Below are 115343 nucleotides of genomic sequence, written 5' to 3'. Positions count from 1 at the left end.
ATTCGTTGGAATAATCAACCCATTGTCACTCATACTCATCTGAGCCGGTAGGCCATAGTGAGTGGCGGTCACTGAATCCGCTGGTGTAATGATATCCGGCGTTTGAGTAATATCAAATGAAGAGTCATCAGTATCAATTAGCTCTGCCATATCATCTGGTTGATTAATATCTTGTGGCTGAATGATACGACGTGAAAGTGAAATCGAGGTTTTCTCCCCATTGACTCCAGCCTGATCCCGTTGATCTTGCGGTAATAGCCAGTGCCCGACGGTAGCCAAAAAATAGCGACCACAACGGCGGCCTAAATGATAATCACGATTTAGTGCCGCAATTCGGCTCCCCAGTGCATTACTGGCAAGTGGCTTAGGCGGAAAAATTTCGAAAATACGCAGGTCACCGGGCGGCTTTTCAATAAATTGCTGAATACGGTGATAGCTCTGCTCATGTTGCTGCATAATCCGCACCAGTTGTTGCAAACTACTTTCACTCAGCCAATGTTCCATCCGCTTCATCCATTGCGGCGTGTAATAGGCCTGCGACGGTACAGTCCGAATCACCACAATAGTATCAGCGCCACGGCGGTAGGCTTCCTCCACCGGGATGGCATCACTGATGCCACCATCCTGATAACTGATCCCCCCCAAATCCACCCCCTGACGGTATAAACCAGGAATAGCACTGGACGCTTTAATGGTCGGCAGCCAGCTTTCTCGAGTGGGGGAAATATAGGTAGGTTCAAAATCATCACTGCGGCAGGCACACATTAAGAATTCACGGCCATTGCGTAAATGCTCTTCAGCATGATCCATGGCCAGAGGCAACTGCTGGGATGTGATATCCACCAACCAGTCGAGATCAATTAAGTGGCCACCACGCACAAAACGTAATGGGTTAAAGAAATTAGCTGTGGTGGTGTAGCGGGTAATGACGCGGCGAGCGTAGCCGGGTTGACCGCAGATAAAGGCAGATAGATTTTGTGCACCGGCAGAGGTGCCAATCATCAGATCAAAAGGGTTAAAGCGGGCGCGTTGAAATTCATCCAGCACACCGGCTGTAAAAATTCCCCGCTGCCCGCCTCCCTCACAAACCAACGCCATTTTTCCGGGTTGGTATGGTTTATAGGCGAGTGGCTCAATATTACCGAGCGTGATAGGTATTCTGTATCCCACCATCTATCCTTAATTCGTTACAACAGGTGCCGAGGATACCCCGTCTTACCCTTTGCTGTAACCCTCTCGCCTGACTAAAGGCGCTTACGGCCTGTAAACAGACTGATGAGGAATAGGACAATACCCACTACAAAGACGACTTTTGCGGCCCAGGCTGCCGTACCGGCTAGCCCACCAAAACCTAATGCCGCAGCGATTAAAGCAATAATCAAAAATATAATGCCCCAGCGAAACATAAGCCTCTCCTTCCCGTTTTAAAAAATGGCTTTCTACACTTAGGTTAAAAACAGCGTTTTTAACTCTCTCTGTCTATTTAACAGTAGTGCGTTTAACAGAAGTCGCATTATTAACAGATTTATTATTTGGCTGACGGGCTTATAAAGCTTATTCCGTAAGGTATTTCTCCCTCACGAAATACCCATCAGCCGATAATAATTAAGGTTTGATGCTCAGATCATTTTTAACGCTTTTCACGCCATCAACGGCTTTAGCAATACTTTCAGCACGTTCGGACTGAGCTTTATTCTCAACACTACCTGATAACTGCACCACACCTTCGGTGGTTTCTACTTTCACTTTACGTGAGGGTACGATGTCATCAGCCAGCAATTTGGCTTTGATTGAACTGGTTGTTGCAGCATCACCAGCATATTCACTGACTGATTGTGATTTCTGGTCTTTCACATGCAGCTTATCGCTGACAGATTTAACGCCTTCAACGTTTCCAGCAATTTCAACGGCAGTTTCAGCTTCAGCCTGAGAAGTCACAAAACCAGTCAGAGTGACCACACCATGGTTGGTTTCAACAGAGATATCAGTGCTTTTAAGAGATTTCTCTTCCAACAGAGCGCTTTTCACTTTAGCTGTTGCAGCGCTGTCACCCATGTAGTTATCGACTTTCTTCATGGAGCTATCGAGTTTCGCGCCAGTGCTGTCTACGACGTTGTTTGTCTTATTGAGCATGGTGTCTTCAGCGAACACGCTACCACTCATAAGTGCAGTACCTAAGACAACAGCCATCATTGAACGGGCAAATTTTGTATTTGTCATCGATTTCTTCCTTTGTCGTTATAAACCGTAAAGGGTTATGAAACTTAACTTGTTATAACACCCAAACTTACGGATTTTTACGCCACCCAGAGAGGTGACCAGTTGATGAATACTTTACGATTACTACAGGTTATTTGACCTAAAATTGATGCACGTCAATCCTGCGTGTACCTATAAAGATAGAGCATCTCAGAATAAATACAGTCGGAATCGCCCTAAAGCCGGATTTTTATGATTAAGTAGGAGTTATCCTAAGGAGGAAATAGTGAAGAGAATTAATGAATCGGGGTACCCTGTACCCCGATAGAGTGCGGCTTGGCGGGTGATTAATGTTCGCGGGTTTTACGGAAATTCACTTCCGGGTAACGTTCTTGCGTAATATTAAGATTTACCATCGTTGGGGCGATATAGCTCAAGTTATCACCACCATCTAATGCCAGGTTAACCTCATTCTTACGTTTAAACTCTTCGAACTTCTTCACGTCATCACATTCAACCCAACGGGCGGTAGAGACGTTAACTGATTCATACACCGCTTCCACGTTGTATTCACTTTTCAGTCGTGAAGAGACCACTTCAAACTGTAGAACACCGACTGCGCCAACAATCAAATCGTTGTTGGTCAACGGGCGGAACACTTGCACCGCGCCCTCTTCTGACAACTGAACCAGACCTTTTAGCAACTGCTTCTGTTTCAATGGATCACGCAGGCGAATACGGCGGAACAATTCAGGGGCAAAGTTCGGTATGCCGGTGAACTTCATATCTTCACCCTGGGTGAAGGTATCGCCAATTTGAATGGTACCGTGGTTATGCAAGCCAATGATATCGCCAGCAAAAGCTTCTTCTACATGAGAACGGTCACCAGCCATAAAGGTCAGTGCATCTGAAATTACTACGTCTTTCTTGGTTCGCACCTGACGCAGTTTCATCCCTTTCTCAAAACGGCCAGAAACTACCCGCATAAAGGCAACACGGTCACGGTGTTTCGGGTCCATATTTGCCTGAATTTTGAACACAAAACCGGTAAATTTGGGTTCAGCCGCAACCACTTCACGGGTATCGGTTTTACGTGGCATCGGGGCCGGAGCCCATTCAACCAAGCCATCCAACATATGATCGACGCCGAAGTTACCCAAAGCGGTACCGAAGAACACCGGCGTTAAGTCACCAGACAAGAAAGCATCATGCTCGAATTCATGAGAAGCCCCCTGTACCAGTTCCAGTTCCTGACGGAACTGTTTAGCCAAGTCCTCACCTACCGCCGCATCCAAGTCTGGGTTATTCAGCCCTTTGACGATGCGCACTTCCTGAATGGTGTGGCCTTTACCCGTCTGATAGAGATAGGTTTCATCTTTATAAAGGTGGTAAACCCCTTTAAACAACTTACCGCAGCCAATCGGCCAGGTGATTGGTGAACAAGCAATTTTCAGCTCACGTTCCACTTCATCCAGCACTTCCATCGGATCACGAATATCGCGGTCCAATTTGTTCATAAAAGTGAGGATTGGTGTATCACGCAGACGGGTTACTTCCATCAGCTTACGGGTTCGATCTTCAACCCCTTTTGCCGCGTCAATCACCATCAGACAGCAGTCCACGGCGGTCAGAGTACGGTAAGTGTCCTCGGAGAAGTCTTCATGCCCCGGGGTATCGAGTAAGTTAACCAGACAACCACCATACGGAAATTGCATCACCGAGGTGGTGATGGAGATCCCGCGTTGCTTTTCCATTTCCATCCAGTCTGATTTGGCATGATGGCTTGAGCCACGGCCTTTTACCGTACCGGCGGTCTGAATTGCGTGTCCGAACAACAACACTTTTTCGGTAATGGTGGTTTTACCGGCATCGGGGTGGGAAATGATCGCGAAAGTACGTCTTTTCGCGACTTCCAGTGCGTATTCACTTGGAGACATAATTTGAGATTTCTACTTTTAGGCCGCCCTGCTCTGGGCCTCATATCCTATTGATATGCGGGTCAGGCAAAGCGAGGCATTGATTGTGGCGCTATACCCTGCTTATTGGAAATTGCAGCAGGCTTAGCGGCAACTCCTATCACGTCGGGTATAAGTGGCTATAGCGCGGTATTTTCTCTGATTTATGCGAGATAGACAATTTATTCAAGACAAACAGTCGTTACTCAAAACAAACAGTCATTATTCACGACTGACAATCGGCAAAACGGGGCTATCCCATCGGCAGCGCCATCATAATGGCATCTTCACGCCCATCGGCACTCGGGTAATAGTTGCGCCGCACAGAAACCTCGTTAAAGCCTAAACTCTCATAGAGGGCGATAGCCCGTGCGTTTGAAGCCCGCACCTCAAGCCAGAGAGTGACGATATCACGTGTTGCCAACTGCTCAATCAGATGTTCAAGCAGTAAACGGCCATACCCCTGCCGCTGATAGTGCGGATCGATGGCGATATTAAACAGCGTCGCTTCATCCAACACCATTTGGGTAATGGCGAAACCGACCATTTGTTGACTGACACTCAACTTAAAATTGAGATAGCGCTCCCCTTGGTTACTGACCAGGGTTTTTTCCGTCCACGGGAAAGCGTGGCTGGCTTGCTCAATTTTGTACGCTGTGGCCAGATCGGCTGGCGTCAGGATAGAAATCTGCTTCATGGTGACAAATCTGCTGCCAAAGTGCGCGCTTAGCGCTCGCGTCTTGATAAAGTCCGGCCAATGCCGGGCTGTGTAACTGCGCGCCAGCGACCGCAAGCGGTTCACTGATGCCCAATCGCCAACTGTTGCACTGCGTATCTTCCGGCAACATTGCAACCCTGTCCGGCGTCAGCGCATAAGCCTGACGCGGCGTGAGACCCAAGCTGTGCAACACATCACACAACAGGGGATCATCATATTCAGGAAGCTGGTGTGCCACAATCAGCAGGCGGGTATCTTCGGGTAAACGAACTGCGATTTCACCCTGCAAGACGGCCGGGCGGCGCAATGTCCACTGCGTAATGCCTAGCTGTTGTAACAGCAAGTCTCGTCTTGATGCCATGCCATTTCCTGTCAGAGCGACCCGTATTTCGACGCTATGCTAGCAAACCCATCGAACATGCGCCAACAAACCTCTATAATCCCCGATCATATTATTAAGGAGCCAAAGACTGATGTCAGCATTAACCCCAGCCAGTGAAGTGATACTGCGCCATAGTGATGAATTTATAGCCCGCCATGTGTTGTTTGCCGGTGATTTACAAGATGCGCTGCCAGCGCAGTTTGATGCAGCCGGGGTACGGGTTCATACCAATCAATATCACCACTGGCAATTACTGAGCAATACGCTGGAAGAGAATGTGCAATTCGGTCTTTTGGCCACTGCCGACATGGTGGCTAACTGCGATACGCTGGTTTATTACTGGCCGAAAAGCAAACAGGAAGCCCAGTTCCAATTGGCTAATCTCCTTTCGTTATTGCCTGTCGGTACCGATATTTTTGTGGTGGGTGAGAACCGTAGTGGCGTGCGCAGTGCAGAAGAAATGTTATCTGAATTTGCGCAGTTGACTAAAATCGACAGCGCCCGCCGTTGCGGTCTGTACCATGGCCGGTTGGATAAACAGCCGGAATTTGATGCCGATGCCTGGTGGGAAAGTTACCAGGTGGGCGATGTGACAGTTAAAACATTGCCCGGCGTATTCAGCCGTGACTCGCTGGACTCCGGTAGCCATCTGTTACTGTCTACGTTCAGTGAGCCATTTAAAGGCAATGTGCTGGATGTCGGCTGTGGTGCAGGTGTGCTGGCCTCTGTATTGGCGCAGCAATCACCTAAAATCAAATGGACTCTGAGTGATGTCTCTGCGGCCGCTATTGAAGCCAGCCGAGCGACATTAGCGGCGAATAACATCGACGCGCAGGTGATTGCCAGCAATGTCTATTCCGACATTAAAGGCCGCTTCGAGATGATTATTTCGAATCCACCGTTCCATGATGGTATTCAAACCAGCCTGACTGCGGCGGAATTGTTGATCCGCGGCGCAACCGCTCACCTGCATGTCGGTGGTAAATTGCGGATAGTGGCGAACTCCTTCCTGCCTTACCCTGCACTGCTGGATGCGGCATTTGGCAGCCATGAAGTGCTGGCCCAGAATGGCCGTTTTAAGGTGTATCAGGCAACTGTCGGGCGTGCGCCACGAGACTCCAAGAAAAAACGTTAAAACTAGGCGTTAAGATGGGCCATCCCTTCCACGCCGTAGCGTTCACCCGCTGCGGCATGGAACGGGAATACTGCATCCAGTGCTGCCAGCTCTTGCGGGCTGAGTACCAGATCGAGTGCCGCCAGATTCTCTTCCAGATAAGCACGCCGTTTGGTCCCAGGGATTGGGACAATATATTTCCCCTGCGCCAATACCCAGGCCAGCGCCAGTTGAGAGGGTTTAACCCCTTTCGCACGCGCCATTTCCACCACCGCATCAGCTAATACCAGATTCATGGCAAAATTATCCCCCTGAAAACGCGGGTTATGACGGCGGAAATCATCAGCAGCCAGATCTTCCGGGCGGCGTAACGCTCCGGTCAGAAAACCGCGCCCCAGAGGACTATAAGCCACAAAACCCACACCTAACCGTTCGCAGGTCGCCAATACAGAAGATTCCACATCTCGGGTCCAAAGTGAGTATTCACTCTGTACTGCGGTAATTGGATGCACCTGATGGGCCTTCTCTAATGTTGCCGCTGAGACTTCACTCAAACCGATATAACGTATTTTACCGGCAGTGACCAAATCAGCCAGAGTGCCAATCACATCTTCAACCGGTACACTCGGGTCGCCACGATGCTGGTAATAAAGGTCAATAACATCAACACCCAACCGCTTCAGGCTACCGTCAACAGACTTACGAATATAATCAGGCTGGCTACTGACGCCCCGCACTGTCGGGTCAGTCGGATCACGTACAATGCCAAATTTAGTGGCCAGAAAGACCTGATCACGTTTGCCTTTAATGGCGCGTCCAACCAACTCCTCATTGGTAAATGGGCCATACATGTCAGCGGTATCGAGTAAAGTCACCCCCAACTCCAGCGCGCGATGTAACGTCGCAATGGATTCATTCACGTCCTGATTGGTGGAGTAAAAGTCACTCATCCCCATGCAGCCAAGCCCCAGCGCTGAGACTAGTGGGCCATTCGAACCTAATTGACGTTGTTGCATTGTGATATTCCCCGTTAATGATGTCGGAAGAAAGTGTGGTTGTTTAGCGAGGAAAGATAAATAATGCAGATTGCTCATTACTGTTCAAAAAACACCAACAATGGACGAGTGCAATCATGGACCAAATACAAGCTATGCGGATATTTGTCCGTATTGTTGAATTAGGTAGCTTCAGTCGCGCGGCGGAGAAACTGCAATTGCCCCGCGCAACGGTCAGCCATACCTTAAAACGGTTAGAGCAGCGCTTAGGCGTGCGTTTATTGGTACGCACCACCCGGCAAGTGAATATCACCGCGGAAGGCACACTGTATTACCAGCGTTGTTTGCAATTACTGTCGGCGTTTGAAGAGGCTGACTCGCTGTTCAGCCATCAGCGGCTGCAACCGGAAGGGAAAGTACGCATTGATATGCCACATTCGCTAGCCCGCAATGTGGTTATCCCCGCACTAAATGACTTTTATCAGCGTTATCCCCATATCACGCTGATTCTCGGCGCGAATGACAGTACCATTGACCTGATGCGTGAAGGTGTCGATTGTGTTTTGCGTGCATGGCTGCCCCATGATGAGCAATTAGCAGCACGTAATATTGGTCAGCAACCACAGATAACCTGTGCGTCACCAGCTTATCTCGCCAAATATGGTGTTCCGCAGTCCCTCGACGACCTGGCCGGCCATCAAGCGGTGGGTTATTTTTCACAGATGAATGGCCGTGATTACCCATTAGAATTTGTTTATCAGGGGAAAGTTGAAAGCCGCACATTACCTGGCATCTTGAGTGTCAATGGTGCCGATGCTTATATCGCAGCTGGTGTCGCAGGCCTGGGATTGATTCAAGCTCCCACGCCAGGTATTCAGGGCCAATTAACCCAAGGCGAACTGATTGAGGTGTTGCCCCACTGTCCACCACCGGCCATGCCGCTGTTTATTATGTTCCCTGCGGGGCGCTTTCTTGCCCCTAGAGTAAGAGTGCTGATTGACTGGCTGATTGAACTGTTTTCCGATTATCCACAGTTATCACCAACACAACCAAGCGGGCGTTAAAAACTAAAAATACTTCTGTAATCAAATCAATTGCTCAACATATGATGCTTTTTACAGCAAACGTCCCGCTTAGGGGAAATAAGTATTGACCTGAACGTGAAAATCTCTAGAATTCGCCTCCGTAGTTGCTTTATAAAAGTGATGTTCCGGTACGCGATGGTGGCGGAATTGGTAGACGCGCTAGCTTCAGGTGTTAGTGTTCTTACGGACGTGAGGGTTCAAGTCCCTCCCTTCGCACCAAACATACTTTTCTTGGCGATTCGTAGTATATCCCCAACGTAATTGGCATTGCAGGCAGCAAACCAACCCAGATAGGCTTACTGCGGTAAGTGATTGAGGTTTAATAGCCTGTGGCTTCAAGTACGAGGGGAGATTTATATTGCACAGCACATGCGATGGTGGCGGAATTGGTAGACGCGCTAGCTTCAGGTGTTAGTGTTCTTACGGACGTGAGGGTTCAAGTCCCTCCCTTCGCACCAAGCTGGTGATATAAATCCTAAGCTTTACTTTTTTAAGATATACCCAAAATAATTCGAATTGCAGAAAGACGGCAAACGAGTGAACTCCCAAGAGCTTACACCAGTAAGTGACTGGGGTGAACAAAGGCAGCCAACGCAGATGCAGTTTGAAGTATGACGGATATAAGCAGTAAGAAATCATTTGGGCGATGGTGGCGGAATTGGTAGACGCGCTAGCTTCAGGTGTTAGTGTTCTTACGGACGTGAGGGTTCAAGTCCCTCCCTTCGCACCACAATGATTTCAAAAGCACAGTAATACCTCTCTTCTGGCAGGACCTCTTCCTGAAATACACGTAAATGCCTGTAATACAGAAAATTCAGCCAATGCGATTGGGTTCAATGCATCCCGCTGTGCATTAACACCGCCGTCAGGCCACCCAACAGCGCCAGACATGATGGCAGCAATAAGAAATGCCGTAACCGCGCGTGATACAACATGCTAACCGTGGCCAGCATCGCGAGCACAATCAGGATACGTAACTGACCGACGGTGATATCTGCCCATCCCAAAACCGGCAGTAAAGCAAAAGGCAGCAATATCCCCCAACCACTAGACATACCACGGCTCAATAACCCACTGATCCCACACCAGCGATAAGCGGCTAATCTGGCTGTAATCATAATAATGGCCCCAAGTGATAATGATAACCAATATCATATATCACTCTGTCGCAGTCTGCACTATGAAGTTGTTAGCAGCGGACAGACAGCGGCAACATCAAGTTAAGAAACATCATGATGACAGGCTGAAACAAAAATGGTAATTTTGGTTAAGAAAATTCCTAAAACGATACTAAAACGCTTCAAACAAAAATAATTACTAAGAAAAACTATTTATCGTGATGCCTAAATAATAGGGCTTCATGAGGATATCGTTTATTTGTCTACTGACAGCACGACATTATGCAGAGTGAATTGAATATGAATAGCCATTCCTACGATCAGCTTCTGAAAAGTAAGCATCGGCTCTCTTTACTGCTTTTTTTATTTCTTAATGCGTCGTCTGCTATTTTTAGTATGATATTACCGTCACCTGAAACGCCAGCAGTGACATTACCGATAGTACTGATCACGGTTATCAGCCTGAGTACCGCAGCTTATCTGATTTTTATTTCGAAGAATTATGCCAATAAACTGAATTTATTTTCAATAATCATGGGCCTGCTTTGGGCCTGGCAAATCATTCTTAAATACGAATATTTGGGTAATAATGAAAATAACTACTTACTACTCAGCCTGTTTACGATTTTCTTTATCAGCACCATAGCCCTGTCTGATAATTTCCTTGCTTTTTGTCTACACAGTGCACCAGCAGCATTAACCGTTATTTTACTCGACGATTTTCAAAATATTTTCCGTATTGTATTCACCATCATGCTGCCACTGATTGGTTTCTCCTTACATCATTTGATGCTACGTCGTAGCGATGACTTTACCCGAAAACTTGTCGCACGCCTTTATAATGAAAGGGAAAAATTCAGTGATTTAAGCATGATAGACCCCTTAACCAGTTTGTATAATCGCCGTGGTCTGGAGAATAAACTTGAAACACTACTGGCTCAGTCTCCCGGCAATCATTACGTATTGTTGCTCGATATCGACCATTTTAAAGCTTATAACGATAACTATGGTCACACGATGGGGGACCAAGCACTGGTACGTGTTGCGGCGGCTATCCGTGATGCTGTTCGTTCACGGGATATCGTGGTGCGCTACGGTGGCGAAGAGTTTTTAGTGCTACTGACTCATGTGAGTGAAGAGTATGCAAGCCAGTTGGCAGAGCGCGTACGCCAACGGGTTTTAGGACTTGATATTCCACATGTTTTTAACCATAAAGTTTCTACAACCGTGACATTGAGCGCAGGTATTTCTCCTCTGCAAGCCTATGATCTGGCCTCCTCGCTTAAAGCCGCGGATGAAGCACTTTACCGGGCCAAAAAAGATGGCCGGAATAAAGTTGCCTTTGCCGGAGAGAAATTATCAAACGTTGAATCGTCACCTTGATTAAATGACGCGGTACAAACTCAATTATTATTTTCTTCGATAATGGTTGAGTTTAATACTGCGATATTATATTTCACTTTCATTATGTTATTAAACCTTGTCATTGCATCTAAAAAAAATAAATCACTAGCTCATCTGCTGGCAGATAACATCTATTTAAGCGAATCATCCTTCCGCACAGTTGAACATAATTAGCGTTTAAAACCGTAAATTGCGCTATTACCCCCCAGTTCAAATACCCATCCATCATCCAGGCAATGTTGCTCAATGTCTCAGGGTAATCTGGCCCATATTCGTATATCACAATACATGTACAATAATGATTATCATTTATATAAAGAAAAACCATGCAGGGAGAGTATTGCGAATCAGGGTCTGGGGCTTAGCACTGTTTTTTACTATAACGGATTATTTTGTTGCTTTGCTAAACCGATTCTTCTACTTTTAGCAGCAAATAGGATTGAAGAAAACAGGGGTTTATCATGGAAAATACCATTTGGGTTTTAGGTGATGCTGTAATTGATTTAGTTCCTGAAAATTCAAATAATTACCTTAAGTGTCCAGGTGGCGCACCTGCCAATGTGGCGGTCGGCATCGCCCGATTGGGTGGTAAAAGTGCCTTTATTGGTCGGGTTGGGCAAGACAGTTTTGGTCGTTTTATGCAGCAGATATTACAACAGGAAAACGTCGATACCCACGCGATGACACAGGATCCGCTGCACCATACCTCTACAGTTGTGGTGGATTTAGATGAGCATGGCGAACGCACTTTTACATTTATGGTGACACCGAGTGCCGATCTATTCTTACAACCAGATGATTTACCTGAATTTAAAAGCAATCAGTGGCTGCATTTGTGCTCTATTGCCTTAAGCCAAGAGCCGAGCCGTAGTGCCGCCTTTGAGGCGATGCGCCGTATGAAAGCCGACGGTGGTTGGGTCAGCTTTGATCCCAATATCCGTGCCGATATTTGGCGCGAACCACAAGCGTTGCTCCCCTGTCTGCAACAGGCGCTGTTATTGGCCGATGTGGTGAAACTGTCGTTGGAAGAACTGAACTTTATCTGCCCGGATCAGGATATTGCTGGCGCAATGGAACAGTTGATGGCCGACTATTGCTGCAAATTGCTACTGGTAACACTGGGTGCCAATGGCGTTTGGGTGCATAACCGCCATCGTTTGCAAAAATACCCGAGTAGGAAAATCACCCCAATAGACACGACTGGCGCGGGTGATGCCTTTGTCGCTGGGTTGCTGACAGCATTGGCACGGCTACCGAATTGGTATTTAGGTGCAGATCTCACCGCCGCCATCGATCAGGCACAAGCCTGTGGTGCTTTAGCCACCAGCGCTAAAGGAGCAATGACTGCGTTACCTAATGCTCAACAGTTGCGGCATTTTCTCCAACCCGACCACTAACTGCATAAATCCTCCTCTGCATGAACCATTTAGGATGTCGCCTTTGACAGGCAGGCATCCGCCCCTCCTCTTACCTGTCACTCTTTTTGCTAAACACCCAGCATGTTAGCGCCTGCCACATGCATTATCGCGCGCGCCTTCTTCCTGCTCATCGCCTTATTCGCCTCAAAAAGTCATGCACTTTGCAGTCTGGATCACAATAGCTGAATCGGGTTAGCAAAATGTTTTGCTAATCCCCAAGGATCCCCCTTATGTTAGCCATGAAAAACCGGTTTAGCTGTTTAGCACAAATACAATCAATCACATACCGAGTGATATAAAATGATGATAAAACCAAGCTATCTTGCTGTATCAATAGGACTTATCCTTTCTTGTGCAGCGACAACCACCTCTGCAGCCTCACCCTCGTCTTCCTCAAACATGGATATTGAAGCCCGCCTCAATGCGCTGGAGCAACGATTGCAACAAGCGGAACAACGGGCAAAAAATGCAGAAACACGCGCCGAAATTGCCGAAAAACAGGCACAAAAGCTGGAAACTCGAACGCGTCAGGCAGAAGAAAAGACCGTTCAGGTGGCTAAGCGCACAGATAAACTGGAAAGCAAAACACAGGATGGTAACGGTTTTGAGTTTCATGGTTATGCCCGTTCCGGCCTGCTAATGAACGACTCTGGCACCGGCACCCAAGGTGGCCCATATGTTTCGCCAGCCGGCAGTACCGGAGGGGCAGTTGGCCGCTTGGGTAATGAGCCTGACACTTATGTCGAAGTCAATTTGGAGAAAAAGCAGAAGCTGGATAACGGTGCCACCACCCGCTATAAAGTGATGCTGGCAGATGGTCAGCGCAGCTATAACGACTGGACAGCCGACAGTAGTGACCTCAATGTGCGCCAGGCATTTGTCGAACTGGGCACCCTGCCAACCTTTAACGGTATTTTTAAAGACAGTACATTGTGGGCCGGTAAACGTTTCGATCGCGATAACTTCGATATTCACTGGCTGGATTCCGACGTGGTATTCCTTGCCGGTACCGGTGGCGGTATTTATGACATCAAATGGACCGATAACCTGAAGAGTAACTTCTCGTTATATGGCCGTAATTATGGTGAGATCGAGAATGTTAATAGCGATATTCAAAGCTATATTTTCACTGCCAATAACTATAGCGGCCCCTTCCAGTGGATGGTGAGCGGGTTGCGCGCCAAAGATAATGAGGCGCGCAAAAATAGCGGTGAAACCGTTAATACTAATGCCACAGATAAAGGTATTCACAGCATGTTGGCCTATCACGGTGACAGCTTCTATGGGCTACGTGATGGTACGTCAAAAACCGCGCTGCTGTACGGCCATGGTTTAGGGGCTGAAGTAAAATCTATCGGGTCCGATGGCAACTTAACCAGCAGCGCAGATACCTGGCGTTTGGCGACTTACGGCACCACCGCATTAAGTAAAAACTGGAGTCTGGCCCCAGCAATATTGGCGCAACAAAGTAAGGATCGTTATGTCTCGGGCGATAGCTATAAGTGGATAACATTCAATACCCGCCTGATTCAAGAAATCACCGAGAACTTTGCGTTGGCTTATGAAGGTAGTTATCAGTACATGAACCTGGACCCACAAGGCTATAAGGATTATCACAAAGTCAGTGGCGGTTTCTATAAATTGACCTTCGCCCCAACCTTTAAAGCCGGTGATATCAGTAATTTCTTCAGCCGACCAGAAATACGGGTGTTCGCCACCTATATGGATTGGAGCCAAGATCTGGATAACTACGCCAAGGATGATTCCTTCGGTAAAGATGGTTTTGCCGCCGGTGGGCAATGGAACTTTGGTATCCAAATGGAAACCTGGTTCTAACTATTACGCACCGCAGTAATCACGACGAATACCGCCTGTTGCCGTGACGATCCTCGGCATGCAGGAATCAAAATAAATTTGCGAGGGATATCATGAATATCAATGAGACCGTAACGGCTCTGCTCCCATTGCTTGGTGGTAAAGAGAATATAGTCAGTGCTGCACACTGCGCCACTCGCCTGCGTTTGGTGCTGGCAGATGACTCTTTGGTGCAAAAATCAGCGGTAGAGAAACTCGATGGCGTTAAGGGCTGCTTCAGCAATGCCGGGCAGTTACAGGTGATTTTCGGGACCGGGCTGGTCAATAAAGTTTATGCAGAATTTATCAAGGTGGCAGGTGTAAACGAAGCCAGTAAATCTGAAGCTGCCGCTGTGGCCGCGCGTAAACTCAACCCGTTCCAGCGCATTGCCCGCCTGCTATCTAATATTTTTGTCCCGATCATTCCGGCAATTGTGGCGTCCGGCCTGTTAATGGGCTTGCTCGGCATGGTGAAAACCTATGGTTGGGCCGATGCTGACAGCGCGCTGTTTATCATGCTGGATATGTTCAGCTCCGCTGCCTTTATCATTCTGCCTATCTTGATTGGTTTCACCGCTGCCAAAGAGTTTGGCGGTAACCCGTATCTGGGGGCAACACTGGGCGGCATTTTGACGCACCCAGCGCTAACCAATGCCTGGGGAGTGGCGGGCGGTTTCCATACTATGAATTTCTTCGGTATGGAGGTGGCGATGATTGGCTATCAGGGCACTGTATTCCCGGTGCTACTGGCAGTGTGGTTTATGAGTATGTTGGAAAAACGCCTGCGCAAAGTGATACCTGATGCGCTGGACCTGATCCTCACACCCTTTTTGACCGTAATCATTACCGGCTTCGTTGCACTATTATTTATCGGCCCTGCCGGACGAGTGTTGGGGGATGGGATCTCGCTGGTACTTAGCACTCTGATTACCCATGCTGGTTGGCTGGCCGGGTTACTGTTTGGTGGGCTTTATTCCGTGATAGTGATAACCGGCATCCATCATAGCTTCCACGCCATCGAGGCCGGGCTATTGGGTAATCCGAATATCGGGGTCAATTTCCTGTTACCCATCTGGTCAATGGCAAACGTGGCACAAGGTGGAGCCTGTTTGGCGGTCTACTTTAAGACCCGCAATGCTAAAATTAAAGCCATCGCCATCCCATCGGCATTTTCTGCCATGCTTGGTATTACCGAAGCGGCTATTTTTGGGATTAATTTGCGCTTTATCAAACCCTTCCTTGCTGCGCTGGCAGGTGGTGCCTTAGGAGGCGCTTGGGTCGTCGCGAATCATGTCAATATGACCGCGGTGGGCTTAACCGGCATCCCGGGCATCGCTATCGTACAAGGCAATTCAATTGTTAATTATCTGATTGGATTGGTTATTGCATTTGGCGCTGCATTTATTATCTCTCTACTGCTTAAGTACAAAACGGACAGCGAATAATGCAAGAAGTCAGTTTGCTAAAACAACTTACGCTGGCAGTGATGCGTGGCCAAATCCGCGCATCGCGTGACCCTCATCGGCCAGGTTGGCACCTGGCTCCCAGTGTCGGGCTGCTGAATGATCCCAACGGGTTTATTTATCATGCTGGCTATTACCATTTATTCTATCAATGGAACCCGTTGGATTGCCGCCATGGCAGTAAATACTGGGGCCATTGGCGTAGTGTCGATCTGGTTCAATGGGAGCATCAGCCTGTCGCATTGGTACCCAGTGAAGAATATGAAAGCCACGGCTGCTACTCAGGTTCTGCCGTCATTGCTGATGACCGAATCACGCTGATTTACACCGGTAATGTGAAATATCCTGATGGCTCGCGCACCGCATTCCAATGTCTGGCACAGGAGAATGAACGAGGGGAATACGACAAATTAGGGCCAGTGCTCCCATTACCTGCGGGCTATACCGGCCATGTTCGCGACCCGAAAGTCTGGCAGCACGACGGTCAGTGGTTCATGGTTTTAGGCGCGCAGGATAAGCAACTGCAAGGGAAAGTGCTGCTATTACGCTCCGATGATTTACGTGAATGGCACAATCTGGGTGAAATTGCCGGTTCTGGTCTGGGTGGATTAGGCCCGTTTGGCTATATGTGGGAATGCCCTGACATGTTCAGGTTAGCGGATCAGGAGGTGCTGATTTTCTGCCCGCAGGGCATCGCCGCTGAAGCAGAGCGTTACCGTAATACCTTCCAGGCTGGCTATTTACTGGGCCAATTGGATTATACCAAGGCAGCATTCACCCATCAGGATTTCCACGAACTGGATCTCGGCTTCGAATTCTACGCGCCACAAACCACGCTGGCCGCAGATGGCCGCCGCCTGTTATTCGCCTGGATGGGCATCCCGGATGAAGATGAGTTGTATCAACCCACCGTAGCCCATGGTTGGATCCATACCATGACCTGCCCACGAGAGCTGAGTCTGGTTGACGGCAAAGTCATTCAACGACCCGCGCGTGAATTGCAGGCATTGCGCCGTGAGCATCGTCAGTGGCAAGGTCGTGCTCAACAGGCACCGGCACTCTCCATCCGCAGTGCTGAAATGATAGTCGAGGTTAGTGCGCCATTTATCCTCGAATTAGGCGATGAAATGATGCTGATATGGGATGGTGAACGTATCACACTAAGCCGCCGCAATCTGCGTACCGGGCTGCAAGAGTTCCGTTATTGGCGCGGCCAATTGCAGCAGTTACAACTGCTCTGCGATAGTTGCAGCATAGAGATATTTATCAATCAGGGAGAGGCGGTAATGACTACATGCTACTTCCCGACTGAAGACCCGATAGCAATCTTTAACGGAAATGCTGAACTGTGTCTGCAACACTGGTTGTTGTCTTCGCCCATGTTAGAATGAACTATCTTTCAAGGCGACAGATTCACTCAGTGAAAAACAATAACCTGTGAAAAATCATAAACGAATTACCATTAACGATATTGCCAAACTGGCTGGTGTGTCGAAATCGACCACCAGTTTGGTGCTCAATGGGCGTAGCAAGGAGTATCGTGTTTCCGATGAAACGCGGGATCGTATAATTGCCTTGGCCAACGAACATAACTATCAACCGAGCTTCCACGCCCGTTCTCTACGCTCAACCCGCAGCCACACCATAGGATTGGTGGTCCCGGAGATGACCAATCACGGTTTTGCCCTGATTTCACGGGAGCTGGAGATGCTGTGTCGCGAAGCTGGATTACAGCTACTGATTGCCTGCACCGATGAGAATCCCGGCCAGGAAATGATGGCGGTCAATAGCCTGGTTCAACGTCAGGTCGATGGCCTAATTGTCGCCTCCAGCCAGCTCAATGACAGCGAATATCAAAAGATCAATGCCCGCCTGCCAGTGGTGCAGATGGATCGATTAATTGGTGAATCAGATTTGCCGCTGGTTATCACTGACTCGGTAGCCTCCACCGCCATACTGGTTGAAAACGTTGCCCGCCAACATCCTGATGAGTTTTATTTTCTTGGTGGTCAGCCACGCATCTCCCCTACACGCGATCGGCTGGCTGGTTTTCAGCAGGGGCTGCAACAGGCAGGAGTTACCTGCCGCCCTGAGTGGGTCCTAAATGGCCATTACCTACCCAGTTCCGGTTATGAAATGATTGCCCAACTCTGTGCCCAATTAGGCCGCCCCCCCAAAGCGGTGTTTACTGCCGCCTGTGGGTTGTTAGAAGGTGTACTGCGCTATCTCAATCAGCATCAATTAATGGACAGTGAAATTCATTTATGCAGTTTTGACGATCACTATCTGTTTGACTGCCTGCCGTTGAAAATAGATACCATCGCACAAGATTGCCAAGGGCTGGCACGCCACAGCTTTGAGATGATCACCAGCTTGATTGCTGAATCAGCACTGGCGCAGAATCAACTGATTCTGCCAGGGCAGATCCATTGGCGACATCCGGGTTCTAAGGCGCTCAATGAGCAACACTGAACCGGTGACCACCCCTGCATTAGCCGACTCCTGGCGGCGCTGCCAAAAATTGATGCAAGCCCACCAATGGCGAGTACCTCACCGGGCCGTGGGTGCGACGTTCCAGTCAATTTGTCAGCGCAAAAATGACTTGCTGGTATTAGGTCAGGCGGCATTGGAAGATGCTTACGAATATATGGAATCACGCCCTTGTGTGCTGCTGATTCTGGATGAAAGTGGCTGTACTCTATGGAAATGCGGGCATCCGCAAACGATAAGTCAGCTACAGGCGTTAGGGATTGATTGCGGCAGTTATTGGGCAGAAGGGCTAATGGGTACCAATGCCCCGGCGCTGGCAATTGCTGAAGGCAACCCGATACAAGTCAGTGGCCAGCAGCATTTTAAACAGGCGCTGCATCCGTGGCGCTTTTGCGCCACTCCGGTGTATGACAACAGTGGCCGCCAACGGGCGGTCATTGTTTTAGGTAGCCTGCTCACCGAACATGCGGCAAGTGATTTGCCTCTGACATTGGCTATCGCCCGCGAAATTGGCAATTATCTCCACGCAGATAGTTTATTAGCAGAAACTAACCGTCATCTGAATGAACTCAATGCCCTACTCGATGGTGTGGACGATGGTGTCATGGCATGGGACCAACGCGGTTGCCTGCTGTATCTCAATCGTCGTGCTGCGGCTATTTTACAACTAGATGAAACCAGTAGCCTCGGCAAGCCGGTCACAGATTTGCTGACCTTACCCTCCTTACTGACCCACGCCATTTTACACCGTAATCCCCTCAGCCACGTCGAGGTGACTTTTGAGAATCAGCAGCAATTTATTCCGGCTCTCTTAACCCTCAAACCCATCCCAGATGGTAACCGCTGCGGCTTTATTGCATTACTCCATCCACAAGAATTACTGCGGCAAATGGTGCACAACCAATTAGGGGGGGCTAATTGTACTTTTGATGATATGCCGGTTGCTTCACTAGAAATGCGCCGCCTGGTGCGTTATGGCAAGCAGGCTGCCAAAGGCCGGCATCCGATTTTACTGCACGGGGAAGAAGGGGTCGGTAAACAGCAGTTGGGGCAAGCAATCCATAATGCCAGCAATCGCGCCGATGGCCCTTATATCGTCTTAAATTGTCAGGCATTGCCACAAAATTTCATGGCGCGAGAATTTCTTGGTAGTGATGCCAGTGAAGGGGAATCCGGCCAACCCAGCAAATTTGAACTGGCTAACGGTGGCACCTTATATCTGGAACAAGTTGAATATCTGTCGCCGGAAATGCAGTCAGCTCTGCTGCAAATCGTCAAAACTGGCATGGTAATGCGGGTCAACTCTAATCGGGTGATCCCAGTCGATGTCCGAATTATTACCGCCACCGGGGCAGATTTGCCCTTATTGGTTAAACAAGGGCGTTTTCGCCGCCAGCTATTTTATACCCTACAATCTTTCGAATTACATATTCCACCACTGCGTCAGCGTCAACAGGATATCCCCCCACTGGTACAGCATACATTGGCAAGCATTGGGCAACATTTCCACTGCCAATACCAGCCAGATGAGAGTGTTATCCGTCAGTTATGCCAATACCCATGGCCCGGGAATGATCAGGAACTGAAAAGTGTGGTGGAGCGGGCCGCCATGGCTTGCCGCAATAACCGCATTAACCTCAATGATTTGCCAGAGCATCTACTGGGGGAGAGGCTGTTATTAGAACCGGAGATGCCGCAACCTCAGCCTGTCTTATCACTACAAGAATTAGAAAGACAGGCCATTATTCGTGCGGCACTGGTGTGCCAAGGTCAGCTAAATGAAATGGCGACCTTATTAGGGATAGGCCGCACAACCTTATGGCGAAAAGTAAAACTTCATCGGCTGGATATCAGCCAATTTAAGGGTGGCGAGTCATAATCTCAATGCACCGCCCAGTCAGGGAAAATCATCGGCAAAGTAAATGCTTTTAGCTGCTCAGCAGAGAGTTGACGCCGCTGTGCATTAATCTCTGCGCCTGGCCCTTGACTGTTTGCTTCAAAGAAACGTGAATCTTGTGGATAGAACCAGATTTTCTCGCCTTGCTTATCTTTACCAGACATTTTATCCCACCCGTAAATGTGGTCATCCATCGTCGTATTTATAAATACCGCCTGGCCAATGGCCGCAGGATCAGCATAACGACCATCGTCAAAGGCAGTGGTCGGATGCCACGGACGCCCTAAAGCGAAACTTTTGGCTGGAACACCGGGTTCTTTGGTCAAACGACTGTTGAGGAAAATCAAACCATAAGGTGATGTGTTTAATGTACTGGGGGCAGTAATATAGCCATAGGGTGGCTCAATATCACGACGATCGCGGGCAATAATATTACACCGGTCAAATACCGTAATACCTGAACCAAAAATAAAATCGACATGACCACTGATTTCGCAATCAGTAAAATAGCTACGACTGCCCGTTTTGCTGTACAGCGTATCCTGGTAACCTTCGAGTTTTACTTGCTTAAAGCGCGCCTTATCACTGCTTTCAGCTAATAATAATGCCACAGCTTGAGTGTCTTTTAACTTCGTCGGATCGCTGTCAGCTTTCTTTTTATTGGCCGGGAAATCAAAATCGTTACGAATAGTAAGTTCTTCAGCCGTAAAATTTGCCGCATTGACCCGTACCGTACTACTACCAGATGTTCCCCACTTTTCTCCTTGCGGGTTAAGCATACCGGCTGCCGTATTGGCACTGATCACCGTACCATCACGGTCTTCCCCTTTCAAAGTAACGTTATTACGATTGACCTCTAGCCTTTCGTTATAAATGCCATTTTTCAGGAAAATCACAAACAGCGAATTATCCGCTGGTGCTGATTTTAACGCAGCATTAATCGAGGGAAACTCATTATCCTGAGGCGCAGTAGAAACCACAGCATTATACTGGGCAGCACTGACTTGCCCCAATACAGCAATTGACATCACTCCTAACAATAGCGTTTTACCCAGAAAGTTAATTGGCATTACATGATCCTTAGCTATTAATGCTCGCCAGATTAAAATGGTTTTAGGTTATTATCGATTAAGAAAAGCCAGTTACACTATGGTAAAGTGGCATAATATCAAAAATGGAACATCGTTCTATTTACATGGATCACATTTTTTGACATTTATAGTTAAATCATAAAAAACCATCTTATATTGAAAGTATGGATAATTTTTAACTCATCTGGCACGCCTATCAGTAACAACTGCATTTTATTCACTCGCGTTACTACTTTATAAAAAGCAATCACCAATAAAAACAATATTTAATCAAAAACATATTATTAGCTAAATATAGATACAATGATAGATATTGATAAAAACTTGCCGAAAAGGGATCTTTGATATATAAAAAAGAAAGAAACAATAAAAAATAGCAAGTCATCAATAAAAACAGGCCCACTAATACATGTGTGTTTATATGGCTTATTTTTATCAATGTAATTTATCAATAACAAATTAACTTACTAGGATATTTTCATTATGGGGATTAAATATAAAATCATTCAGTTTAATATCAATGAGCTTGGGATGGATATAAATCACGTTAAAAATACTTTGTCATTTAAATCATTAGCGTGGGATACTAATGATATAAAAATATCTCAATTAAAATTCTTGGCCAGAAAATTTTATAACGATAAAGTCATCATCTTTCAGGAGGCTCAACGTTATCTGGATGATAAATCCCCACCACCAAACATTCAAAAACTCATATTGCGTTTATCTGATATAGATAGACAAATTTTTTACTCCTATAAACCTTTTAGAAAAAGAAGCATTAGCCGATTTATTGTTAAATACATTAATAATCAATGGGAAGTCAGTAATATTGCCTGCCCAGAATTAACTAACTTTACTCAACATGCTGACTACCCCTCAGATTTAAGGCAATTAAAACGTCAATTCCCGCCAATGGACCCGGCAATAAGTCATTCACTTATATTAAAAAAGCTCATAAGGAGTTTCGTCGAAATGCTGTGCGAATGTGAGCATGGGCAAAAAATAGAAAAGGTTGAAGTTACCTGTCATCAGATGTCTTTGATTATTGATAATACAGTGAATTCGGTCTGTAATTCGCCAGAGGGCTTACATCAGGATGGATGTGACTATATTGTATCAGCATTAATTATTGATAAATACAATATTGACGGAGGAACGAGTAAACTCTACTGTACAGAAAGAGAAGAGTTTATTAAATCACAAACATTGAACTGTGGTGAAGGTTTGTTTCATATCGATAGAAATTCAACCATTTGGCACAAAGTGACCCCTATAAAATTAAAAGATCCATTAATAAAAACAGGTTACAGAAATATATTAGGCTTCGATTTAAACTATATGCAGTAACAATACCCTCATGTGAAATTAATTTAATGAAAATTAAAATAAATCAAATAAAAACAAAACAAAATATTACACTATCATTACTGTTTTTCATCCACGGAATAGCCTACGCGAGTATCGTTCCCTGGATTCCAGACATAAAAGAAAAGTTTCATCTAAGTCATTATATGGTTGGCATAATGATATCTGCAATCCCAGCAGGAGCAATTGTTATGGGGTTATTGTCCAAGAATTTCATTAACACCATTGGATTATATTGGGCGACAATTATAACATTTTTATTTTTTATAATTATCATATCAATAATACCATTTGCATCATCATGGTATGAAATAACACTACTGCTCTTCCTGTTTGGGGTTTTCGATGCTTGGGCAGATACCTGTATGAATGTGCAGGCACTTAACATACAAAGATTATATGGTCGAAGCTTGATTAATAGATTTCATGGTGCAGAAAGTATCGGCACAATCATGGGGGGGGGCATCGCCATATCAGCAATTGGATTCGGACTGTCTATGGGACAATTTAGTTTTTCCGTATTGCTTATGAACCTAATAATATTGATTAATTATATGATATTTTTCCAAAAAGGGGATTCACTTGATGAACTTTCCCTTCGTGAAAATATTAAAAAAAGTATGGGCACCACAGGTACTCAACTGTATATCATTGCGTTAATCTTGCTAACATTCACTTGCGGTATAGAGGAAACAGCAAGTGTTTGGGGGGCTATCTATATGAATGGTTACTATCAAGTTCCATCTGTTATTTCAGGTTTGCCTTATTTAGCATGTCAGGTATCAATGGTTATAGGGCGAGGATTTGGTGATTACCTGACCAATAAATTGGGTAATATCCCAGTATTAAGATACGGAATTCTAATGGCAGCATTGGGAATCTTAATTGTGATAACTATTCATTCACCAATTGTTTCAATATTAGGTTTTTCACTAATCGGATTAGGGATGTCAGTGGTATTCCCCTTAACAATTTCATTTATTGGCCAAATACCCAATATAAACTCGACGAGTGGAGTCGCATTCGCAACTTGGATATCAAGAGTTGGCCTACTTATATTTCCACCGTTAATAGGGATGTTAGCCGACATGACATCATTAAGAACTGCATTGATTATGATATTGGTTAGTTGCGTACTGGCATTCTTATTAATTAATACACTATCAAATACACTAATTAAACAGTTAACCTCAGGAGATAGATAATGAAAAAAACAAAGTGGGCTATCATATCAGGGGATGGACTCCCAACGAGTGGTCTACTCACTATTTTTAGAAATGTTGCAGAAATAGCTATAAAAAACAATAATATTATAAATGAAATACCCGCCGATTTAGGATTTTCTTGGCGGCCGGACAAAAAAAACTTTTTCCCTCATGGTAGTACAGAATCACAATATCCAACATGGATGAGGATAAGTTCTATCCATCAAAAATACTCTTATGATAGCGATCATGGGCACTGTTTTACTCATATCAGAAAGAGGGTAGCAAAATATAAATCATTAACAGGAGAAGAAATTAAACAGATCAATCAAGATATTAATTCTATTGCTAAAATTTATGAGGATTATTTCCTAAGTTGGTTTGAAGATAATAACGTCGATTGGGTATTTTGCTTAAATATTACACTTTCGGATGCCGTTCCTGTTAGTCTGGCACTGCACAACGCAGCGAGAAGGTATTGGGCTAAAAAAGATAACGGCGGTATTATTTTTTGGGATCATGACCTATTTGGTAGTTATGCCATTTATGAACATGAAGAAAGACTATATCCTGAAAAACCCAATATATTGACACCCATACCACAAGATAATACCTATACTAAATGGATAGTTGCGTCTGAAGCCTTGGCGAAGGAAAGTAGAGACTATCCAACAGAACTGGTACCTGATGTCATTCCTAATATATTACCGTCAATCGATGTATCTGCTTTTAGCAAAATTCACATTGATTTTTTAAACCAATATAATATAGCTATAGATTCATCTATTGTTATCGTTCCCGTTAGAGTATTTAGAGTCAAGGGTATCGAAATATCAATAAGTGTTTTTAATAAGCTACTTGATATTTATAAAGAAAAAAAACTACCCACGCCGAAACTGTTGATATTCGGGAACATGAATGAAGATCCTGAGTATGCTCATGATTTAAAAGAGCAGGTAAAAAAATACAACCTAGACAATAGTATTATATTTTTAGATGAAGTACCGATAAAAACATATAAAGATAAAGACAACAAATGGCATTTAGATGAAATTGACTTACTTATCATTTGCCATACGTTATCCGGCGCAGTTTTATTTACGCCAAATGTAGAGAACGTGGAAAGTGTCGGTTTAGGTCCAGCACTTGCTGCTATTGCAGGTATTCCCTGCGCAGTGACACAGTATACGGCCTTCACCGAGTTTTATGGCACTGAGTACCATCATATTAAAGTAATCCCAGAACACCCCAGGGATGCTGCACAACAGTTATTTGAATGGATGCAGTTACATGCTGCCGAGGCTGACGAGATTAAAACTCTATTAGCTAATAATAAAAAATTTGTTCAATCAAAATTCCCTAGAGAACCGTGGTGTAAATTTATGCATAAGTTATTATAAATATAGATTATTACTTTCAATAAAAAACTCAATTCAAAGGAATATATAATGAATATTATAGATATTAACATACGCAAAAATAAAAGCGAAATTCCACCCAAAATAAACATTTTAATACTCGGTGCTGGAATGTCGGGTTTAGAGTTAGCTAAGCATTTAAATTGTAGAGGAATAAAAGATATCGTCGTTATAGAAGCTGGTCCAGCAGATGATTACAACCATATAAATGCAGGAGGTGAATATGAACGAGCCAATGAATATTGGAAAAATGAAGGATCTGATAAATACTCCTACCGTTCATGGCATTCTTTAAATGAACCTCATTTTGCTAAAGGAACTTGTCTACGTCGTAGAGTCGGCGGTAGATCCCTTTATTGGCATGGTGTTATTTTACCAATAGAGGCTGAGACACTTAAATTCTGGCCTTCAAATATTGCCCATGATCTTACTGAAAGTTGGTTAGGTGGACCATCACTTTACACACAGGTGCAGTCTGAAATGCTCGCATGGGCAGATAATAATCACGATATAGATTACTCTCTTCAGCTTTCTGGTTTTGAGTTTAAAATAACACCTCAGGTTATTCGTAACATTGATTCATCAGGTGGCTGGGAATCTTATTCACCACTTTCCTATTGGAAAGAGGATAGCCAATTAAGATCTAACCCGAAAATAATTCCTGGGTATGAAGTTATGTCACTCATTATTAAAAATGGTCACTGTATTGGCGCTAAGTTGAGACATATTAGCTCTAATGAGGTATATACCATCTTCGCTGATAAATGTGTTCTCGCCTTAGGTACCATTGAGAATACACGTTTGGCAGCGCAAGTACTTTATGATTCTGGACATTTAATTGAGGAAAAAATAACTGGACTCGTCGATCACATTGTTCAGGGATTTAATGTGACATTTGAGTATTATAAACTACCCGATATGCTGAGAGAGTTAATTGAATATAAACCTGACACTATATTCTTTTGCCATAGTTCCGCAGGAGAAAGATTTAATTTATTTTTCACTATCACCCAATCAGATTTTGGCATTGAATTAGAAGTATGGACAATGGGCGAACAGATCCCCTCCGATCATGGATATATTTGCATAAATAGAAATGATGAGAATATGCCTTTATCAATTTATAGTGGTTTAAATAATGATGATAATGTATTGATACAAAAACAGCGGGATGAACTAAATATATTCTGGCATGGCATTTGTGAAAATATATCAATCCCCTTTTCCCCATTAGTTTTTGAAGGCGGTTTTACTGTCCATGCCAGAACCATGGGGGATGTTTATCATGAATTTCATTCCCCATCGAGGGTAGTCCATGCCAACAAACCCGTCACATGGATAAGCCCACTTGGAACGGAAAACCATGAAAGTAGTACTCTGCCACTGGGAGAGATATTGAATGAAAATCATGAATTTGATCATATCAAAAATTTATATGCTGTTGGCCCAAGTACATTCCCGCGACCCGGTGCGGCTAATCCATCGTTAACAACACTCGCACTATCACGGCGACTTGCTTACATTCTTAATTAACAGAAGGCTAAATTAATAAGGATATTACTTTTATGTGTAAACCAATTTATATTCTCGGTACTGCTCTATCGCATGATGGCTCAACATGTCTAATGAAAGATGGCAAGATTATATTCTCGATTGAGAAGGAAAGAATATCCCGAGTAAAACATGATGGATTTAATGATAATTCAACTATTCAATATTGTTTAGATGCTGCGGGTATTGAATATAAAGACCTCTCATTGATAGTAGAACAAAACTCTTATAATCCATTATTTAGCCAATCATTAGAACAGCGGAAAAATAGGGTTTTACCCCCCATGGTGCCGATCATCACACTTTCTCATCACTTGGCACATGCCTACAGTGCCATAGGAACATCACCTTTTGATGATATGGGTATTGTGGTTATTGATGGCCATGGAGGTAGCTTAGACAGTTGTAATGACATTGTTGCGGATATCAAAGGTGCGAATAGTATCCACGTTAACAATCGTTACCGTTACTGGGAAACATGCAGCTACTACGTTTATCAAGATAGTAAAATCAAGCCTATCTTCAAAGATTTCTCCAGGTGGGTTAATCGAAAGAATCGCAAAGACTATCCTGTTTCGAGCTGGGAAATAGAAAATTCTATTGGTGAGTTTTATGAAGGGATAGCACTGTATATTTTTGGCGAGCTGGATTGCGCAGGTAAGTTGATGGGATTAGCCCCTTACGGAAGGCCGAATGTAATCGATTGGGTGCCCTTCTTTTTCGATTCCGGCAAAGTAGTGTTGCGTAGTGACTGGTGGGCAAAAATAGACCCTCTTTTAAACTCTGGCCCTACTCATTTTCGTGACAACTTCCAATATTACGCCGATTTAGCCTATTGGGCGCAAACCAAACTCGAGGAAGCACTGTTTTATCTGTTCAGCCATTACTACCAACTTTATCCTATGAAAAACTTTGCTTATGCCGGAGGGGTTGCATTAAATGCCACCGCAAATGAAAAGCTCATTACTCATAGTGAGTTTGAGCATCTCTATATCCAACCTGCCGCGGGAGATAACGGGCTATCAATTGGTTGTTGCTATTATGGCTGGTTGGAAGTGCTGAAGAAAGAGCGAGTAAAACACTCTGGCTCAACATACTTTGGCAAAAAATATGATGATATTAGTGTTATGGCAGAGCTTGAAAAGCATACCGATAAAATTGAATATACTTACTATGATGATATTGAAGCTATTGCCGCAAAATCCATCGTGGCAGGTAATGTTATTGCCTGGTTCCAAGGGGAGTCTGAATTTGGCCCTCGCGCTTTAGGAAACAGAAGTATTTTAGCGGACCCCCGTAACCCTCGAATGAAAGACCATATTAATACTAACGTTAAATATCGCGAGGATTTTCGCCCCTTTGCTCCTGCCGTTTTGCATGAAAAAGCGAATGACTATTTCGACTTGAACCATGACAGTGATCACATGCTATTTATTGCCTATGTCAAAGAAAAATATCGAGTAGCACTACCTTCGATTGTCCATGTAGACGGTAGTGCCCGTGTGCAAACTGTCAAAAAGGAGATGAATAAAAAATTCCATACCTTGATAAATTATTTTTTTGCCGAGACTGGCGTGCCTATATTACTGAATACCTCGTTGAACACCAAAGGAATGCCAATAGTGGAAACCCCTAAGGATGCCATCAATTTATTCTTAAACTGTGGGCTAGATTTCCTGTTCATCAACAATTACATGATATACAAGAAAAATACGTCATTAATTTCTTTGTATTAATACAACTGTAAATCATATCTGTATGTTAAAAACATGAGGTTTCTATGCATGAAGATAAATCATCTATTGGTGATAATAACAGCCTAAAAATTGGCATTATCCATTTAATAACAGAAGGCGTACAACTTTTTGTCGGCGGAGTAGGTTCTTATATCAGAGGGCAAATCATGGCATTACCGGAGGTTATTAAATTACTGGCTGATAATAATATCAGCTTAGAACCCCATTTTATTGAGATTGCCTCCAGTAAATATAATTATTTTTTTGACACAAGTAATTATGGTTATTTTATTAACCAAATTCATAATATGGGAGGGACGTTTTCAACTGTACCAGACATGACATTGGGGAAAGGCGTTGATTGTTCATGGCCCTACGGTGATGCTTTTCTTGGTAATTTACAGAACTGGCAAATCTCTTCTGCGGCAGGGGCGGCAAAAATTATTGATCTCAGTACCCATTACGATATCACTCTGGCCTTTTGTCATGAATTGCCGTTCTCGTTCACGCCGCTAATTGCTCGTTTGCATGCGGCTGTTGAGAAACGTAATCTAAAGATTATCTATATTTCCCATGGCACGGCATTTAATCATGAAATGCCATTACCGAATCCTGAACGTATTATGGCTGAATCATTGGCTGTTCACTGGGCCAAGATTGATTCTAATATCAAGCTCGGTAATATCAGCGACTTCCTGGCAATGCACTTAGTGGCACAATACGGTGCTGACCCACAATCATTTATACCGACACCTGCGGGAATAAATATCAATGACCCCTGGTTTCGAATACGCAGTGATCAGGAAATCAGTGACACACTCTCATCACACGGAATATCGCTGGATCACTCATTAGCTATCACTTTAGGCAGAGGGGTTCATTACAAACGCCATGATCTGTTGCTCAGAGCAGCCTGTTATCTGGGTAATGATATTCATCCCGTTATTATGAGTGACCCGATTTTGCCGGAGTTATCTGCCTTAGCGAGCCGACTCGAGATCTCTGCCTCTCTGATCAATTCTTTTGATCGCGAACTAATGGCATGCCTTATTCAATGGCGTAATACGCGGGTTTGCGTTCTTTCTGCTGAGAATGAACCTAATGGATTGATTCCGATGGAATCACGTTGGCTGGCCAGACAACAGGGGGCATTGTTAATTGTTGCCGACTCCGGCGGTTTGAGTGAGCAGGTTGAACATGGGATCGATGGGTTCCTTCACATCCCCGGGAACGCAGCAAGTTTAGCGGAAATAATACGCCAGATTTGCCAATTAACCGACGGCGAAATAGATAAAATCAGGCAAGCCGGAGCTACATTAATAGAAGAGCGCTATAACTGGCGAAACCAAATTTTGTCTCCACTGAGATATCTGATTCCGCAAATTGCAGCTCTGGACTGATGCAGAGCTGCAATGTTCAGTTAAGCATTTTGGCGGTGATTTTTTATTGCAGTTTCAGTGCCCCGATTGCGGTATCTAATATTGCATTTTGCCCATTACGGCTGGCTTCCAGGCACCCCATGGCACCGACTAACATTGGAATATCCAACTCTTTAGCCAGAATAGCGCTATGAGACATGATATGCCCCTTGCTTAAACAGATGCCTTTTACCTGCCGGTGGTTCAGCCCAACCATTTGTGAAGGCAATAACTCCTCGGCTAATAATATAATTTCACCGCTAACTGAAAGCGAAACTGGTGGTAGCCCGGTCAAATGGCCCAATGTGCGGTTAAGTATATCGCGGATATCTAATTCCCGAACGCGTAGATACTCATCATCCAGAGCCAGATAATCTTCCACCATTGCCATCAATTCATCCTGCAATGCCGATTCTGCACAAACTAACTGATGCTCCAGGCGCGCATCCATCGCCTGATGCAGTTCCTCATCATCAATCAGCATCACATGAGCGTTAAAAATAGCCGCAGCTTCAGGGCTAATCTGTTGTTCTGCCTGTTGTGCCAACTGCTGCAAATCAGCCACAGTTTGCGCCAACGCCTGTTGTAAACGCCGCTGCTCTTTAGCTACCTGTTCAGCATTGATTGTTTGAGGTAAAAAAACCGGAATGGCGGGTAACCATTGCAACAATGGTGCACTAATCGCGCCACGAGGCACCATGACGCCAGTAAATTCCCCCTCACTGGTGGTGGTGACGAATTCGCCAAAATGTTGTCGCGCCAATTGCATAAAAGCATCTAGCGCCTCGCCTGCTTGCTCACCACTGGCCAGTAAACGAATGGTATCACCTTTACGAACTTGCAATATTGCGAGCTGGTTCAGGCTGCGTGGATTCACACACTGACCATTTTTTTCCAGCAGTAAATCTGCCACGAACGGAGCCAATGCTTCGACCAATTTAGCCGCCGGTCGCACATGTAACCCGTTAGGGTTGCGCACCACCCAACTGACACTCTGAGCATCCGCTGCCGCCTTAGCCACCGCATTACTGGCAGGTACCACGGCTTCTTCCCCTAGCTGAGTGGCTTTAGCTATCAACGCCCCCATTGCTTCAGCACGGACGTCGGCAAGTGAAGCGCCAGATGATGCAGCGACGACAGCTGCGAGAGTCCCTTCCACCAGTGGTGCGGCACAGAGTTGCACCTGCTGCGCCATATCGGGGTCTAATAGCTCCAGTGCCGTTTCTGCGCTGAGTAAGGCACTGCCTAAATCCATCAATACCAGTACGCCCGATGGGGTGTAAACCGACTCAATGGCTTCCATCACTTTAATGGCATCCGTGCCAATAGGATGATCCAGGTCGTCTACACCGGCAGCAACCGCTAACTGGCAGCTCCCTTGTGTCATTTGCTGTGCCAGTTCGGCCACACCCTGAGCCAGCAGCGCGCTATGAGAAACTACAACGAGATTGACCATCTTTCCTCCTGATAAACGTGTCAGTCCAGCCTGATTAATGACTGGCAACCTGCCATAACGCCTGCATCATCAGCATAGCTGATGTTGCCCCTGGGTCCTGATGACCAATACTCCGTTCACCCAGATAGCTGGCACGGCCTTTGCGGGCCTGCATAGTAATAGTGTCGGCCAATGCTTGCTGGGCACGTTCAACGGCCTGCTGCAATGCATCTACCACCGTGACTCCCTGCTGATTTGCCTGTTCGAGTTGCGCCACTACCGCCCACCAAACATCACACATCGTTTTATCGCCAGGCTCCGCTTTACCGCGCATCACCACCCCTTCCACGCCATCTTTAAACATCTGACAAACCGCCGTCAGATCGAGGCTCTGCTTAGCATTCGTGCTTTGTGCTGCGCGAATAAAAAACGTGCCAAACAGCGGGCCGCTGGCGCCGCCAACACTTGAAAGCAGTGTCATACCGGTATTTTTCAGGATAAAACCAATGTCTTTATCAGCAAAGGTCGGTAACTTTTCGACCACTTTATTAAAGCCGCGATTCATGTTCAGGCCATGGTCGCCGTCGCCGATTTCAGTATCCAACTGCGTCAAAAAATCTCGCTGCTCGCTGAAAACTTCAGCACATAGCTGTAACCAACTGACAATTTGTTGTTTGGTGAGTCCCATATTTTTCTCCTGGCACATGGTTTTATAAGATTATTTTCAGCACTTGTGCTGGCTTAAGCTCAGTGATTCGGGTTGGTGAAAGCCGCGCGTCCCTGCGGCTTCAAGTACCAAGGAGATATCAGCAACCCCAGCGCAGCGCGGGGGTACTTACCGGCGCATCCCACAATGACAGGAGTTCATCATCAACTTTCAGCACGGTGATGGACATACCCTGCATATCCAATGACGTACAATAAGAACCAATCAATTTACGCTCAATGGTCAAACCGAATTGTGTACAGCACTCCGCCAGACGGTGCCAGACACCATAAAGTTCCGATAAGGGGGTCGCGCCAAGGTTATTGACCAGAACAATGACCCGATCGCCTTTGGCTAAGGGTTGCTTACTCTGGCGCGTCTCGTTCCAGTCACCGGCTTGTCGATCCCAGTGGCGTAATGTGCGCTGATAGCTGCCGTGATCAATCAAGGTCTGGAACATGGCGTCTACCGTGTTATTCAGTGAAGTAAATGGCCGACGCTCAATACCCGGTTCGCCATGGATACCCACACCAAATTCCATCTCATTTTCAGCCAAAATAAATGACGGCTTACCGGCAGCGGGCACAGTACAAGCACCAAGCGCGATGCCAATAGAATGCCCCTGATTATTAATTTTCTGCCCCAGTAGTGCGCATTCATCCAATGAATCACCACGTGCCGCAGCAGCACCGAGTAATTTTTCTATAATGACCGTGTTCGCCACCCCACGCCGCCCGGCGGTATACAGGCTATCTTTGACCGCCACATCATCGTCTATCACTAAGGTAGCAACAGCAGTGCCACCGGCATGCAACAGCTCGGCGGCAGTTTCAAAGTTTAGAATGTCGCCAGTGTAATTCTTAATCAGCATCAGCACACCAGGCCCACCATCAATGGCTTGGCCGCATTCATACATTTGATCGGGGGTCGGCGAGGTAAAAATCTCACCCGGGCAGGCACCATCCAACATGCCTTCGCCAATAAAGCCACAATGCATCGGTTCGTGACCACTGCCACCACCGGACATCAATGCAACTTTGCCACTCACTGGCGCATCTGCACGGGTGATGAAAAGGGGTTCCTGATGCAATGTCAGCTCAGGATGCGCCGCAACCAGCCCCTGAATTTGCTCCTGTAACACACTCTCAACGCTGTTAATTAATTTTTTCATTTTATGCTCCGCGAACGGGAATGGCTGGAGAACAGAGCTGCCGATGATGAGAAATACCGGCAGACTCGGTCGATTTTCGACTCAGAACGTATTTGCCGCACAGATTAGTTGAGGAAAGCCTGACCCAAGCGGTCAGCTACCATAATTGCAGCATAGACACTGTCAGGTGTGACCTTGAACGGCATGTTGTGGATGGTTTCTCCCTCAGCACAGCTGGCCTTGGCGACATCATGGATCTTGCGTTCAATATCCTGAGAAACTCCCATCTCAGCCAATGTGATTGGTAAACCCAGTTGCTGGCAGAATGAGAGCACTGTTTCGATCTCTTCCATGCTGCTGTTCTGTAATACGAGCTGTGTCAGGGTACCAAAGGCCACTTTCTCACCGTGATACAAGTGGTGGCACTCATCTAATACGGTGAAACCGTTATGAATGGCGTGAGCGGCCGCCAGACCACTACTTTCAAAACCAAGACCACTCAGATAGGTATTGGCTTCGATAATACGTTCAACCGCTTCGGTCACAACACCCGCCTCTACCGCCAGTTTGGCTTTATAGCCCTCCGCCAGCAGGGTTTCGTAACACAAGCGAGCCAGTGTAACTGCCGCTAATGTCGATGCACCACCAGCCATATTGGTAGCTTTAGCGTCAAAACAGGCTTGTGCTTCAAAGTAAGTAGACAGCGCATCACCCATACCAGCGACCAGCAAACGTACTGGTGCTTTGGCAATAATGGTGGAATCCATCAGTACGATGTCAGGGTTTTTCGGGTAAATCATATATTCAGCGAACTTGCCCTGTTCGGTATAAATAACGGATAAGGCGCTGGTCGGGGCATCGGTAGAGGCAATAGTAGGCACCACAACGACAGGGATATGCTGATAGTGAGCAATCGCTTTAGCCGTATCGAGGGTTTTCCCGCCACCGATACCAACCACGCCATTACAGCCGTGCTTTTTCAGCTCAACCGTCAACCGCTCAATTTCGTGACGGGAACATTCGCCATTAAAGCGGCTGAAATGATGTTCCAGCTCACTGGCTTGCAGGCTGGAGCCGACGGTATCAGCGGTCAGCTTCATGACGAAATCATCAGCAATGATAAAATAGTTATTAGCCAATAATTTAGCAAATTCACCAATGGACTGTAATGCATTGGCACCTTGAATATATTTGGACGGAGATTGAATGACTTTCAGCATATCTTGCTCCTGTAGCGTAAGAGATAATGTAAGAATAAATAATTTTTAGGGTCAATTTGATGAAACTGCATCCACTATAAGCGCAAAAAACAGGCTGAGAACCAACAGTGAAAACGTTCCATTATGAAACTCCGTTATCTCAGTATGGTTTCATATTGGAACGATAATGCCGTGACACAGGGACAGGAAGAGAAGTGGCGCACAGAAGCCGCCCAACAGTGTAAGAAGGTAAAATAGAAATAGGTTTACGCGCGATAGGCACCAGCCATAAAAAAAAGCCACCCCGATAAAAGGGGCAGCTTTAGTCATTCTCGGTAGTGCTAACGCCACACTAACCGTTATTCACTGACGGGTTCGTCACTCACTTTCTCTTTAGGTTCTGGATTCATACAACTGTAAATTACTGGTAACACCAGCAATGTCAGCACCGTTGCAAAGCCCAGACCAAACATGATGACCACCGCCATACTCTGGAAGAAAGCATCACTGAGCAGCGGAGCCAGCCCCAGAACCGTGGTAAATGCCGTCAACATAATAGGCCGTAAACGGGCGGTAGAGGCATCAATAATAGCTTCGCGCAGTGGTTTTTCCTGTCGCTGTAAGCCTATCTCTTCCACCAACACAATGCCGTTACGTATCAACATACCACTCAGACTTAGCAGCCCCAACAAAGCCATAAATCCGAATGGAATTCCCGTCAACAGGAAGCCTACCGTGACACCAATTAATGCCAGTGGTACCGTCAGCCAGATGGCAACAGCATTGCGCACTGAGCTGAACATCAATACCGTTACGATGAACATAATCAGGAACGCGATCGGCAAACTGATGAAAATACCGCGTTGTGCTTCTTTGGTACTTTCATAATCACCGCCCCACTCCAGCTCATATCCGCGCGGTAACTGAACGGCTTCTACGCCAGGTTTGATACGCCGCAACAACTCAGCAGAGGTCTCACCGCCCTGTTGGGTCGGATCCGTTTGCACCGTCAGTGTCCGCTTGCGATCCAGACGCATAATAAGCGGATCTTCCCACTCGGTTTCAAAACTGGTGACAACGTTATCAATTGGGATAAAGGCAAGGCGCGCCTGGCTCCAGACCATCACATCATTCAGTCGTTCTGCATTGAGTCGTTCTGCATCCGGTGTGCGCAGTACAATCGGCATTAAGCGAGTACCATCACGGTATAACCCCACCGGCAGACCACCAAAGCTCATGCGCAATGTCCCATCGACCTCGCGCTTATCGACTCCAAGCTCGCGCCCCAGATAATCGGAGAATTGTGGCCGGATCATTTTGCTACGGTCTTGCCAGTCATGCCGCGCACCATCCGCCATCGGATCAGCAATGATCGCTTTTTCCGCTTGCGCTGCCAGGGTACGTAACACCTCAGGGTCCGGGCCAACAAAGCGGGCCTCGATGGAGCTGTTGTTGGATGGCCCAAACATGATGCGTTTTATCTGCGCATCAACCTGCGGGTATTCGTCATGCATATAGGATTCGATTTCATCAATCAAACCCGGTATTTGGCTGAGGTCCTCGGTACGAACCATCACCTGCGCATAGTTAGGATAATGACGTTGGGCATTGTAGGTCAGCATAAAGCGCATCGCGCCCTGACCAATCGTTGCCATGGTGTCCGCCACCCCTTTTTGCTGCTTGATATACTGCTCAACCTTGTTCGCTATCCCTTCGGTATAATTGATATCAGTGCCATTCGGCAGCCAGATATCAACGAAGAAGATTGGCGTATTAGAGGGCGGGAAGAAGCTCTGGCGAACATTACCAAAACCCACCACCGATGCCACTAACATGGCCGCCAGCAGCACCAAAGTGATACTGCGATGTTGCAGTAACTTATTCAATACCACGCGATAATAGCGGAATAACCAGCCATCATAAGGTTGCTTGACAGGCTTATCGGCATCCACTTTCGCCGGTTTCTGATTTTGGAATGCCCACTTAGCAAAGACCGGTGTTAGCGTCAGTGCCGTGAACCAACTCAACATCAGCGAGATCAACAACACCTGGAATAACGATTTACAGTATTCACCCGTAGCATCATTGGACAGGCCGATAGGTGCAAAGGCCAGAATGGCAATAATAGTCGCGCCTAACAACGGCATCATTGAGCGCTTCACCACATTGCTAATAGCGGTAAAGATGCTTTCGCCTCGCTGGCGACCAACGACGATCCCCTCCACCACCACAATGGCGTTATCCACCAACATACTTAGCGCGATAATCAGCGCCCCTAACGACACTCGCTGTAGCTCGATATTAAATAGCCACATAATGAGCAACGTACCCAGTACGTTAAGTGCCAACGAGATAGCAATTACTATACCGCTGCGCACCCCCATGAAAATCAGCAAAGTGACCACAACAATCAACAGTGCCAACAGGAAGTTAAGGATAAAACCGTTAACCGCCCCTTCAACTTCATGAGACTGATCATAGAACACGTTGATATGCATACCTAACGGGCGTTCACCGTCAAGCTGCGCCAGTCGGGCTTTAATCGCATTACCTACGTTTACCACGTTGACATTCGGGGCAAACGAAATCCCCAGTGCCAATGCAGGTTTACCGTTGGCACGATAAATATTGGTCGGTGAATGGCCAAAACCTTGAGAGACAGTGGCGATATCACGCAAATACACGCTTTTCGGGCTGCCAGGCTGACTTACCAGTAAATTCCCCAGTTCTTGTACACTTTGGAATTCACCGGTCGGATGCAAACGAATAGACTCACTGCCCACCTGCAACTGGCCCGCATCGGACACCACATTCTGGCGGCTCAGTAAATCGGATAACTGCTGTGGCGTGATACCTGCGGCGGTCATCTGGGCACGAGAAATCTCCACCTGAACTTCTTCAGGCAGAATACCCACAATACCAACTTTACCTACCCCGGGTACCAGTACCAGTTCACGTCGCAGTTGCTCGGCAAAATTACGTAAATCCTGGTTACTGTAACCATCACCCGTGAGTGAGAAGAAGAAGCCATAAACATCGCCAAAGTCGTCATTGACCATCGGCGCACTGGCTCCCGGTGGCAAACGCACACTGTTATCGTTGATTTTACGCCGCAGTTCATCCCAGATTTGCGGTAACTCATTCGCGCCATATTGTGCGCGAATATTGATGGTTATTTGTGATAAACCGGCACTGGAAATAGAGGTGACGTCGTCAACATAAGAGAGTTCCTGAATGGCATTCTCCAATGGGAGTGTGACTTCCTCTTCTACCTGCTGTGCTGATGCACCATCATAACGGGTGACAACTACCGCCGTTTTGATGGTGAAGGCTGGGTCTTCCAGCCTGCCTATATTGAGATAGGCAATAATGCCACCAATACCCAGCAACAGAATCGTTAGCCAGATACGGGTATTATTATTGATAAAATTGTCAGTCAGCTTCATCAGAGACCCCGCTCACGGACCCAAGCCCGGACAACCTGATTTGGGCGAAGCTCACCGGTACCTGCGGAGACAATCTGCTCGCCATCAGCCAGACCAGAGGTAATTTGAATGCCGTTGGCGGTCAATTGAGCCACCTGAACTTTGCGCTCTTCAACATGCATCTGACCATCATCATTCTTGATAACCCAGACTCTTGCATCATTCAATTGGGCAGTATCTGGGTTAAACACGGCTTCCACTGGTACGATAATCGTCGGATGATCAGTGCCAGACAGATTGCCAGAGTTGATTCTTACCCGGCCACTGATACCTGAAAGCAGTGGCATATCAGCCGGGCGCTTCATCGTCAGTGTCACCTGGAAAGTCTGTGAAGCAGAGGTGGTTGAGGTGGTGTGTTCTTTATACTCAGCAATAAATTCGCGCCCCGGCATATGATTAAGTAATACCGTTGGTTTGTAGTTACGATTGCTGATGTCTAGTGCGGTAAACAGGCGCTCAGGCACACTAAACACCACATCTAACGTATCCAGTGCACTTAATGTGGCAACCGCCTGACCTGGGGCCATGACCTGATGGTTACGCGCATTCACATTGGCAATAATGCCATCAAATGGCGCGGTAATGGTGGCATCACTCAGCTCTTTACGCGCAATCTCCAAAGCAGCACGAGCCGACTCCATCTCAGCACGACGTACATCCAGCTCAGCACGAGATACCGCCCTTTGCCCTTGCAAGGTATTGAAACGGTTAAACTGATCGCGAGCCAGATTAAAGGTAGACTGACGATCCCTGACTCGTAGGTTCAAATCCGTATCATTCAGTCTGGCAATGACTTGGCCTTTTTTCACCTGCTCACCTTCACGCACCAGCAACTGTTGCAATTGCCCACTTCGTTTAAAGGAGAGCTGAGTTTCATCGCCAGCTTGTAATCGCGCTGGAAAATAGCGAGTGCCATTTTGCCCACTGTCTTCAACGGTAAATATTTTTACCGGGCGCACACTTTCTGCGACTTCAGGGGGAGTTCTGTCGCAAGCAGCGAGAAGAAACGTTAATAGCAGAGTGATTACTGTTTTTATCTTCACTATAAGATCTCGTTGAGTCAGATTTTAATAATTATTGCAGATTAATTATTCACACTTCTTTATCTGTTTTGGGCTTCACTTTTTTGTGACAGACGGCGCACCAGCGCTCTTATTAGTGTGATTAATAATCCCCCGGTAAACATCCCTAGAAAATAGATCAGCACAATTAGCACCGAAATGGGTAGTGTTATTTGCATGGAAAGTAAAGATAAGTTCACTAGCCCGCTGTTTTGAAATACAAAAAGCGTCATCAGGGCCACTATCAGCAAAAAGCACACTAAATACACGTATTTCACTTGATCACCCTTTTCATCTTAGTTCATCATTTTTCGGCTTTAAAACGTAATGTCGTGCTTTCTTGCCAAATACAAATCTCTGGCTGCTAAAACAGAGATAGCCAATAGCGAAATAGCACTACTCTGCTACTCACTATCAGCTATTTTTTAAGAGCAACTGCGCTATACCCTATATAATTCGAGCCACAAGTAGGCAGCCAGCAAACGAATCCCCAGGAGCTTACGCAGTCAAGTGATTCGGGTAAGTGCGTGCCGCTAACACCCCTGTGGCTTCAAGGCCGAAGGACATCCCCAAAGTCATTGGAGCCACAGGTAGGCAGCCAGCAAACGAATCCCCAGGAGCTTACTCAGGTAAGTGACTGGGGTAAGTGCGTGCCGCTAACACCCCTGTGGCTTCAAGGCCGAAGGACATCCCCAAAGTCATTGGAGCCACAGGTAGGCAGCCAGCAAACGAATCCCCAGAAGCTTACTCAGGTAAGTGACTGGGGTAAGTGCGTGCCGCTAACACCCCTGTGGCTTCAAGGCCGAAGGGGATTAGTAGTCGACGGCATCCCGGATGATTGGACACGTCATACAGTGACCGCCCCCGCGTCCACGGCCTAATTCACTGCCGACTATCTCAATCACTTCGACCCCTTCTTTACGCAACTGGGTATTGGTTTTGGTATTACGGTCATAGGCCAGCACCACGCCTGGTGAAAGCGCAACCATGTTATTACCACTGTCCCATTGTTGACGTTCTGTATCGTAATCATTACCTTCGGTCTCAACCACACGCAGTTTTTTCAGGTTGAGCGCGCCAGCAACTGCTTCAACAAAGGTGCCTTTATCACGACTTAACTTAATGCCGGTCGGGCCATTATCAGGGCGCAGTGAGAAGGTTTGGATCTGATTAACAATCGCCGGATATAACGTCACTACATCACGGTCGCAGAAGGTGAACACGGTATCCAGATGCATAGCGGCACGCAATTTAGGCATGGCCGCAATCATGACGCGCTCCACCTGCCCTTCGCTATTTTTAAACAGCGATTGCGCCAACTGCGTGATTGCCTGATGCGAAGTTCGCTCACTCATGCCGATTAACACGGTTTTATTACCGATTGGCATCACATCACCGCCTTCCAGCGTCGCAGTGCCGTGGTGCTGCGTCGGGTCACCCCACCACACTTTCACATTGGCGTCACCAAAGTCCGGGTGGAATTTATAGATAGCCGTGGTGAGGATGGTTTCTTCATGACGCGCCGGCCAATACAGTGGATTTAGTGTCACACCGCCATAGATCCAGCAAGTGGTATCGCGGGTATACAGTGTATTGGGCAACGGTGGTAACAAGTATTCAGTAATGCCAACCGCTTCGCGGATCAGCTTCAACTCTTCTTTGTCACATTTACCGTCTTTATGCAGTTCGGTGGTGGACAAGCCGCCAATCAGCACTTCAGCCAGCACGCGCGGCTCCAGGCTTTCCAGATAGCTGCGGGTTTCTTGCAAAATGCCCAGTGACACTTCATTCGGCACAATTTGCTGATCCAAAATCCACTTTTTCGCCGCTGGAATGGCAACCGTTTCGGCCAGCAGATTATGCATCTCAACCACATCAACACCGCGGTCACGCATTTTGGTCATAAAATCAAAATGGTCGCGCTTGGCTCTATCTACCCACAGGACATCATCAAATAATAATTCATCACAATTACTTGGCGTCAGGCGGTTATGGGCACGCCCTGGGGCGCACACCATTACTTTATGTAACTTGCCGACTTCAGAGTGAACACCAAACTTAGGTTTAGCGTGAGTTTTCTTAGCTTTATCTGACATAAGAACTCCAATAAATTATATGGTGATAATCCCGGTAGCAATGCTATAAATCGCAGCCACCGCAGCAACAATCAGAACAATAAACAGTATTCTTTCATAGGAATTAAAGGCTTTTTGATGCTGTTCACGTTTGGCAATCAGATACAAAATAGTGCCCGGTCCGTAAATAATGGCCGACAACAGCACGTATTTCAGGCCGCCGGCGTAAATCATCAGAGCAGAGTAGAAAGTCGCAATGATGGCAAAAATCAAATCTTTTCTATGACCACGGTTATTCGTTTCGTAAGTCTCACCGGTCCATGCCAATTTCAGGCCATAAGCTCCTACTAACAGATAAGGGATCAGCGTTAATGAACTGGTTAACTCCAGCGCCAGTTGAAAAGCATAATCAGTAAACAAGGTGAGAATTAAGAATATCTGTATAAAGATGTTGGTCAGCCAAACCGCTGCTGAAGGCACAGCATTGCTGTTTTCAGTCGCGAAGATTTTTGGCATGCTGTTACTCTTAGCCGCCGAAAACAGCACTTCCGCTGCCAGCAGTGACCATGATAAATAAGCACCCAACACGGAAATAATCAGACCCACACTGATAAATATTGCACCCCAGCGGCCGACTATCGCCTCTAACACCCCGGCCATTGATGGCTGGCGTAATGCCGCCAAATCAGGGCGCAGTAACACGCCGTAAGACAACATGGTGATCAATACCAGCAGGCACAGCACACCAATAAAGCCCAGAACGGTCGCGATACCAACATGGCTACGTTCTTTGGCATAACGTGAATAAACACTCGCACCTTCGATACCCAAGAATACAAATACTGTGACCAGCATGGTGCTACGTACCTGAGAGAATAGAGACTCAGGTTCAACTGACGTGGTGATTGCCGCCGCTGCATGACCAACATAGCCATAGTCATTCAGATGGGATAAATCAGCACCTTTAATCACATCTGGCGTACCCCAGAAGTTCAGCGCAAAAACATCACCTTTAAAGGCAAAAATCAGCACGATGACGAAAATGAAGATTGGAATTATTTTTGCGAAGGTGGCGATGGTATTAATTGCCGCAGCTTCTTTAACGCCGCGCAATATCAGGATATGGAATCCCCACAAGATAACGGAGGCAATTAACACCGCCGGAATAGTATTACCATCACCAAATATAGGGAAGAATGCCCCTAACGTTGATTTGATCAGAACAAAATAAGAGACGTTACCAATACAGGTACCGGCCCAGAAACCTAATGCAGAAGCAAAACCAAGATAATCCCCAAAGCCCTCTTTTGCGTAAATGAATACACCAGAATCGAGATTAGGTTTACGCTGCGCTAATGTTTGAAAAACAAAAGCCAGCATTAGCATCCCACCCCCCGCTATACACCAGGCGATAAGTGCGCCAAACCCACCGGTTGCTCGTCCAAATGTTGCCGGCAATGAAAATATACCGGCCCCGATCATTGAACCGACCACCAAAGAGGTAAGGGCCGGTAAAGATAATTTATTCGTTGTTGAATTGGCCATGATGCTCTCAATGACATTGGATAAATTAAGTTAAATGTAAATTCTGCTTATCCTACAAACAGATTCACCCAGACCCACTTATCAATATAAATACATAGTTATCATAGCTTCCTTTAAAACTATTGCATAATGCCCGGAAAGTAGACCAAATCTTACAATATGTAAATTCTTGAAAAAATTATCACATACATCAGAATTTTGTAACAGTGTGCAAAATCATCATTTTGTATATTCATAAAATCACATTTCAGTTTAATTCACTGCAATCTACCCACTCTATTAGCATAGAAATCTGTTTTTTATTAGACGGATCATTTCAGATGATTCCAGTATTCGCATTAATTTAATAATAGACGTATGAACGAGAGTCCCTGCCATCTTGCGGACTCTCGTTCTATGAACTAAGCTTATTGATTAACCATTAAAAATATAATTTAAATAGCCTTAAATTTCAATAAGTTAAAAAGAAGGTATTCCATTATTAAAATAGGCAATGTCTTATTAAAATTCTCTATTAGCTCACATTTACTCCCCTATATCCGCCATCAGTCAGACACAGACGATCAGATGACAACCACATTTATATACTCCGTTTTAATTTTTATAAAACGGATGTAATAGTTTTTTAAATCATTATTGCGTAGTTACTATTAGAGATGAAATCAATAAAAATCGCATTATTACAATAATTATTTCGATTTCATTTATGCTTCATTTAGATTTCATTTACATTTATTGTGAAAATGTAAATGTTCGATTGTTACATCTAATCAAGTGAGAATCGTCACTCGCTAACGCCAAGAAACCACATAAAACTAGTGTTTTAATTTTACAAAATAAAAAAATACAGGATTAATCACCAGCAAAACAAAGTGCTTTAGATAGCGAATATATTCATCTTCCCCATAATTTCATTAGGAACATTGATATTTAATGTCGAAAAATCTTATCATTTATAGGGTTATAATGATGAAATCACGTAGGAAAAATCCAATTTTTTCTCTTATTATTCCTACAATGGATAAGAAAGCGTAAATAAAATACATATATTTAGTGTGTAATATGTACATTTTATTAAAGACCTCCGATTTCAAATAGAGATGTCAGCCTTTCCGTTAAAATTCACTTTTTAGCTTCAAAGCATGCATCATCATGACTGAATCAACAAAAACGGCCCCCATTGGGAGCCGTTTTATAGCACGTCAAATTCGCAGAAATGTGTACACTGTTATGTCAATTGCTTATCCGATACATGCTGCGTCTCTGTCACTGAATAGCCCGCCAAAATTGCCACGAAGATCATAAATAGATGGCCTTCAGATGAGTCCAGCAGGAATGAATTAAAGAAATTACACGCCATATAACTGGTCAATACAGCCAGTAGTACATTGCGTAAAACCGGTGTTTGTTGCCAAATAACGCGATAACAACAAACAATCCATGCCAAAAAGATAATTAAGCCAACAAAGCCTGATTGGATTGTTTCCAACAGATATTGGTTGTGTGGATTATTGATTTTGTAATTGATCTCTGGGTTCTCATAATAGAAGCCGCCAGCACCGTGCCCCAGAATAGGTGACTCTTTAATTAGCCGCACCGCTTCAATGGCAAAGGCCGAACGTTGCCCCATCGAACTACGACAAGCATCATTTACATCATCCGCAGATGCGGCCATACAGACTTTTATCTCATCGACACCCTGCACGATACGGTCGGTCGCTTTATTGGGTATCAGTAGTAGTGCAGCAAAGGCTATCGCCCCTAACACTACCAATAGCCAGCGTTGGCGGCGCCCCAGAGAGAAGAATAACCATATCCCTAGCCCAACAACTAATGCCACATAACCGGTTCGCCCCAATACCAAGAACAGAATACTGTAGCTCGCCGCTGCCACCAGCAAGCCATACCCCCAGCGTTTCCAGCCCTGATTTTTAAAGGCCAGCGCCAGCCACAACATGGCGGCCAAAGCCATAAAGAAGTTTTGGGTAATTTGCAGTTTAAAGATAGTCGGATTGGTTGGATCTACATTGCCAATGGGAATGTGTAACACCCCAACGGCCAGTGTACCGACTAATGCCAGCGCGTTAGCCGCTAAGAAGCCGATTCCAAACAATTTTATCAACCGTGGTTGGTTGATAAAAAACAGGGCTAACGGCAATACATAAAGAAATTTCTTATCTTTACCCACCATATCCGGGCCATAACTGTTGTGATGAAACAGCAGTGACAATGCCAACAATGCAAACATCGCAGCAGGCAGGTAAACCAACGGATTCGTCAGTAATGGTTTGAATTGCAATGTGTTGCGATTCATTATCAAACAGATCAGGATTAAAACCAGTGAGATATTGATCAGTGGGTTGGATGTCGGTAAGGAGATACCTAGCAGCAATGCTGCAATACCACCCAGCATTTCACTGCGACGGTTGACCGTGAAAGCGGCCGGTGAAGAAGTCGATGGGATTGTCATAATTCTCTCAGCTTAAGCTGGTTAGCGGAAAATAAGGTTACTGATGTGCCCCCGTTAATGGCTTTGAGCGCGCCACGCATCAACAGCACTGATAACTTCGCTCACCGGAATGGCGTTCAAATACCGATCGGTAGTGTCAGTATCTATCTCATTAGGGTGTGGCAACGTGCGGTAATGCCCGGCCCATAACAGCGTGTGAGGAGCCTGCCACGGATGCCATTGGTTAAGATTACTGGGGCCAAAGAGGACCACTGCGGGTGTTTGTAAGGCTGCGGCCATATGCATTGCCACGGAATCTACGCCAATAAAGAGCTTAGCGTTATCAATAAATACTGCCAGTTCCGGTAGCGCCAGCAGGCCAGACAAATTAACCACCTTCTCGGGTTGTGTGCATCCGGCGATGATCTCAGCAATATAATCCAATTCAGCCTGATCTTTGCCGCCGGTAAGTAGAATGGTTTCACCTTGCTCGGTGAGATGATTTACCAGTTGGCTAAATGATTCACTGGCCCATGTTTTGAACTTCCAGCGAGCAGAAGGTTGGATCAATATATAGTCATTGATATGGCGTTGTTGGCACAATTTCTGTACCCGTTCAACATCGTGCACACCATAAGACATGGTAACATCAGTAATAATATCCGTCAGTTGTAGTGGTGCGAGAATATCCAGATTATTGAGTACGGTATGCCTTTTGGCCGCATTGGGGATATCAACCAATGTAGAATGACAATAGCGCCATAGCCAGGTATCGCGTTTGGGATAATGGAAACCAATACTGAAGCCAGGTTTTAATAAACGACAATACGCTGCGGCTCGCCATTGATCGGATAAATTGAGAATCAGATCATAATGGTGTTCTTTCAATGCATTAAACAGCGCTTTTTCGCCACTGATTTGGGCCTTTAGACCCGCATGCTTGAGGCCACGGTCAACAATAAATGCATGATTGACCGTTTTGTTCTCCCGCAGCATATCTTGCGTTCCGCCATACAGCAGCACGTCGATTTTTGCTTGTGGGTAGTTGGCTTTTAAGGTACTCAGTAGTGGCGTAGTGAGTAAAACATCGCCGAAATGGCGTAATTTAATCACTAAAATACGCTGAACGTTACTTTTGTCCCGCAGTGTATCTGGCAGGTTAAATGCTCGCTGTTGGGCGGTAGCAACAAGAGCAGAAGGTTGCCCGGCAGGTGATTCTGTCTTATTTGATGTATTCATCATAGGATGCGCCATCATCGGCAACGAAGGGGGGCAATAATGCTATCCAAGTGTTTGCTGCATGGCAATTCTTTTATATCCGTCATACTGCAAGCTGCATGTGCGTTGGCTGCCCTCGCTCACCCCAGTCACTTACTTGAAATATCTTTCTTACTTAACTCTATAAAGCCACGAATGATTGTAATGATCATTCTGCCCCGAAGCTCAAGCTGGCAAGTAAGATAATTATCAGAAGGAATTGGCGTTATCGGCGCAGGCAGATTGAGTGTGGACAGCGCACAGCCAATGGAGCGTACACGCAGTACGTGACGGCGGCGAGCACTGCCCCGAAGCTCAAGCTGGCAAGTAAGATAGCCAATTTTAGAGGCCAGGCGCTTTCCATAGGGAAGTCGTCAACCCGCTATCCACCAGCGACAACTGATCGGTATATACTGCTTGCCAGTTTACTTTTGCGGCTTGATACAGTGCCTGATGCTCGGTGTTCGGGGTGTATTCCCGCTCCCAGCGCACTAGCCGCTCACCGGTTTTATCTAGCGTGTCATACAGCCCGACCCCCACACCCGCGGCGATAGCACAACCGAGAGCCGTGGCTTCTTTGACAACTGGTACTCGGACAGGAACCCCGGTCACATCGGCCAAAATTTGGCTCCACAGTTTCCCTTTTGAACCTCCGCCTGCAAATACCACTGAGGCTGCTTTGACGCCGGAGAACTCAGCAATTTGCGCTAAGTTACAGGCCGAGACTATCGCGGCATTCTCTTCCAGAGCACGGAACAGGGTAGCTTTGTTGCATTTTTCTGGATCAAGTGAAAGGTTAATAAAGGAAGGTGCGGCGTGATACCAGGATTTGAAGCGCATTACATCGGAGAAAATCGGCATGATGCCGTATGCCCCTGCCGGTACGCGGGCGGCCATATCCTCCAATAAACTGTAGGTATCGATACCCAGCCGCTGCGCCAGTAATTTCTCTTCGGCGCAAAATGCATCACGGAACCAGCGCATGGTCAGGCCGGTAAAGAAACTGATGGATTCAGCCTGTACCATACCGGGAATAACATGAGGGTTAATACGCGTATTCATATTCGGATCGGTAATCGGCTTAGGCAAATTAACCACCTGCTGCCAGAAGGTGCCGCCCAATACTGCGGTCTGACCCGGTTGAACGACCCCCAACCCCAAACAACCTAATTGTACATCACCACCGCCCATCACCACTGGCGTTCCCACCAACAGACCACTCTCTTCTGCGGCTTGTGCTGTGACATGGCCTAGCAGTGTTCCGGTTTCTTTGACCGGCGATAAAATATCAGCACGTAGTCCAGCCATCTCCAGCAAGCTCGGTTGCCAGTTACGGGTGACTAAATCCAGCATGCCGGTGGTTCCTGCATTCGAAGGATCAACCGCCAGTTCGCCACTGAGCATATTGGCTAGCCAGTCGCTTATCATGGTTAATGTACCCGCCTGGCGATAGATATCCGGGCGGTAATGCGCCAGCCACAGTAACCGAGGCATAGCACTCAGTGCCAGAGTTTGGCCTGAACATTGATAAACCTCGAATTCAAACCCATCATTATGCAGCTCTTTAAGCTCACTGACTTCACGGCTGGCACGGGCATCCACATTGGCACACGCCCAAATAGGTTTGCCACTGCGATCATAAAGCACAATACCTTCGCGCATTGAGCAGGCAGCCACGGCGCGAATAGCACTCGCCGGTAGCTTAGCCTGATGCAATGCTTGGCGGATACACTGGCAGGCCAACTTCCAGTTAGTCGCTAAATCAAACTCCATCGACCCTGGGACATCAGGTACTGGCAAATGTAGCCACTCAGCCTGTCCGGCCGCTATCTGATTACCGTTAAGATCAAATATGACAGCCCGGACACTGCCGGTGCCGGCATCCAGCGCCATCAGGTATTCAGCCGATGTGGTCGTAGAGAATTGACTCATTACGCTATCCTCTGTTTTATATGAATTTATGAATAAACCTGTCCTCTACTGCTTTTTTCTCAAAAGAATAACCAAAACTATTGGCGTAATTCTTGAACCCCTGCGCAAGCCTAAGCTGGCAAGTAAAATAACCAATCAAATCAATTTGATGATTGATCTTGCTGTCAGCTCATCCGTCACTAATGCATTCACGTATTTTCCGCGCAATGCAGCCACAATCGCTTCTGATTTTTCAATGCCACCGGCGACACCAATCACTGTCGGGATGTTGGTCAGATCTGCCAGTGAGACGCCAATCAGCTCCTGGTGAATCTGCATATCCGGCACCAATGCGCCATCGGCTTGCATAAAGTAGCCAAGGATATCGCCGACCGCCCCCTTGCGACTGAACATCAGTTGTTCGCCTTCACCGATATAGCCGGAGCGTAAAATGGTGGCCTCTTTTTGCTGATTGACCGAACCGATACCCACCACGGCAACATCAGCTGCTCGGGCGGCTAGCATCACATCGCGCACACTGTTTTCCTGACGGAATGTTTCCGCCACTGTGGCACTGGAAGCACGCAACGGCGCAGGAATAATGCTGACCTGACAAGCGGCATCCAACTGGCCAATACCGGTCATATAAGAGCCAACCCCACCGGAAAGCGTCACCAGTCTGACCTGCTGCGAAGCGATAAAACCGCTTAAATGCTGTAAGGCACACATGGTGGTTTCACCAAAGCCGACTGCCAGTAGTTGTTGTGGTTGTATCAATGCCATCAATAAATGTGCAGCGCCAATCCCCAACCGGCTACTGATACTGAGATCAGCCAGAGAAGGCAGAATGCGGATATGCTTGAGGCCGAAATGCTGTTGCAAGGTGTTTTCCAGTTCCAGACAACCCTCATAGCGCGAATTAATCTGTACCCGAATAACCCCAGACTGGCGGCCTTTCTCCAGCAATCTGGAGACCTTCAGCCGGGTTAACCCCAACAGTTCGCCAATATCCCCTTGTGTTAAGCCATCGTGATAATAAAACCACGCAATGCGAGCGAGCAGTTCCTCTTCACTCATGCTATTACCCGGATATTTGTATTCATCGTTAGACGACATGGGTTTTTCTTTTGTTACTGATTTTTCTTTCATCATTAGCCGTGATCCCTATTGCCGCTTTCTCATTCTTCATTGATTCATCATCGATCAAAAATCCACGGTCTGATAAATGCTATACCCAAGAGATTTCAAGATGCAGGGAGGCGGCAAGCGCTGGCCCGTAGGGTGAGCCTCTGATGAGGTTCATCATCCCGATGAGCTTACATAAGTAAGTAATTCGGGCGATTGGGCACAGCCAACACACCTACAACTTGAAAGATGACGGGTATAAATCTCAGTTGATAACTACGCTAACAGCTTAGGCAATACATTTGAACATATTTTAATTTAAATTTTTTTATTCACGGAAATGTGATCTTGATTACGCCACAAATGGGATTATGCAGCTATCTTTTTTGAACACTTTTAAATTTAAAATATTTTTGTTCATAAACAGGAGCCACTGATGCCGCACACCAATCCGCCACCGCTGCTCCAGGTTCGTGGTATCAGCAAGCAGTTTTCCGGCGTAGTGGTATTGAAGAGTATCGACTTTACTCTGCAACCAGGACAGGTACATGCCCTGTTGGGAGGAAATGGCGCGGGGAAATCGACGTTGATGAAGATCATCGCCGGCGTGCTGCCACCAGACAGCGGTACCATCGAGATCAATGGGCAACCCTGCCTTAACCTTACCCCAGCAAAAGCACATCAACTCGGTATCTATTTGGTCCCCCAAGAACCGATGCTATTTGCCAATCTGTCGGTACAAGAAAATATTCTGTTTCGTTTGCCCAAACATCAGGCTGACAAGAAGAAGATGGCGCAATTACTCAAAAACCTGGGTTGCCATTTGGATCTGTCAGTCAGCGCCGGTTCACTGGATGTAGCAGATCAACAGTTAGTAGAAATTATGCGCGGCCTGATGCGTGACTCACGTATTTTGATCCTTGATGAGCCAACAGCGTCACTAACACCGGCGGAAACCAATCGTCTATTTAGCCAAATCAAAATGTTATTGCAGCAAGGTGTCGGAGTGGTATTTATCTCCCACAAATTACCTGAAATTCGTCAACTGGCAGATTGGGTCAGTGTCATGCGTGATGGTGGCATCGCTCTAAGTGGCGCCACCACTGATTTCTCCATCGATACGATTATTCAGGCTATTAAGCCACAGACCAAAAACAGCGAATTATCTGATACCCAGAAGCTATGGTTGGAGCTGCCCGGTAACCGCCGCTCTCAAGCGCGTGCTCAGTCCAATCAACCGGTGATAGAAGTTGCCGATCTGAGTGGTGAAGGTTTTGCCCATATCTCTTTTGAGGTGCATGCCGGTGAAATCCTGGGATTAGCGGGGGTGGTTGGTGCGGGCAGAACAGAACTCGCGGAAACACTCTATGGTTTACGACCCGCCAGCGGTGGCCACGTCAGGCTGGAAGGGATTGATATCACATTGATGAAAACCGTCAATCGTCTGGCAACCGGGTTGGTTTATCTGCCGGAAGACCGTCAAGCCTCCGGCCTCTATCTGGATGCTCCGCTCAGTTGGAATGTCTGCTCGCTCACCCAGGGTAATCAGGGGTTATGGACACATCCGGCACAGGAAGCCGCCATTCTGGAACGCTATCGGCGGGCACTAAACATTAAGTTCAGCCACCTCGAGCAACCCGTGCGCACCTTGTCCGGTGGCAATCAACAAAAGCTGTTGATTGCGAAATGCCTTGAGGCCAATCCGTTGCTACTGATTATTGATGAGCCTACTCGTGGCGTAGATGTATCAGCGCGCAGCGATATTTATCAATTGATCCGCAGTATTGCCTCTCAGCATGTGGCGATCATTTTTATCTCGTCAGATCTGGAAGAAGTCGTGCAGATGGCTTCCCGGGTGTTGGTCATGCATCAGGGTGAAATCAGTGGCGCAGTCAGTGGGGCGGAAATGAATGTCGATACCATTATGCATCTGGCCTTTGGTGAACATAATACCGATGCGCGCCAATCTGCTGAAAGCGAGGGCGCATCATGTTGAAATTTATTCAAAGCTATCAATTTATTCAAAACAATCGCGAAGGTACCGCGCTGTTGGCGATTTTGGCTTTATTTGCCTTGCTTGGTGTGATCGACAGTAATTACTTCACCTTGCAAACCTTCACCATGATTTTCAGCAGCGCACAGATCCTGATCCTGTTAGCCATCGGCGCCACCATGGTGATGCTAACCCGCAATATCGATGTGTCCGTCGGCTCCATTACCGGCTTATGTGCCGTCACTGTGGGTATGGCGCTCAATGCGGGTTTCGGGCTGGCAATCTCCTGCCTGTTTGCTCTGCTGGTCGGCATGGTGACAGGCTTCTTTAATGGCATTTTGGTTACCTGGCTGCGCATCCCGGCGATTGTCGCCACCCTGGGTACGCTGGGGTTGTATCGCGGCCTGATGCTATTGATAACCGGCGGGAAATGGATAGAAGGGCTGCCGGCAGACTTGAAAAGTTTATCCACCCCGATTCTGTTTTCTATCTCTCCTATCGGCTGGCTAATTATGCTGCTGATTGTAGCTATGGCTTTGTTGCTAGGTAAAACCGCCTTTGGCCGCAGTTTCTATGCTACCGGCGATAACTTGCAGGGTGCACGCCAACTGGGGATCCGCACCGACAGTATTCGTATTTTTGCCTTCTCAATGAATGGGGTGATGGCCGCGCTGGCGGGGATTGTCTTCGCCTCCCAAATTGGCTTTATCCCTAATCAGACGGGCAGTGGGTTAGAGATGAAAGCCATCGCCGCCTGTGTTCTCGGTGGGATCAGCCTGCTCGGTGGTACCGGCACCATTCTCGGGGCCATTCTGGGGGCTTACCTATTAACACAAATCGACAGCGTGCTGGTGCTACTGCGCCTGCCTGCGTGGTGGAATGACTTTATTGCCGGTTTGGTGTTGCTGGGTGTACTGGTGTTCGATGGCCGCCTGCGTTGTGCCATTGAGCGCAATATCCGCCGGCAGAAATATGCTCGCTTTAATGCTCGCCCGGCAGTTTCTGGTAAGTCGACAACTTCGGATAAGAAGAAAAACGTTATACCCAATAGATTTCATGATGCAGGAAGGCGGCAAACGAGAGAATCCCGATGAGCTTACAGTGGTAAGTGATTCGGGTAAACGAAGCAGGTAACACACCTGCAATTTGAAAGATGAAGGGTATAAAAAGAGGTAGCGCGATGAATATTTATCGCCGTTATGGATGGGAACTGGCCTTGGTTGCACTGTTAGTGCTGGAAATCCTGCTGTTTGGTTTATCGAATTCTCGCATGCTGGATATCAACGTACTGCTGTTCAGTACCAGTGATTTCATCTGCATCGGCATTGTAGCTTTGCCGCTGACCATGGTGATTGTCAGTGGAGGAATTGACATCTCATTCGGTTCAACTATCGGATTGTGCTCCATATTCCTAGGCGTGATGTTTCAAGCTGGCGTCCCCATGAGTGTCGCGATCCCGCTGACACTGGTGGTTGGTGCGTTATGCGGTTTGATTAATGCCGGGCTGATTCTGTATACCGGCGTCAACCCGTTGGTCATAACTCTAGGCACCATGTACCTGTTCGGCGGCAGCGCCTTGCTGTTGTCCGGCATTTCCGGCGCGACCGGCTATGAGGGCATTGGCGGCTTCCCAACAGCCTTTACCGATTTTGCCAACCAAACGTTGTTCGGCCTGCCCGTCCCATTGGTTATCTTTATGGTCTGCGTGCTGCTGTTCTGGCTACTGATGCACCGCACCCATAGCGGCCGCAACGTATTTCTTATCGGGCAAAACAGTCGGGTGGCCCGTTACAGCGCCCTGCCCGTCGCGCGTACCTTATGCATCCTGTATGCCCTGACGGGTGTGGCGTCTGCGATTGCCGCGGTCCTATTGGTCTCTTATTTCGGTTCGGCACGCTCTGATTTGGGGGCTTCGTTCCTGATGCCAGCCATCACCGCAGTGGTACTGGGGGGCGCTAACATCTACGGCGGCTCTGGCTCCATCCTCGGGACGGCACTGGCGGTATTACTGGTGGGTTACTTACAGCAAGGTTTGCAAATGATTGGCACACCAAACCAGATATCGAGTGCGTTGTCCGGTGCATTGCTGATTCTGGTGGTGGTTGGGCGCTCTATCAGCCTGCACCGACATCTGATTCATGAATGGCTGCAACGTCGTCGCAGCAGACACACCCTAAGTTAATACCTGTTTTCTTTTGTAGTGAAATTGCCAACACCTCTACCCCTAGCTTCTTCGGAGATAGCAATGAAAACACAAAGATTAAAAAAGCTGGCACTGGTTTGTGCCCTTGGATTTGCCTGTATCACTACTGCTCAAGCGGCAGAACGCATCGCATTTATCCCGAAACTGGTCGGGGTCGGCTTCTTCACCAGCGGCGGTAAAGGTGCCGTTGATGCCGGTAAAGAGCTGGGTGTGGATGTGACCTACGATGGCCCGACAGAACCGAGTGTTTCCGGCCAGGTTCAGTTAATCAATAACTTCGTCAATCAGGGTTACAACGCCATTGTGGTTTCGGCAGTCTCACCGGATGGACTGTGCCCAGCGTTAAAACGCGCGATGCAACGGGGTGTCAAAATCTTGACCTGGGACTCTGATACCAAACCAGAATGTCGCTCGGTTTACATCAACCAAGGTACCCCGAATCAATTGGGTTCGATGCTGGTCGATATGGCCGCGAATCAAGTGAAAAAAGATAAAGCCAAGGTCGCCTTCTTCTATTCCAGCCCGACGGTTACCGATCAGAACCAATGGGTCAATGAAGCGAAGAAAAAAATCCAACAAGATCACCCCGGTTGGGAAGTGGTTACCACCCAGTTCGGCTATAACGATGCCACAAAATCACTGCAAACCGCAGAGGGCATCTTAAAAGCTTATAGCGATCTGGATGCCATTATTGCCCCAGATGCCAACGCCCTGCCCGCTGCGGCGCAAGCAGCAGAAAACCTGAAACGCGACAACGTGGCGATCGTCGGCTTCAGTACTCCAAACGTGATGCGCCCTTATGTTCAGCGCGGCACGGTCAAGGAATTCGGTCTGTGGGATGTGGTTAATCAAGGCAAGATTTCAGTTTATGTCGCCAATGAAATGCTGAAAAAAGGCGACCTGAATGTCGGCGATAAAATTGATATCCCGAACATTGGTGTGGTTGAAGTGGCACCGAATAGCATTCAGGGCTATGACCATGAGGCCAAAGGCAGCGGTATTGTGTTACTGCCACAGCGGGTCATTTTCACTAAAGAAAACATCGACAAATACGATTTTTAATCTCGGCGGCCCGTCCACCGGCGGGCCGGAACAGGACTAAGGGAGTAATAACAGATGGCTGATTTAGACGATATTAAAGACGGTAAAGATTTCGGTATTGGCGTGCCGCAGATAAATCCTGCCTTTACACTGAAAGGCTCAGGTTCACTGGATTGGGGGATGCAATCCCGGCTGGCGCGAATTTTCAATCCGAAAACCAATCGCACGGTAATGCTGGCATTTGATCACGGTTATTTTCAGGGGCCGACCACTGGCCTGGAGCGGATTGATATCAATATCGCCCCGCTGTTTGAATATGCCGACGTCCTAATGTGTACCCGTGGCATTTTGCGCAGTATCGTCCCCGCGTCGGCCAATCGCCCGGTAGTACTGCGCGCATCCGGTGCCAACTCGATTCTGACTGATTTATCCAACGAAGCGGTGGCGGTGGCAATGGAAGATGCATTGCGGCTCAACTCCTGCGCCGTGGCTGCACAAGTCTATATCGGCACTGAACACGAGCATCAGTCGATTAAAAATATCATTCAATTAGTTGATCAGGGAATGCGCTACGGCATGCCTACCATGGCCGTGACTGGCGTCGGTAAAGACATGGCTCGCGACCAGCGCTACTTCTCTCTGGCTACCCGAATTGCCGCTGAGATGGGCGCACAGGTGATCAAAACCTATTATGTCGACAGTGGGTTTGAACGTATCGCTGCCGGTTGTCCAGTGCCTATCGTCATTGCCGGTGGTAAGAAACTGCCAGAACGCGATGCATTGGAAATGTGCTATCAAGCCATTGATCAGGGAGCGTCAGGTGTAGATATGGGGCGCAATATCTTCCAGTCAGAAGCCCCAATTGCCATGCTGAAAGCGGTTCATGCGGTGGTACATAAAAATGAAAATGCACAAACAGCCTATAAGCTGTTCTTAGATGAAAAAGGTTGAGTGGGCATCGCTGCCAGTCAGTGACTGGTAAGCCGTGACAAGAAGGTCTTCGGTAATCAGGAGACCTTTGGTAATCAGGAGACAAATATGCACGTGACTCTCGTCGAAATTAATGTGAAAGATGACAAAGTTGAGCAGTTTATTGAGGTTTTTCGCGCCAATCATCAGGGTTCTATCCGCGAGGCGGGGAACTTGCGTTTTGATGTGCTAAGGGACGAGACGATCCCAACCCGTTTTTATATCTATGAAGCCTATACCGATGAAGCTGCGGTGGCGGCCCACAAGAAAACCCCCCATTACCTGAAGTGTGTCGAGCAACTGGAGGGATTGATGACCGGCCCACGCAAGAAAACAGTATTTATCGGCCTGATGCCTTAGCCGACACGGGCAGCCGATTTCCTACGCTGCCCGCATGTTGGAACCACATGGCAAATTTAGCGACTGAGCCACATCACGCGCACACGCTAAAACTTATCCGCACCCATAAACCGCCTAGTAACTCACTGTGCAATAACTCTGGGCGGGTTTTATGGTAGGTCGTAATGTCTTTTACCAATGCTAACCCCAGCCCCGCCCCTTGCTGCTCACCCACATTATCCAACCGGTGGAATGGCATCAGCGCTTGCGCAGCTTCATCTTGTGCAATACCAGGGCCACTGTCTTCTATTTCTAACCAACAGCGCCCTGTGTCACCGCCTATAACCAACCGTACCGTCACCACGCCATGCTTTGGCGTGTATTTCAACGCGTTATCCAGCAGGTTATCGCACAGTTCAGTCAGCAATAAGGCATCCCCCTCGATCCAGCACTCAGACCCCCCCTCATAGCCCAGATCAATCTGCTTGCTGCGGGCTTGAGCAAGGTGTGCAAAACACGCGTCACGTAATAGTGGGCCGAGATTAACCGGTTGTAGTCTGCGCTCGTGTACTTTCATCCGTGATAATTGCAATAACCGATCCGTCAGGGAAACGGTGTGATCCAGTGTCCCGCGCATCGCCACCAGGCTTTCACGCCATTGTTGTGGGGAGTCACTGGCCAGGGCCACCGCCACCTGCGTTTTCAATACCGTTAACGGTGTACGCAATTGATGAGAGGCATCAGCACTAAAGCGCCCCTGACGTGCCACCATTTCCCGTAAACGCTCGATGTAGCGATCAAAGGCCAATAACAACGGTTCCATTTCTGACCATGGCAACACTTTGGGGAGCGGGGTCAGCTCACCGGGATCTCGACGCAGCATCAGGCCCGACAGTTTACGTAGTGGCTTGAGAATGCCTTTGAGTAAGATATACGCCATTACCAGCGTCAAGAGCACCAGCGTACCTTGGGTCAAGACTGCCGATATCATGATCTGCTGTGCCAGATCATGGCGGGATGCTAGCGTTTCAGCCACCAGCACCATCGCCATCCCCATAACACCAGACTCATTAACCGGTTGATAAAGCGCAGCCACACGTATTGGTTTGCCTCGGTACTCGGCATCATAAAAATGTACCAATGCAGGGTAGAGAAGAGATCGTGGCGTATTCAGCGGGAAAGGCGGTAAATCATTGTAGCCAGCTATACTTTTCCCCTCTGGCGTAATCACCTGATAGTAAAGCTGATCATTCATATTGCGCTCAAAACTATCGAGGACAATATAAGGGACATCAACCTCTAGCTGCCCATGACGAACAACCAACCGCTCCGCCACCGTTCGGGCAGAGGCTAATAACGTGCGGTCATAAGCTAACGTAGCCGCATTCATCGCACTGATATAATGGGTATAAATAGAGATCCCGCCCAAAATCAGTAGCGGGACACCAAAAAACAGCAGCAATTGATGAAACAGCGAACGTGGGGCTTTAAACCATCGTGGCACAGTCGTGTTAGAGCACGCCATCAGTGCATTCCAGGCTGTAACCTAAACCGCGTAAAGTCTGGATAGAGACATTACTGCCATGCAGCTTTTTACGCACCCGATGCACATACAGTTCAATACTTTCTGGATTGGCATCATCGGATAAGGTAAATACCTGCTCAAACAGTTGTTGTTTGGCAACTGGCCTACCCCGGCGATGCATCAGTGAGGTTAATACTGCCGATTCCCGCGGTGTCAGCGCCAATGGCTTATCCGCTAACAGAAAGTAACCTTCGTCGTGATAGGTCAACTCACCAAATTGCACCGCCTGCCCGGTTCCGCCGACACTACGCCGTAATAGAGCACGTATCCGCGCCTCCAGTTCATCCAGTTCAAACGGTTTCGTCAAATAGTCATCCGCCCCCAAGTTCAGTCCTTTCACCCGGTCTGCCACTTCCGTTCTGGCGGTCAACAACAGCACCGGTAGCGTTTGCCCACGCTTACGTAGCCGGGCCAGCAAATCTAACCCGTTCAAACGTGGCAACGCCACATCCAATACCACCAGCGTGTAATTTTCGTTTTGCAGCAAATGATCGGCGGCAACACCATCATTTGCCACATCCACAGCGAAGCCCGCATGAGTCAATGCTTTCTGTAACCAGTGAGATAACTCGGGGTGATCCTCTACCAACAAGAGACGCATATCACATCCTGTACTTTTTCCTTCCCATTGAAAGGTAACTGAAAGGTTAATCTATTAACAATTCAGCAACCTCGCAATCGCGGGAAGGCTCACAATTTAGAAGAAAATAATGAGGGAATAATATGAAAAGGATAATTACCCGCACTTTAGCCGCCTCGATTCTGATACTGACAGCACAAATGGCACAGGCTATCGAGGCACCTGGCAGAACAGAATGTATTGCGCCGGCCAAACCCGGCGGCGGCTTTGATCTTACCTGTAAATTGATTCAGGTTTCCCTGCAAGAGACTAAAGCAATTGATCGCCCGATGCGGGTCAGCTATATGCCGGGAGGTGTCGGAGCGGTTGCCTATAACGCCATCGTCGCGCAACGGCCAGCAGAGTTTGGCACCGTGGTCGCGTTCTCCGGCGGCTCTTTACTTAATCTGGCACAAAATAAATTTGGCCGTTATAGCCCTGACGATGTGAAGTGGTTGGCGGCCGTTGGCACTGATTACGGCATGATCGCCGTGCGGGCTGACTCTCCCTATAAAACGCTAAAAGATCTGATGGATGCCTTTAAACAAGATCCTAACAGCGTGGTATTCGGGGCCGGTGCCTCGATTGGCAGCCAGGACTGGATGAAAACGGCGTTACTGGCCCGTGAGGTGGGCGTCGATCCCCATAAAATGCGCTATGTGGCCTTTGAGGGTGGCGGTGAACCGGTTACCGCATTGTTAGGTAACCATATTCAGGCGGTGTCCGGGGACTTAAGTGAAATGGTGCCCTATCTGGCAGGCGACAAACTACGGATATTGGCTGTTTATGCAGAACAACGCCTGCCTGGCCAACTGGCTAATATTCCTACGGCTAAAGAACAAGGCTTCAATTTAGTGTGGCCGATTATTCGTGGTTTCTATCTCGGGCCGAAGGTCAGTGATGCCGAATATCAATGGTGGACGGAGACCTTTAACACCTTGGTACAAACTGACGAGTTCAAAAAACAGCGTGAATTACGCGGCTTATTTGAGTTCAACCTGACCGGCAAAGAGCTGGATGTGTATGTCAAAAAACAGATTGAACAATATCGTGAACAAGCTAAAGCATTCGGGCTGGCCAAATAATTAAGGAGAAAGATCATGAGCGATCGTATTTTTGCCAGTATCTGGATCCTGCTCTGTATCAGCGGCTTATTTATCGGCTGGGGAATTCAAAGCGAATACAGTTACGAGCCGCTAGGCCCGCGCCCTTTCCCGATGGCAATTCTGGCGTTAATGACACTGTGCGCGGTGCTATTGCTGCTGCGTAAACCAGACGTTATCGCATGGCCGCACGCCAAAGTATTGCATCGCCTGTTGGTGATGGTGATTACGCTGGTGCTCTATGCTTGGGGATTTGAGTCGCTTGGATTCCCGCTGGCGACAGCCCTACTAACATTTAGCATCGCATTGTTATTTGAGGCAAAAATATGGGTCGCTGCGCTGTCCGGCGTGGTTCTGGGCGCGTCATTATTCTATGCCTTTGACTATTTACTTGATGTCACCCTACCACTTGGCGTTTGGCTGAACTAACGAGGCTGTGATGGAAACTTGGATGTATTTATCGCAAGGATTTGAGGTGGCATTAACACCACAAAACCTGATGATTGCCCTGATAGGCTGCTTTATCGGTACCATTGTTGGCTTACTCCCAGGACTGGGGCCGATCAACGGCGTGGCCATTTTGCTGCCACTCGCTTTTGCCCTAAAACTGCCCGCCGAGTCTGCCCTGATCTTGCTGGCTACGGTTTATATCGGTTGTGAATATGGTGGGCGCATCTCATCCATATTACTTAATGTCCCCGGTGATGCCGCGGCTATCATGACCGCCCTTGATGGTTATCCGATGGCGCAGCAGGGCCGTGCCGGTGTAGCGCTATCCATTTCAGCAGTTAGCTCATTTGTTGGTTCACTCTTGGCTATTGGTGGGATCATTCTGTTTGCACCGCTACTGGCACAGTGGTCACTGGCATTCGGCCCATCGGAGTATTTCGCGTTAATGGTCTTCGCCATCGCCTGCCTTGGCAGCATGATGAGCCAAAACCCCTTGAAATCACTGCTAGCCGCCTTAATCGGATTGGGGTTGGCGACAGTAGGCGTTGATGCAAACACCGGCGTTTATCGCTTCACCTTTGATAGTGTCCACCTCTCTGATGGAATTCAATTTATCGTAGTGGTGATCGGCTTGTTCTCGGTCAGTGAGATCTTGTTGATGCTGGAAAGTACCAGTACCGGCCAGAAACTGGTGCGTAAAACCGGTCGCCTGATGTTCAACCGCAAAGAAGCGGCAGAATGTGTTGGGCCAACACTGCGATCTTCAGTGATCGGTTTCTTTGTTGGGATTTTGCCGGGCGCAGGGGCAACCATCGCCAGTGCGCTGACCTATATGACCGAAAAGCGCATCAGTGGTAACAGCGATAGTTTTGGTAAAGGGGATATTCGTGGTGTTGCCGCACCTGAAGCGGCGAATAATGCTTCTGCCTGTGGATCTTTTATTCCGATGCTCACTCTGGGCGTTCCAGGCTCAGGCACTACGGCGGTAATGATGGGAGCATTGACCCTGTATAACATCACACCGGGGCCTGCAATGTTCACCGAGCAACCGGATATTGTCTGGGGGTTAATTGCCTCGCTGTTGATAGCCAACGTTATATTACTGCTGATGAACCTACCTCTGGTTGGCTTCTTCACCCGCATGTTAACCATTCCGTTATGGTTCCTGGTCCCCGCCATTGCAGCAGTCTCTGCGGTGGGGGTCTATGCGGTGCACAGCACCACTTTCGACCTGATGCTCATGGTCGGATTGGGTATCTTTGGCTATCTGCTGAGAAAAATGAACTTCCCCATGTCCCCGCTGATTTTAGGCTTTGTTCTGGGCGAAATGCTGGAGCAAAACCTGCGTCGTGCACTGTCCATTAGCAATGGTAATTACACTATTTTGTGGTCGAGCCCTATTGCAAAAAGCTTGCTAATACTGGCCGTGCTGGTGTTGGTGCTGCCGCCAATCCTGCGAGTAGTACGTAAATTTCGCCAATCAAAGCCAGCCGTTAATGAAGGGTAAAAACTGACTCGTATTACTCCGGGGCTGATAATTATAGGATTATTGGCCCCGATATATTGGGAATATTCCGCGTTATAAGATGACACCTATCAGCAAAATGCTTAATGAGTAAACTGATCATCACCAGTACCGGAAATGCTTAGACCTTAACTATAATGAAGGTAGATAAGTGTAATCACGATAAATAATGAGGCAAAACCATGTCAGACAAAATCGCCGTCGGTATCAGCGCTTGCCTGTTAGGTGAGAAAGTACGTTTCGATGGCGGGCATAAACGTCTAACATTTGCCGTGGACGAGTTGGCCCCTTTTGTTCATTTTGAGCCGGTCTGCCCTGAGATGGCAATCGGGCTGCCTTCGCCCCGCCCAGCGCTACGCTTGGTTAAAGCAGGCGCTGATGATATTCGTCTCAGCTTTAGTAACCAACCAGAAACCGACCTGACCCGCGCCATGCAGGACTTCTCCGCGAAAAGAATTGCGGGATTGCAGCATTTAAGCGGCTATGTGGTTTGCGCCAAATCCCCTAGCTGCGGCATGGAGCGGGTGCGGGTGTATGAAGCCGATGGCAAAAATAACCGCAAAAGTGGTACTGGCATTTTCACTCAAGAATTAATGCGCCAACTACCGTGGCTCCCCATTGAGGAAGATGGCCGCCTGTGTGACCCAGAGCTGAAAGAGAATTTTGTGGCACGAATCTATGCCTTACACGAGTTTAATCAGCTATGGCAACAAGGCATGAGCCGCGCCCGGCTGATCGCTTTCCATAGCCGCTATAAATTATTATTACTAGCTCATTCGCAACCTGCCTACCGTGAATTAGGGCGTTTCGTTGCGGCTATCGACCAATGGCCTTCAATTAATGAATGTGCTTTTGAATACCGTAACCGGCTGATGGCCCTGATGAGCCAACACTCCTCCCGCCGTGGTCACACCAATGTCTTGCAGCATGTCCAAGGCTATTTCAGCAACCAACTCAGCCCCCGGCAACGCAGCGAGCTGGCACAACTGATTTTGCGTTATCGTCAAGGCAGTCAGCCACTGCTTGCCCCCATTACCCTGCTCAAACATTATTTAGCTGAATATCCCGACAGCTATCTTGCCCAGCAGCGCTATTTTGACCCTTACCCGGAGGTTTTGCGCCTAAGGTATGGGCATTAATAGGGGGAATTTAAACGCGATATGAAGCCCGTGGTAATTCAGCAAGTTGCCGCGTTATCAGATAACACCTATCAGCAAAATGTCTCCTTTGCGTTATTCTTAGCGCCGAAGAAAATAATTAGCAGTCTTTCTGGTGGTATCACGGCCTCATGGCAGTGAGGCCGCTGTAAAACAGGAGTTTCTATGAACACCACTTATCGCCTGGCGCTGGCTTTGGCTTTTTCTACCACGCTGCTGACGGCTACCGTTCACGCCAATAGCCTATTGGATTCAGTAAAAAGTGCTGCTGACCAATACAGTAAATCGGGTGATAGCTCATCTTCATTGTCGTCATTGACCGGCTTACTCAATGGCGGCGATAAAGGGCTTAGTGCCAGCACCATGACCAATGCTGCCGGTATATTGCAATATTGCGTACAAAATAATGTCCTGTCGGCCAATGGCACTTCGGCGATTAAAGACCAATTGATGAGTAAACTGGGTATCACCAGTACCGAAAATGCCAAGAGCCAGGACTATCAGGAAGGTTTAGGCGGATTACTGAAAACCGGTGAAGGTAAGAGTTTGAATTTGAACGATCTGGGCAGTGAGCAAATCACTGAAAAAATCAAAACCAAAGCCTGTGATTTAGTGCTGAAACAGGGTCAATCGTTCTTGTTGAAATAAACCTGACACACTGAGGTTTATAACAACGCGATTCCTGGCGCAGTGAATGAAGGGTTTACCGCACTCAGAGTGCACGGTGGTTTACGCCACTATTGCCCCAACAGTAAGTACCCCTTCATTTCACTTTGTCAGCGTGTTCTATTTTATGAAGATATTCTGGCGGTGATACGCCATCTGCCCTTCATCGGGGGAAAACTTAACCGGTAAACGCAGCTTCCGCCCTTCATATTTAGCGAAATTATCTTCACTGATACTGCTTTTGAGTTTTTTGATCTGAGGGGATAACACCATTTCCAGATGCTCATTAAAGGTGATTAATCCCTGATCAAAGGCCCGGTCGTGCAAACTTGAAAGACACAGACCATTACTGGGATTAAGCCGATGTTCAGCGCCGTGACTCCATGGGCGAATATGGCTGGCAACGAGTAATGCAGGTACTTCTAGTTCAGTAATACAGCAACGATTGTCATAGATGTGCAGTACATTTTTACGAAATAATTGCTGACCGACCCTCGCTTTAATAATCATAGTTCTTTCGCCGCCACTAAAGTCTTTAATACCACTGTCGGTGTTAATACTATTATCAACTTTAATATTACTATCAAACAGTTGGGTAATCGGCTTTTCTAACTCACTCATCGCCTGTTGGCATTGCAATTCAAAAACTTCAGCATTCTCATTCAATTCCAGCCATAAAGCTCGGTCGGCCTTAGAGACACTCGTTAAACCACTGCGGCCTGAGTCAGTAATAAAAGGGTCCAGACTGGCTAAATTGACCAACTTCATCGCGAGTGCCGAAGGGGTTCTGCCAATTAACGCGGCGTAATGAATAATATCGGGATTTCTGGAATGCAATTTGCCAAAGGGAATTTGGCTATACAGTGTAAAAGCAACTAACAGTTGATCCCGCGTCCAGTGATTTACCGCCGCCATGCATCGTCACCCGAAATTAGTGAGTCATTTTATTGAATGCGTTAACTATGCCAGGTGTTGTGGGGTATGGGTATCCTATCCTCCCAATATATCTTCAGCCCTAACTCGGATAACCATACAAAATCTAAATTAACCACAACAATCCATACCCCAAAAATATCCTGTTTTGGGATATTTTTACGCGGATAGGATAATTACTCGAACACATCACATGGAGGATTAAACATTATGGATAAACAAGACTGGCATCCGGCAGATATTATCGCGGGTTTGAAAAAACGCGGTACAACGATGGCGGCACTTTCCCGAGAGTCAGGGCTGGCCTCTTCAACGCTGGCGAATACGTTGTTGCGCCATTGGCCGAAGGGCGAAAACTTGATTGCACAGGTGCTGGAATTACATCCTGCGGAGATCTGGCCTTCACGTTATCTGAAGCCTAAAAAAACGCGAAAAACGTTGCCAATTGCGTAATTAAATCTAGTTGATTCCACTTCTCCATGGAGGATAAACGGAAGTGGAATCACTAACTTTCAGGCCATCATCCTGCTGCTGTCTCGCAGGTAAAGATATTGGTACCCATATTATATGCGGCTTCAAGTACCGGACCAGGGCCACCTAAGTCTGGCAGCAGTAACACGGTTGAACTCATCACCGGCGCACCGCAGAAATTGAAAATACCGTGCTCAATCTGTATTTTCATCGCTTCGGCAAAGCCATGATTGATATAAGTCTTATGCGCGGCTGCACCGATTCCAATGATATGTACTGGCAGATGCGTCAGCTTTTTGATCAACTCTCCCGCGTCATCATAGGCCCAGCCATTGGAAAACACGCGATCAATCCATCCTTTTAACAATGCGGGCATCGACCACCAGTAAATTGGGAACACTAATACCAGCGCATCTGCTCGCTCAATCCTCTGTTGCTCCGCCAGCACATCATCCGACAGCGAAGCTTGCCGATTAAAAGCAGCAATATCCACTGCGGTAAACCTTGGGTCAAAACCTTCGGTAGCAATATCGGCAATCTCATAAGTGTGTGTAGAATCCGATGCAACCAACCCCGCTGCAATCTGTCGTGCAACACTGTTAGTGAGTGATTCATGAAGCGGATGTGAGGTAACGATAAGTGAATGCATAATCTGACTCCTGATTGCCATTAAAATGCCGTTGGCGTAATCTATATACCATTAGTAAGTTACTGTTGGTAAGTTACCTTTGGTATATAAGCATGTCAACTAGCAAAAAGAATGTATCGTCACGACTTCGCCTATCGCGTGAAGAGCGTTACCACCAATTAATGAATACAGCATGGCAACTGGTGCGGGAAGAAGGCACTGAAGCCCTGACGCTAGGCCGCCTTGCTGAGCGCTCCGGCGTCACTAAACCGGTGGTTTATGACCATTTCGGCACCCGAGCTGGACTTTTTGCCGAACTTTATAAAGAGTTTGATAGCCGCCAAACCGCATTGATGGACGCGGCCATTGCGCAATGCGAGCCAACACTCACTGCTATCGCCACTGTGACCGCTTCATCATATATTGACTGTGTCCTGCTTCAGGGGCAGGAAATCTCTGGGGTCATTGCAGCATTAAAAGGCACGCCTGAGCTGGATGAGATGAAACGTGAATATTCTAAGGCGTACATCCGCAAATGCCGGAATATACTCGCGCCCTATGCTAAAGGGAATCTGATTTCAGATGCCAGCCTATGGGCATTGCTAGGTGCAGCAGAAGGGTTATCGTGTTCTGCTGCTAGCGGCGAAATCACCGCCTCACAGGCAAAATCTGAGCTATTTGAGTTGATTATGGCGATAGTAGAAAGAAGCATGGGCCAGCGCTAGCAACGGCAAAGTACCCTCAAAAAGAATCAGATGGAATAGCAGGCGTAGATTAAAAGTTTGCCGAGGCTGTATCAGTAGTTTGAGTGCGAGCAGGTAATGAATGAATTTCCAAATACTCCCCGCACTGCGAGGAGTATTCAGAATAACGTTAAATCGCTTTTTCTGATTCAATGCTTTTTTGATTACGACTGACTGCCACTTTGAATAGCCAATATATCAAGCTGGCGGCAACCAGCGAGTTAATGGTTGGAATCCCCCACTCAGTCACCAATCCGATAACACTGCCGACAATACTGGCGATAATGGCAATCCAACCGATAACCGGTGTTTGAGTTTCGTCAGGGAGTTTCCCTTCCAGTCGACTCTTATCCAGAATATTGCGATGAGAGCGCAACACAAAATAGTCCACCAGCATGATGCCGATAATCGGCGGGAATACCACACCTAGCACTGTAAGGAAATCCACAAACCGATCCAAAATCCCTAACACGGAAAGTGTCGTACCCAGAACACCGATAACTAACGTGGTTAAGGTGTATTTCAGTTTTTTCCCGGTCAACCCCTCGACCGCATTGACGATACCGAGGGACGAAGAGTACAGATTAAGGTCATTAACTCTTAATGTTGAGAACACCACCACCAGCAAGCCTGCACCACCCGCGGCCTGAGACATAATAGTCACCACATCAGCTGTTCCCAGCGTTTTAGCAATCAAGATAGCCAGGCCATTGACCACGAACTCCCCGGCCACAATGGTGAAAATCGTCACACCCAACACATGCTTCCCATTTTTGGAATAACGCGTTAGGTCAGGGGTCATCAGGCTTGCCACGATAGCGCCCCCGACAACGATAGTGATACCTGCGCTGATAGACAGAGGATCACCCGGTGGTATCAACTGCATAATTTCATGCAGATTATGCCCGGACAGCGTACTAATAGAGATATAAGCCACCAGCAAAATAAACATCGGAACCGCAATACGTGCGGCGATGCGCAATGCCTTAAAACCAAATGCCACCAAGATAGTCAGCAGGCTACCCGATAAAGCTGCCGCGAATCCGAATCCCAGTTTATTACCCAAAGCGAAATCAAGCGATTTGGCGAAAATAGCGTTTTGTATACCAAACCAACCCAGTAAGCTCACCGCTACCACAATCCCGATCAGTACTGAGCCTAAGCGACCAAAGCCACACCAGCGAGCCAACAGGCTACCGGAGATCCCTTCACGCATACCGGCCAGCCCAAGACCGTAGGTCACAACACCAAATATTATGCTGCCAATAAGGATTGCGGTGAATGCATCAGTCAGTGTCATGGAGTTACCCAGCACCGCCCCCAGCATAAATTGATCCAGCGCGGTCAACATACCCATGTGAACGATGGCAACGCTTAAAAATGAAACCCTTTTATCCTGTGGCACGCGGCTTAATGGATAGTCTTCAATTTTGATCACGATAAAGTGCACCCTTGTAGTTCAGATAAACTGGATTCCTTTTGCTACCAGTCGATCCGGAATATAATTATCCAAATGTGCAAATTTGCAAAACTCCTCAAACTGTTGCAACGTGTGGACATCAGATTTTTGATAAATAGTATATATTCTGTTTTCTATTGTTTTAGTGCTGATGTTATATATCTTAGCGATCTCTTTAACAGAAAGTCTTTGCAACATTAAAAATATAACGTCAAGCTCAGCACGGGTAAAAGTTTTACTATTAATTTCGGTGGTCAGGACGCTTGGTTTTTGTTGGTTTATGTATTTGAGTGGAGATAAAGTATTAAGTGGTTTGGCACTCCACATAACACCAATGACTTCTTTTTTATCATTATAAATAGGCAGCTTTTCACTGATAAAGGGGGTCAGAGTATCTTTACCATACCAATAATGTGTTTCTATGACAGTAACCCGATCTTGTGACTCTTCGGTTCTCTTATCATGCTCCATAAACTCGGGAGAAAATTCAGCCCAGTTAGCAGGAAACTCATCGTCCAGCTTCCCCTCTATCTCAAAGTTCAATGGTGTATTGGTATAAAGATAGGCTGCCTTGTTCATATAGATATGGCGGGAATTCAGATCTTTAATGCCCCATGGCTCACTGAGGTGCTCCATCATGGCAATAAGGCCCTTGAAATAAATTTCATTATTTTTATCGGGCAAATCCATTACGACCTCGCCGATTAAAACCGGTTAAATTTCTTTTGCCAGATAGTGCCGAGTATGTTTTTTGGCATATCCACCTAAATCGCCATAGACACGATAGCCTAACTTTTCATAAAAACCTCTGGCCTGGAAATCGAAAGTATCTACATAAGCCATATGACAGCCGCGTTTTATGGCTTCTTCTTCTGCTTTTTCCATTAATTGGCGACCATAGCCACTTTTACGATATTCATCACTGACCCAAAGATATTGGACCTCAAGCCCACCCCACCAGGTCCTGGCAACCAATCCTGCCACAATTTTGCCGTTGTCGTTGGTAACCGTTAAGAATAGCGGATGAATGTCTACAGCTTCAGTTTTATTATTGTGAGCCCAAAGACTATCAATGACATACTCTTCGTCTTGTGGGTTTGGCGTATCCGTGACGTTAATATTCATTTTCGTAACATACCTTCCTATATTAATAATTCAAATTGCAATCAAATTAATAAACTCCAACTGATTTTAATATCACTTTTCTTAAAGTGTTACAAGAGTGGTTTTCACCCGTTCCCACAATGGCGTTAAGTGTTTATATTTAATGTGACAGAGCTAAAAAATACCAACTTATCTCGTGAATGTTATCTGTTTGGCCTGCTCTGTCTGCAAATACTGATTTCGCCTCACCAGGGCTTTATCGGGGAAACCTATCAATAACTCACGGCTCCACCTGTAGAGCAAGGCTAACTTGCCAAAGGGGGGCCGCTCATCCTCCCCAAAATCCATAAATTTTATTGCTTAATATGCTCATTTAGCGTCTACCCAGTCAAAAACTGGCCGTTCCGTTTTTATTTACCACTCATTATGGGCTTGAGATCAAGCTTGTCGAGAGATCCTCAACAGTAGGTCTGCACTTATATCGTGTTTTAGTACCAGTCCAGCATAAATATTTCTGTATTGTCGCAAATCGGAGGAGTTGACCGCCAACAGGCCATCGAATTTACAATCTATCTTCCATGAGAATAAAGATCAGAGCCATATTAAATAATGAATTAAATGCAATTTAATTTACTTTATTTCTTTTTAACACCATTTATTATTCAATTACCCCTACTTTCATTATCGTACTCTCACGACAAAATACACTATAAGTAACGTTTATATAAACATAATGCGCACAATATTTTTATATTTATATATCAAAAATATTGACTAAGGAGGTTTTTTCGTCACACCCATATTATTTTATATTAATAGCTAGTGTATTATTTTCTGTATTATAACCTTTCCTCCCTGCCCAGGGAGCTATTATATTTACGCTATATTGGACAAGGACTGGAGAACCTACAGCAGAAACCCAGGTGGTCGAAGCAGTTAATCGTTATGTCAGTATTAGATATGAATAATTTACTGACATTTAATTTATAGCTCAATTATTTTGCATAATCATAATCCCGGATCAATTAGAGCATCACAGTTCATAGATTTAAATTATGACTCCAAACGTTCAAGTCTGTGCACCCATCTCAATAAAGTAGTTAACAAATCCAAATAACATCATTTTAAGTCATATTTTCAACATAAAATACTGAACATTCTACTAACTGTAATTTAGTCCAGTAAACCGTCTGAGTGACTATTGAAAAATTAACCACTAAATATTAGGATTAACACCATATATTGTGTCTAGATATAAACGAGATACCATATATGCTACATCAATACTTCTCTTATAAGGATTCAGGCCATGAGTAAAAATACAAAACAAACATCTGGCAATGTAGCTTCCGTTGCTGCGAAGACTTTAAATGACCCTAACGCTTCTGCAATCCAGAAAAGCCTTGCTGGTTCTGCTCTCTCCCAACGAGGAACACCAAATCAGACAAGTGGAGAAATGGAACATAAAGCATCGGTTGCACTTGATAACCCAAATTCCTGTGCATTGACAAAGCAGCTAGCGGCCTCTGTGTTAGCACAAGCGAATAAAGATCGTAAATAAGTTCCGTCTTAATTAACTACTGGGGCTAACGCCCCTTTTGTCGATGGCTGACCAGCTGACTAATCAGAATTATCCGCCATCAGTGATCTTTACAGGTTATTTTTCTTGGCAAAATCAAACGACCGAATCATCCGTTTCCGGTTGGCATCTAAATAATCAGCCCCCATTGGATCGCTCAGCTTTATGGATATAAGCCGCACGTACAGAGCTACGTTCTTAATGGCTCATCTACCTCTCTATACATTCCTTCAACCATAACGTCGCCATCTGTGGGCTTATAAGCTTTAGCTTCAAGCTCGGCAGTATAAACATACTCGAACCTGCATATACACAAGCAGGTTGATGTGGGGTAACTCAGATTGACGTCAGTGGACTGAAAAGCGAGGGTAAAGCCTTGCGGGGACTGGGTTATAGATATACAAAAGACGCTCGTAGACGTCTCTTTACATACTAATGGTGCGAAGGCCGGACTCGCCAATATCATACAACCTACTGATATCAATATTATTTATTTTTAACACTAAGAGCTTGTACCCGCACTTGTACCCACAAACAAAAATCCGTACAAAAATCAGACACCGCAAGTGGGTACAGAGCCATATCAGTACAACATCAATATGGCTATCAAAGCAAGGTTTAGGCAGGCCAAAAAGCTTTTATCATTGGCCCCCAATTGCCAACAACCTTGACCATAGTCCGCTAAGAGCTGTGAGTTCAACGGGTCGATGCAACGCTATCCTTAATCAAGGGGGGACGTTGCCATGTAATGGAAAACCGGGAGGCATGGCGTTTTTTGATCTGTGACAACTCTCAGCGTGTTATATACCGGAACAGGTTGATATGACTAAGTTCAACCGTGCATATATTCTGGAGAACGCTATATGGGATAGCGTATCAGGAGATACACAATGACTCTGTATTATATTTCGGCAGTTCGCATGGATGCCAGTAACCAGCACATTGAGTATGTGAAAATCATTAAAGGTGGTAAAGGCGAGGCTGATACAACAATCAATTCTAGGCAGTTCGTTGCAGAATTGATCAACGACGGAGCAACAAAATTTAAAACCATCACCAAAAAAGATGGTAAGTGGGTTAACGGGGCAGATGTTCACGTTATCGATGACATTTACCTTTCGACGGACCGTAACAGTACCAAACGCGATAATCTGGGTAACTTGCCGAAGTTTTAAGCGTACACAATACCCCTTGCCCTAAGTTCGTGAAGCATATGAGTTAATCATTCTCCGGAGATGGCGAAGTCGTAGTCTCCGTTTTATTGCTTTAACAGAAGACTAAAAACTGCTGAATCACCGGCGCTATTCGCCTGGAAAGCAGACTTTGCCACGGGTACATAATTTCTCTTGTAATCGAAAACTGCGTGGTCAGATAGCTAACGAACTCACGTTTTGTCGCTGTTTTTAAAGCTTTTTTCGATGACGTATTTCAGCGCCCTACATTCTAGACTCAGATCGGCGAACATCTGCTTCAGACGACGATTCTCATCTTCAAGATCTTTGATCTTTTTGATATCAGCGGCTTCCATCCCGCCATATTTCGCCTTCCAGTTGTAGTAGCTGGCTTCGGAAATATCGGCCTCTCGGCAAACATCCTTGACGGTCCTCGCCGAAAAATCTGCCGGTTGCCAGAATAAGCAACCAACCTGAAGCTGGTTATTCCTGATTATGCATGGATCATATTCGGGGCCAGGGTCATAACAAAGTTATTTCTGATTCGCTTTTCGTTCCATTTGGGAGATAGGTGTGAGCAGTTATAATTAGCTCACCTTTCGAACCTGATTTGACAATGACAAGGACCGCGAAGTTTGCCCCAACATTTTTATCCTGAACAATTTGAAGCATGGACCTGTCGTCCTTACTGCTGGGGGACGGTTCAAAAGATGGGTGGGAGTGCCATTCACCGATATAATTAAACATCTGATAATTATGGCCTGTTTCGTTAAAAAATTTACTGAGCCCACTGATTGCTTCTTCAAGCCGTCTGACAAAGTAGGCAAATGCACCACAACGATGTACTGTCATTTTGCGTACTATAAATTCATTGGGTCCAATATGTTCCCCCATTAAAATCCCGCCAATTTCGCGGCGCCCGGCTTTAGATAGAGCATCCATTATCACTGCCTGTTGTTCAGCCGGTAGTATCAGGTTCAGCACGTTCCTCTCCTTCATAAATTTGCAGTATCGCTTGTAGGGCAGCTAAACGATCCTCTTCACTGACGCTTGTGTCATCGGTATCCCATCCAGCTCCAGACACATGGACTGGATGCGTGTCAAAAGGTTGCTCAAAAATCCACTCACAACGCATGCCGAGTAAATATAGAGAGTAAGGGAATATGCTGGGATCTCTAGATAATGCTGTATCAATAGCAAGCCTGGTTAGCGCTGTAGCGATAAATCCAACATCACTGTCATATGCGGTCAGAGGCTGTTCTTCACTGCCATCGTAATTTTGGGCGCTATCAAAAGGTGCTTTAGGAAGAGTTGAAAGATGACTATAAAATGCGTCGCGAACGGCCAAAGGGTTTGGGTCATAACCTGGGCGGGAACGAGCAATCATTCCCCCGTACCCTCCTGCAAAGGTTTCCCCCCAACACAGCGGTATCTTATAGCGTTTCGCAAGAGCGGATAACTGAAGAAAAACCTCAGGGTTTGCTGTTGCGTCAATAAGCAGATCGCATTTTGAAAGGTCATTAAGGATGGAAGCCATAAATACCGAGGATTCTTGTCCCGCCAGACGAATAATACTTGCATCGACTTCAATACCCGCAGAAATCAGTGAAAGTGCACTTTTTACGCCCTCTACCTTATGTTCGCCAACATGATTCCAGTACAGCTCGTGACGCACTATATTGCTGGTAGCCAGGTAATCATCATCAACTAACAAAAATCGCTTTATCCCTGACCGCGCAAGCGAGGTTGCGATTTTACTACCCATTGAGCCTAGGCCAATTATTCCGATTCTGATCTTCGTCAGCCGTTGTGATTCCTCTGATAACCTAAGCTCTGTGGATGAAGGCCAAATAATACTGAATTCGTGTATAGTGGGTTCATCATCAGGGTTAAGGTAAAAAGTTCTCAATGACGATCCATCTCTGCCTAGTAACACTATCGTTCTGGCCTTGTACTTATTATCTTCCTGAACCAGAATGTCTACTGTATCAAAGCCCTCATCTGATATCGCCTGAAGTAAATCTTCTGCAGATTTAATTTTCAATTTCAAATCAAATCCTTCACTTTTGAACACCCACCCTTCTCCAGATAGTGAAAGTAAGTAAGTGAATGACCCAAGACTTTGTGGAACGTCTTCGACGTTTTTTAAATTATTCTCTGCATCGGAAATCTGAGTGATGAATGTTACAACCTTGTTAGAACTGAACAGGGTTGCTGTTTTTAAACTGGCTCTGGATAGGGGAGGAAGATTACTCCAAGTTTCCATGATATCGGTGGTTAGTATTAAGCGCCGGATCGAACTCCGCAAAATCTGGCCTTCTGTTAAACGATGTGCCGAAGGGACTGAATTTGGTAGTTCGGGATGCTGCTCTGTGTTCAGTAACTCAAAGGCACTGAGCACCATATCCGCCCCGGTTACGCAAGGCTGCCAGTTATCTGCTCGCCATTGCAGACACAGTGACCCCCCTTCGCCATATTGGTGGTTTGACCACCTCTCGGAACTATCTCTGGGACGGATATAGGGTGGAGAATCTGGAAACGAATCCGGATAAGTCATCTTCCCTTCATAAACGCGACCATGAATAGTCATGTTTATTTCTACTGACAACTTACCATCGCTCTGAAAGCGCAAAGCCATGTTTAGCCACTCTTGCTCACTCTCAAGGCGTTTGAGCTCCTTCTGCTCACGCAAAAAGCGCGCAGGATTCTCCAGTAACCAATTCATCAGGCAAACCCCGCTGATTTATTAGGTGTGACGGGGTGAGCGGGGAAGGATAGAGATGCCGATGCGCTGACAGCTGGGCGCATGAGAGATTTGGACATATTCGTGTCCTGAGAGATTTCTGTACTGAAATAATCAGTGTTGAAAACCCTATCCCAGGCAAGCGCGGCTTTTTCACGAGTGCAGTTATACTGTTCAAGCACTTCAAGTTCATTTAGCGCCTCAGTTAGGCATTCTCGAAAGAAAATTACGGCCTCATCATTTTCTTCTGCAAGATTCTTATCTGCAAACACCGGATGCCCGATGCGCTGGCTAAATGTCAGCTGAAATTCGATGACCTTCCACGTTTCACGTAAAGCATCATCATCTCGGCCCGCCTGACAAACAAAATGATCTACAACTAATTTCGAAATACAAATACCGCTGTTGGTTTTCTTTTTCCATGAGGTACGGGAACGAGCCATTTTCTTGGTCAGCTTTGTAACACGGCGAAGTTGGCTGGTATCAGCCTGACTAGTTTTAAGCTCTGAACCAACAGCATTGTTGTACCATCGGGTAACCTTACGGGCATCGGATTTAGTCCATTCATCGCCACTGGCGAGCTCATATTCAGTTGTTTCGTTACCCCAAAAGTCCTTTGTGATAAATGAACGGTATATTGGGATATCGATGTGATAACCATCAGGGTAGAGTTGGCGAACGCAATTTGTCTTAACAACAGCATCATAGGCCAGCCTGTCGTCTTTCAACGCTTTTCGAACTCGCTTTCGTGCATCCTGCGCACCAAGATAATTACCGTCTCCATCTTTCAAGTCTTCTTTGTTGAAATAAATTCCGTCATCGATGTCGTAATCACATAAATCGTCCTGGACCATGGTGCGCATCGCATAAGAACCTTGAGAGCTAAATTCTTTTGGCAATGGATGGGATGAGCGAATCAGGCCATTTTCGAGCCGTTTTCTTCCATTATCACGACGGTCACGCATTTCAGACTGGTCGGTGTTTGACAAAGTTACTTTGTCTGAATGATACCCTTTCATTTCTTTATTACAGTCAATTAACGTCATGCTGATCTCCCAGAGATTTAAATTTAGGTATTAGATTTAATCGACAGGGCGGTTCGAAATTCTTTCATGTGATTATTTGATTCGGCCAGAGCCCATGCGTAATCAACGTCGGACACTGCCTGCCGGGCTAATGCATTAAGTACTCTTGGACGTGCGTCATCCATATTTTCGAGGTATTTGTGTAGCTCCCCAGAGGGGCACTGAGCTGGCATTCGGTATGCAAAACTGCCATTGCCTCTCAACTCGGCAATTTTCCGAGCCATATAATCGCAAGCAACCGCCTGGGCATTCATACTCGCAGTGATTGCTTTGAGGCCGCCAGACCATCCCAAAGCTCCACGGTGCAACATACTGCTACTGGCAAGTTCCTCACCTCCCTGAACAGGAAGAGTGCCCAGCATGAATAAGTGCACAGGGCGTTCAGTCTCTCCCCTGAGTTGGAGAATTTCATGGGCTTCGATCATGCCTACAGCACCTGGATTATTAGCCCAGAGCCCACCGTCAACGTAATCGACGATTGCTCCGCCAGAGCCTGGCTCCTCAAGGCGTGCAATTGATCGGAGGATAGGTGCAGCACTAGTTGCCATACATACATCAACCAGTAGTCGATCATTGTCTCGTCCATTTAGGCGAGCCATATGCGGTGTTTTAAATACAGTTGAGGAGTGACGATTTAAATCTAAAGTAGTGATGGCTAAACCGATCCCTCGGCGTTCATAAACTTTGCCGATAGTTTCTTCACCAAAGGTATCTTTAAGCACTTTGCGTAAGGCAAAATCACCTGAAGCTAGTCCCGAGCATAACCCGCGAACGTATTTACCTACAAAAGGAAGGGCACGGAGTCGCTGCCGTGGAAAAATATCTTTACCGTAAGTCTGGTAAAGCTCGAGAACCTTCTCAAGCTGAATACCAGCGGCTAATGCGCAAGCAACGATTCCTCCTGTACTGGTACCTACGAGTAGATCGAAGGCAGAACCAGGGTCAGACTGTTTAAAACCTGTCTGATTTAGCCTTTGAGAAAAAGTCTGTAAGTACGTGGCCTGATAAACACCACGCATTCCACCACCGTCTAAGCACAAAACACGAAATGGGTTCATTTTCACTATATATGCCAAAATAAAAATGGGTTAGTTACTATATATAGTGATTTCAACCTTTTTTCAAGTCATGCTGGATATAATCACATACTGTGACCTGCACCCCGTCAGTCAACACTAAGTGCTGTTAGCTACTTCCGCTTTTGGCACAGAGCGGCTACTCAGTTAGGTTAACTTTTGTGTCTAGGTTCCTAGGGTGAACGATGATGTTTTTGCTGGATATACTCAAGTAGAATGCGAAAAGGAATTCAAATCAGATGGAATTATGCACACAGGAAAGGCACCTTTCAGGATGCTGGTAAAAATTACCGAACAAGCAGATCCAGCCAATCTGGGTTCTCAATTTTACGGGAATAGGGCAGCATCGCACGATTAATCAGCTCAAAGAATTCTGACTCCTCCATCCTTACTGCTTCGCTTGTGCCAGGTCCCTCCCATTCATCAAAGAGATGCCAGTAAAGCGATTTCAGGGTATCGACCACCGCCGCGAAAATCTTTACGTCAGGTTCAAGCCAATGACACACCAGAAAATACATTTTCTGTTCTGCATCATGGATGGACGCGCACTGGGAAAGTTGACTCATAAATAGCTTGATCCAGACCAATGCTGCTGTTTTTAGCGGTGGCAGATCTATCCGCTGCTCTGCCATGTACCGTGACATATATAATTCAACCTCGGTCCGTTCAGGTTGCTTATCAAGCCCCAGTGAAGCGAGAATTAAAAGAGTCTCCGAATCATTTCCTTCGGTGATTTGATCTTCAGCCCATGCAATGATCAGGCAGTCCAGATCATTGTGGAGAAAGTGATATTTCCGTGAAAAAACAAGCAGCCCGAGCAGGTCATTGAATGTGTATTGAGATGGCATCTGATATTCCCTTACCTGTATTGTTTACATGAACCCTGGCAGTGATAATTTCTGAGTCCATCATTAATTGAACGGTGGGCCTATATAACCGAATGAAACTCCAATTAACCTTCATTTTATCTTAACTATTGATATAAATTCTATAAAGAGTAGTGGCATACCGATTTTGGCCACATAAGCAGAAGTGTGAAATGTCCGCTGCTGGCACTTATCCGACGGTCAGATTTAATAGTGCCCTACCAGAGGGCACCGTTAGATAAAGGCACAGCTAATACAACCTAACATGCACAGTTGCCCTATACCCGTTCTGGCAATATGCTTGGGTAATGTTTAGCGATGATATCGTTCATCTTGTCCATCAACCCAGGTTTCCTAAATGTCAGATGCGCTGAGCCCTTCATAAAGTATTTTATCGCAAAATAATCGTCTTCATAAACTTTCGTCATTTGCCGATTGGCACTCATATGTTCATACAGCCGAGTTGTCACATCTCCCCGGTTGTCCGGGATCGCCTTGCCCTCGAGCAGGAACAACATCCGTTCAAGATCCGCCAGTTGATCCCGCCGGTAGCTGTGGTTCAGGGTAAATCCCCATTGGGTGTAACTCACCAAATTGTTGACGATAATTTTCTTGCCAAACTTACAAGGATGGTTGCTCTTGTAATCCCATGATAGCGACTTGAACACATTAATCACCCCTCGCTCAAATACGTTGTCCTTATCACGGTGCAACTGCTCAAATGTGCTGTAAATACTTTCCTCGCTAATGGCAGGAATATTATCCCCCTCAAGGTTTCTGTACCACTGGTCACGGGCCAGGGCATCCATCAGGCTCAGCATCCCTGATTTTTTCATCAGGTCTCGCCATATACCGCGATCGAGATTGCAGGTAATCACTTTCATGGCTGTTTCTGCTTTCTCCATGAACCAGCAGCCAGTACGGAAGTCTTGCCGCATGGCCCAGTCCTTTGCAATTCCACCGCCGATGCTGCTGGTGATGGCTGAAATATCCTCAAGCTGGTGGATAAGCGCGTCAATCTGCACCAGCGCGGTGTTACGCATGGTGATGATACGTTCAATGCTGGTGGAGCAAATCACATCGGTGTGGCCGGTTAGAACCTGCGGCTCGTCGATAACTGCGCTAAGTGAAGTAGACATCGTAGGAACTCCATAAAAGCAAAACGCCAACTATTGTTGTTGGCGTCGAGGAAGAGGGATGTTTCAGGTGCCAGTGTCTGCTGTTCAAGACAGCTCCTGATACACCGAGATATAGACATAACCGTGACTGCCCAGCGTATCCGCATCGCAGGTAAAACCAGCGTGCTGAACAGTCACGCAGTGTTGACGGCGCTGATCGAGTTCACCGGAACGCAGACAGGTTTCCAGGTGTTCAATCAGTACAGGGAACGCGGTATCTAACGTTTGGAGGATATCTGGGGCGAATGTGCCGACAAAACCAGCACGGTCAGCCAGAAAATGCAGATGCGCTCCCTCCTGAACCAGTCGGGCTCCCAACCGCGGCGTAATATCGCATTGCAGGCCCCATGCCGGGGAAGTGCTCGTGTTGTTATTCATGTTAAATTTTTCTCTGTGGTTGAATAGGGTTTGGGGAATTACATGGGGTATAGCAAGGTGGGCGGAAAATGCGCTCGCCACAGGCCAGCAGCCTGGCGAGCACGAGCGATATCGCCCTTACTCAGCATCGGGTCCTGCGCCAATGCATTGAACCCGTTACGACCAATTCGCACTAAGGCATATTTCTCAACCAGTGTGTTGATGGTGTCGCCGACTGAAATCCCTTGTTCAATCTGCTGTGCAATCACCTGTTCATCGTGATAGGGCGTATCGTTGAGGCTCAGGCCGTAGTGGTGCTCCAGCAGAAAAGCGAGCAGTTGTTGATAAATAAAGGGCACGGGCAATGCGCCCGGTGGGGTGGGTCGTGGTTTCATGGGGATGTTCTCATGATGGATGGCGTTGAATTACGTCAGGAGACGAGCTGTGTTACCACTTAGTTTGATGTACGTTTTGTCTCACCAGTCGAACGTGGCGAAACCGGGCAACATATCTCCCAGAGCATCAATATGCAGGTAGGTTGGCCCATGATGTTTCATTAATGTGGCAACCAGCCGCGTTCAGCAAATGACACGATATCCAGACCGCCAACAACCAGATGATCTAGCACTCTCACATCAACCAGGCCCAGCGCGTTGACCAGCCTGTCGGTGATCTGTCGATCGGCCTGACTGGGCTCGGCCAATTGGGACGGATGGTTGTGCGCCAGTACGGCACTCGCCGCATTGTGCTTCATGGCCGACTTCACCAACTCACGCGGGTGAACGGTAGTACTGTTGATGGTGCCGGTAAACAACGTCTCCTGAGCCAGCAGACGGTTTTGATTGTCGAGCCACAGCACGATGAAGACTTCGCGCTCGAGCCCGGTCAGATGCAGGCGCAGCCAGTCGCGGGTCACGTGGGTGGAGGTAAACGCGACACCCGGCTCCCGCAACTGTCTTGCCAGCAGGTTCAGGGCACGTCGGATAGTGCGTTGTTCGCCGGGTGACATTTCTGCCACTGTTGGAGATAACGCTATTTTCATGGTGAGAGGTCCTTGTTGCTCAGTCAATCAGGGAGAAAATGGCGCGGCTTTCGGGGTGGTGCAGTGCGTATTTCCGTAGCCAGTAGAAGTGTTCGGTCATGGTCTCGCTCTCGGTGCTGCAGGCATAATGGCTGTAGGCCATCAGGCAGGCGGTGATACCCGCAGCTTCACGACTGACGGTGGCCCCGTTGCCATTGAGTGCGTTAAACAACACATAGTCTTGCTCCGTGCCCGGCACCATAAATGCCCCACCGTTGGGCAAGGTGTAGAAGTCCCAAAAATCGCCCTGATAGTCAGCACACAACCGGTCAAGACAGCGAAAAACCTGTGGTTCAATCAACGCCCATTTGGGCACCTGACCAAAGTATTTTGGCCAGAAATGGATGCGTTGCGCATCAGAAACCCGAGTGGCAGTTAGTGTGCCCGTCTGAGCTGGGGTTGGGGTATTCATGAGTAATATCCTTCTTTATATGGGGATAAATAGCAAAACAGGCCCCTCCGGAAAACCGGGGAGCCTGCTCATGGAATGGGTAAAGAATGTGATTTAATATTTAAAGTCGTGAGTGGAGGCAGAACACGGGGAGAGGCAACATCTCTTAGATTAAAAACCCGTTATCGTGGAGATAACGGGCGGTGGTTTTCCCTGAATATTGGCATAACGCCTGTGCCTGGCCGCTGTTTTAAATACATTTTGCTGACAGGTAACCCTATCAATTTTATCGATGGGTAAAGAGAAAAGATAATGGGTTGTGCAGATCAATAACGCGAAACCGATCGTTGAAATCGATCGTCACCGAAGCCGTGAGGCTGGGTCACACCACTGCCTGTTTAAGCTGTTCAGCCATGACCCACAGCGCCCGATTGAGTTTGATGTCACCATCAATACCATTGATAGCACGGGTTTGTGCCCGTTTGCCTGTGGCGCTGCGACCCGATAATCCCCCTTTGGTCAGATTCTCCTGCACACGCTGAAATGTTGTCCACAGGTCATCTTTTTTATCTTCCCAGCGACGGGGCATCAGGATTTGGGACTCCGTGACCGGATGGTGCTCCTCTCCGTAACGGTAGGTCAATGCATGTTGGTGCTCCGCTGACAGCGTTAATGACTGCATGCTTTCACGACTTTCTTCTATCTGGTCAAATATCCCCAGCACTTCGTAGGCCCCTTCAATCACCTTTTCCACCACATCCCCTTTATGCGGCACACGAATTTCGCCAAAACTCTGACCACAAACCAGGCCGTTGCTGCAAATTTCACGGAACATCCCCGGTAGCATTTGATAGCTGCTAGAGCCATCGTGAATGTTGAGCAAAACAATCTCCTGCACTTCTCTCTGCGTAATTTGCCCTATTCGGCGCAGTCGCACCATATGCTTGGTGTGCTCACGTTTATCCAAATCTCGTACTCGGGTCTGGCAGGCAAAGAACGGCACAAACCCTTCTTCACGCAACTTATCCAATAGTATAATAGTAGGGATATACGTGTATCGGGCGCTGCGGGAGGCATGTTTGTCTTCGCCAAACACGCTGGGCACATAGTAGGCTAACTCATCATGGGTCAGGGGACGGTCGCGGCGAACAGAGTTCACCCGACCAAAACGGGACGCTAAACGGGTCATCAGTGTTTTCTCCAAATAAAAGGCCCCCAGTCTAAATAGACTGAGGGCCAGTAGGGTGACGATGTATAAAGAGTAAAGTCAGTGGTGAATAAGCATCGTGATATCGCTATTCAGTTATCGTTCACTTGCTCACTCCTTTTGTGGGCGATTAAAGGCTACCTGATTCAGCAATACCGTCATCTGCCAGTGCGTGGCTAATGTTATTCACCACCGTATGGGTATCGAGTTTTATCTCTGCCAGCAGTTTTCCGGATTCTGGCGCACCTTTATAAACGTAGAGTGAAGCGACGGGCTCACCGTCATCGTTTGTTCCGGCGGAGACCTGATAGCGGGTATCACCCTTTCTGACGGTGAATTCCTGAATGCTGATAACCTGATTATTCTGGTATGCGTAAGTGGTGTTGGCTGCCGGAACAGTGATATCCATTTCTTTATGTGGGGAGCCGGTCTTACCAAAAGAGTAAGACACGTAAGGGGTATCCATGCAGATAGTGACTTCTTTGTTATGGTTGAGCGTTTTGGCATAAAAAACAGGTTTTACACAGCGCGAATTGTCAGCCTGTACTGCATGTACACATGACAACAACAGCCCAGTGCTTAAGAGAAAAACGCGGACGAGACTTTTAAATTGACCTTTCATTTTCATTCCTCCCACTCAGGTAAAACGACATAAATATCCCTGCCCCTGACTTCAATCGTCATCGGCTCTTTATTACCGGTGTTCATCAGGGCCTGTGCCCGATAAAAACGCCCGCTGACCTCTTCCTTTAAGTCCGTCACGCGAATACAGCGTTCATCAATACCTTCCTGTTTCATGAGCTGGGTAACAATAGAACAAGCGCTCTGCGCAAGTTGTTCTGTACCCGACTGCTTTTTAAATTGCTCACCGGCTATCACCGACAAAACAGTACATATCAGCCATACCTGCAACAAACGCCAGGGTTTCCCCTGACGTTCGTCACGTTGCCGCAGATAAACCATGGGTAGCAGAAAATACCAAAACGAAGGCGGTACTTTTTCTTGTTTCATCAGGCTTAACCGGTCAAGAAGGGTCCAAACCAGTGAGAGAACCAGATAAAAGCCAAGGGCAATCTCTTTAGGAAAGAAAATGGCGAAGGGTGCCCAGAGTAGTGGAAGAACAATGGCCAGAGCCCAGGCATAGCTGTCCTGCTTGGACAGAGGATAAGGTTTTAGCATGGGGACCTCGTATCGTGCAGCATAAAGGCCAGATAAGGGAAACCGCGTTGCATCATGGGAATACTCCTGTATTCATCAATAAGTAGACGGAAATTAAGGGGTGACGACCGTTCTGGAAAGGGGATCGTAGCGAGATGTGGGAAAGAGAGATAATCGTTAATTAAGATCAATAAGCTAAAACCGATCGTTAAAACCTATTGGTTTCTTGATGATAAAATCAATTATTGATAGTCATTGACTATCATAAATAGGTGTTCGATCGGCGAAACAGATCGAACGAATAAACCGTTGGCCGTGAGAAATCAGAACAGGAAATGCCAGACAGCGTGAACAACCGAAAGCAGTCGGTGGCGAAGCCGTTTAAGCTGATGCACCAGCGCACCGGTGGTTTGCATTGCAGAGAGCGCATCATCGAAAATATCGCCCACGCCACGGGCAAAGTTGTCGCGCGCCGTGTTGATCACGTTCTCCGTACGATAACCCGACTCCAGTTGGCGTGTGACTGCACTGCTGGCGTTATCCGGCAAAGCACGAATGAAGGTTTCGGCCCAGAGGAGCATATTGAACCCCTCCGACGCCGATACGGCCAGAACAGGATGTCGGGGTGAAAACAGCGCATTGACCTGCGCTATTTTTACCTGCAAGTGCTGTTGCTGACGTAAAGAAGGTTGGTGAGTGACGAGGTCCCATTCCCGGCAGGGTTCAATTTTATCAGCCTGATTGAGGACGAAAAGAAAGCGCACGGGGTCTGCTCCCTGCGAAATCAATTGCCGATAGCAACGAATGTCATCGTTCCATGCCCGGTCATCAGCTTTAAGCACCCAGATAATCAGGTCCAGTTGACCCAGCCAGTGTTGATATAACCGCGTATAGATGCGGTCAAGTTCGGGCGTTTCACCTATTCCCGGAAAGTCCACGATGAGCAACGCATGCGGCGCAAGAGCCCATTGATACGTTTGTACACGGCGGGTACATCCTTTAATGGCGCTGACCTTGGCGGGGGGCGGATTGAATAAGGTATTGCAGAGGCTTGATTTACCCACACCGGTCTTTCCCATAACCCCAATAGTGGGTTCGTAATGAATGCACTGATGTACATGTTTGAGAATGGTACGGGAGAGATGATGGCTGATACAGTGGGCTGTATCAGCAGGAAAAGGAGAAAGTACCGATTTTAGTAACGAGTTAACATCGAACTCTTTATTCATTGATATCACCTGAGATAATAAATCAATTGATTGCTACAGGAGTAATATCTTTCTCAAAATATATCCAAGTGAAATCAGCCTGTTAATATACATTTCTTAGTAGGTCACTCCCATTTAAACAAAAGCGCTCTTTTTTATATGTTGGTCCTACCCCCATAAAAATATTATTGCCTAATGAACGTTTTTTCCCCAAATCAGTTCCCTCCAATCTGTCCTCAAGTTTTTTGGGTGTCTGATATACAGGAATAAAGAAACCTCCAACATCATTGCTATACTTCATTCTTTCAAACAAAGGCATAATGCCGGTATATTTTCCAGATAATGATCTTTTCCACTCCGATCTTACAATATCTGTTTGTCTCAAATACCTGATACTAAAAAAGTCACAACACCCACCATATTCATCCCATAATTCTTGAGTAAGAATGAGAGGCAAATATATAACGTTATAGGAAACATTAACTGAGTTAACATGCGGATCTTCATAAACTCTCCCCTCAAAGAACGTCTTCAAAAAAACAACATCAAATACACCTTGTGGCCGACGAATATAGTGACCCAATGCCTTCTCATGAAAATCATTATGAATCCCCATATTCACTCCATCCGTGATCATACCAATTAAATTCCCCACATCCAGTACCGGAGATGAATTCGGAATACTGCTACCAATAATGTAGTTACCTGAATACGTCAACATTTGAACAGGTGGATGATAGGTATCATAAATTGTTAATGCCGGTCTTAATTTCGATCTACTCCGTCCCAGTTGCATTTCCTGTTTGATTAGTGATTCAAGAAACCCAGACTTTGTAAGGTCTCTTTCTGTGGCAGTATTCTTAGCCCACTCATAAGTAGTCGAGTCAGAGATATACGCCGTTATTTTGTGCTTACTTGCCATACCCTCTAGTCCTTTTTCGTCGATGAGAAACATCAAAGTAAGTTACTTTACATCATGATTAATATCAAAAGTAATCTTTATAAAGAACCTTACTTTTAAACAAAAACATAATAATCAATATATTATAAAAACGCTCTATTTAAGGAAATTACAGAGATATTAAGCATTACAGGGAAGGAGGAAGCCATGGGAACCATGGCTATGATGCGTGTACTGTAAAAAAATACTGCGCTTACCATCAGAAGAGGCGAGACTGTTTTCCCTATTCGTAACTTCATCAGCCCTGTTGCACAGGCGTCATGCATCGTCGTTGATAGTCCAGACCCGATCCTTTCCGATAGCCTGAAACCTGAATATTTACAGTACGTATATGCATATGAAGGGAGTCATCATTAAACATGCCGAACACGTAAAATCATGCTGATGAAACGTCGAACTCCACAGTTCATTTACGTAGTTTTTTTATTCCTTATGAAAAGCTAACTTCAGAGTAAAAATAAGCAGCAAACAATACACGCTAGCCCCACAAGAACTTAGTGCTGCAAGACATGACGTTCTTAGGGGATGCATGAAGTACTATCGGTTATTAATAATATATATACAACAAGAGTAATACATATAACAATAATATATATACAACAAGAATAATATATACAGCCATGAAAGAAAGCATACTAATCTAATAATAAAAAAACAAATACAGAAAACAACAATCTAATAAAACAATACAATTAAAATTGTAAGCCAGCATTAAAAAACAACCTTCACCACAACACTATGAAATACTAATGAACTGCTTAACCAATAATCTCATATGAGTAAGCCATAGCTAACTCTGATAATGGTAAAGGTAACTTCTTAGTTGCAATACTATGTATTCATCATGTTATCTGTCAGCGTGAGAAAAATATGCATCAGGATAAGTCTTGATGGCTTATGAAATAATTAAAATACATGCAGGACATTAAGTTACAAATGTAAATAAATGGCTTTGCAAGACACTCTCCCTAAGTGTAAGTGATTTATGCCAATGTCTCACGGATGTCTTTATGAGACGCCGACTTTTTGTAAATATAACAAATCAAGAGTAAGAACTATGACGGATAAACAACCCAATAAAACATACCCGACCAATCTGGCAACGCATAATTATCTTTATCTAGCACGATTCGGTAGTACCGTGCGCAATGCTCTAATAACGCACCCACGGTTACTGGTTATTCGCGTTGACTTGCGTTTTCCCGATAACTATGACGTTGAAGGTAATAAAGCGATGAAAGCCTTTATGGCGGCAATCACATCAAGACTTGAAGCGCGATACAAACGAAAAAAGAAAGAAAATCCTGGCAAACAGGTGCATTACTCTGAGCTGCACTACATCTGGGTGAGGGAGAATAATCAGTGCGGCAAAAAGATTCATTATCACACACTGCTTATGTTCAATATGGACGTTTTCAACTCGCTGGGCAACTACTGGCAAGAGGGGAATCTGGCTGACCTGATTATCAATGCGTGGCTGAGTGCGCTGAAGTTGGAAGGTAAGGAATATCGTGGTCTGGTCTATTTTTGTAAGTCTCCCTGCTATCGCCTTAACCGGGCCAATCTGAAAGCCACAGACGACTACAAAAAACTCATGGAACGCACCGAATACATGGCGAAGCACAGGACCAAAATATACAGCAGCAGGATCCGCTCTGCGGGAAGTTCCATATATGACGAACAAGAACAGGAAAACAAGCTCACACGACAGACTGCACGAAAAACCCGCAAAGACGCTAAGAGAGAGGTACTGAAGGGTATCCAACACAATAAACAAACAGGATATCATTAGTTTTTTACATGGCCTTCCATCCACTGAGGAAGGCTGTCACACACCTGAAGGCAGTTCATTCCTCCTTTACTCACTTAAAGGAGATTTAATCATGAATACCCCCACCCCATCCCTTCTAAACGATCAACTTGTCGATATGGTATTTATCACGCAGTTTACGCAGCTTACTGATAAGTGGTTTTACAAACTGATAAAAGATGGCTCATTCCCCAAACCCATTAAAATGGGGAGAAGCTCTCGGTGGCTAAAAAGCGAAGTAGAAAGCTGGTTAAATGAACGTATTGCCCAGTCCCGCCAATAGCATCTTGTTTAGCAATTAATCGACACCAACCTCCCCACGATTTCCGCCTACTGCTTGCATCAATATCAGCCCTCAAGGGTCGGATGACGCATGCCTGCAATTTGGAGAAAAGGGGTTATACATCATTATGCGCGGGTCACTACTATGGGAGAAATACTGCAAACACTGCAAAACCAACACTCACAGTATCAAATACATCCCAAACAAGCTTCTGAGCCTCAATTTTCTCACTGTATAGCTATACACCCAAAGCAATTCCATGGACCGCCATATATACCGTAGGCCGATTTAACCAAACGTAAAACTTAGGGTAATTAAGGATATCATCATGTATCAACGCATCAGAACCGCCCTGACAACAGAGGGCTCACGAGTTAATAGTGCAAGTGTTTTTCTAGGTTCAGCAACTGAATGCTATTACTGCCCTTCCTGCCATAACCCACTGCAATTACAACATACTCATGTCGCAGGGCGTCTATTCATTCATGACCAGGAGCATCCCGATTTTAACCCCGATATAAACTGTAAATACCGAGCAAAAATGGCATCAACATCGTCACAAACTACTGATACCTTAAGTACCCTGCGCAGGACTATCATGGCTCAACATGCGCCATTGAGTTATCTGCCACACAGAGCTTACTTCTGTGTGCTATGCCAGCATAAGTATACTGGGCCAAAGACATGCCCCCAATGCCAACAACTCCTGTATACGACGGAAAGCAGTTTGAGCGATGACCATCAGGCTGCTCTGAGTGTCAAACCCGACGTTATTCTACGGTAATAACAACCGCTAAAGCAGTACTTTTGCCTGTAAACGGCCGTTTGGAAAACGTTAAGATTACCGCCTCCTTCAGAATCGGATATAGTTCCCTTCCATTCTGATTGATTAATGCTGTTGCTATCGTATGAACCTCAATCGCTTCTGTTATTTTCTTCTGGCCTTAGTTGCTATCGGCTGCTCATTTTTGCTTCATCCTCTTGTGATGTGGTTCCTGTTCGCTAACGTGTTGACGCTCGTGGTTTATGGTGTAGATAAAATGGCGGCCCGCAAAGCCTGGCGTAGAGTGTCTGAGTTCACCTTGCTGGTGTTTGGATTCGTGGGTGGATGGCCCGGAGCAATTCTCGGTCAGCAAATCTTTCGCCATAAAACACAAAAGCAGCCCTTTAAAACGTACTTCATCATCAGTGTGATATTGAATATAGTAGTGCTAGTGGCGCTGTATCGACTCGTTCCCTACTGAGCACCGAGCCTGACCTGTGCACCCCGTGCTGACAGGTCAGATAGGCCGGGTTAAGCCATGTCCCTCGACATAATCCAGATTCAATCACTGTCCCTGTGTTGTTCTGATCTCTTATCATAGCTACCGTCTTTGTACTTCACGGAGGCTTCAGGTAGCCATTTCTCGATGTAGTTCAGCCCAAAACCCTGCAATTCCATACCTACTCCTGTTTAACTGGCTGCTAGTGCCGCAGTACCCGCACAGAGAATAAATATTCAAACAAAGCCAAACCTTAAGACCAATTCTTTATTTGTTTATAATAAGTCAGGGTAATATACTTAAAAATGAATATAATCCATTGAATTATACTTTTAAAAAAATCTCCCGTGTTTAATATTATTTCTTCCACATCAGATCGTTACACAAAGAGGCTACCGTTAGCCTTTCATTTCATCAATTGCAGTAGTTAGGCTAATAGATATAATACGCCGAAATAATAAATCCAATAAAAACTGGAATGGATGCCATGTCTAAATATTTACAGATAGCAGCCACTTTGCTGTCCCTGTCATTCTCATTTACTGCTTATGCCAATATGCTGAGCCCTGCTGATAGAAATACTATTCAGCAGCAACAGCGCGATATTTTGGAACAGAACCAGCGCCAGCGTCAGGAATTACAACGTAGCCTAACTCCCGAGCTCGTCGCACCAAAACCGCTCCCAGCACCGGCTGGCGCCTGTTTTTTGATTAATACTGTTCATCTACAAGGCGCAGACCATTTACCTGCACGGGACAAACAAAAATTACTTCAACCTTACTTGAATAAATGTCTGGGCTTAAGTCAGATCCAGACCTTAATACAAGAAATGTCTGATTGGTATATTTCGCGTGGTTATATTACCAGTCGGGTATTTCTGATTGAGCAGGATTTATCACAAGGCACCCTACAACTGGCTGTGCTGGAAGGTAAACTACAAAAAATCGAGCTAGATGGAAAAACTTCTCGCCAGTTAAAAATGGCATTCCCAGGGCTTGAGGGGAAGATTCTTAATCTGCGTGATATTGAACAGGGCATGGAGCAAATTAACCGTTTACGCCAAACTCCAGTGCAAATTGAAATATTGCCAGGGACCGAAGCCGGTTATTCCATCGTCAATCTCACCGCGACACCTGAATTTCCTCTAAATCTTGGTGTCGGTTTTGATAATAGTGGGCAAAAAAGTACCGGTACTGGCCAGATTAATGGCTCGCTAACAGCCAACAATCTGCTTGGTTTAGCTGATCAGTGGTTTGTTTCCGGTTCGCGTAGTAGCGATTTTGCCAGCAGCCATAATGCCCGCAGTGTGCAGACTGGAGTCAGTGTCCCCTATGGTTACTGGCTGGCAGATTACAATTATTCATACAGTGATTACCTCTCCACCGTGACTAACCGTGGCTTTGACTGGCTCTCCAGTGGCGACAGCCAGACGCACCGTTTCGCCATTTCGCGTGTTGTGTATCGGGACAGTGATATGAAAACTGGCCTGTCACTCGGCCTAACCCATCGCCTTAATCGCAATTATCTCAATGACAGTCTTTTGCAAAGCAGCAGCCGCAAATTATCCAGTGTCGTATTGGGGGTTAATCACAGCCAGAAACTCTGGGGGGGTTATAGCACCTTGAACCCCTCTTACAGTCGCGGTGTACCCTGGCTGGGTGCCGAAGATGATAATGGCAAAAATAGCGGCGCACCCAAGGCCGAATTCAATAAGTGGACGCTGTCCGGCAGTTATTACCTGCCTCTGGCGCAGGACTGGAGCTGGCTCACCAGCTTCTACGGTCAATGGACACCCGATAATTTATACGGCAGTGAACGACTGACTATTGGTGGTGAAACCTCTGTGCGCGGCTTTAAAGAACAGTATCTGTCCGGCGATAAAGGCGGTTATTGGCGCAACGAGGTTAACTGGTCACTGACCACCCTGCCGTTACTGGGGGATATCACTGCGCTGGCAGCCATTGACGGGGGTTATCTGCGCCATGACACTGCTGACAGTTATGCCTCTGGCAAGTTGTGGGGCAGTGCCATCGGGTTGGGGCATCGTAATCGCTATTTCAGTAGCCAGTTTACTGTCGGCTGGCCACTGGCATATCCCGACTGGCTGGAGCCAGATCGTGTTTCTGTTTATTACCGTATCAATTTCATTATCTAACTGTTTATAAATAGGGTTATCAGGGATGAAGAAAAATAACGAGTCAACCATCAAAACTCATCATCAATTGCTGAGTTATACCCTGTGCGCCCTGCTGGTATTGCAACCGGTTATGCCCGCACTGGCTGCTGAGGTGAGTATTGCCGGGGGTAATACACAGCTAGATAAAGCCGGTAATGGTGTGCCGGTGGTGAATATTGCGACACCGAATCAGTCCGGAATTTCCCACAACCAATATAACGACTTCAATGTGGGTAAAGAGGGGTTGATCCTCAATAACGCTACCGGTCAGTTGACGCAATCTCAACTGGGTGGATTGATTCAAAACAACCCCAATTTGCAAGCCAGTCACGAAGCCAAAGCCATTATCAATGAAGTGGTGGGCGCTAACCGTTCACAGTTGCAAGGCTATCTAGAAGTGGCCGGTAAGCAAGCCAGTGTCATGGTGGCAAACCCTTACGGTATCACCTGCGATGGCTGCGGATTTATTAATACCCCGAATGTGACACTGACTACCGGCAAGCCAATAATGGATGCCAACGGTAAATTGCAGGCGTTGGAAGTCACTCAGGGAGCTATCTCGATTCAGGGCAAAGGCCTCGATGCCAGCAAAAGCGGTGCATTGTCAATTATCAGCCGTGCCACTGAGATTAACGCCCAACTTTATGCGCAAGACCTCACTCTGATTGCCGGTAGCAACCGGGTGGATGCTGCCGGTAATGTCAGCGCGTTGCAAGGCAAAGGTGATGTGCCCAAAGTGGCGGTTGATACCGGTGCGTTAGGTGGGATGTATGCGAATCGCATCCGTCTGGTGTCCAGTGAAAAAGGGGTGGGTGTTAACCTCGGTAACCTCAATGCTCGTCAGGGGAATATCCAACTGGATAGTAGCGGCAAGCTGACCCTCAATAATTCGCTGGCACAGGGCAGCCTGAATGTCAGCGCGACCGAAATGACGCTGGGTGGCAGCCACAAAGCCGGGCAAGATATGGTGTTGAACAGCCAAGGCAAGCTGGCAGTGAACAACGCTTCGCTAAATTCGGATCAGCAAGTAGTACTCACCGGCGGCGATTTGGCACTGGAGCAATCCACACTCAGTGCGGCCAAAGCCATGACTCTGGACTCTACGGGCAAGTTGCGTGCAGCCAACAGTACGTTACTGGCGGGGCGCGATGAACAAGGCAAATTGGTCAGCGGACAAACGCTGACGCTAATAGGTACCGAACAACAATGGTTGAATAGCCAGCTCGGGGCTGGAACCGTGCTGGCGGCCGCGCAGAACAACCTAATTCTGGATGGCAGTTCAACACTAACGGGTCTGGATGGTGTGACCTTACAAGGTGGTACCCTGAATTTGGCGGGTAAAACCAGCTCTGGCGGTGATGTCACTCTGCAAGGTACTGACCTGCAAAGTACCCGCAACAGCCAGTTTAATGCACAGGGCGATATTCATCTCACTTTCAGTGGTAATGCGGATTGGCAAGGGCAGCTTACCGCTGGGCGGGATCTTACACTACAGACCGCAACACTGGATAACAGTGGGCAACTTGCAGCCAATCGCCACAGCCAGATAACGACACAAAGTCTCAATAATAGTGGGCTGATGCAAGCTCAAGGCTCCCAAAATCTGGACGTCGGACAACTCGACAATAATGGCCAACTGCAATCGGCTGGCACATTGACATTGAATGCCGATACGGTGAATAACCGCGGTCTGATTGGCTCACAACAGCAGTTAGCCCTGACGGTGCGCAATACGCTGAACGTCGATGGGTCGCTGTATGCCGAAGGGCCACTGAACGTACGAGCAGGCGAGTTCCTGCTGACGGGACGGGCGACCGGGAAACAGGGTATCGCTATCAACAGCAACCTGACGACCGCTGAAGGCTCGGCGCTACTCAGTACTGGCGATATTCACCTGCAAGGGGGGGCGTTACTGCTGAGCGGATTGCTGTCTGGCGATCATGCCCTGACCGTGGCGGGAGAGCAGTTTACTACGGGCAGCAGCGCGCAAATTCAAGCCAAAGATAGCATCACATTGAATGCTGAGAAGAATGCCCAGCTTGCCGGTATTTTTACTACGTTTGGTGACCTGAATGTTGTCTCTGGAACCACTGAAAACCGGGCGGATATAGTTGCACGCAATATTGGTTGGCACAGTGACAGCCTTACCCAGCAAGGTCGTATGCAGGCTGATCACGATTTGACACTGACAGTCAATCAGCTTAACCAGCAAGGGACCTTGCAAACAGGACAACGGTTGACGCTGCGTGGTGAGCAATTGGTCAACAGTGGACTGGTTGCTGCCCCGCAGCTCGAACTGGCATTTACTCGTAGTCTGGACAATAGCGGCTCATTGATGGCAAGTCAGGGGTTAACTCTGGACGTTCCTTCACTGAGCAACAGCGGCACCCTGGCGGCAAGCACACTGGCACTGAAAGCCCATAATCTAGATAACAGAGGGCTAATGCAGGCCGACGTCAATGCCATTATTGATGCACAAACATTCAACAATAGAGCTGAAGGACGTTTGCTAGCAGGGGGCGCTCTGACTTTGCAAGGTGTGCAACTGAACAATGCCGGTAAACTGCAAGCCAATCGCCTGAATATTGAAACACAAACCTGGGATAACACCGGCAGTGCGTTAGGTATTAGCCAACTCACGGCAAACGCCACACAAAGCCTCACCAACAGCGGGCAACTGCTGAGTCAGGGCCCTATCACGTTGAGTACGGAGTCATTGACCAATAATGGAAAAATACTCAGTGAGAGCCAACTCAGCCTCAGTGCACAGGAGTTTATCAACCAGGGTGAAGCGCAAGGCACCACTACACAGTTAAATGCTGAGCAGTTAACCAACAGAGGTCATCTGATTGGCGTCGAACGCCTGGTGTTGCAATTGCAACAGGACTTGAACAACGCCACTGGCGGTAAGCTACTGAGCGGCGGTGATCTCAAGGTGAATGCAGGGACTGTTAGCAATGCCGGGACGTGGCAAGGTGAACAGATTATTCTGGCGGCGCACCAACTGGATAACACCGGGACTTTACAGGCGAATAACGTCATCCAACTCGATCTCACCGGCGATATTAACAGTGGTGCAGGCAGCCAAATTATCACTCTCGGTGAGGCGGCGATTAATGCGCTGGCGTTAGTTAACCACGGCAACTGGCAGGCGACCTCGTTGTTCCTGAAAGGAGATTCACTGCTCAACAGTGGTGTCATCGTCGGGGTGAATCAGCTTAAGTCTGAAATAAGTGATGGCATCACCCAACAAAAAAACGGTGAGATGTTGAGCAAGGGCTTACTGACCCTGAATGCCACTCAAGTCGATAATCAGGGGCGTATTCAGGCCAGTTCTCTGACGCTACACACGGCAGACATTACCAATACCGGGGTGATGCAAGGGCAGGATACGTTCAGTGCCCAACTGAGTGGCGTGTTCCATAACCTTGCCAGCGGTGATCTGCGCAGCCAAAACGGGTTGAACCTCAATGCTGCGGGGCTAGATAACGCGGGTAACATTCAGGGCGCGGGAGCCAGCACATTCGTGTTGACGACGCCGATGCTTAATACGGGAAAAATTGTTGTCGGGGGGGATTTAGATATTGGCTCTCTCGCCCTCAACAACAGCGGCTGGCTGCAAGCGAATAACATCACTTTTAACGGCACGCGACTGGATAACACCGGTACGTTGATAGCTGCGGGCGATAATCTGTTGACGCTCGATATTTTCAACAATCGGGGAACGGTACAGGGCGACAACCTGCAAATGACGATTGGCAGCCTGAATAACGCAGGTACCCTGCTGGCCACACGTCAGATGGGCGTTCAGGCGCAACAGATTGAGAACCAACAGGATGCTAAGTTATTCAGCGCAGGTGACCTGACAGTAGTCAGTGGTACAGTGAGCCTGTTTGGACAATTGGTCGCCTTGGGCAACCTTTCCCTGACAATCAATGATGCCCTTACACAACACGGCACACTCGCCGCAGGCAAAGTGCTGAACCTGTCCAGTAATGGGGATATCACCCTCGCGGGTACTACGCAGGGTCAAAGTCTGGCTATCCATAGTCTGGGGCAGTTCACCAACAGCGGAACACTGCGCGGTGGTAACGGTGATGTCCGTATCAATGCCGCGGGTATCACACAAAATGATACTGCCAGCCTGCAGGCTGGAGGCCGCATACAGCTATTGAGTAGCAGCACTATCAGCAATAACGGCTTTATCGGCACCGCGGGCGACCTGCTATTAAACGCGGCCAGCCAATTGTTCAACAGCGGCATGTTGTACAGCGGTGGCAATATGCAACTGTTGGCAGACCGGATCACCAACCACTACGGCGATATTTTAGCGGACAACAGTCTGTGGATGCAGAAAGACACCACTGGCAATGCCAATAGTGAGGTTATTAACACCTCTGGCACCATTGAAACGGGGCACGGTGATATCACCATCAACACCGCCCATTTGCTGAATCAGCGTGATGGATTGAGTGTGACCCGTACTGACAAGGATCTGACTAATGAATATCCTTGGTTAAATGGTGCATTGGTAAAGGTTCCACTCAGTTTCTTCGAGGCAGGTGAGATTGGTTACTACACGATAATGATCACCCGGCAAGAAGCTGGAGACGATGCCCGCCAAGTAAGTCACACAGATACCTATGCCGCCCCCTTTGAGAAAACACGAGAGCTGGCATTATCTGTTTCGACCCTTTCAGTCACCAGCAAGGGAGCGGCTGGACGTATATCTTCCGGTAAAGATCTTATCGTTACCGCTCAAAGGTTCGATAACCTGGCCAGCGATATCCTCTCTAACGGTGATATCTCTCTTACGGGTAACACGCTGAATAATCAGTCCTGGTTGGCGGGGACAGAAACACGTTATCAAACCTACCGCACAGGAGAGCTTCCTCAGTCCAGATATTGGTATGAGGTGTCCAAATTACGGCCTCTCAATATCTACGCATTGGGGCAAATCAAGGACCAGTCTGTTACTTACACCGCTGATGGCGATATTCGTACTGAACGCAGTGAAGACAGTCAGCTCTATCGCTCCGTCATTCAAGCCAGTGGCGCAGTTAACGCCCATTTCACTGGTGACATCAGTAACACCACAGCCACACCAAATGCAGGTGGAGTGAGTCATACGCTGGCGGCCCCTAAGCTGGATTTACTATCACAACCGGATAATATCGACACTGCTCAGGCACAAGACCTGAAGGACGATCAACATTTCACCGTAGGGACACCAGTCTGGAAAGATAACTTGCAGAACGCGCTGGGTTCCTTGGGCAATAATGCCACGGAGTTGGCGGATTATCCGTTGCCGAATAGCAACAATGGCCACTTTGTGTTGGCCCCTGACCCAAGCAGCCCCTACCTTATCACCACCAATCCCAAACTGAATGAATTGGGACAACTCGATAACAGTCTGTTCGACGGGTTGTATGCGATGCTGGGCCAGCAACCGGAAGCTGCACCACAGGAAAACAATAGCCAGTTTACTGACCAAAAGCAGTTCCTAGGCTCAGCCTATTTCCTAGACCGCTTAAACCTGAAACCCGATTATGACTATCGCTTCCTCGGCGATGCGGCTTTTGACACCCGCTATATCAGTAATGCGGTCCTGAGCCAAACTGGTCAGCGCTACCTCACTGGCCTTGGGTCGGATTTAGCTCAGATGCAATATCTTATCGACAACGCGGCACAAGCCCAAAGCGGGCTGGGACTAACACTGGGTGTCAGCCTGACAGCGGAACAGGTTGCCGCCCTGAACAAAAGTATTGTCTGGTGGGAAGAGATTAATGTTAACGGCCAGACTGTTTTAGCACCGAAGCTGTATCTGGCAAAAGCAGATAGTGCCTCATTAACTGGCAGCATCATCGCGGGTAATCAGGTTAATCTTGATGCCGGTAAAGTTATTAATGTGGAAAGTACCCTCAAGGCCGACCAGTTGTTGGCGGTGAATAGTCTAACCACCCTCAGTAACCTGCAAGGCGGGAAAATAACGTCCGGCGGTGACCTGCAACTGAGTGCTATCAGTGATATCAGTAACATCGGCTCCAGCATCGCCGGTCAGCGAGTGGAACTAGAAAGCCTTGATGGTAATATTATCAATCAAACACTCAGCCAGCAGTGGACAGCAACGACGGCAGGTAATGGCCGTTGGAATAGCGAATCATTGTCATTAACCCGCACAGAAATTGGCGATACCGCCACTATCAGCGCCGGGGACTCTCTCAGCCTGAATGCACGAAAAGACATTTTAGTCACGGGTGCCAAGGTGTCTGCTGGTGGTAACCTGGATATGCAAGCGGGTGGTGATGTTGATATCAAAGCGAATGCCACGCTCAGTAATAATGAACATAATCTACAGCGTGATCGCCGCAACGGCTATCAACAAAGTGAGCAGCGCGACAGCCTGGGCAGTGAAATTAGTGCTGGGGGTAACCTGACCCTCAATGCAGGCAACGATGTGTCACTGACGGCCAGTGAACTGGCAGCGAAGGGGAACGTCGGGCTGTCTGCAGGGCGTGATATTTCGCTGGAAACAGCGGAGAAAAATAGCCAACAAAAAACCAATAACAGTGAAAATCGTACCACTGATGCCACCCGCTCAGTGATAACCAGTGGCAATAATCTGACATTGGATGCCGGGCGTGATATCAACTCACAGGCAGCCGCGCTGGTGTCAGATAACGACAGCACACTCAAGACTGGTCGTGACGTCAATCTTAATGCCCAGCAAAGCAGCACCTACAGCGAAAGCCACGGTGATCGGAAACAGCAAATTAATGAATCCATCCGTCAGCAAGGGACTGAAATCGTTAGCGGTGGGGACACCACCATTCTGGCCGGTAATGACATTAATTTACAGGCCACACAGGCGCAGGCTAGCGGTGATATTGCCCTGAAAGCCGGCCATGACATTAATGTGGCCACGGCGACAGAAAGTGATTATTCCTTCTTTGAAGAAACCACCGTTAAGAAGAAAAGGCTGTCGAAGACCACTACCCACGTGGTATCTGAAGATTACGCCACACAAGAGCAAGGCTCGCTGCTCAGTGGCAAAAATGTGTCGGTATCTGCCGGTAATGACTTACTGGTGAAAGGCTCTGCGGTTGTCGGTGACAATAATGTCGCACTGACTGCGGGCAACAATGTGGATATTGTGGCGGCCACCGAAGAACAATCCAGCTACCGTTTGTCTGAACAGAAAAAAAGCGGCATGTTCAGTGGTGGTGGCATCGGGGTCACTATTGGCAGCACTTCATCACGCCAACAAAGTCGTGATTCAGGGACGACACAAAGCCAAAGTGCCAGCACTATTGGTAGCACGGGCGGCAATGTCGCCATCAAGGCGGGCGGCACCGCCCATATTGGTGGCGCAGATATTCTGGCCAATAAAAATCTAAGTGTCACCGGTGATAGCGTCATCATTGAACCGGGTCAGGACAAACGCAGCAGCGATCAGCTTTATGAACAAAAAAGCAGTGGCCTAACACTCGCACTTTCCGGCGCGGTAGGTTCAGCGCTGAACACGGCGGTGACAACCGTACAAGAGGCAAAAGACGAAACCAATGGCCGTCTGGCAGCATTAAAAGGCACCAAAGCGGCTCTGACAGGAATATCGGCTAAACAGGCCGTGGATCTGGCACAGGCACAGGGCAATACCGATACCGGCAGCCTGATTGGCATCAGTGTGTCATTAGGCTCACAAAAATCAACCTCGCAACAACATCAGGAACAACAAGCCGCCAGTGGTTCAACTCTCACCGCGGGCAATGACCTCGATATCACCGCCACCGGCAAAGGTCAACGTGCCAACAGTGGTGATATCATCATCGGCGGGAGCCAGCTCCAAGCAGGCCACGACACTACGTTGGATGCCGATCGCGACCTGCTGTTACTCGGGGCGGCTAATACCCAGAAAAGCGAAGGCAGCAACAGCAGCAGTGGCGGTAATATCGGTGCCAGTATCAGTTTTGGTGACAAAATCGGGGTGAGTGTTTTTGCCAATGCCAATAAATCCAAAGGCAACAACAGTGGTGATGGCACTTATTGGTCTGAAACTACCCTCGACAGTGGCAATACTCTCTCTCTCACCAGTGGCCGTGATACTACCTTGCAGGGTGCACAACTCAGTGGCGACAAAGTGGAAGCCGATGTCGGCCGCAATCTGGCCTTACAAAGCCAGCAAGACAGTGATCGTTACGACTCGAAGCAGCAAAGCATCAGCGGCGGCGTCAGCGTAGTGGTATGGGGTGTCGGTAACAGCTCGGCGAACCTGAGTATCAGCCAGGACAAAATGCACAGCAACTTTGATTCGGTGCAAGAACAGACCGGTATCTTTGCAGGCAAAGGTGGCTTTGATATTACCGTAGGGGAACACACCCAGCTTAACGGTGCGGTGATTGGCTCTACGGCAACAGCGGATAAGAATAAACTGGATACCGGCACACTGGGCTTTAGCAATATTGAAAATAAAGCAGAGTTCAAAACCGAACATCAGGGTGGCAGCATCAGCACCAGCGGTAGTGTAGCGGATAACTTCCTCGGCAACATGGGCAATCTGGTGCTGGTCGGGGCCAATAATGATGGTAACGCGCAAGGCACCACCCATGCGGCAGTGTCTGACGGTAGCATCATCATTCGCGATCAAGACAAACAGCAGCAAAATGTCGACGACCTGAGCCGTGACGTCGAACATGCCAATAACGCCCTCACCCCTATCTTTGATAAAGAGAAAGAGCAAAACCGCCTGAAAGAAGCGCAGTTGATTGGCGAGATTGGCGGGCAGGTGTTTGATGTTATTAGCACGCAGGGGCAGATCCAGGCTACCACTGCGGCGAAAGATGCATTGGCGAAAGGTGGTAATCTCAACCCAACCCAGAAAGAGATAGAAGCATCGCCAGTCTATAAAGATGCCATGAAAGATTATGGCATTGGTGGCACCTACCAAAAGATCGCGCAAGCAGCCACCGCTGCTCTGCAAGGATTGGCTGGTGGTGATATGACCAAAGCACTGGCGGGTGCATCAGCCCCGTATCTGGCGCAGATGATTAAAGATGTCGCCGGTGAAGATAATGAAACGGCACGCATTGGGGCACATGCGGTGTTGGGCGCAGTGCTCTCTCACCTGCAAGGCAACAGCGCTGCCGCAGGTGGTGCCGGAGCTTTAAGTGGCGAACTGGCCGCCATCTACATCAAAAACAACCTCTACCCGAATATCGAGACCAAAGACCTGACCGAAGCACAGAAGCAGGTTATTGTTAACCTCAGTTCCCTGGCGGCGGGACTATCCGGTGGCCTAGTAGGCGATAGCACGGGTAGTGCCGTTGCTGGGGCGCAGGCCGGGAAGAACGCGGTGGAGAATAATGCGCTGAGTGTGCAGGATAATAAATCGCGTAGTCAAGAGATGGTGCAATGTCAGGGTAGTGCTGACTGCGAAAATGCCATTATTGATAAGTACAAGAAAATCAATGCTGAACAACATGAAAGTGTTGTGGAGTGCAAAGGTGCTCAGAACTGTATTGATAAGGCAAATGAAGTTAGCGAATTGCAGGTTGATTATGCCAATCGTACCAATGAGCTGTTGGAAAAAACGCGTGCTACTGGTGGGTTAAGCGCAGAAGAACAGAACGAATTATCTATCCTTCAGTTGACTTCGATCCAGCTAGAAGCGGACCGAATGAAAGCTATCCATAATGCCTTGATGTCAGGTGATTCAGCGGAGGCTAAACAACTTGCGATAAATTCACTGGCACAGGTGGCAGGAACCAGTGCGGCAGGAATAGCTGCGGGGATTGGCGGCAAGGGAAGTGCGATGCCTGTACCTACCCCAACAAAGGCTAGCAATGGTTTAGTTTATCAATCGAATGGAAAACATACTCCTGGTCAAGTCGGATATAATAGAAACGCCGGAACCGAACCGGCTAACTCTATTCAGCTATTTAGTAACTCAATAGATAGTGGGAAAAAGAGGTATGCATTGGACGAACAAGGTAACGTTCATCAATTTACGAATACAAATGATGGCTCATGGCATTGGTCAGGAAGTACTGGGGATGCATCAGTTCCATTGAAAAAAAATGATATACCAAACACTGTTAAAAAAGAGTTTGGACTGCCTGGAAAATGGAGATAAGTATGATTTTCGGTGATCCGTATCGTTTTGCTATCTGGGTAGAATATATCCCTCAGTGGGGTGATTCTTATAAAAATGGTTTTTTTTACTTTTTTGTAAATGGGAATATGTACCCAAATGACATCAGAACATCAACACTAGATGTTGATTTAAATGATATTCTTGATGATGAAAATGCTCTTATCGCTCTGCCTTGCAATGATGAGGTTTTCAATGTATCAACAAATGAGGCTTTTAATTTCTTATTTAAACTGGCATATCCAGAGTCGACACAGAAGGATGAGTATCCAGAACAAGTATTTGATTTTTGTGTTTCCCCCACAATCATTAACGAATCTGGGGCATATTTTTTTGCCGTTTCAAATAAAGATTTAGTGAGAATAATTGGAGGAAAAATAGCACAGCTAGTTGATGGAGATGGTAGCAGGGTTTGGGAAGATATAGCGCATCCAATCATTGAGGATATAATTATTCCAAGAGATGAGATAAATGAAATAATTTCAAAGTTGAAGGAATATTCAGCTTCTTTATTTTAGTTGTCGTATGGCTAACCTCGGCCAACTGACCAGGGTTCTGACTTCTAAGCCCCAAACCCTCCTTCTTCCCGCTGCTGTACCCGAATAATCCCCGGTGCGGCGGTGAGTGCAGTTGCGCCGCGTCGGTAATGCCAATGTCGGACTCGGTGAGCCAGTCGCCGCCGATAGGAGATGAAACTATCATTACAAGTCAATGAACCGAATAGGTACCGTTTTAGTCATCCAAATACCATTAGGTGATTGATAGAATTTAATGCCCTGTTCGTACATCGATAGGGCATTAACTTTTAGTACAGTTGGTTTACCGTGTCGTTGCCCAACGGCTATGGCTGTAGTTTCATCACTCGATAAGTGTACATACTGGCGTGATCCAGCCATTAATCCTTGTTCTTTGATAGCCTCCAAAAAACGGGTCGCTGTGCCATGATATAAGAGCTCAGGTGGCATCTTCTCTTTAAAGCTAATATCTACTTGTTGCGTTGAATGTCCTTGAACAGCTCGGATGCAGAGTCCATCTTCTGAAATAGCGAACCGTTTTTTATCACTACTCTCAACAACAGCTTGGATAATCTGTTGATCAAGCCTCTGATTTTCCTTGCTAGCACAGGCAATCAATGAGTTGATATCCGCCCAACCTTCACTATCTAATGTTAAGCCAATTGATTCAGGTTGATGGCGTAGGACGTAACTTAAGAACTTGCTTACTTCGGTATGTTTTTTGCTCATGGTGAAAATCTCGAATAAATCCTGCCGCATTTTTACGCCACGTATAAAAAGTGGCATCAGAGATGCCCAGTTTACGGTACCTGGCACCGGGCTCCAATGAATATGGTGATTCATCGCATTGACTTTGGTACACCGAACACCGATACCGTTCGAAATTACTAGCCTTCATTTTATAACTGACGCTGCTCTAGGCTGGTATAAATCGTTTTAATTTCACCTGTTAAGCTCTCACCACGGTACACCATCGACGTATCGTACCGTTGATACTTCTCTTCTCTCGCGGCACTGAGCCAGTTAAACGACCCTACACACAGTAACCCCTCGTCCCCAATCACAATTTTACTGTGAACACGACTGACCAGCTTCGTCGCGATACCCATCTCGTTCAACATCTCCAGCGCAGTGTGAAGACGCTGCTGCTTCTCTTTGCGCTTTTCGTAATCAGCATGTTCGGTATTGTAATTTCTGTCCGTCACCACAGTGATCTCAATGCCGCGCGAGCGCGCCTGGATCATCGATGTCAGAAAGCCTGTTTGTTCCAGCTTTTGCCAGGTCAACCAAGGAGAGACGATGGTAATACTCTTCCCGATAGTGCCGAAGGTCTGGTTCAGAAACGCATCATGTTGCTCCACACCATGCAGGGTCGAGATCTGCGTTTGTGCTGCGCTTAAATCCATGCGTTCCTGATACTCAAACTGCAACGCATTGCATTCCGAGGCGAAAAGATATTTTGCCAGCAATCCCCTAGGCGAGGATGCAGGCTGGATCTCAAACAGATCCATATCGCCGAAGACCAGGAAGCTATCTTTGGCGCGGGAAACGGCCACATTCAGCATGCTGCTATCGCTGTCGATAAACCCACCATCCTCATGTTTGGAATAGACTGAAGAGAAAAGCACGATCGCTCTTTCTGCCCCCTGCAACGAGTGCACTGTACCGACAGTTAGCGAATCCTCACCACCGCTACAGTTAATGTCGAGCTTGCGTAATGCTGTTTTGATAGCGTTGACCTGCGCTGAAAATGGCGTCACGACTCCAACCACTTTATGCAGAGCTTTGTCGTAATGACGCTCGATTTCTTCTTTGTGGGCTGTTAGCCAAGCCGCTATTGTCTCTGCCTCAAAAGCGTTATAGCGGCTCCCACTGTTTGCCTGCATGCCTTTGCCATCAATATGCAGATAGCCCATCGCAGGAAAAAGCGTCTCATTTTCGGTTCCCCGCTTTGGTTGTAACTTGCCGTGATAGCACAGAGTATTGCAGTAGCCGATAATGTTATCGAAGCAGCGACGGTGCTCGTACAGATACATCCCACGGGCTAAATCCGGATCATAGTGATAGCGAGAATTAAACTGGGCAATCTTCATTACGCTGCCCGATGCTGCACTTTTTCCTGAATCACACACCAGTGCATACGCATCCGTGAGCTCTTCCTGGGTACCGCCGGGGAGGATGTTCTCCTCCACCATGTTGCCAATATCAATGCTGGGTAAACTGTTCCAGATGGGCGCAATCTGCTCCGTATCGCCAATCACTAGCGCTTTCTTCGCTAGTGCAAAAGAAGCTGCAGCCACTTCGGGGAGCACCTGCCCCGCTTCATCTACTATCAGCAAGTCGGCAAAGTTATATAAATAGTTATCATCATATTTCTTAGTCCCACCGACAAACTCACTAGTCTTCATATGGTTAGGCAGCATGTAGCAGGTCATGACTACGCAGGGGGTGAGCTTCATTCTACGCTGCCAGCGGGCTTTCACGCTTTTCGCTCCGCGACGGCCTTTTTCTTTTTGAAGATTATCAATCGCCGCCATATCAATCAGCCAGCGACCTTCCCAGTAATGGGTCGACAACAGGAATGCCAGGAAGCGGATCTTCATATCGGCAAGCTCATCAGCTCCAGCCAGGACCAGCTCCTCTTCGCTTATATGCCCTAGTGACTGGGTCAGTTCATACCAATATCGGGTAGCCTCGCTTTCGCGTCGGGAAACGTCTTGAGCAAGAACGATTTGCTGCTGATATCTGTCCTGTTCTGTTTTCGCTTGGGTAATAAGGTCGTCGATATACGCATCGATAGCTTCAGGTGCGGTACCCCGAAACGCGGCCATTCTTGTGCCAAACGTCTCGTCCAGAAAAAGGTTAATCTGATAGTGGCGCTTTGTACGGACTGCGGGGAGCCAGGAGAAGAACGCATACACCATCGACTCACCCGCACGATATTGCTGCCACTGTTTTTTGCCTTGAGTTAGCGACGCGATTTCATTGGTGCTGTCGAGTAGTAGCGTACTTTTGTTCTGAATATACTGGTCGAGATCTTCGCAGATGGCGCTCCGCTCCTGACGGATGCGATTCAGGTTTTCCCATGCTAGCTCGATTTGCTTGAGTTGCGCTGACTGCTTGGTTAAGCGCTCATGCAAAAGATCCACGACGCGTTCGGGGGAGCTGCAATCCGACGATGGGAACGCCGCCCTTGCCTTCTCCAGATAGAAGACCTGTGCCTCTTCAACGTATTCCAAAGATTCAACACGGTTAAAAAAATCCTCCGTCTGGTATTTTTTCGCCGCGTCAGCCTTACGGCCAGAAGACGGGAAGTAGGCGCCATAGCTTTTTAGCTCAGGCAGCCAGCGCCCGGACATAGCTCCGGTGCCAGTGGAAAAATCCTTACCGAAGGCTTCGATAATGTTGGTCACAGCCTGATTATTGGTTGAGGTGGCAATCATCACCGGCGGCTCGGTTTTATTGAGGGCCGCTCTTGCCCATTCAGTGGCAATGATAGAGAGAACTAGAGTTGTTTTTCCGGTTCCCGGCGGGCCATTAACCGCGAGGATATCGCCTGATTGCTGGGTGAGATAATGGCTTAGGGCGTCTCGCTGCGCCATTGCCAGCGGGAACTCATCCCCGGAATGCCCCAGACGCTCGCAGAACATTGTATTGGCGGCAAGGAGAGGTTCTACAGATGGCATTTTAGTCGAAGCAAAGCGCGTAAGTAACGGAACCTCTTTTTTGCATGACAGCAGATGATCGTACATGGGCAGGATATGGATACTGGCCCCTCCGGGTTGGTTCGATTTGATAACATACCCATACCCAGCCGGTTCGTATTGCTCGTGGGTGGAGAGCCATGTTTCGGCCACATTTTTCAGGAGGCTCTTTGACTCCGTTAGATACCTTTGCCACTGCAACTGGTGCTTTGCATAACGTTCAGCTCGCTGCTCGTCATTTTCCTCAAGGCCTTGCTGTTCATCATCCTCACCAAAGGTAGTCGAGTTATGCGTGGTTTTGTATTTGTCATATTGCGCCATCTCGCCAATTGAGAAGGTGCCTTTGGGGAGCGGTTCGAGTAGATCACGAGGAATGGTGGTTGCCCCAGTGGGGAATAAAAATCCTTCACGGTTCAGGAGAGCAGAAGTCACTAACGGGGTGACGATGCCCGGCGCTCCGGCCGTCCGTTCTTTGCCATGCTGTACCAGGCGGATCCACGCTTGTGGGCGTAGCATCACTTCAACGGTTTTAACCGTATCGACTTCCCCCTCAAAAAAAACGCGAACAATTTCCTCATTCAATCGTCCCGTAGAGATATCCATCCACTGGGTGAATGCATCCGTATCTCTACGCTCAAATGCCCCTTTGCCAGACTCGGCATCTGCTAAAGAGTTACGCCAGTATGATGCGAACCCTTGAGTATTCTTGTCCATTCCTTGTCCCATGACTAAATAAAAAACTATTGATTTCGTTAATATAAACGCAGCATATGGTTAAGCATTGTCCACGATGCGAACTCGATCGCAATAATTTGTTTATGTTTTAAAGGCTATTAGATTGTCTACAGGCACAGGGGCATGCCACGTCTGCGTCGAGCCTGTACACAGAATTCGGTACAGACTCTTACGGCCTAAAAATCCTTCTCAAACTCAGACGGGTAAATAAGCACGCTTCAATGGGACGAGTAACTTAGTTTCAATATCAACCTGATCGTAATTCGCTATCAGGGCGCGAACCAGATCGTCCAATGTCCATAATGTTAATGGAATGGTAGAGCGATCGGCTTCATAGCGTGCATCTTTACTGAAGCCACCAGTGCTGACATACAAACCCCTATCGTCTTTATGGCGTCCACCGATAAAGCTACGAATATGCTGGCTCGTCATCTGCTCCTTTCGGTGTTTCACTTCGACAATAATCCGTGGATTTTCAAAACCAAAACCATCCGGTGAAGCAATGATGTCTTTGCCACGATCGGCGCCAACGGGAGATACCTGAGTTTTATAGTTCATGCTACGTAAAACACCGGCAACCAGATTTTGCATTTCGTCCCAATCAAGAGAGTTAATTTTGTCTTTGATGCGTTCAAATGCCAGAACTTCCATACCTAATAGGGGATCTTCGTCTGCATCTTTGACATCATCAGTTACCGTCACAACAACCGCCTGTTTTTTCTCTTTGAGAAGTTCAGCTACGGCATAATCTGGCAACTGAAATACCGTCAATGTAGAACCCAGCGTATTTTTGCTGGCAGTACTCAACGTATCACGATCAACTTCTTGCGTGTTCCATTTGACCCTACGCACCAATCCCATCCCCTCTTCCGACCATTCAGGATGATATTGAAAATCAGACACCACCTTACCAACCAAGTAAGTACGATTCGCTGGGGAATAAGTGATCACCCAGTCGCCCTGTTTTACTTCATTGATAAAGCGCCAGACTTGGGAAGCGCCAGAACGAGCTGTACCTAACTTGGTTTGCGGCTCCAACTCAAGATAACGTTCGATAAGCTGTGCTCGTGTCAGACCCGGTTTCGCATAGGGTGCCAGTTGCGACCAACCAATAGCGACAACTTCACGCTCGCGGAAATCGTCGTATAACTTCCCACTATCACCACGGATCATCCACATTTTATTCTGCATGCTTCCCTACTTATTATTCAGTTGGCGTTATCGGTAATCTTGGATAATAGCGCTCTTACTGACCACTTACTATTTCAATGGCTTGTGATGCAAGGGAATATTGAATCCCGTCACTTTTGCGAGCATGATCGCAACAATGTATTTTTCACCGGGATAACTGCATGATCACCAGCAAGGCACTGCAAACAGCGATTTCCAACCTTACTGTTTGGCGCAAAGGCGATCAGCGTGCTCCACATAAGCCATTGTTACTGTTGTATGTGCTTGCGCAGTATGAAAAGGGTCATGAGAGAATGTTCAATTATGGTGAAGAAATTCATCAGCCACTACTGGAACTGCTCCATAGTTTTGGCCCACAGCGGCGCGAACATTACCCCACCATGCCGTTCTGGCGCTTACGCAGTGACGGTTTCTGGGAATTACAGAACGCTGAATTTTGCAGCCCACAGAAAGGTAATAAAGAACCACCGAAGCGTGAAATTATCGAACATGGTGTGATGGGTGGTTTCGATGAAGAAAGCTACCAGTTATTACGCAGTAAACCCTCGCTGCTAAACAAACTCGCACAGCAAATCCTGAGTGAACACTTCCCCGATAGCCTACAAGAGTTGCTCGCTAACCGTTTAGACTTGCAGCTTAGTGATACACGCAAAATGCGTGATCCGGCGTTCCGCCAAACCATCTTGCGTGCTTACAACTATCAATGTGCTGTCTGTGGTTACAACCTGCGGCACGACAGCACCCCCGTTGGCATTGAAGCAGCACATATCAAGTGGAAGCAATACGGTGGCCCTTGTAGCGTGACCAACGGCATAGCGTTATGTTCATTACACCATTCTGCATTCGACATGGGTGTGATAGGGCTTGATGACAGCATGAAGCTACTGGTCTCAGAAGGCGTAAACGGCAGCCAAATGGTTGAACGGTTGTTCTGGGATTTCGCAGGGCATACAATTTTACTGCCCAAAAGCGCTGAACATTATCCATATGAGCAGTTTGTAGAATGGCATCGGGGGCAAGTGTTTAAACGTTAGTGACATTCAGATGAGATATAAAAGTGCAGCAAGCTGTACTGATGTGATTAGCTATTGGCATCCACCATATCAATAACATTGTGCAATCTCAGTTCCGGTATGAGCTGGTCTTGCAAGGTATCAAAAACACGTTCAATACACCATTTGCCCTGTAGTCAGCTGGCAAAGATGATTTCGATAGCCTAATCCGCCGTCAGTACTGCGAATCTCAGAGTTTCAATGAGGGGACATTTAAGCACTAGCCTTCCCAGACAAAGACTAAAAATAATCCCACGCCCGGCCAGCTAAAAACTCAACCCCCTTTCAACATATCAAAGACCACCCGCGCAAACCCTTTTGCAAGTTCTGGGTTAGACAGATACTGCATCATCATTTCATGCTGAGCATCATTGCTATCCATTACCGCGTCATCAATAGCTTTAGGGAAATCCCCCAACATGGCTTGTTCGCGGGTATTGTTGGCAATTTGCGTCATGACTGCCTGGTTTTCCGATAACTTGTCACGCACGGTAAAAGCATAGTTAATCATGTCCTTATCACTGAGATTGTCAGTAATAAACAGGTCATTTAGACGTGCCAGAATATTCGACAGGAACTCTTCTTTCTTATCTTTCGGCTTGGCGGTGCCGATGTCGTTGCCTGGTTCAATTTTGTATTCTCCGGCATCTTCCTGCAGCTTGAGATGCTGCTCGTGGATTTTCGATAAGCGGTAATGGCTCATCTCCACATTGCTTAAATCAATCTCATCTTCTTCAACGTGCTGTTCATGCAGCAGCGGGCGAAGATGGCGGGCAAAAAGACTAAGTTTCTCCAGTTCTTTGTCATCATAGTCAACGAGTTGCGACATAAACTCGTAGAAACGAACAAAACTGCCGAGATCCTTCTTGAAGATATCCAGCTTGTCTTTCTCTTGTTTGCACTCTTTAAAACTGTTTTCGGCGTTGGTGATAAGCACCACATCATTGGTTTTTTTGGTTCGCTCAAAAATCTCTTTTGCCAGCACATAGGCATCGATAGCCGAGGTATAACGTTTCTTCCAGCGCTCAACGGCCGGTTTACAGATATTACTGATCGCCGCGTTGGATTTGTTTTTAGTGAAAAATGCCTCGCAGAATTGCTCGACTTCACTCCACAGGAAAATACCGCCAGTGCGAAGTTTCTGGAACAACTCGAAGACTAGCTGTGGATCACTGACATCGGTCAACTCAGCGGTTTGATAGTAAGGCTGGAAGGCCGCCAGAATATCATCGGGTTCGTTATAGAAATCGAGTACGAAAGTGCCTGATTGTGCTTTACCCGGATAGGTACGATTCAGGCGCGAGAGTGTCTGCACACACTCCACACCACCGAGGGCTTTATCCACATACATAGCGCATAATTTCGGCTGGTCAAAACCAGTCTGGAATTTATTCGCCACCAACATCACCTGATAATCATCACTATCAAAAGCTTTACGCATATCCCGGCCTTTCAGCCCTGGATTCATATTGATTTCAGTGAACTTCTGATTGAGCAGCGCCAGACTGTTGTGGTCACTCTCAACAAATTCCACCTCGCCAGAAAACGCCACCATCGCGTTAATCTTCGAATAGTTTCTTTCGGCGATATATTGATCAAATGCCAATTTATAGCGCACTGCGGCTTTACGCGAACTGGTGACCACCATCGCCTTGGCTTGCCCACCGAGTAAATACATCACATGTTTGCGGTAGTGCTCAACAATCACTTTCACTTTTTGCGCGACGTTATAGTCGTGCAATGTCACCCACTGGTTCAGTTTGATTTTGGCTTTTTTACTGTCGACTTCCCGGTCGGCATCTGCCAGTTTTTGCAAAAGCTGATAGGCCACTTTGTAGTTGGTGTAGTTCTTCAGGACATCAAGAATAAAGCCCTCTTCAATAGCCTGACGCATGGAGTAAACATGAAAGGCTTCGGGCTTATTGGTTTTCGATGCGGGCTCCAACGGGTTAGGGCGACGGCCAAATAGCTCAAGGGTTTTCGCTTTCGGCGTAGCAGTAAATGCATAATAGTTAAGGTTGCTGCTGCCTTTACGCGCCGCGATGGTGGCATCGAGAATATCCTCCGATGACAACACCACATCGTCATCTACCTCGTCAGTCATCAGCACTTCTTTAAGTTGACGCGCCGTAGAACCGCTCTGCGATGAGTGCGCTTCATCGGCTATCACCGCATATTTACGCTGTTTGAGGCTGACGCTGTTTTCGATGGCTTTCAGCACGAACGGGAAGGTCTGAATGGTGACAATAATAATCGGTTGGGAGTTTTCCAGCGCACTGGCGAGCTTTTCTGATTTCGAGCCATCGCCTTCTTTATTATTGATGCGCCCGACCACGCCATCCGCATGTTCAAACTGGTAAATGGTGTCCTGTAGCTGATCGTCCAATACCGTGCGGTCTGTGACCACAATTACCGAATGGAACTGCTTTTCGCCCTGCTCATCGTAGAGTGTTGAAAGCTGGTGGGCAGTCCAGGCAATCGAGTTAGATTTGCCGGAACCCGCGCTGTGCTGGATAAGATATTTATGACCCGTACCTTCAACTGTGGCGGCGTTAATCAGCTTATTCACCACATCCCACTGGTGATAACGTGGGAAAATCAGGCTCTCTTTCTTACCTTTCAGCCCGTTCCACGTTTCTTTTTCTTCAATTTGCAGATGCACGAAACTGGCGAGAATTTTCAGCAGGTTATCTGGCAGTAGAACTTCATTCCACAAGTAGCTGGTGGCGTACTCATTTTCATCTTCGGGGATATCGTTTCCTGCGCCGCCATCTTTGGTGCCTTTGTTAAACGGCAGGAAGAAGGTGTCATCGCCAGCCAGTTTGGTCGCCATAAACACCTCATACTGGCTGACGGCAAAATGCACCAGCGCACCCCGTTTAAAGGTGAGTAGCGGCTCGGGTTTATGGGTTATTGGGTCTTTGGGCAAACGCGTTTTTTTATATTGTTTGATGGCATTTTGCACCGCCTGCTTGAATTCAGATTTCAGTTCAAGTGTTGCCACCGGCAGGCCGTTAATAAACAGCACCAGATCGATACGCCATTTCTTAGCTTTTACGCCAGCCTCTTCAAATGCGGCTTTGGTGGCATACGGGCTATAAACCAGCTCTGGCACCACCCGGCAAATATTCTGTTGATAACGCGCCAGCGTTTCCGGGTTGAGATTATGCTCTGGCTTAAATTGGCATAATGAAAAGCGCGCATTGTGACTTTTAATACCATGACGTAATACGCCGAGCGTACCGTAAGTGCGCGATAATATATCGGTAGCATTGTTATCGGCTTTTTTAAGTTGTGCTACCAGCACATCAAGAAAATGGCGTTCGGTATCGGTGGGGTAAATTCTGGCAAACTTTTCCCATTCCAGCGGTTGAGTATTTTGTACAAAAGCTATGGCATCTTGCGAGAACAGCGCGCGTTCTCGGTCATAGCTATCTGATTTGCCACAAACCCAACCTTTGGCAACCATTTGAGCAATGATTTCATTCTGGAAAATCAGCTCGTTAGTAGTATCCATACTCATGCGGTGACCTCCTGTAATACCTCTACCTCACGGGCTTCTGGTGCCACCCAATCGCGTACGTCTATTTTGCCGGTGACGGCAGCGGAAATAAGGGCGGTGCGGCGTTCTTTAAGCAACTCAACCTGAACTGTTGATATTCTGGACAGATTGTCATAATTATTTCTGATGGATTCCAAGTATTTTACGATTGCATCTTGTTCGTATCTTGGAGGCAACGCTAATGGTGCTTCGCTTACGTTACTCAAACTCAGTCCTTCCTTGAGTCCATATTGTGCAACATCAAAGAATGAACGCCCGACAGATGATGCAAGGCTATAACCTAGAAATACAGAGTTAACATTTAATGTGTTGGGACGAATCAGACTTAGGTGTTGATTAATGTAAGTAGTCTGAGAAAGCTCAGAAACAATCGCGACCCGCCCTGTATTTGCACCAGTAATACATACAACTACATCCCCTACTGTCAGTCGGGTGCGAATTCCCTCAGCATTTTTAGGTGGTGATACTCGTTTTGCCTTATCAAGTTGCAGACCAAGCTCATCATTCAAATCACCACTTTGAAGAAATATTTCACGTCCTTCTTCAGTAAGGAAATCAGACCAACCTCTTGGACCAGAAGTAATAAATGAAGATATTTGCTTAACGCGAACCGATATCCAATGCGCCGGTACCTCCCCTAACCACTCGACACCAGAATCTTTCATTGGCACATTAGGGTTTAAACCTTTGGTGACGGCATGGCTAATCACCGCTTGACGTTTTTCTTTCAGCAGTTCAATTAGTTGCTGCTGTTTTTCGATCAGCTTATCTATCTTTGCAGTTTCGTGATCGAGGAAGGCAGCAATATTTTTTGCTTCATCAAGGCTAGGTACAAGCAAGAAAGAATTTTTTATAAGTTCTTGATTTAATATTTTAGCACCATAAATATTGGTTGATGCATTTTCAATTATGAATTTTGGGAGGACATAATATAAATATGATAAAGGAAGTGTAGCGTTATCAAGAAATGAAGCAATTGCCTCATTTGTATAGAGATCACACTCCGCAAATGAGACAGCGCCTACCGACAACTTGAAACTGTATAGTAGTGACCCTTTAGGGGTTATATCCATAGAGGCTTCTTTAGCAGCTAAGTCGGAGATGCATTTTGCAGTAGATGAAATGAACTTTCCTTTTAAATCAGAAATATTCACCCATAAATTATCACCAATGAAATTAGCATCATTCTTAGTCGGAGGAGTCCAACCAACCTGAAATGGTGCTATATATTTTACTCTACTAACTTTCCATTCTTTGGGAATCTCCCCCAACCACTCAACCCCAGAATCCTTATATTCCGGATAAGCCTTATATTTAGCCATCAGGAATGCACCTCCTGCAATAACTTCATAATTTCAGCGCTTACCGCATCTAAATCAGCATCAATCTCTTCTAATGGGCGCGGCGGTTGATAAACATAAAAATGGCGGTTAAACGGGATTTCATAACCGACAATTCCTATTTCACCGTCTTTCGCATCGCGCTTATCGGCGTTAATCCAGGCATCGGCAACGTGCGGTAACACTTCGGCTTTAAAGTAGTTCTCAATCAGATCGCTGGTGGCAATAGACGGGTTTAACGGCACGTTTTCGTTATCACGCAGGTCACCATCCTGCTCGAACTCTACCACTTTGCCTCTGTATTCAAATGCGCCATACAGCGGCTGGGCGGCTTCTTTTAGCCCCTTTTTCACCACCGGCTCGGCATCCGGATTTTTATTGGTGATAGCGTCGATAAACTGTTTGTTCTCTTTGGTATCCAACTTCACATTGGCAGCTTTGATTGCGCCTTTCAGGGTGAGTTGGAACTCATTAAAATCATTGCTAATTTGCTCTTTGCCACCGGCTTTCGCACCCAGTGCCGTCTGGATCTGCTGCGCTTTGTCCATTAATGCGCGCTGTGCCAGCCACAGTTTACTGTCTAACAGATCTTTAATTTGCTTCTCTTTCAGCTCAGCAAATTCAGCTTTGATAATGGCGCGGGCTTCAACTTCCAGCCCGGTAAAATCGCCGTAATTATCGTCTTGCCACTGCGCGGCGAACTCGTCATATAAGCGCTCCATCGGCGCGTTAAGCGGCTTCGGCGCAAAGCGCAGAGTGGCAATCGCCTCGTCGGTGACCTGCGCAGATAGGCGCAGCGGGCGCTCGATGGTGAGGCGGCGGTAGCCAAAATCCGTGCTGTTAAAGATTTTGCTGGCAAAGGTTTTCGGTGCTTCGGTTTTCGCCGTTGCCGACTGGCGGCCACGGTTAGATTTTTGCTCTGGCGCTTTCTCAAGACCTAATGCTTCAAGAGCCGTCGCTTCCACCACCTCAAAATCACCAAAGGTGCGGGTGATCAGCTTAATATCCTCCTCGCCCATGATGTTACGTTTGGAACCTAAAGACTTACGCATCTTGCCGCACAGATTGGTGCCATCTATCAGTTGGACTTTGCCCTTGCGCTCCGGCGCTTTCTTGTTCGACAAAATCCACACATAAGTCGCGATCCCGGTGTTGTAGAACATATCCGTCGGCAGCGCGACAATCCCTTCCAGCAAATCAGCTTCCAGAATATAACGACGGATTTCACTCTCACCACTGCCCGCCCCACCGGTAAACAGCGGTGAGCCGTTAAGAATAATGCCAATCCGCCCGCCGTTACTCACCGAGCCATCAACGTTATGGTTATCGCGCATTTTGCTGATCAGATGCATCAGAAACAGCAGTGAACCATCAGAAACGCGTGGCAGACCTGGGCCAAAACGCCCATTAAAACCTTTCAACTGATGCTCGTCGTTAATCTCGCCTTCAATCTTTTTCCAGTCCACCCCAAACGGCGGGTTAGAGAGCATGTAGTCGAACTGGTCTTGCGGTAACTGGTCGTTAGAAAGGGTGTTGCCTAGTTTAATGCGGCTAACGTCCTGCCCTTTGATCAGCATATCGGCTTTACAGATGGCGTAGGACTCAGGGTTCAGTTCCTGCCCAAAAGCGCGCATCACCGCATTCGGGTTGAGTTCGTGCACATACTCCATACCGGAAGATAGGAAACCGCCCGTACCGGCCGTTGGGTCATAAATGGTGCGAATGATGCCATCTTTCGACAACGCATCATTATCTTCCATAAACACCAGCGAGGTGGTTAAACGCACGATATCACGTGGGGTAAAGTGCTCCCCAGCAGTCTCATTCGAGCTTTCCGCAAAACGACGAATCAGCTCTTCAAACACCAGCCCCATTTCATAGTTAGAAATGGCATCCGGGCTCAGATCAGTAGTAGCGAATTTCTTAACAATTTTGAACAGCAGGTTGGCATCATCTAACAAACCAACAAATTCGGTGAATTTGAAGTGCTCAAAGATTTCTCGCGCATCCTTTGAGAAGCACTGAACATAGTTATCCAGATTAGCCTTAATATCATTCTGGCCCATCTTGCCGAGATCCATCGGCGAGGTATTGAAGAACGACAGCCCTTTGGTGGCACGTAACAGAAACTTCTCTCGCCCTTCTTCTGGCAGCGAGCTGGTCTTCAGTTTTTCAGCCTCTGCCACCACCGCATCTTTGGTTGGTGCTAACACGCACTCAAGACGGCGCAGTAAGGTAAAAGGCAGAATCACACGCCCGTACTGGGATTGCTTAAAATCACCGCGAAGCAGGTCAGCCACCGACCAGATAAAGGCAGCCGTTTGAGAGAAATTAGTGTTAGTCATGAAAATCCTCAGGATAAATCGCAGCTATAGAGCAAATGTGCCCAAGCAAAAATGCAGTTTTGGAATGCAATTCGCAAAATAATACCCGTAACGAAAACTATCGCAAACGATACAGGGCATAGAAATGAATACCGAGACTAAATAATCACTTAACCTACGGCCAGCATTCGACCATTACAACTTAAATAGCCTGGTATCCCTCAAAGCCTAACGTACGGTTGCTAAGGGCTATCACAGGACCGCATTTATAACAGCCGTAAGCCCGAACATGATTTTATACTTTAATAGAATGTTGAGCTTTCGTTATATAAAGCTCATTGCTCTACCGTGGCTAACATACTGATGTGAATACATTCGGACAGTAGTAATGACAAAAAAAGACATGGCATTCCCCACCTGCTTCAAAAGGCTAGTGAAGAACACCACTTATGTGAGACTTTTCAAAAAAAATGCTGCAAAAGAAAAGTTCCTCTTTACCTTAACTGATTATTAATCTTCCCAAAATCAAACGGACTTACTCCCTTCTCCCGATTCGCATCCAGATAATCTGCCCACCACTGAATCATCAATCTGCGCTCATCTAAGTGCTCGGCTTTATGAATATAAGCCGCACGCACAGAGTTACGCTCCTGGTGACTCATCTGCCGTTCAACCGCATCCCTAGACCACAATCCCGACTCAATCAATGAACTACAGGCCATGGTTCTAAAGCCGTGACCACACACTTCTACTTTCGTATCGTAGCCCATCACTCGCAGGGCTTTGTTTACCGTGTTTTCACTCATAGGTTTGCGTGGGTCATGATCACCGATAAAGATCAACTCACGATTTCCACTCATGCTTTTGATCTTTTCCAGAATGGCGAGCGCCTGGCGGGATAAGGGGACAAGATGG

At 47.0% G+C, this 115343-nt stretch carries 91 protein-coding genes, 3 tRNA genes and 1 pseudogene (2 of these 95 running past the window's edge); 42 read left to right on the top strand and 53 right to left on the bottom strand.

Annotation, left to right across the window (positions count from 1 at the left end; all coding sequences use genetic code 11):
* The 6 genes from Q2T71_RS01880 to Q2T71_RS01855 form a co-directional block, all read right to left on the bottom strand.
* A protein-coding gene (locus tag Q2T71_RS01880) for a patatin family protein (RefSeq protein ID WP_372557943.1) crosses the window boundary here: on the bottom strand, nt 1-1173 show its 5' portion. Its footprint begins 75 nt before the window's first position; only the first 1173 of its 1248 coding nucleotides appear in the window; its start codon is at nt 1171-1173; the stop codon falls past the left edge of the window.
* A 71-nt stretch (nt 1174-1244) separates the two neighbouring features.
* Nucleotides 1245-1406, bottom strand: a complete 162-nt coding sequence (locus Q2T71_RS01875; protein WP_004876076.1) for a DUF1328 domain-containing protein — start codon at nt 1404-1406, stop codon at nt 1245-1247.
* Between the two features lie 199 nt (nt 1407-1605).
* On the bottom strand, nt 1606-2220 hold the full coding sequence (osmY, locus tag Q2T71_RS01870) for a molecular chaperone OsmY (RefSeq protein ID WP_372557942.1): 615 nt from the start codon (nt 2218-2220) through the stop codon (nt 1606-1608).
* A gap of 326 nt (nt 2221-2546) precedes the next feature.
* A complete protein-coding gene (prfC, locus tag Q2T71_RS01865) occupies nt 2547-4136 on the bottom strand; it encodes a peptide chain release factor 3 (RefSeq protein WP_005191790.1) in 1590 nt (529 codons plus the stop codon).
* A gap of 271 nt (nt 4137-4407) precedes the next feature.
* Complete coding sequence (gene rimI, locus Q2T71_RS01860; protein WP_083160698.1) at nt 4408-4851, bottom strand: ribosomal protein S18-alanine N-acetyltransferase; 444 nt, start codon at nt 4849-4851, stop codon at nt 4408-4410.
* Nucleotides 4796-5233 (bottom strand): DNA polymerase III subunit psi, encoded by a 438-nt coding sequence (locus Q2T71_RS01855; protein ID WP_372557941.1) that lies wholly within the window; start codon nt 5231-5233, stop codon nt 4796-4798. Before Q2T71_RS01855 ends, rimI begins: the two co-directional genes overlap by 56 nt.
* A 112-nt stretch (nt 5234-5345) precedes the next feature.
* On the opposite strand from Q2T71_RS01855, the gene rsmC reads away from it, so the two are divergent.
* Nucleotides 5346-6389, top strand: coding sequence for a 16S rRNA (guanine(1207)-N(2))-methyltransferase RsmC (gene rsmC / locus Q2T71_RS01850; protein WP_083160702.1), 1044 nt, complete (start codon nt 5346-5348; stop codon nt 6387-6389).
* 2 nt (nt 6390-6391) lie between these two features.
* On the opposite strand, the gene Q2T71_RS01845 is transcribed toward rsmC, so the two are convergent.
* A complete protein-coding gene (locus tag Q2T71_RS01845; protein WP_372557940.1) occupies nt 6392-7384 on the bottom strand; it encodes an aldo/keto reductase in 993 nt (330 codons plus the stop codon).
* A 116-nt stretch (nt 7385-7500) separates the two neighbouring features.
* On the opposite strand from Q2T71_RS01845, the gene Q2T71_RS01840 reads away from it, so the two are divergent.
* The 4 genes from Q2T71_RS01840 to Q2T71_RS01825 all read left to right on the top strand — a co-directional run bounded on the left by Q2T71_RS01840 (nt 7501) and on the right by Q2T71_RS01825 (nt 9178).
* Nucleotides 7501-8427, top strand: a complete 927-nt coding sequence (locus tag Q2T71_RS01840) for a LysR family transcriptional regulator (RefSeq protein WP_372557939.1) — start codon at nt 7501-7503, stop codon at nt 8425-8427.
* Nucleotides 8428-8580: 153 nt separating this feature from the next.
* Nucleotides 8581-8667: transfer RNA gene (locus Q2T71_RS01835), tRNA-Leu, on the top strand.
* 152 nt (nt 8668-8819) lie between these two features.
* Nucleotides 8820-8906 (top strand) — tRNA-Leu (locus Q2T71_RS01830).
* A gap of 185 nt (nt 8907-9091) precedes the next feature.
* Nucleotides 9092-9178: transfer RNA gene (locus tag Q2T71_RS01825), tRNA-Leu, on the top strand.
* A gap of 103 nt (nt 9179-9281) precedes the next feature.
* Here Q2T71_RS01825 and Q2T71_RS01820 read toward each other — a convergent pair.
* The gene (locus Q2T71_RS01820) at nt 9282-9566 is read right to left on the bottom strand and encodes a DUF1435 domain-containing protein (protein ID WP_372557938.1); all 285 of its coding nucleotides are present in this window, start codon (nt 9564-9566) and stop codon (nt 9282-9284) included.
* Nucleotides 9567-9848: 282 nt separating this feature from the next.
* On the opposite strand from Q2T71_RS01820, the gene Q2T71_RS01815 reads away from it, so the two are divergent.
* The 7 genes from Q2T71_RS01815 to dhaR all read left to right on the top strand — a co-directional run bounded on the left by Q2T71_RS01815 (nt 9849) and on the right by dhaR (nt 20074).
* Complete coding sequence (locus tag Q2T71_RS01815; RefSeq protein ID WP_372557937.1) at nt 9849-10949, top strand: GGDEF domain-containing protein; 1101 nt, start codon at nt 9849-9851, stop codon at nt 10947-10949.
* 482 nt (nt 10950-11431) lie between these two features.
* Nucleotides 11432-12367: an aminoimidazole riboside kinase gene (locus Q2T71_RS01810; RefSeq protein WP_372557936.1), complete on the top strand. Its 936-nt coding sequence runs from the start codon at nt 11432-11434 to the stop codon at nt 12365-12367.
* Between the two features lie 321 nt (nt 12368-12688).
* Complete coding sequence (locus Q2T71_RS01805) at nt 12689-14224, top strand: carbohydrate porin (RefSeq protein ID WP_372557935.1); 1536 nt, start codon at nt 12689-12691, stop codon at nt 14222-14224.
* 92 nt (nt 14225-14316) lie between these two features.
* Nucleotides 14317-15687: a sucrose-specific PTS transporter subunit IIBC gene (locus Q2T71_RS01800; RefSeq protein ID WP_372557934.1), complete on the top strand. Its 1371-nt coding sequence runs from the start codon at nt 14317-14319 to the stop codon at nt 15685-15687.
* Nucleotides 15687-17096 carry a glycoside hydrolase family 32 protein gene (locus tag Q2T71_RS01795; RefSeq protein ID WP_372557933.1) on the top strand — a complete coding sequence of 470 codons (1410 nt, stop codon included), beginning with the start codon at nt 15687-15689 and terminating at the stop codon, nt 17094-17096. Before Q2T71_RS01800 ends, Q2T71_RS01795 begins: the two co-directional genes overlap by 1 nt.
* A gap of 46 nt (nt 17097-17142) precedes the next feature.
* The gene (locus tag Q2T71_RS01790; protein ID WP_372557932.1) at nt 17143-18177 is read left to right on the top strand and encodes a LacI family DNA-binding transcriptional regulator; all 1035 of its coding nucleotides are present in this window, start codon (nt 17143-17145) and stop codon (nt 18175-18177) included.
* On the top strand, nt 18164-20074 hold the full coding sequence (gene dhaR, locus Q2T71_RS01785) for a dihydroxyacetone kinase operon transcriptional regulator DhaR (protein WP_372557931.1): 1911 nt from the start codon (nt 18164-18166) through the stop codon (nt 20072-20074). The genes Q2T71_RS01790 and dhaR overlap by 14 nt, the downstream gene beginning before the upstream one ends.
* Nucleotides 20075-20076: 2 nt before the next feature.
* Here dhaR and Q2T71_RS01780 read toward each other — a convergent pair whose 3' ends face one another.
* Entirely contained in the window at nt 20077-21162 is a 1086-nt protein-coding gene (locus tag Q2T71_RS01780) for a pectinesterase family protein (protein WP_372557930.1), read from the bottom strand.
* Between the two features lie 504 nt (nt 21163-21666).
* On the opposite strand from Q2T71_RS01780, the gene Q2T71_RS01775 reads away from it, so the two are divergent.
* From Q2T71_RS01775 to Q2T71_RS01750, 6 genes are read left to right on the top strand one after another with little or no spacing between them, the layout of a single operon-like run.
* Entirely contained in the window at nt 21667-22533 is an 867-nt protein-coding gene (locus tag Q2T71_RS01775; protein WP_372557929.1) for a 2OG-Fe dioxygenase family protein, read from the top strand.
* Between the two features lie 26 nt (nt 22534-22559).
* Complete coding sequence (locus Q2T71_RS01770; protein ID WP_372557928.1) at nt 22560-23756, top strand: MFS transporter; 1197 nt, start codon at nt 22560-22562, stop codon at nt 23754-23756.
* Nucleotides 23756-25156, top strand: a complete 1401-nt coding sequence (locus tag Q2T71_RS01765) for a hypothetical protein (protein WP_372557927.1) — start codon at nt 23756-23758, stop codon at nt 25154-25156. The genes Q2T71_RS01770 and Q2T71_RS01765 overlap by 1 nt, the downstream gene beginning before the upstream one ends.
* A 48-nt stretch (nt 25157-25204) precedes the next feature.
* A complete protein-coding gene (locus Q2T71_RS01760; protein WP_372557926.1) occupies nt 25205-26707 on the top strand; it encodes a GMC family oxidoreductase in 1503 nt (500 codons plus the stop codon).
* 32 nt (nt 26708-26739) lie between these two features.
* Nucleotides 26740-28461 (top strand): carbamoyltransferase, encoded by a 1722-nt coding sequence (locus Q2T71_RS01755; RefSeq protein ID WP_372557925.1) that lies wholly within the window; start codon nt 26740-26742, stop codon nt 28459-28461.
* A gap of 44 nt (nt 28462-28505) precedes the next feature.
* Entirely contained in the window at nt 28506-29861 is a 1356-nt protein-coding gene (locus Q2T71_RS01750; RefSeq protein ID WP_372557924.1) for a glycosyltransferase family 4 protein, read from the top strand.
* Nucleotides 29862-29904: 43 nt separating this feature from the next.
* Here the strand turns inward: Q2T71_RS01750 and dhaM are convergent, their stop codons facing one another.
* From dhaM to lsrR, 13 genes are all read right to left on the bottom strand, one after another.
* The gene (gene dhaM, locus Q2T71_RS01745) at nt 29905-31335 is read right to left on the bottom strand and encodes a dihydroxyacetone kinase phosphoryl donor subunit DhaM (protein WP_372557923.1); all 1431 of its coding nucleotides are present in this window, start codon (nt 31333-31335) and stop codon (nt 29905-29907) included.
* Between the two features lie 34 nt (nt 31336-31369).
* Nucleotides 31370-32002, bottom strand: a complete 633-nt coding sequence (gene dhaL / locus Q2T71_RS01740; protein ID WP_372557922.1) for a dihydroxyacetone kinase subunit DhaL — start codon at nt 32000-32002, stop codon at nt 31370-31372.
* A gap of 118 nt (nt 32003-32120) precedes the next feature.
* On the bottom strand, nt 32121-33191 hold the full coding sequence (gene dhaK, locus Q2T71_RS01735; protein ID WP_083160739.1) for a dihydroxyacetone kinase subunit DhaK: 1071 nt from the start codon (nt 33189-33191) through the stop codon (nt 32121-32123).
* A 104-nt stretch (nt 33192-33295) separates the two neighbouring features.
* Nucleotides 33296-34390, bottom strand: coding sequence for a glycerol dehydrogenase (locus tag Q2T71_RS01730; protein ID WP_372557921.1), 1095 nt, complete (start codon nt 34388-34390; stop codon nt 33296-33298).
* Between the two features lie 338 nt (nt 34391-34728).
* The gene (locus Q2T71_RS01725) at nt 34729-37815 is read right to left on the bottom strand and encodes an efflux RND transporter permease subunit (protein ID WP_372557920.1); all 3087 of its coding nucleotides are present in this window, start codon (nt 37813-37815) and stop codon (nt 34729-34731) included.
* Nucleotides 37815-38897, bottom strand: coding sequence for an efflux RND transporter periplasmic adaptor subunit (locus Q2T71_RS01720; protein ID WP_372557919.1), 1083 nt, complete (start codon nt 38895-38897; stop codon nt 37815-37817). The genes Q2T71_RS01725 and Q2T71_RS01720 overlap by 1 nt, the downstream gene beginning before the upstream one ends.
* A gap of 59 nt (nt 38898-38956) precedes the next feature.
* Nucleotides 38957-39193, bottom strand: coding sequence for a LapA family protein (locus Q2T71_RS01715; protein ID WP_372557918.1), 237 nt, complete (start codon nt 39191-39193; stop codon nt 38957-38959).
* Between the two features lie 534 nt (nt 39194-39727).
* The gene (arcA, locus tag Q2T71_RS01710; RefSeq protein WP_372557917.1) at nt 39728-41011 is read right to left on the bottom strand and encodes an arginine deiminase; all 1284 of its coding nucleotides are present in this window, start codon (nt 41009-41011) and stop codon (nt 39728-39730) included.
* A gap of 15 nt (nt 41012-41026) precedes the next feature.
* Nucleotides 41027-42535: an amino acid permease gene (locus Q2T71_RS01705; protein ID WP_083160751.1), complete on the bottom strand. Its 1509-nt coding sequence runs from the start codon at nt 42533-42535 to the stop codon at nt 41027-41029.
* Nucleotides 42536-43763: 1228 nt separating this feature from the next.
* Nucleotides 43764-45005, bottom strand: coding sequence for an O-antigen polysaccharide ligase WaaL-ps (gene waaL-ps, locus Q2T71_RS01700; protein ID WP_372557916.1), 1242 nt, complete (start codon nt 45003-45005; stop codon nt 43764-43766).
* 54 nt (nt 45006-45059) lie between these two features.
* Nucleotides 45060-46226, bottom strand: a complete 1167-nt coding sequence (rfaQ, locus tag Q2T71_RS01695) for a putative lipopolysaccharide heptosyltransferase III (protein WP_372557915.1) — start codon at nt 46224-46226, stop codon at nt 45060-45062.
* 357 nt (nt 46227-46583) lie between these two features.
* Nucleotides 46584-48173 (bottom strand): autoinducer-2 kinase, encoded by a 1590-nt coding sequence (lsrK, locus tag Q2T71_RS01690; RefSeq protein WP_372557914.1) that lies wholly within the window; start codon nt 48171-48173, stop codon nt 46584-46586.
* A 135-nt stretch (nt 48174-48308) separates the two neighbouring features.
* Entirely contained in the window at nt 48309-49301 is a 993-nt protein-coding gene (lsrR, locus tag Q2T71_RS01685) for a transcriptional regulator LsrR (protein WP_372559815.1), read from the bottom strand.
* A 412-nt stretch (nt 49302-49713) separates the two neighbouring features.
* On the opposite strand from lsrR, the gene lsrA reads away from it, so the two are divergent.
* The 6 genes from lsrA to lsrG all read left to right on the top strand — a co-directional run bounded on the left by lsrA (nt 49714) and on the right by lsrG (nt 55843).
* On the top strand, nt 49714-51273 hold the full coding sequence (gene lsrA, locus Q2T71_RS01680) for an autoinducer 2 ABC transporter ATP-binding protein LsrA (protein WP_372557913.1): 1560 nt from the start codon (nt 49714-49716) through the stop codon (nt 51271-51273).
* Entirely contained in the window at nt 51267-52364 is a 1098-nt protein-coding gene (lsrC, locus tag Q2T71_RS01675) for an autoinducer 2 ABC transporter permease LsrC (protein WP_372557912.1), read from the top strand. Before lsrA ends, lsrC begins: the two co-directional genes overlap by 7 nt.
* Nucleotides 52365-52450: 86 nt before the next feature.
* A complete protein-coding gene (lsrD, locus tag Q2T71_RS01670; protein ID WP_372557911.1) occupies nt 52451-53452 on the top strand; it encodes an autoinducer 2 ABC transporter permease LsrD in 1002 nt (333 codons plus the stop codon).
* Between the two features lie 63 nt (nt 53453-53515).
* Nucleotides 53516-54535 (top strand): autoinducer 2 ABC transporter substrate-binding protein LsrB, encoded by a 1020-nt coding sequence (lsrB, locus tag Q2T71_RS01665; protein ID WP_372557910.1) that lies wholly within the window; start codon nt 53516-53518, stop codon nt 54533-54535.
* A 54-nt stretch (nt 54536-54589) separates the two neighbouring features.
* A complete protein-coding gene (lsrF, locus tag Q2T71_RS01660; RefSeq protein ID WP_083160768.1) occupies nt 54590-55465 on the top strand; it encodes a 3-hydroxy-5-phosphonooxypentane-2,4-dione thiolase in 876 nt (291 codons plus the stop codon).
* Nucleotides 55466-55552: 87 nt separating this feature from the next.
* Nucleotides 55553-55843 carry a (4S)-4-hydroxy-5-phosphonooxypentane-2,3-dione isomerase gene (lsrG, locus tag Q2T71_RS01655; RefSeq protein ID WP_372557909.1) on the top strand — a complete coding sequence of 97 codons (291 nt, stop codon included), beginning with the start codon at nt 55553-55555 and terminating at the stop codon, nt 55841-55843.
* Nucleotides 55844-55916: 73 nt separating this feature from the next.
* Here lsrG and Q2T71_RS01650 read toward each other — a convergent pair whose 3' ends face one another.
* Together Q2T71_RS01650 and tctD are read right to left on the bottom strand one after the other, a co-directional pair.
* Entirely contained in the window at nt 55917-57347 is a 1431-nt protein-coding gene (locus Q2T71_RS01650; RefSeq protein WP_372557908.1) for a sensor histidine kinase, read from the bottom strand.
* On the bottom strand, nt 57334-58008 hold the full coding sequence (gene tctD, locus Q2T71_RS01645; RefSeq protein WP_372557907.1) for a transcriptional regulator TctD: 675 nt from the start codon (nt 58006-58008) through the stop codon (nt 57334-57336). The genes Q2T71_RS01650 and tctD overlap by 14 nt, the downstream gene beginning before the upstream one ends.
* 122 nt (nt 58009-58130) lie before the next feature.
* On the opposite strand from tctD, the gene Q2T71_RS01640 reads away from it, so the two are divergent.
* From Q2T71_RS01640 to Q2T71_RS01615, 6 genes are all read left to right on the top strand, one after another.
* The gene (locus Q2T71_RS01640) at nt 58131-59111 is read left to right on the top strand and encodes a Bug family tripartite tricarboxylate transporter substrate binding protein (RefSeq protein ID WP_372557906.1); all 981 of its coding nucleotides are present in this window, start codon (nt 58131-58133) and stop codon (nt 59109-59111) included.
* Nucleotides 59112-59126: 15 nt separating this feature from the next.
* Nucleotides 59127-59558 carry a tripartite tricarboxylate transporter TctB family protein gene (locus Q2T71_RS01635; RefSeq protein WP_083160778.1) on the top strand — a complete coding sequence of 144 codons (432 nt, stop codon included), beginning with the start codon at nt 59127-59129 and terminating at the stop codon, nt 59556-59558.
* 10 nt (nt 59559-59568) lie between these two features.
* Entirely contained in the window at nt 59569-61086 is a 1518-nt protein-coding gene (locus Q2T71_RS01630; protein ID WP_372557905.1) for a tripartite tricarboxylate transporter permease, read from the top strand.
* A gap of 200 nt (nt 61087-61286) precedes the next feature.
* Nucleotides 61287-62243: a YbgA family protein gene (locus Q2T71_RS01625; protein ID WP_372557904.1), complete on the top strand. Its 957-nt coding sequence runs from the start codon at nt 61287-61289 to the stop codon at nt 62241-62243.
* Nucleotides 62244-62264: 21 nt separating this feature from the next.
* The gene (locus tag Q2T71_RS01620) at nt 62265-62402 is read left to right on the top strand and encodes a hypothetical protein (RefSeq protein ID WP_193784736.1); all 138 of its coding nucleotides are present in this window, start codon (nt 62265-62267) and stop codon (nt 62400-62402) included.
* Nucleotides 62403-62426: 24 nt separating this feature from the next.
* Nucleotides 62427-62909, top strand: coding sequence for a DUF2501 domain-containing protein (locus Q2T71_RS01615; protein WP_372557903.1), 483 nt, complete (start codon nt 62427-62429; stop codon nt 62907-62909).
* 138 nt (nt 62910-63047) lie between these two features.
* On the opposite strand, the gene Q2T71_RS01610 is transcribed toward Q2T71_RS01615, so the two are convergent.
* Entirely contained in the window at nt 63048-63842 is a 795-nt protein-coding gene (locus Q2T71_RS01610) for an HNH endonuclease (RefSeq protein ID WP_372557902.1), read from the bottom strand.
* Nucleotides 63843-64070: 228 nt separating this feature from the next.
* Between Q2T71_RS01610 and Q2T71_RS01605 the strand changes: the two genes are divergently transcribed.
* Nucleotides 64071-64313, top strand: a complete 243-nt coding sequence (locus Q2T71_RS01605) for a helix-turn-helix transcriptional regulator (RefSeq protein ID WP_083160785.1) — start codon at nt 64071-64073, stop codon at nt 64311-64313.
* Between the two features lie 67 nt (nt 64314-64380).
* Here Q2T71_RS01605 and Q2T71_RS01600 read toward each other — a convergent pair whose 3' ends face one another.
* On the bottom strand, nt 64381-64980 hold the full coding sequence (locus Q2T71_RS01600; protein WP_372557901.1) for an NAD(P)H-dependent oxidoreductase: 600 nt from the start codon (nt 64978-64980) through the stop codon (nt 64381-64383).
* A 161-nt stretch (nt 64981-65141) separates the two neighbouring features.
* Between Q2T71_RS01600 and Q2T71_RS01595 the strand changes: the two genes are divergently transcribed.
* Nucleotides 65142-65684, top strand: a complete 543-nt coding sequence (locus Q2T71_RS01595; protein WP_372559814.1) for a TetR/AcrR family transcriptional regulator — start codon at nt 65142-65144, stop codon at nt 65682-65684.
* Nucleotides 65685-65832: 148 nt separating this feature from the next.
* On the opposite strand, the gene Q2T71_RS01590 is transcribed toward Q2T71_RS01595, so the two are convergent.
* The 3 genes from Q2T71_RS01590 to Q2T71_RS01580 are packed head-to-tail and all read right to left on the bottom strand — an operon-like array spanning nt 65833 to nt 68286.
* The gene (locus Q2T71_RS01590) at nt 65833-67140 is read right to left on the bottom strand and encodes a cytosine permease (RefSeq protein ID WP_372557900.1); all 1308 of its coding nucleotides are present in this window, start codon (nt 67138-67140) and stop codon (nt 65833-65835) included.
* Between the two features lie 21 nt (nt 67141-67161).
* Nucleotides 67162-67851: a PAS and helix-turn-helix domain-containing protein gene (locus Q2T71_RS01585; RefSeq protein WP_083160791.1), complete on the bottom strand. Its 690-nt coding sequence runs from the start codon at nt 67849-67851 to the stop codon at nt 67162-67164.
* A gap of 24 nt (nt 67852-67875) precedes the next feature.
* Nucleotides 67876-68286: a GNAT family N-acetyltransferase gene (locus Q2T71_RS01580; protein ID WP_083160793.1), complete on the bottom strand. Its 411-nt coding sequence runs from the start codon at nt 68284-68286 to the stop codon at nt 67876-67878.
* Between the two features lie 1288 nt (nt 68287-69574).
* On the opposite strand from Q2T71_RS01580, the gene Q2T71_RS01575 reads away from it, so the two are divergent.
* The gene (locus Q2T71_RS01575) at nt 69575-69826 is read left to right on the top strand and encodes a hypothetical protein (protein ID WP_372557899.1); all 252 of its coding nucleotides are present in this window, start codon (nt 69575-69577) and stop codon (nt 69824-69826) included.
* Between the two features lie 908 nt (nt 69827-70734).
* Nucleotides 70735-71019 carry a DUF3892 domain-containing protein gene (locus Q2T71_RS01570; protein WP_028725237.1) on the top strand — a complete coding sequence of 95 codons (285 nt, stop codon included), beginning with the start codon at nt 70735-70737 and terminating at the stop codon, nt 71017-71019.
* 172 nt (nt 71020-71191) lie between these two features.
* Here Q2T71_RS01570 and Q2T71_RS01565 read toward each other — a convergent pair.
* From Q2T71_RS01565 to Q2T71_RS01485, 17 genes and pseudogenes are all read right to left on the bottom strand, one after another.
* Nucleotides 71192-71510 (bottom strand): annotated as a pseudogene (locus Q2T71_RS01565) (transposase); the annotation flags it as partial.
* A gap of 28 nt (nt 71511-71538) precedes the next feature.
* The gene (locus Q2T71_RS01560) at nt 71539-72000 is read right to left on the bottom strand and encodes a Mov34/MPN/PAD-1 family protein (protein ID WP_372557898.1); all 462 of its coding nucleotides are present in this window, start codon (nt 71998-72000) and stop codon (nt 71539-71541) included.
* Nucleotides 71975-73741 carry a ThiF family adenylyltransferase gene (locus tag Q2T71_RS01555; protein WP_372557897.1) on the bottom strand — a complete coding sequence of 589 codons (1767 nt, stop codon included), beginning with the start codon at nt 73739-73741 and terminating at the stop codon, nt 71975-71977. Before Q2T71_RS01555 ends, Q2T71_RS01560 begins: the two co-directional genes overlap by 26 nt.
* On the bottom strand, nt 73741-74805 hold the full coding sequence (locus Q2T71_RS01550; protein WP_372557896.1) for a cyclic GMP-AMP synthase DncV-like nucleotidyltransferase: 1065 nt from the start codon (nt 74803-74805) through the stop codon (nt 73741-73743). Before Q2T71_RS01550 ends, Q2T71_RS01555 begins: the two co-directional genes overlap by 1 nt.
* A 23-nt stretch (nt 74806-74828) precedes the next feature.
* Nucleotides 74829-75902 carry a patatin-like phospholipase family protein gene (locus tag Q2T71_RS01545; RefSeq protein WP_372559813.1) on the bottom strand — a complete coding sequence of 358 codons (1074 nt, stop codon included), beginning with the start codon at nt 75900-75902 and terminating at the stop codon, nt 74829-74831.
* Nucleotides 75903-76207: 305 nt separating this feature from the next.
* Nucleotides 76208-76768 carry a hypothetical protein gene (locus tag Q2T71_RS01540; RefSeq protein WP_372557895.1) on the bottom strand — a complete coding sequence of 187 codons (561 nt, stop codon included), beginning with the start codon at nt 76766-76768 and terminating at the stop codon, nt 76208-76210.
* Between the two features lie 296 nt (nt 76769-77064).
* Nucleotides 77065-77925, bottom strand: a complete 861-nt coding sequence (locus tag Q2T71_RS01535) for a DUF4942 domain-containing protein (RefSeq protein ID WP_372557894.1) — start codon at nt 77923-77925, stop codon at nt 77065-77067.
* 84 nt (nt 77926-78009) lie between these two features.
* Nucleotides 78010-78342 carry a type IV toxin-antitoxin system YeeU family antitoxin gene (locus Q2T71_RS01530; RefSeq protein WP_372557893.1) on the bottom strand — a complete coding sequence of 111 codons (333 nt, stop codon included), beginning with the start codon at nt 78340-78342 and terminating at the stop codon, nt 78010-78012.
* 38 nt (nt 78343-78380) lie between these two features.
* Complete coding sequence (locus Q2T71_RS01525) at nt 78381-78716, bottom strand: TA system toxin CbtA family protein (RefSeq protein WP_372557892.1); 336 nt, start codon at nt 78714-78716, stop codon at nt 78381-78383.
* Between the two features lie 81 nt (nt 78717-78797).
* On the bottom strand, nt 78798-78878 hold the full coding sequence (locus Q2T71_RS01520) for a hypothetical protein (RefSeq protein ID WP_265623162.1): 81 nt from the start codon (nt 78876-78878) through the stop codon (nt 78798-78800).
* Nucleotides 78878-79363, bottom strand: a complete 486-nt coding sequence (gene radC / locus Q2T71_RS01515) for a DNA repair protein RadC (RefSeq protein ID WP_372557891.1) — start codon at nt 79361-79363, stop codon at nt 78878-78880. The genes Q2T71_RS01520 and radC overlap by 1 nt, the downstream gene beginning before the upstream one ends.
* Nucleotides 79364-79382: 19 nt before the next feature.
* Nucleotides 79383-79814: an antirestriction protein gene (locus Q2T71_RS01510; protein WP_372557890.1), complete on the bottom strand. Its 432-nt coding sequence runs from the start codon at nt 79812-79814 to the stop codon at nt 79383-79385.
* 361 nt (nt 79815-80175) lie between these two features.
* Nucleotides 80176-80982, bottom strand: a complete 807-nt coding sequence (locus Q2T71_RS01505; RefSeq protein ID WP_372557889.1) for a DUF932 domain-containing protein — start codon at nt 80980-80982, stop codon at nt 80176-80178.
* A 148-nt stretch (nt 80983-81130) separates the two neighbouring features.
* Nucleotides 81131-81622 carry a hypothetical protein gene (locus Q2T71_RS01500; protein ID WP_372557888.1) on the bottom strand — a complete coding sequence of 164 codons (492 nt, stop codon included), beginning with the start codon at nt 81620-81622 and terminating at the stop codon, nt 81131-81133.
* Nucleotides 81623-81624: 2 nt separating this feature from the next.
* Nucleotides 81625-82179: a hypothetical protein gene (locus Q2T71_RS01495; protein ID WP_265527419.1), complete on the bottom strand. Its 555-nt coding sequence runs from the start codon at nt 82177-82179 to the stop codon at nt 81625-81627.
* Nucleotides 82180-82481: 302 nt separating this feature from the next.
* Complete coding sequence (locus Q2T71_RS01490; protein ID WP_072084660.1) at nt 82482-83387, bottom strand: GTPase family protein; 906 nt, start codon at nt 83385-83387, stop codon at nt 82482-82484.
* Nucleotides 83388-83469: 82 nt separating this feature from the next.
* Nucleotides 83470-84288, bottom strand: coding sequence for a hypothetical protein (locus tag Q2T71_RS01485; protein ID WP_372557887.1), 819 nt, complete (start codon nt 84286-84288; stop codon nt 83470-83472).
* Between the two features lie 1096 nt (nt 84289-85384).
* Here Q2T71_RS01485 and Q2T71_RS01480 point away from each other — a divergent pair.
* The 7 genes from Q2T71_RS01480 (at nt 85385) to Q2T71_RS01450 (ending at nt 100523) form a co-directional block, all read left to right on the top strand.
* A complete protein-coding gene (locus tag Q2T71_RS01480) occupies nt 85385-86119 on the top strand; it encodes an inovirus Gp2 family protein (protein ID WP_372557886.1) in 735 nt (244 codons plus the stop codon).
* 91 nt (nt 86120-86210) lie between these two features.
* Nucleotides 86211-86420 (top strand): AlpA family transcriptional regulator, encoded by a 210-nt coding sequence (locus tag Q2T71_RS01475; RefSeq protein ID WP_050311259.1) that lies wholly within the window; start codon nt 86211-86213, stop codon nt 86418-86420.
* Nucleotides 86421-86748: 328 nt separating this feature from the next.
* Entirely contained in the window at nt 86749-87204 is a 456-nt protein-coding gene (locus tag Q2T71_RS01470) for a putative zinc ribbon protein (protein ID WP_372557885.1), read from the top strand.
* A gap of 124 nt (nt 87205-87328) precedes the next feature.
* Nucleotides 87329-87664, top strand: coding sequence for a DUF1294 domain-containing protein (locus Q2T71_RS01465; protein ID WP_372557884.1), 336 nt, complete (start codon nt 87329-87331; stop codon nt 87662-87664).
* Between the two features lie 496 nt (nt 87665-88160).
* Nucleotides 88161-89837, top strand: coding sequence for a ShlB/FhaC/HecB family hemolysin secretion/activation protein (locus Q2T71_RS01460; protein ID WP_372557883.1), 1677 nt, complete (start codon nt 88161-88163; stop codon nt 89835-89837).
* A gap of 25 nt (nt 89838-89862) precedes the next feature.
* On the top strand, nt 89863-99987 hold the full coding sequence (locus Q2T71_RS01455; RefSeq protein WP_372557882.1) for a hemagglutinin repeat-containing protein: 10125 nt from the start codon (nt 89863-89865) through the stop codon (nt 99985-99987).
* Between the two features lie 2 nt (nt 99988-99989).
* Nucleotides 99990-100523, top strand: coding sequence for an immunity 42 family protein (locus Q2T71_RS01450; RefSeq protein WP_372557881.1), 534 nt, complete (start codon nt 99990-99992; stop codon nt 100521-100523).
* 183 nt (nt 100524-100706) lie between these two features.
* On the opposite strand, the gene kptA is transcribed toward Q2T71_RS01450, so the two are convergent.
* From kptA to Q2T71_RS01435, 3 genes are all read right to left on the bottom strand, one after another.
* Nucleotides 100707-101249 carry an RNA 2'-phosphotransferase gene (gene kptA / locus Q2T71_RS01445; protein ID WP_372559812.1) on the bottom strand — a complete coding sequence of 181 codons (543 nt, stop codon included), beginning with the start codon at nt 101247-101249 and terminating at the stop codon, nt 100707-100709.
* Between the two features lie 170 nt (nt 101250-101419).
* Complete coding sequence (locus Q2T71_RS01440; protein WP_372557880.1) at nt 101420-104938, bottom strand: AAA domain-containing protein; 3519 nt, start codon at nt 104936-104938, stop codon at nt 101420-101422.
* 216 nt (nt 104939-105154) lie between these two features.
* Nucleotides 105155-106150, bottom strand: coding sequence for a restriction endonuclease (locus Q2T71_RS01435; protein ID WP_050878844.1), 996 nt, complete (start codon nt 106148-106150; stop codon nt 105155-105157).
* A 161-nt stretch (nt 106151-106311) separates the two neighbouring features.
* Between Q2T71_RS01435 and Q2T71_RS01430 the strand changes: the two genes are divergently transcribed.
* Entirely contained in the window at nt 106312-107184 is an 873-nt protein-coding gene (locus Q2T71_RS01430) for a phosphorothioated DNA-binding restriction endonuclease (RefSeq protein ID WP_372557879.1), read from the top strand.
* Nucleotides 107185-107476: 292 nt separating this feature from the next.
* On the opposite strand, the gene Q2T71_RS01425 is transcribed toward Q2T71_RS01430, so the two are convergent.
* The 4 genes from Q2T71_RS01425 to Q2T71_RS01410 all read right to left on the bottom strand — a co-directional run.
* The gene (locus Q2T71_RS01425) at nt 107477-110725 is read right to left on the bottom strand and encodes a type I restriction endonuclease subunit R (protein ID WP_372557878.1); all 3249 of its coding nucleotides are present in this window, start codon (nt 110723-110725) and stop codon (nt 107477-107479) included.
* On the bottom strand, nt 110722-112086 hold the full coding sequence (locus tag Q2T71_RS01420) for a restriction endonuclease subunit S (protein ID WP_372557877.1): 1365 nt from the start codon (nt 112084-112086) through the stop codon (nt 110722-110724). The genes Q2T71_RS01425 and Q2T71_RS01420 overlap by 4 nt, the downstream gene beginning before the upstream one ends.
* Nucleotides 112086-114449 carry an N-6 DNA methylase gene (locus Q2T71_RS01415; RefSeq protein ID WP_372557876.1) on the bottom strand — a complete coding sequence of 788 codons (2364 nt, stop codon included), beginning with the start codon at nt 114447-114449 and terminating at the stop codon, nt 112086-112088. Before Q2T71_RS01415 ends, Q2T71_RS01420 begins: the two co-directional genes overlap by 1 nt.
* Before the next feature lie 473 nt (nt 114450-114922).
* Nucleotides 114923-115343, bottom strand: partial view of a tyrosine-type recombinase/integrase gene (locus Q2T71_RS01410; protein WP_372557875.1) — the 3' portion only. The gene runs 845 nt beyond the window's last position; 421 of the gene's 1266 nt are visible here — the last part of the coding sequence; its start codon lies off the right edge, out of view — the gene reads right to left on this strand; its stop codon occupies nt 114923-114925.

It is taken from the genome of Yersinia sp. 1652 StPb PI (assembly GCF_041538345.1).
Classification (GTDB): Bacteria; Pseudomonadota; Gammaproteobacteria; order Enterobacterales; family Enterobacteriaceae; genus Yersinia; species Yersinia enterocolitica_E.
The sequence above is the reverse complement of the archived record's forward strand: the minus strand, read 5'-3'. Positions and strand labels throughout refer to the sequence as shown.

Bases quoted from the DNA above. Each gene is read 5' to 3' on its own strand.
- Q2T71_RS01875 (WP_004876076.1), bottom strand. From the start codon at position 1,406: ATGTTTCGCTGGGGCATTATATTTTTGATTATTGCTTTAATCGCTGCG.
- osmY (WP_372557942.1), bottom strand. From the start codon at position 2,220: ATGACAAATACAAAATTTGCCCGTTCAATGATGGCTGTTGTCTTAGGT.
- prfC (WP_005191790.1), bottom strand. From the start codon at position 4,136: ATGTCTCCAAGTGAATACGCACTGGAAGTCGCGAAAAGACGTACTTTC.
- rimI (WP_083160698.1), bottom strand. From the start codon at position 4,851: ATGAAGCAGATTTCTATCCTGACGCCAGCCGATCTGGCCACAGCGTAC.
- Q2T71_RS01855 (WP_372557941.1), bottom strand. From the start codon at position 5,233: ATGGCATCAAGACGAGACTTGCTGTTACAACAGCTAGGCATTACGCAG.
- rsmC (WP_083160702.1), top strand. From the start codon at position 5,346: ATGTCAGCATTAACCCCAGCCAGTGAAGTGATACTGCGCCATAGTGAT.
- Q2T71_RS01845 (WP_372557940.1), bottom strand. From the start codon at position 7,384: ATGCAACAACGTCAATTAGGTTCGAATGGCCCACTAGTCTCAGCGCTG.
- Q2T71_RS01840 (WP_372557939.1), top strand. From the start codon at position 7,501: ATGGACCAAATACAAGCTATGCGGATATTTGTCCGTATTGTTGAATTA.
- Q2T71_RS01820 (WP_372557938.1), bottom strand. From the start codon at position 9,566: ATGATTACAGCCAGATTAGCCGCTTATCGCTGGTGTGGGATCAGTGGG.
- Q2T71_RS01815 (WP_372557937.1), top strand. From the start codon at position 9,849: ATGCAGAGTGAATTGAATATGAATAGCCATTCCTACGATCAGCTTCTG.
- Q2T71_RS01810 (WP_372557936.1), top strand. From the start codon at position 11,432: ATGGAAAATACCATTTGGGTTTTAGGTGATGCTGTAATTGATTTAGTT.
- Q2T71_RS01805 (WP_372557935.1), top strand. From the start codon at position 12,689: ATGATGATAAAACCAAGCTATCTTGCTGTATCAATAGGACTTATCCTT.
- Q2T71_RS01800 (WP_372557934.1), top strand. From the start codon at position 14,317: ATGAATATCAATGAGACCGTAACGGCTCTGCTCCCATTGCTTGGTGGT.
- Q2T71_RS01795 (WP_372557933.1), top strand. From the start codon at position 15,687: ATGCAAGAAGTCAGTTTGCTAAAACAACTTACGCTGGCAGTGATGCGT.
- dhaR (WP_372557931.1), top strand. From the start codon at position 18,164: ATGAGCAACACTGAACCGGTGACCACCCCTGCATTAGCCGACTCCTGG.
- Q2T71_RS01780 (WP_372557930.1), bottom strand. From the start codon at position 21,162: ATGCCAATTAACTTTCTGGGTAAAACGCTATTGTTAGGAGTGATGTCA.
- Q2T71_RS01775 (WP_372557929.1), top strand. From the start codon at position 21,667: ATGGGGATTAAATATAAAATCATTCAGTTTAATATCAATGAGCTTGGG.
- Q2T71_RS01770 (WP_372557928.1), top strand. From the start codon at position 22,560: ATGAAAATTAAAATAAATCAAATAAAAACAAAACAAAATATTACACTA.
- Q2T71_RS01765 (WP_372557927.1), top strand. From the start codon at position 23,756: ATGAAAAAAACAAAGTGGGCTATCATATCAGGGGATGGACTCCCAACG.
- Q2T71_RS01760 (WP_372557926.1), top strand. From the start codon at position 25,205: ATGAATATTATAGATATTAACATACGCAAAAATAAAAGCGAAATTCCA.
- Q2T71_RS01755 (WP_372557925.1), top strand. From the start codon at position 26,740: ATGTGTAAACCAATTTATATTCTCGGTACTGCTCTATCGCATGATGGC.
- Q2T71_RS01750 (WP_372557924.1), top strand. From the start codon at position 28,506: ATGCATGAAGATAAATCATCTATTGGTGATAATAACAGCCTAAAAATT.
- dhaM (WP_372557923.1), bottom strand. From the start codon at position 31,335: ATGGTCAATCTCGTTGTAGTTTCTCATAGCGCGCTGCTGGCTCAGGGT.
- dhaL (WP_372557922.1), bottom strand. From the start codon at position 32,002: ATGGGACTCACCAAACAACAAATTGTCAGTTGGTTACAGCTATGTGCT.
- dhaK (WP_083160739.1), bottom strand. From the start codon at position 33,191: ATGAAAAAATTAATTAACAGCGTTGAGAGTGTGTTACAGGAGCAAATT.
- Q2T71_RS01730 (WP_372557921.1), bottom strand. From the start codon at position 34,390: ATGCTGAAAGTCATTCAATCTCCGTCCAAATATATTCAAGGTGCCAAT.
- Q2T71_RS01725 (WP_372557920.1), bottom strand. From the start codon at position 37,815: ATGAAGCTGACTGACAATTTTATCAATAATAATACCCGTATCTGGCTA.
- arcA (WP_372557917.1), bottom strand. From the start codon at position 41,011: ATGTCAGATAAAGCTAAGAAAACTCACGCTAAACCTAAGTTTGGTGTT.
- Q2T71_RS01705 (WP_083160751.1), bottom strand. From the start codon at position 42,535: ATGGCCAATTCAACAACGAATAAATTATCTTTACCGGCCCTTACCTCT.
- waaL-ps (WP_372557916.1), bottom strand. From the start codon at position 45,005: ATGACAATCCCATCGACTTCTTCACCGGCCGCTTTCACGGTCAACCGT.
- rfaQ (WP_372557915.1), bottom strand. From the start codon at position 46,226: ATGATGAATACATCAAATAAGACAGAATCACCTGCCGGGCAACCTTCT.
- lsrK (WP_372557914.1), bottom strand. From the start codon at position 48,173: ATGAGTCAATTCTCTACGACCACATCGGCTGAATACCTGATGGCGCTG.
- lsrR (WP_372559815.1), bottom strand. From the start codon at position 49,301: ATGAAAGAAAAATCAGTAACAAAAGAAAAACCCATGTCGTCTAACGAT.
- lsrA (WP_372557913.1), top strand. From the start codon at position 49,714: ATGCCGCACACCAATCCGCCACCGCTGCTCCAGGTTCGTGGTATCAGC.
- lsrC (WP_372557912.1), top strand. From the start codon at position 51,267: ATGTTGAAATTTATTCAAAGCTATCAATTTATTCAAAACAATCGCGAA.
- lsrD (WP_372557911.1), top strand. From the start codon at position 52,451: ATGAATATTTATCGCCGTTATGGATGGGAACTGGCCTTGGTTGCACTG.
- lsrB (WP_372557910.1), top strand. From the start codon at position 53,516: ATGAAAACACAAAGATTAAAAAAGCTGGCACTGGTTTGTGCCCTTGGA.
- lsrF (WP_083160768.1), top strand. From the start codon at position 54,590: ATGGCTGATTTAGACGATATTAAAGACGGTAAAGATTTCGGTATTGGC.
- lsrG (WP_372557909.1), top strand. From the start codon at position 55,553: ATGCACGTGACTCTCGTCGAAATTAATGTGAAAGATGACAAAGTTGAG.
- Q2T71_RS01650 (WP_372557908.1), bottom strand. From the start codon at position 57,347: ATGGCGTGCTCTAACACGACTGTGCCACGATGGTTTAAAGCCCCACGT.
- tctD (WP_372557907.1), bottom strand. From the start codon at position 58,008: ATGCGTCTCTTGTTGGTAGAGGATCACCCCGAGTTATCTCACTGGTTA.
- Q2T71_RS01640 (WP_372557906.1), top strand. From the start codon at position 58,131: ATGAAAAGGATAATTACCCGCACTTTAGCCGCCTCGATTCTGATACTG.
- Q2T71_RS01635 (WP_083160778.1), top strand. From the start codon at position 59,127: ATGAGCGATCGTATTTTTGCCAGTATCTGGATCCTGCTCTGTATCAGC.
- Q2T71_RS01630 (WP_372557905.1), top strand. From the start codon at position 59,569: ATGGAAACTTGGATGTATTTATCGCAAGGATTTGAGGTGGCATTAACA.
- Q2T71_RS01625 (WP_372557904.1), top strand. From the start codon at position 61,287: ATGTCAGACAAAATCGCCGTCGGTATCAGCGCTTGCCTGTTAGGTGAG.
- Q2T71_RS01620 (WP_193784736.1), top strand. From the start codon at position 62,265: ATGAAGCCCGTGGTAATTCAGCAAGTTGCCGCGTTATCAGATAACACC.
- Q2T71_RS01615 (WP_372557903.1), top strand. From the start codon at position 62,427: ATGAACACCACTTATCGCCTGGCGCTGGCTTTGGCTTTTTCTACCACG.
- Q2T71_RS01610 (WP_372557902.1), bottom strand. From the start codon at position 63,842: ATGGCGGCGGTAAATCACTGGACGCGGGATCAACTGTTAGTTGCTTTT.
- Q2T71_RS01605 (WP_083160785.1), top strand. From the start codon at position 64,071: ATGGATAAACAAGACTGGCATCCGGCAGATATTATCGCGGGTTTGAAA.
- Q2T71_RS01600 (WP_372557901.1), bottom strand. From the start codon at position 64,980: ATGCATTCACTTATCGTTACCTCACATCCGCTTCATGAATCACTCACT.
- Q2T71_RS01595 (WP_372559814.1), top strand. From the start codon at position 65,142: ATGAATACAGCATGGCAACTGGTGCGGGAAGAAGGCACTGAAGCCCTG.
- Q2T71_RS01585 (WP_083160791.1), bottom strand. From the start codon at position 67,851: ATGGATTTGCCCGATAAAAATAATGAAATTTATTTCAAGGGCCTTATT.
- Q2T71_RS01580 (WP_083160793.1), bottom strand. From the start codon at position 68,286: ATGAATATTAACGTCACGGATACGCCAAACCCACAAGACGAAGAGTAT.
- Q2T71_RS01575 (WP_372557899.1), top strand. From the start codon at position 69,575: ATGAGTAAAAATACAAAACAAACATCTGGCAATGTAGCTTCCGTTGCT.
- Q2T71_RS01570 (WP_028725237.1), top strand. From the start codon at position 70,735: ATGACTCTGTATTATATTTCGGCAGTTCGCATGGATGCCAGTAACCAG.
- Q2T71_RS01555 (WP_372557897.1), bottom strand. From the start codon at position 73,741: ATGAATTGGTTACTGGAGAATCCTGCGCGCTTTTTGCGTGAGCAGAAG.
- Q2T71_RS01550 (WP_372557896.1), bottom strand. From the start codon at position 74,805: ATGACGTTAATTGACTGTAATAAAGAAATGAAAGGGTATCATTCAGAC.
- Q2T71_RS01545 (WP_372559813.1), bottom strand. From the start codon at position 75,902: ATGAACCCATTTCGTGTTTTGTGCTTAGACGGTGGTGGAATGCGTGGT.
- Q2T71_RS01540 (WP_372557895.1), bottom strand. From the start codon at position 76,768: ATGCCATCTCAATACACATTCAATGACCTGCTCGGGCTGCTTGTTTTT.
- Q2T71_RS01535 (WP_372557894.1), bottom strand. From the start codon at position 77,925: ATGTCTACTTCACTTAGCGCAGTTATCGACGAGCCGCAGGTTCTAACC.
- Q2T71_RS01530 (WP_372557893.1), bottom strand. From the start codon at position 78,342: ATGAATAACAACACGAGCACTTCCCCGGCATGGGGCCTGCAATGCGAT.
- Q2T71_RS01525 (WP_372557892.1), bottom strand. From the start codon at position 78,716: ATGAAACCACGACCCACCCCACCGGGCGCATTGCCCGTGCCCTTTATT.
- Q2T71_RS01520 (WP_265623162.1), bottom strand. From the start codon at position 78,878: ATGAAACATCATGGGCCAACCTACCTGCATATTGATGCTCTGGGAGAT.
- radC (WP_372557891.1), bottom strand. From the start codon at position 79,363: ATGAAAATAGCGTTATCTCCAACAGTGGCAGAAATGTCACCCGGCGAA.
- Q2T71_RS01510 (WP_372557890.1), bottom strand. From the start codon at position 79,814: ATGAATACCCCAACCCCAGCTCAGACGGGCACACTAACTGCCACTCGG.
- Q2T71_RS01505 (WP_372557889.1), bottom strand. From the start codon at position 80,982: ATGACCCGTTTAGCGTCCCGTTTTGGTCGGGTGAACTCTGTTCGCCGC.
- Q2T71_RS01500 (WP_372557888.1), bottom strand. From the start codon at position 81,622: ATGAAAGGTCAATTTAAAAGTCTCGTCCGCGTTTTTCTCTTAAGCACT.
- Q2T71_RS01495 (WP_265527419.1), bottom strand. From the start codon at position 82,179: ATGCTAAAACCTTATCCTCTGTCCAAGCAGGACAGCTATGCCTGGGCT.
- Q2T71_RS01490 (WP_072084660.1), bottom strand. From the start codon at position 83,387: ATGAATAAAGAGTTCGATGTTAACTCGTTACTAAAATCGGTACTTTCT.
- Q2T71_RS01485 (WP_372557887.1), bottom strand. From the start codon at position 84,288: ATGGCAAGTAAGCACAAAATAACGGCGTATATCTCTGACTCGACTACT.
- Q2T71_RS01480 (WP_372557886.1), top strand. From the start codon at position 85,385: ATGACGGATAAACAACCCAATAAAACATACCCGACCAATCTGGCAACG.
- Q2T71_RS01475 (WP_050311259.1), top strand. From the start codon at position 86,211: ATGAATACCCCCACCCCATCCCTTCTAAACGATCAACTTGTCGATATG.
- Q2T71_RS01470 (WP_372557885.1), top strand. From the start codon at position 86,749: ATGTATCAACGCATCAGAACCGCCCTGACAACAGAGGGCTCACGAGTT.
- Q2T71_RS01465 (WP_372557884.1), top strand. From the start codon at position 87,329: ATGAACCTCAATCGCTTCTGTTATTTTCTTCTGGCCTTAGTTGCTATC.
- Q2T71_RS01460 (WP_372557883.1), top strand. From the start codon at position 88,161: ATGGATGCCATGTCTAAATATTTACAGATAGCAGCCACTTTGCTGTCC.
- Q2T71_RS01455 (WP_372557882.1), top strand. From the start codon at position 89,863: ATGAAGAAAAATAACGAGTCAACCATCAAAACTCATCATCAATTGCTG.
- Q2T71_RS01450 (WP_372557881.1), top strand. From the start codon at position 99,990: ATGATTTTCGGTGATCCGTATCGTTTTGCTATCTGGGTAGAATATATC.
- kptA (WP_372559812.1), bottom strand. From the start codon at position 101,249: ATGAGCAAAAAACATACCGAAGTAAGCAAGTTCTTAAGTTACGTCCTA.
- Q2T71_RS01440 (WP_372557880.1), bottom strand. From the start codon at position 104,938: ATGGACAAGAATACTCAAGGGTTCGCATCATACTGGCGTAACTCTTTA.
- Q2T71_RS01435 (WP_050878844.1), bottom strand. From the start codon at position 106,150: ATGCAGAATAAAATGTGGATGATCCGTGGTGATAGTGGGAAGTTATAC.
- Q2T71_RS01430 (WP_372557879.1), top strand. From the start codon at position 106,312: ATGATCACCAGCAAGGCACTGCAAACAGCGATTTCCAACCTTACTGTT.
- Q2T71_RS01425 (WP_372557878.1), bottom strand. From the start codon at position 110,725: ATGAGTATGGATACTACTAACGAGCTGATTTTCCAGAATGAAATCATT.
- Q2T71_RS01420 (WP_372557877.1), bottom strand. From the start codon at position 112,086: ATGGCTAAATATAAGGCTTATCCGGAATATAAGGATTCTGGGGTTGAG.
- Q2T71_RS01415 (WP_372557876.1), bottom strand. From the start codon at position 114,449: ATGACTAACACTAATTTCTCTCAAACGGCTGCCTTTATCTGGTCGGTG.